The sequence below is a fragment of the Niallia taxi genome (genome assembly GCF_032818155.1).
GTDB lineage: Bacteria > Bacillota > Bacilli > Bacillales > Cytobacillaceae > Niallia > Niallia taxi_A.
Map to the genome: position 1 here is coordinate 881371 of NZ_CP102589.1, position 115343 is coordinate 996713.

97 protein-coding genes, 1 pseudogene and 2 riboswitches (1 of these 100 running past the window's edge) are annotated in these 115343 nt (G+C 38.3%); of the genes and pseudogenes, 83 read left to right on the forward strand and 15 right to left on the reverse strand.

What is annotated here, in order from left to right; genetic code table 11:
• Positions 1-1046, forward strand: the 3' portion of a protein-coding gene (locus NQZ71_RS04400) for an MFS transporter (protein WP_260055551.1). 115 nt of this gene lie to the left of the window's left edge; the window shows 1046 of its 1161 coding nt (coding positions 116-1161); its start codon lies beyond the left edge, outside the window; it ends in the stop codon at positions 1044-1046.
• Positions 1047-1409: 363 nt separating this feature from the next.
• Here the strand turns inward: NQZ71_RS04400 and NQZ71_RS04405 are convergent, their stop codons facing one another.
• Together NQZ71_RS04405 and NQZ71_RS04410 are read right to left on the reverse strand one after the other, a co-directional pair.
• Positions 1410-3131 (reverse strand): sensor histidine kinase, encoded by a 1722-nt coding sequence (locus NQZ71_RS04405; protein ID WP_317011400.1) that lies wholly within the window; start codon positions 3129-3131, stop codon positions 1410-1412.
• The gene (locus NQZ71_RS04410; protein WP_144453984.1) at positions 3132-3833 is read right to left on the reverse strand and encodes a response regulator transcription factor; all 702 of its coding nucleotides are present in this window, start codon (positions 3831-3833) and stop codon (positions 3132-3134) included.
• Between the two features lie 150 nt (positions 3834-3983).
• On the opposite strand from NQZ71_RS04410, the gene NQZ71_RS04415 reads away from it, so the two are divergent.
• From NQZ71_RS04415 to NQZ71_RS04470, 12 genes are all read left to right on the forward strand, one after another.
• Positions 3984-4166: a hypothetical protein gene (locus NQZ71_RS04415; protein WP_144453982.1), complete on the forward strand. Its 183-nt coding sequence runs from the start codon at positions 3984-3986 to the stop codon at positions 4164-4166.
• A 64-nt stretch (positions 4167-4230) separates the two neighbouring features.
• Positions 4231-4920 (forward strand): ABC transporter permease, encoded by a 690-nt coding sequence (locus NQZ71_RS04420; protein ID WP_317011401.1) that lies wholly within the window; start codon positions 4231-4233, stop codon positions 4918-4920.
• Complete coding sequence (locus NQZ71_RS04425) at positions 4920-5822, forward strand: ABC transporter ATP-binding protein (RefSeq protein WP_144453979.1); 903 nt, start codon at positions 4920-4922, stop codon at positions 5820-5822. Before NQZ71_RS04420 ends, NQZ71_RS04425 begins: the two co-directional genes overlap by 1 nt.
• A 145-nt stretch (positions 5823-5967) precedes the next feature.
• Complete coding sequence (locus tag NQZ71_RS04430; RefSeq protein ID WP_317011402.1) at positions 5968-6870, forward strand: ABC transporter ATP-binding protein; 903 nt, start codon at positions 5968-5970, stop codon at positions 6868-6870.
• Positions 6871-7608 carry an ABC transporter permease gene (locus NQZ71_RS04435; protein ID WP_317011403.1) on the forward strand — a complete coding sequence of 246 codons (738 nt, stop codon included), beginning with the start codon at positions 6871-6873 and terminating at the stop codon, positions 7606-7608. It begins immediately after the preceding gene.
• Positions 7609-7617: 9 nt separating this feature from the next.
• The gene (locus tag NQZ71_RS04440; protein ID WP_317011404.1) at positions 7618-8736 is read left to right on the forward strand and encodes a sensor histidine kinase; all 1119 of its coding nucleotides are present in this window, start codon (positions 7618-7620) and stop codon (positions 8734-8736) included.
• Positions 8737-8751: 15 nt separating this feature from the next.
• Positions 8752-9354, forward strand: a complete 603-nt coding sequence (locus NQZ71_RS04445; RefSeq protein WP_144453971.1) for a response regulator transcription factor — start codon at positions 8752-8754, stop codon at positions 9352-9354.
• 491 nt (positions 9355-9845) lie between these two features.
• Positions 9846-14960 carry a PA14 domain-containing protein gene (locus NQZ71_RS04450; protein ID WP_317011405.1) on the forward strand — a complete coding sequence of 1705 codons (5115 nt, stop codon included), beginning with the start codon at positions 9846-9848 and terminating at the stop codon, positions 14958-14960.
• Between the two features lie 183 nt (positions 14961-15143).
• Positions 15144-15245: riboswitch (purine riboswitch) on the forward strand.
• A 118-nt stretch (positions 15246-15363) separates the two neighbouring features.
• On the forward strand, positions 15364-15972 hold the full coding sequence (locus NQZ71_RS04455) for a xanthine phosphoribosyltransferase (RefSeq protein WP_144453967.1): 609 nt from the start codon (positions 15364-15366) through the stop codon (positions 15970-15972).
• Complete coding sequence (locus NQZ71_RS04460) at positions 15972-17267, forward strand: nucleobase:cation symporter-2 family protein (protein ID WP_317011406.1); 1296 nt, start codon at positions 15972-15974, stop codon at positions 17265-17267. The genes NQZ71_RS04455 and NQZ71_RS04460 overlap by 1 nt, the downstream gene beginning before the upstream one ends.
• A 423-nt stretch (positions 17268-17690) precedes the next feature.
• Positions 17691-18872 (forward strand): NupC/NupG family nucleoside CNT transporter, encoded by a 1182-nt coding sequence (locus NQZ71_RS04465; RefSeq protein ID WP_275008497.1) that lies wholly within the window; start codon positions 17691-17693, stop codon positions 18870-18872.
• A gap of 144 nt (positions 18873-19016) precedes the next feature.
• A complete protein-coding gene (locus NQZ71_RS04470) occupies positions 19017-20075 on the forward strand; it encodes a M42 family metallopeptidase (RefSeq protein WP_317011407.1) in 1059 nt (352 codons plus the stop codon).
• Positions 20076-20114: 39 nt separating this feature from the next.
• Here NQZ71_RS04470 and NQZ71_RS04475 read toward each other — a convergent pair whose 3' ends face one another.
• Entirely contained in the window at positions 20115-20606 is a 492-nt protein-coding gene (locus tag NQZ71_RS04475; protein WP_317011409.1) for a sigma-70 family RNA polymerase sigma factor, read from the reverse strand.
• 311 nt (positions 20607-20917) lie between these two features.
• On the opposite strand from NQZ71_RS04475, the gene NQZ71_RS04480 reads away from it, so the two are divergent.
• Positions 20918-22243 (forward strand): UDP-glucose dehydrogenase family protein, encoded by a 1326-nt coding sequence (locus tag NQZ71_RS04480; protein WP_317011410.1) that lies wholly within the window; start codon positions 20918-20920, stop codon positions 22241-22243.
• Between the two features lie 33 nt (positions 22244-22276).
• Here NQZ71_RS04480 and NQZ71_RS04485 read toward each other — a convergent pair whose 3' ends face one another.
• Positions 22277-22483: a hypothetical protein gene (locus tag NQZ71_RS04485; RefSeq protein WP_144453955.1), complete on the reverse strand. Its 207-nt coding sequence runs from the start codon at positions 22481-22483 to the stop codon at positions 22277-22279.
• Positions 22484-22699: 216 nt separating this feature from the next.
• On the opposite strand from NQZ71_RS04485, the gene NQZ71_RS04490 reads away from it, so the two are divergent.
• The 5 genes from NQZ71_RS04490 (at position 22700) to NQZ71_RS04510 (ending at position 27972) form a co-directional block, all read left to right on the forward strand.
• Positions 22700-24412, forward strand: coding sequence for a spore germination protein (locus tag NQZ71_RS04490; protein ID WP_275008501.1), 1713 nt, complete (start codon positions 22700-22702; stop codon positions 24410-24412).
• Positions 24409-25623 carry a Ger(x)C family spore germination protein gene (locus NQZ71_RS04495; protein WP_317011411.1) on the forward strand — a complete coding sequence of 405 codons (1215 nt, stop codon included), beginning with the start codon at positions 24409-24411 and terminating at the stop codon, positions 25621-25623. The genes NQZ71_RS04490 and NQZ71_RS04495 overlap by 4 nt, the downstream gene beginning before the upstream one ends.
• The gene (locus NQZ71_RS04500; protein ID WP_275008502.1) at positions 25620-26732 is read left to right on the forward strand and encodes a GerAB/ArcD/ProY family transporter; all 1113 of its coding nucleotides are present in this window, start codon (positions 25620-25622) and stop codon (positions 26730-26732) included. The genes NQZ71_RS04495 and NQZ71_RS04500 overlap by 4 nt, the downstream gene beginning before the upstream one ends.
• Before the next feature lie 285 nt (positions 26733-27017).
• Positions 27018-27398, forward strand: coding sequence for a VOC family protein (locus NQZ71_RS04505; RefSeq protein WP_144453947.1), 381 nt, complete (start codon positions 27018-27020; stop codon positions 27396-27398).
• A 103-nt stretch (positions 27399-27501) separates the two neighbouring features.
• Entirely contained in the window at positions 27502-27972 is a 471-nt protein-coding gene (locus NQZ71_RS04510; RefSeq protein WP_144453945.1) for a hypothetical protein, read from the forward strand.
• Positions 27973-28442: 470 nt separating this feature from the next.
• Here the strand turns inward: NQZ71_RS04510 and NQZ71_RS04515 are convergent, their stop codons facing one another.
• Positions 28443-29105 (reverse strand): methionine ABC transporter permease, encoded by a 663-nt coding sequence (locus NQZ71_RS04515; protein ID WP_317011412.1) that lies wholly within the window; start codon positions 29103-29105, stop codon positions 28443-28445.
• Entirely contained in the window at positions 29102-30121 is a 1020-nt protein-coding gene (locus NQZ71_RS04520; RefSeq protein ID WP_317011413.1) for a methionine ABC transporter ATP-binding protein, read from the reverse strand. Before NQZ71_RS04520 ends, NQZ71_RS04515 begins: the two co-directional genes overlap by 4 nt.
• A 384-nt stretch (positions 30122-30505) precedes the next feature.
• Between NQZ71_RS04520 and NQZ71_RS04525 the strand changes: the two genes are divergently transcribed.
• From NQZ71_RS04525 to NQZ71_RS04570, 10 genes are all read left to right on the forward strand, one after another.
• The gene (locus NQZ71_RS04525) at positions 30506-32035 is read left to right on the forward strand and encodes a glycosyltransferase family 2 protein (RefSeq protein ID WP_317011414.1); all 1530 of its coding nucleotides are present in this window, start codon (positions 30506-30508) and stop codon (positions 32033-32035) included.
• A 223-nt stretch (positions 32036-32258) separates the two neighbouring features.
• A complete protein-coding gene (locus NQZ71_RS04530; protein ID WP_144453939.1) occupies positions 32259-32990 on the forward strand; it encodes a ZIP family metal transporter in 732 nt (243 codons plus the stop codon).
• A 77-nt stretch (positions 32991-33067) separates the two neighbouring features.
• Positions 33068-33916 carry an NAD(P)-dependent oxidoreductase gene (locus tag NQZ71_RS04535; RefSeq protein ID WP_144453937.1) on the forward strand — a complete coding sequence of 283 codons (849 nt, stop codon included), beginning with the start codon at positions 33068-33070 and terminating at the stop codon, positions 33914-33916.
• A gap of 152 nt (positions 33917-34068) precedes the next feature.
• Positions 34069-34890: a MurR/RpiR family transcriptional regulator gene (locus NQZ71_RS04540; protein ID WP_144453935.1), complete on the forward strand. Its 822-nt coding sequence runs from the start codon at positions 34069-34071 to the stop codon at positions 34888-34890.
• A gap of 140 nt (positions 34891-35030) precedes the next feature.
• On the forward strand, positions 35031-35480 hold the full coding sequence (locus tag NQZ71_RS04545; RefSeq protein WP_317011415.1) for a VanZ family protein: 450 nt from the start codon (positions 35031-35033) through the stop codon (positions 35478-35480).
• 225 nt (positions 35481-35705) lie between these two features.
• Complete coding sequence (locus NQZ71_RS04550) at positions 35706-37910, forward strand: GAP1-M domain-containing protein (RefSeq protein ID WP_317011416.1); 2205 nt, start codon at positions 35706-35708, stop codon at positions 37908-37910.
• Between the two features lie 154 nt (positions 37911-38064).
• Positions 38065-39675, forward strand: coding sequence for a gamma-glutamyltransferase family protein (locus NQZ71_RS04555; RefSeq protein ID WP_317011417.1), 1611 nt, complete (start codon positions 38065-38067; stop codon positions 39673-39675).
• Positions 39676-39922: 247 nt separating this feature from the next.
• Positions 39923-40846, forward strand: a complete 924-nt coding sequence (locus tag NQZ71_RS04560) for an LCP family glycopolymer transferase (RefSeq protein WP_144453927.1) — start codon at positions 39923-39925, stop codon at positions 40844-40846.
• 396 nt (positions 40847-41242) lie between these two features.
• On the forward strand, positions 41243-42676 hold the full coding sequence (locus NQZ71_RS04565; protein ID WP_317011418.1) for an NAD-dependent succinate-semialdehyde dehydrogenase: 1434 nt from the start codon (positions 41243-41245) through the stop codon (positions 42674-42676).
• Positions 42677-42837: 161 nt separating this feature from the next.
• On the forward strand, positions 42838-43452 hold the full coding sequence (locus NQZ71_RS04570; protein WP_317011419.1) for a cysteine hydrolase family protein: 615 nt from the start codon (positions 42838-42840) through the stop codon (positions 43450-43452).
• 80 nt (positions 43453-43532) lie between these two features.
• Here NQZ71_RS04570 and NQZ71_RS04575 read toward each other — a convergent pair whose 3' ends face one another.
• Positions 43533-45233: a methyl-accepting chemotaxis protein gene (locus NQZ71_RS04575; RefSeq protein WP_317011420.1), complete on the reverse strand. Its 1701-nt coding sequence runs from the start codon at positions 45231-45233 to the stop codon at positions 43533-43535.
• Positions 45234-45484: 251 nt separating this feature from the next.
• Here NQZ71_RS04575 and NQZ71_RS04580 point away from each other — a divergent pair, with 251 nt between their 5' ends.
• The 7 genes from NQZ71_RS04580 to galU (NQZ71_RS04610) all read left to right on the forward strand — a co-directional run bounded on the left by NQZ71_RS04580 (position 45485) and on the right by galU (NQZ71_RS04610) (position 51700).
• A complete protein-coding gene (locus NQZ71_RS04580; protein ID WP_317011421.1) occupies positions 45485-45994 on the forward strand; it encodes a cupin domain-containing protein in 510 nt (169 codons plus the stop codon).
• 121 nt (positions 45995-46115) lie between these two features.
• On the forward strand, positions 46116-47852 hold the full coding sequence (locus NQZ71_RS04585) for a phospho-sugar mutase (protein WP_260055595.1): 1737 nt from the start codon (positions 46116-46118) through the stop codon (positions 47850-47852).
• A 222-nt stretch (positions 47853-48074) separates the two neighbouring features.
• Positions 48075-48422 (forward strand): single-stranded DNA-binding protein, encoded by a 348-nt coding sequence (ssb, locus tag NQZ71_RS04590; protein WP_144453917.1) that lies wholly within the window; start codon positions 48075-48077, stop codon positions 48420-48422.
• Between the two features lie 31 nt (positions 48423-48453).
• Positions 48454-48618 (forward strand): hypothetical protein, encoded by a 165-nt coding sequence (locus NQZ71_RS04595; RefSeq protein ID WP_275008510.1) that lies wholly within the window; start codon positions 48454-48456, stop codon positions 48616-48618.
• Between the two features lie 312 nt (positions 48619-48930).
• Complete coding sequence (locus NQZ71_RS04600) at positions 48931-49806, forward strand: ABC transporter permease subunit (RefSeq protein WP_275008530.1); 876 nt, start codon at positions 48931-48933, stop codon at positions 49804-49806.
• On the forward strand, positions 49799-50719 hold the full coding sequence (locus NQZ71_RS04605) for an ABC transporter permease (RefSeq protein ID WP_275008511.1): 921 nt from the start codon (positions 49799-49801) through the stop codon (positions 50717-50719). The genes NQZ71_RS04600 and NQZ71_RS04605 overlap by 8 nt, the downstream gene beginning before the upstream one ends.
• 72 nt (positions 50720-50791) lie before the next feature.
• A complete protein-coding gene (gene galU, locus NQZ71_RS04610; protein ID WP_317011422.1) occupies positions 50792-51700 on the forward strand; it encodes a UTP--glucose-1-phosphate uridylyltransferase GalU in 909 nt (302 codons plus the stop codon).
• 135 nt (positions 51701-51835) lie between these two features.
• Here galU (NQZ71_RS04610) and NQZ71_RS04615 read toward each other — a convergent pair whose 3' ends face one another.
• The gene (locus NQZ71_RS04615) at positions 51836-51991 is read right to left on the reverse strand and encodes an anti-repressor SinI family protein (RefSeq protein ID WP_260055598.1); all 156 of its coding nucleotides are present in this window, start codon (positions 51989-51991) and stop codon (positions 51836-51838) included.
• Positions 51992-52018: 27 nt separating this feature from the next.
• Positions 52019-52106, reverse strand: a riboswitch (cyclic di-GMP riboswitch).
• Between the two features lie 226 nt (positions 52107-52332).
• Here NQZ71_RS04615 and NQZ71_RS04620 point away from each other — a divergent pair.
• From NQZ71_RS04620 to gloA2, 3 genes are all read left to right on the forward strand, one after another.
• Positions 52333-53091, forward strand: coding sequence for a WecB/TagA/CpsF family glycosyltransferase (locus NQZ71_RS04620; RefSeq protein WP_317011423.1), 759 nt, complete (start codon positions 52333-52335; stop codon positions 53089-53091).
• 416 nt (positions 53092-53507) lie between these two features.
• The gene (gene galE / locus NQZ71_RS04625) at positions 53508-54473 is read left to right on the forward strand and encodes a UDP-glucose 4-epimerase GalE (protein ID WP_144453909.1); all 966 of its coding nucleotides are present in this window, start codon (positions 53508-53510) and stop codon (positions 54471-54473) included.
• 78 nt (positions 54474-54551) lie between these two features.
• Positions 54552-54938: an SMU1112c/YaeR family gloxylase I-like metalloprotein gene (gene gloA2 / locus NQZ71_RS04630; RefSeq protein WP_260055599.1), complete on the forward strand. Its 387-nt coding sequence runs from the start codon at positions 54552-54554 to the stop codon at positions 54936-54938.
• A gap of 455 nt (positions 54939-55393) precedes the next feature.
• Here gloA2 and NQZ71_RS04635 read toward each other — a convergent pair whose 3' ends face one another.
• The 3 genes from NQZ71_RS04635 to tagU all read right to left on the reverse strand — a co-directional run bounded on the left by NQZ71_RS04635 (position 55394) and on the right by tagU (position 58439).
• The gene (locus tag NQZ71_RS04635; protein WP_144453905.1) at positions 55394-56566 is read right to left on the reverse strand and encodes a CDP-glycerol glycerophosphotransferase family protein; all 1173 of its coding nucleotides are present in this window, start codon (positions 56564-56566) and stop codon (positions 55394-55396) included.
• A 1-nt stretch (position 56567) separates the two neighbouring features.
• Positions 56568-56960, reverse strand: coding sequence for a glycerol-3-phosphate cytidylyltransferase (gene tagD, locus NQZ71_RS04640; protein WP_144453904.1), 393 nt, complete (start codon positions 56958-56960; stop codon positions 56568-56570).
• Positions 56961-57509: 549 nt separating this feature from the next.
• On the reverse strand, positions 57510-58439 hold the full coding sequence (gene tagU / locus NQZ71_RS04645; RefSeq protein WP_144453902.1) for a polyisoprenyl-teichoic acid--peptidoglycan teichoic acid transferase TagU: 930 nt from the start codon (positions 58437-58439) through the stop codon (positions 57510-57512).
• 308 nt (positions 58440-58747) lie between these two features.
• Here tagU and galU (NQZ71_RS04650) point away from each other — a divergent pair, with 308 nt between their 5' ends.
• The 7 genes from galU (NQZ71_RS04650) to NQZ71_RS04680 all read left to right on the forward strand — a co-directional run bounded on the left by galU (NQZ71_RS04650) (position 58748) and on the right by NQZ71_RS04680 (position 71351).
• Positions 58748-59641 carry a UTP--glucose-1-phosphate uridylyltransferase GalU gene (gene galU / locus NQZ71_RS04650; protein WP_260055601.1) on the forward strand — a complete coding sequence of 298 codons (894 nt, stop codon included), beginning with the start codon at positions 58748-58750 and terminating at the stop codon, positions 59639-59641.
• Between the two features lie 408 nt (positions 59642-60049).
• Positions 60050-63940, forward strand: coding sequence for a PA14 domain-containing protein (locus NQZ71_RS04655; RefSeq protein WP_317011727.1), 3891 nt, complete (start codon positions 60050-60052; stop codon positions 63938-63940).
• Between the two features lie 406 nt (positions 63941-64346).
• Complete coding sequence (locus NQZ71_RS04660; RefSeq protein ID WP_275009047.1) at positions 64347-65891, forward strand: glycosyltransferase family 2 protein; 1545 nt, start codon at positions 64347-64349, stop codon at positions 65889-65891.
• Between the two features lie 207 nt (positions 65892-66098).
• The gene (locus NQZ71_RS04665; RefSeq protein WP_275009048.1) at positions 66099-68231 is read left to right on the forward strand and encodes a CDP-glycerol glycerophosphotransferase family protein; all 2133 of its coding nucleotides are present in this window, start codon (positions 66099-66101) and stop codon (positions 68229-68231) included.
• A 75-nt stretch (positions 68232-68306) separates the two neighbouring features.
• Positions 68307-69125, forward strand: a complete 819-nt coding sequence (locus tag NQZ71_RS04670; protein WP_275009049.1) for an ABC transporter permease — start codon at positions 68307-68309, stop codon at positions 69123-69125.
• Between the two features lie 13 nt (positions 69126-69138).
• Positions 69139-69948, forward strand: coding sequence for a teichoic acids export ABC transporter ATP-binding subunit TagH (tagH, locus tag NQZ71_RS04675; RefSeq protein WP_144453890.1), 810 nt, complete (start codon positions 69139-69141; stop codon positions 69946-69948).
• A 341-nt stretch (positions 69949-70289) separates the two neighbouring features.
• Positions 70290-71351: a glycosyltransferase family 4 protein gene (locus tag NQZ71_RS04680; protein WP_127738236.1), complete on the forward strand. Its 1062-nt coding sequence runs from the start codon at positions 70290-70292 to the stop codon at positions 71349-71351.
• Between the two features lie 51 nt (positions 71352-71402).
• Here the strand turns inward: NQZ71_RS04680 and NQZ71_RS04685 are convergent, their stop codons facing one another.
• From NQZ71_RS04685 to NQZ71_RS04695, 3 genes and pseudogenes are all read right to left on the reverse strand, one after another.
• Complete coding sequence (locus NQZ71_RS04685; protein WP_259347141.1) at positions 71403-71537, reverse strand: hypothetical protein; 135 nt, start codon at positions 71535-71537, stop codon at positions 71403-71405.
• Positions 71538-71859: 322 nt separating this feature from the next.
• A pseudogene (locus tag NQZ71_RS04690) lies at positions 71860-72894 on the reverse strand (LCP family protein); the annotation flags it as partial.
• Positions 72895-73031: 137 nt separating this feature from the next.
• Positions 73032-73664, reverse strand: a complete 633-nt coding sequence (locus tag NQZ71_RS04695) for a YigZ family protein (protein WP_260055603.1) — start codon at positions 73662-73664, stop codon at positions 73032-73034.
• Between the two features lie 493 nt (positions 73665-74157).
• On the opposite strand from NQZ71_RS04695, the gene NQZ71_RS04700 reads away from it, so the two are divergent.
• From NQZ71_RS04700 to NQZ71_RS04825, 26 genes are all read left to right on the forward strand, one after another.
• Positions 74158-75300: a sensor histidine kinase gene (locus tag NQZ71_RS04700; RefSeq protein WP_260055604.1), complete on the forward strand. Its 1143-nt coding sequence runs from the start codon at positions 74158-74160 to the stop codon at positions 75298-75300.
• Between the two features lie 36 nt (positions 75301-75336).
• A complete protein-coding gene (locus NQZ71_RS04705) occupies positions 75337-76026 on the forward strand; it encodes a response regulator (RefSeq protein WP_127738232.1) in 690 nt (229 codons plus the stop codon).
• 180 nt (positions 76027-76206) lie between these two features.
• The gene (sda, locus tag NQZ71_RS04710) at positions 76207-76338 is read left to right on the forward strand and encodes a sporulation histidine kinase inhibitor Sda (RefSeq protein WP_144453881.1); all 132 of its coding nucleotides are present in this window, start codon (positions 76207-76209) and stop codon (positions 76336-76338) included.
• A gap of 136 nt (positions 76339-76474) precedes the next feature.
• The gene (locus NQZ71_RS04715; protein WP_260055605.1) at positions 76475-77314 is read left to right on the forward strand and encodes a DegV family protein; all 840 of its coding nucleotides are present in this window, start codon (positions 76475-76477) and stop codon (positions 77312-77314) included.
• 152 nt (positions 77315-77466) lie between these two features.
• On the forward strand, positions 77467-78972 hold the full coding sequence (locus tag NQZ71_RS04720) for an ATP-dependent helicase ComFA (protein WP_317011425.1): 1506 nt from the start codon (positions 77467-77469) through the stop codon (positions 78970-78972).
• Positions 78969-79661, forward strand: coding sequence for a ComF family protein (locus NQZ71_RS04725; RefSeq protein WP_317011426.1), 693 nt, complete (start codon positions 78969-78971; stop codon positions 79659-79661). The genes NQZ71_RS04720 and NQZ71_RS04725 overlap by 4 nt, the downstream gene beginning before the upstream one ends.
• Positions 79662-79686: 25 nt before the next feature.
• Complete coding sequence (locus NQZ71_RS04730) at positions 79687-80085, forward strand: TIGR03826 family flagellar region protein (RefSeq protein WP_275009283.1); 399 nt, start codon at positions 79687-79689, stop codon at positions 80083-80085.
• Positions 80086-80343: 258 nt separating this feature from the next.
• Entirely contained in the window at positions 80344-80622 is a 279-nt protein-coding gene (gene flgM, locus NQZ71_RS04735; protein ID WP_127738226.1) for a flagellar biosynthesis anti-sigma factor FlgM, read from the forward strand.
• A 21-nt stretch (positions 80623-80643) separates the two neighbouring features.
• A complete protein-coding gene (locus NQZ71_RS04740) occupies positions 80644-81141 on the forward strand; it encodes a flagellar protein FlgN (RefSeq protein ID WP_317011427.1) in 498 nt (165 codons plus the stop codon).
• A gap of 12 nt (positions 81142-81153) precedes the next feature.
• Positions 81154-82716, forward strand: coding sequence for a flagellar hook-associated protein FlgK (flgK, locus tag NQZ71_RS04745; RefSeq protein WP_127738224.1), 1563 nt, complete (start codon positions 81154-81156; stop codon positions 82714-82716).
• Positions 82717-82727: 11 nt separating this feature from the next.
• Positions 82728-83615: a flagellar hook-associated protein FlgL gene (flgL, locus tag NQZ71_RS04750; RefSeq protein ID WP_144453869.1), complete on the forward strand. Its 888-nt coding sequence runs from the start codon at positions 82728-82730 to the stop codon at positions 83613-83615.
• A 142-nt stretch (positions 83616-83757) separates the two neighbouring features.
• On the forward strand, positions 83758-84348 hold the full coding sequence (locus NQZ71_RS04755) for a DUF6470 family protein (RefSeq protein ID WP_127738222.1): 591 nt from the start codon (positions 83758-83760) through the stop codon (positions 84346-84348).
• A 14-nt stretch (positions 84349-84362) separates the two neighbouring features.
• Positions 84363-84809, forward strand: coding sequence for a flagellar assembly protein FliW (gene fliW, locus NQZ71_RS04760; protein ID WP_144453867.1), 447 nt, complete (start codon positions 84363-84365; stop codon positions 84807-84809).
• Between the two features lie 4 nt (positions 84810-84813).
• Positions 84814-85035, forward strand: coding sequence for a carbon storage regulator CsrA (csrA, locus tag NQZ71_RS04765; protein WP_127738220.1), 222 nt, complete (start codon positions 84814-84816; stop codon positions 85033-85035).
• A gap of 130 nt (positions 85036-85165) precedes the next feature.
• Positions 85166-85981 carry a flagellin N-terminal helical domain-containing protein gene (locus NQZ71_RS04770; protein ID WP_144453865.1) on the forward strand — a complete coding sequence of 272 codons (816 nt, stop codon included), beginning with the start codon at positions 85166-85168 and terminating at the stop codon, positions 85979-85981.
• 257 nt (positions 85982-86238) lie between these two features.
• Positions 86239-87051, forward strand: a complete 813-nt coding sequence (gene hag / locus NQZ71_RS04775; protein WP_144453863.1) for a flagellin Hag — start codon at positions 86239-86241, stop codon at positions 87049-87051.
• Between the two features lie 400 nt (positions 87052-87451).
• Complete coding sequence (locus tag NQZ71_RS04780) at positions 87452-88261, forward strand: flagellin N-terminal helical domain-containing protein (RefSeq protein WP_144453862.1); 810 nt, start codon at positions 87452-87454, stop codon at positions 88259-88261.
• Positions 88262-88964: 703 nt separating this feature from the next.
• Positions 88965-89777, forward strand: a complete 813-nt coding sequence (gene hag, locus NQZ71_RS04785) for a flagellin Hag (protein WP_144453860.1) — start codon at positions 88965-88967, stop codon at positions 89775-89777.
• Positions 89778-90182: 405 nt separating this feature from the next.
• Positions 90183-90998, forward strand: coding sequence for a flagellin N-terminal helical domain-containing protein (locus NQZ71_RS04790; protein ID WP_144453858.1), 816 nt, complete (start codon positions 90183-90185; stop codon positions 90996-90998).
• 94 nt (positions 90999-91092) lie between these two features.
• Positions 91093-93009 (forward strand): glycosyltransferase, encoded by a 1917-nt coding sequence (locus NQZ71_RS04795; protein ID WP_317011428.1) that lies wholly within the window; start codon positions 91093-91095, stop codon positions 93007-93009.
• A gap of 28 nt (positions 93010-93037) precedes the next feature.
• Positions 93038-95647 carry a CDP-glycerol glycerophosphotransferase family protein gene (locus tag NQZ71_RS04800; protein ID WP_317011429.1) on the forward strand — a complete coding sequence of 870 codons (2610 nt, stop codon included), beginning with the start codon at positions 93038-93040 and terminating at the stop codon, positions 95645-95647.
• Between the two features lie 16 nt (positions 95648-95663).
• Positions 95664-96719, forward strand: coding sequence for a glycosyltransferase family 2 protein (locus NQZ71_RS04805; RefSeq protein ID WP_317011430.1), 1056 nt, complete (start codon positions 95664-95666; stop codon positions 96717-96719).
• Between the two features lie 115 nt (positions 96720-96834).
• On the forward strand, positions 96835-97200 hold the full coding sequence (gene flaG / locus NQZ71_RS04810) for a flagellar protein FlaG (protein WP_144453850.1): 366 nt from the start codon (positions 96835-96837) through the stop codon (positions 97198-97200).
• 233 nt (positions 97201-97433) lie between these two features.
• The gene (locus NQZ71_RS04815) at positions 97434-98954 is read left to right on the forward strand and encodes a flagellar hook-associated protein 2 (RefSeq protein ID WP_144453848.1); all 1521 of its coding nucleotides are present in this window, start codon (positions 97434-97436) and stop codon (positions 98952-98954) included.
• Positions 98955-98970: 16 nt separating this feature from the next.
• Positions 98971-99372: a flagellar export chaperone FliS gene (gene fliS / locus NQZ71_RS04820; protein WP_127738210.1), complete on the forward strand. Its 402-nt coding sequence runs from the start codon at positions 98971-98973 to the stop codon at positions 99370-99372.
• Positions 99372-99707 carry a flagellar protein FliT gene (locus NQZ71_RS04825; RefSeq protein ID WP_144453846.1) on the forward strand — a complete coding sequence of 112 codons (336 nt, stop codon included), beginning with the start codon at positions 99372-99374 and terminating at the stop codon, positions 99705-99707. The genes fliS and NQZ71_RS04825 overlap by 1 nt, the downstream gene beginning before the upstream one ends.
• 119 nt (positions 99708-99826) lie before the next feature.
• On the opposite strand, the gene NQZ71_RS04830 is transcribed toward NQZ71_RS04825, so the two are convergent.
• Positions 99827-100993 (reverse strand): glucose-1-phosphate adenylyltransferase, encoded by a 1167-nt coding sequence (locus tag NQZ71_RS04830; protein WP_260056054.1) that lies wholly within the window; start codon positions 100991-100993, stop codon positions 99827-99829.
• An 809-nt stretch (positions 100994-101802) separates the two neighbouring features.
• Here NQZ71_RS04830 and hpf point away from each other — a divergent pair.
• From hpf to ftsX, 11 genes are all read left to right on the forward strand, one after another.
• Positions 101803-102354, forward strand: a complete 552-nt coding sequence (hpf, locus tag NQZ71_RS04835; RefSeq protein ID WP_144453842.1) for a ribosome hibernation-promoting factor, HPF/YfiA family — start codon at positions 101803-101805, stop codon at positions 102352-102354.
• A gap of 250 nt (positions 102355-102604) precedes the next feature.
• Positions 102605-102937 (forward strand): bh protein, encoded by a 333-nt coding sequence (locus NQZ71_RS04840; RefSeq protein ID WP_144453840.1) that lies wholly within the window; start codon positions 102605-102607, stop codon positions 102935-102937.
• A 337-nt stretch (positions 102938-103274) separates the two neighbouring features.
• Positions 103275-105794, forward strand: coding sequence for a preprotein translocase subunit SecA (secA, locus tag NQZ71_RS04845; protein WP_144453838.1), 2520 nt, complete (start codon positions 103275-103277; stop codon positions 105792-105794).
• A 233-nt stretch (positions 105795-106027) separates the two neighbouring features.
• Positions 106028-107138 (forward strand): peptide chain release factor 2 gene (gene prfB / locus NQZ71_RS04850; RefSeq protein WP_127738204.1). Its coding sequence is split into 2 segments (ribosomal slippage): positions 106028-106099 and positions 106101-107138, totalling 1110 coding nucleotides; the frame shifts between segments, so codons are not numbered across the junction.
• A gap of 647 nt (positions 107139-107785) precedes the next feature.
• Positions 107786-108775, forward strand: coding sequence for a glycosyltransferase family 2 protein (locus NQZ71_RS04855; protein ID WP_144453836.1), 990 nt, complete (start codon positions 107786-107788; stop codon positions 108773-108775).
• The gene (locus tag NQZ71_RS04860) at positions 108775-109203 is read left to right on the forward strand and encodes a GtrA family protein (RefSeq protein ID WP_144453834.1); all 429 of its coding nucleotides are present in this window, start codon (positions 108775-108777) and stop codon (positions 109201-109203) included. The genes NQZ71_RS04855 and NQZ71_RS04860 overlap by 1 nt, the downstream gene beginning before the upstream one ends.
• The gene (locus NQZ71_RS04865; RefSeq protein WP_317011431.1) at positions 109200-110915 is read left to right on the forward strand and encodes a DUF6044 family protein; all 1716 of its coding nucleotides are present in this window, start codon (positions 109200-109202) and stop codon (positions 110913-110915) included. The genes NQZ71_RS04860 and NQZ71_RS04865 overlap by 4 nt, the downstream gene beginning before the upstream one ends.
• A gap of 224 nt (positions 110916-111139) precedes the next feature.
• A complete protein-coding gene (bacA, locus tag NQZ71_RS04870; RefSeq protein WP_275009072.1) occupies positions 111140-111937 on the forward strand; it encodes an undecaprenyl-diphosphate phosphatase in 798 nt (265 codons plus the stop codon).
• A gap of 282 nt (positions 111938-112219) precedes the next feature.
• Positions 112220-113044 carry a YitT family protein gene (locus NQZ71_RS04875; RefSeq protein WP_375545228.1) on the forward strand — a complete coding sequence of 275 codons (825 nt, stop codon included), beginning with the start codon at positions 112220-112222 and terminating at the stop codon, positions 113042-113044.
• A 603-nt stretch (positions 113045-113647) separates the two neighbouring features.
• The gene (ftsE, locus tag NQZ71_RS04880) at positions 113648-114334 is read left to right on the forward strand and encodes a cell division ATP-binding protein FtsE (RefSeq protein ID WP_127738198.1); all 687 of its coding nucleotides are present in this window, start codon (positions 113648-113650) and stop codon (positions 114332-114334) included.
• Entirely contained in the window at positions 114324-115217 is an 894-nt protein-coding gene (gene ftsX / locus NQZ71_RS04885; protein WP_127738197.1) for a permease-like cell division protein FtsX, read from the forward strand. Before ftsE ends, ftsX begins: the two co-directional genes overlap by 11 nt.
• Positions 115218-115343 lie beyond the last annotated feature (126 nt).

Here is a 115343-nt window from a genome sequence, read left to right on the forward strand (position 1 = left end):
CATCCATTGCTGCAGCAGGCCAGCTGATTACTGGCTATGCCCTTGGAGTCGCGGTTGGCGGACCGATTCTTGTCCTTATCACATATAAAATGTCACAAAAGAACTTATTAATGTTGTTAATGTTAATATTTATTCTCGGCAACTTAATGGCAACAATTGCTTCAAGCTATGGTATCCTGATGGCTTCTCGTCTGCTGACATCGTTAGCTCATGGGTCCTTCTTTGGAGTAGGAGCAATTATGGCAGCAAGTCTTGTGGAGTATTCCCGTCGTGCGAGCGCAATGGCATTAATGTTCACTGGCTTGACTGTCGCTAATATTATTGGCGTACCATTCGGCACATTTGTTGGCCAGCAATTCGGCTGGAGAAGCAGCTTCCTTATTATAGCAATCATTGGTTTTATAACTCTTATAGGAATATATATGCTCGTCCCGAAACCGAAGGAACGGAAAAACACAGACTTAAAGAAAGAGCTTGCCGTGCTCAAGAATAAGCAATTATGGCTTGCCCTATTGATTGCAATGTTCTGTTTTGGCAGTGTGTTCACATTATTTACGTATATTACACCAATACTGACAGACGTAACAGGCTTTCAATCTAATGCAGTCTCATGGATGCTCGTCGTCTTTGGCCTTGGTGTAACAGTCGGTAATATCGTTGGCGGAAAATTGGCTGATTGGAATATTAACTTGTCCTTGCAGTATATTTTAATTGTTTTCATTCTGTACTTCTTTGTTTTATATGTACTGCAATTCTCGATGATCTTAATGATCCCAGGTATATTTATATTCGGTGTTCTTGCCTTTTCAATGGTGCCAATGCTTCAATTCCGAATTCTCGGTCTTTCAGCAGAAGCACCAACAATTGCCAGCACACTGAACCAATCAGCAATGAATCTCGGCAACGCAGGCGGAGCATTTGCAGGCGGCTTGTCTGTAACATATTTACCGCTTCATGATCTTGTTTTGGTAGCACCGATTATCACTGTTATCGGCTTTATTCTTTTGTTTGTTCAGATGAGAGGAGTTAAGGCGAAGGCAGCTTAACTATGTTAAAAGAGGCTGGGACATAAGTATGTGAACCAGCGTAAAGACCGAACTACTTAATCAACTATTGATTAAATAGTTCGGTTTTTTGTTTTTAGTTTAAATACAAAAAATTAGAAATTTTAGTGGAATGGAGCGGAGGCCACTCGACTACTAAGGGAAATAGAGGAAAGGATGAGACCCCGCAGGCGAAGACGAGGAGGCTCCATACCTCCCCGCGGAAAGCGAGTGGGTGCAGCGCAATGAAACGAACTAACTTTAACTCGAAATTCTATTTAGACACAACCTTCATTTTTCAAATTTAGTTGGAATTCTATTATTCGTGTTTAGAAAGCTATCTTTTGTTGTGTCACAGCCTCTTTATTAATCTCCGAGCAATGGCAATAAAATTCGAATGCATGTGCCTTTTTTTAGTTCGCTTTTCACATTGATGGAACCTCCGTGGAGCTCAATCAGCTTTTTCGTAATTGCCATGCCAAGACCAGTTCCATTATTGGAGCTGCTTGTATTTGTTCCTCTGTAATAGCGCTCAAATAGTCTATTCAATGTTTCTGTATCCATGCCAACACCGTTATCCTCAATCGTAATTGTCAAAAGATACTGGTCAATTAGTCCGGTTGCTACCGTAATAGTCGTTGCAGGAGCATTATATTTGATTGCATTTTCAATCAGATTTTCCATAATACGCCGGAACCATTTAGGGTCAACTGCTGCGTTAATCTCACCATCAAATGGCTGGAACACAAATTCGTTTTGAGTTCCTGTTGGACTATTAATATAGTGAATGATAATACGTCTAATCTGCTCATTTATTTCCACTTTTTCTTTGGCAATAGGGAATGCATTGCTCCTGAGCTGGTAGGTTAATGTTAAGTCTTCTAAAAGCTCCTTCATGTACTGAGACTTTTCTGCAATTGTTCCGGAGAATGTCCTGATTTCCTCCTCAGACCACGAATATTGGTCAGACCGAAGCATTTCTGCATAGCCCCCGATTGTTGCAAGCGGTGTTTTCAAGTCATGTGATAGTCCGCTGATCCATTCATCTCTTACTTTAGTTGCTTTTTTTCTTGTCTGTTTATTTTTTTCTAAAGTTTCCGTCAGTTCGGTTAGCGTTATAATCAATTCCTTGTAAATCCTATATTTCTTTTTTAGCTTGCCTTTTTTGTTGTGCAGGATGGAGCGGTTATAAGAACCCTGCTCATAAAGTCCATTCCCTAAATCACCAATCCATTTAATGATTGTCACAATTGGAGCACCGAATTTATAACCATACCAAACAGTTATTGCTAGTAATAGAAGGAGGATAACGACAAAAATGATGAAGGCAGTGCTTCCAACGGTTTTTAATAACTCATTTGCGATTTGCTCATGATTTGTTTTTTCAGTGCTAACAAGAAGAACCTGGCCTGTCTCTTCATGGTAATAGGCAGCGGAATCACTGTTTTCCTTCTGAGTAAGCTCAAGCAGGTCTTTAAGTGAATAGTTCGATTTTTGTTTATCTGCCAAATAACCGTCCTGACTTGTACCATTTTTTCCGACAAGCTGTATCCAGCCTTGGCTTCTTTTTATTGTTTCCTTTTCAGTCTCGGAAAGATTTAACAATCCTTTTTCCCAATTCACATCTTCTTTAACAGTAGATAATATTGCCTTGCTGCTAGTCTCCGTTCCGAAAATAATAATTAGTGGATTCTTCGTATCTTCCCTTATTGTCCAAACTTTATAATCATACGACACTGGCTCATTATTAGAAAAAAGTGCGCCATAATCATCTTTTGTAAACGTGAATTTAGCTGGTGTGTTGTATGTCTTCAAAAGCTTGCCATCCTTAGAAAGTACAGCAAGCCATCCGTCTTGTTTCCTTGTCAGATTTTTAATATCAGAATCAATCTTTACTTTCCCATTGTCTATAGAAATGGATGCTTCTATTGAAGAAGCATCTGCTGTTTTTAAGTCACTGGATACTTCGAAATTTGTTAAAGAGTAGCCGACAAATATCCAAAAGGTAAGAAAAATAATAGCTAAAAAAAAGGACACAAGAAGAAGCTGAATAAAATACTGCAAATAAAATCGTTTTGGCATATTCATTTAACGGTGACCTTCTGTTGCTAATTTATAGCCGAGCCCTCTCACTGTCACGATATATTGAGGTTTGCTTGGAACTGCCTCAATTTTTTCCCTTAGTTTGCGAATGTGAACCATAATTGTATTGTCTTCACCGAGAAAGTCTTCTCCCCATACATTTTCATAAAGCTGCGCCTTGCTAAAAAGCTGATTTGGATGCTTGCAGAAAAACAGCAATAGCTGATAAACCTGTGCAGGCAAGTTAATCTTCACCCCTCTTACACACACTTCACCAGAATAACTGTTAACCACCAAGTCACCATAATGAAAGCTGCCAGTTTCTTTAACAGTTGTGCCTATATGTCTCCTTAAGTGGGCTTTGACTCTTGCAACTGCTTCAAGGGGATTAAATGGTTTTGTAATATAGTCATCTGCACCTAATGCGAAGCCGGACAGCTTATCAAGATCTGTTGACCTTGCTGTTAAGAAGAAGATAGGGGCATTTGTTCTTTCTCTTATGAGGGGACAGATATCAAATCCACTTCGATCTGGAAGCATTACATCAAGAAATATCAAATCATAGCTGTTTGCCATACAAAGGCGCAGTGCTTCCTCTGCAGTTTCTGCAGTATCAATCCGCTGAAATCCTTCTTTTTTCAAGATGACCGTCAGCATTTGGTGAATCGCCTGCTCGTCATCCACAATTAATAGCCTTTTATTTTCCATATTTCTAATCTCCTAATACAAAATATATAAAAATATCATATCACTTTTTTGGTAATAATTTTGAAATTAAGGAAGAATTAAGGTTCTGGTTCTGAAGAGGTAAGGTACGATAGATATAATCCTTTATAGAAAAGGAGCAGGAGGTACAATATGAAAAAAATATTTAGTGTTATGGCATCAATAACTGCAATTCTCATGTTCTCAAAGCATTTTGGCAATGATTTTGCAGATCAAAATTATAATAAATTAGCTATTGTATTGATCATAGGTTTATTAGGTCAAGGTATCTTTCATTTCTGGGGCAAAAATACCCACAGTCCTAAAGGAGATTAGGCCGTTTTGCGAATGATAGGAAAGAGTTTTATGGAGAGATTCTACATGACGGAGGGAAGCTAACATGTTTGAAATAGGAAAAAGAGAGTTTTTACAGTTATGTAAAGGAGTTAAGTCAGTCCTGATTATTTTGTTGTTTTTAGTGACTTCCTATTATTCTGCTAAGTTTGCAGAACCATTAGCTGAAGTAACAGAGATGACAGCAAAGGAAGCGGCCCAAGCTCATGTAGCAGGGTTGATGTTTTTAATATTAATTTTCGGTCAGCTTTTTGTAACAAGCTTGTCCCATGACAGCATTAATAGGGAAATACATGAACGAACAATGCGTTTTTTAGTTACGAAGACAACAAGGCTGTCTATTTTATTAGGGAAATTTTTGGGGATATGGATGTTTTGGTTTGTTAGTCTGTTTTTATCCTACCTTATTATCAGTATCATAACAAAGAAGGTAAGCATATTAATGTTCAGCCAGACAATGAGCCTGCTCACATTCCAGGTGGCCTTTGTACTCTTGTTGTCTGTTTTGATTAGAAGCCCTGGCATTACAATGTTTGTTGGAATAATAAGCAGTCTAATCTTTCCGATTATCGGAGGATGGTTAATGCTTACTTCCAATCCGGCAATTAGCTGGTTAAAGTATATAACGCCATATTATTACATGGAAAAGGAAGACTATAAATTTTTAATTATTTTTGTATTTGCAGCTGTCCTTATTTATCTTGCTGATCTTGTATTTAAAAGGAAGGAATGCTGATGATGGTTATTAAAGCAGAAAAGGTAACAAAAGCATATAACGGAGTAAAAGTTGTGAATGGCATTGATTTGACGATTAATAAAGGAGAGATATTTGGATTTCTTGGCAGAAATGGTGCTGGAAAATCAACCTTCATTAACATTCTGACAGGTATCATACAGCCGTCATCAGGTTCTTTTACATTGTTAGGTGGAGATGTGAAACAAATAGATGTTAAAAGAAGAATTGGGGTAATGCCCGATTATTCCACCTTTTATGGCTCCTCCACTGCTCTTCATCATCTGCGGTTTTTCTCTTCGCTGTCTGGTAATCCCGCATCAAAGGAGGCATGTATAGAAGCATTGGATGCGGTCGGTTTGGCCGAACATGCCAATAAAAAGGTAGGTAAGTTTTCCTTTGGAATGAAAAAAAAGCTTGGAGTAGCACAGGCAATCATTCATGACCCTGAACTTCTGTTTTTAGACGAACCTACGTCTGGAATGGACGCTGAATCAGCTATTCAAATCCAGCAGTTGATTAAAAGTCTTCATAATATGGGGAAGACAATCTTTTTGACCTCGCATAATTTGGATGAAGTGGAGAAGCTATGCACAAGAATAGCCATTATGAAAGAAGGAAGGATAGTCAAGATTGGGACAATGGACGAACTTCGTGCTTATTATCGCACTACTATCATTGTCAAAATTAAACATGGTCCAATCCCATTATCAGAAGAACAAAAGCTTTATGATTGGCTTCAAGGGAAAGGGAAAGATATTCAGCTTGGAGAAAAAACACTTGAGATTACTGTGGATGAAGAGAGGAAAATTGCTGAAATCACAAGAGCCTTCACTGCCTGCAAAACAGATATTTATCGTGTAGAAGTAGAGGAACCGACGTTGGAGGAGATATTTTTAGAATAGTTAAAGACCCTCTGATGGAGGGGCTTTTTTTTGTCTGCAAACAGAGAAGGTGACAAATGTCATCTCCAATCAATGACATTTACGACTGAAAAAGAGGTCGGAACGATACTACAATGAAGCTATCAACAGCGGAGGTGAATTATATTTGGAAAAGGTAATTGAGCTTATTCATGTATCGAAGCAATTTCAACAGCATAAAGCGGTGAATGATATTTCCTTTACCGTTAATAAAGGGGAGACAGTTGCTATTCTTGGCGCGAATGGAGCAGGAAAAACGACGACAATTCTTTTGATGCTGGGTTTATTACAGCCTACAAATGGCACTGTCAGACTGTTTCAATCAGATCCGGTGAAATTGGAAGTAAGGCGAAAAATTGGATCGATGCTTCAGGAAACGAGTGTAATGGACAGTTTAAAGGTCAACGAGGTTATCAACTTAGTGCAAAGCTATTATCCAAACCCTCTGTCTGTACAACAGTTGCTGTCTATCACTGGTTTTTCTAACCAGGATTGGCATAAGCGAACGGAAAAGCTATCTGGTGGTCAGAAGCGTAGGCTACATTTCGCGCTTGCCCTTGCAGGAAATCCGGATTTGATTTTTTTAGATGAGCCGACAGTCGGTATGGATATAACTGCAAGGGATGCGTTCTGGAAAACGGTAAAGGAGTTACAGGCACAGGGAAAGACCATTATATTTACGACTCATTATTTACAGGAAGCAGATGACATCGCCGAACGGATAATTATGATAAGTGACGGTAAGGTAGTGGGAGATGGAACTCCTGAAGAATTGAAAGCAGAATGGACCAAAAAAACAATTTCCTTTAAAGAAGCCGCTGAATATTCGCTGGATGTGTACCACTCCCTCCCATTTGTTGAAGAAGTCGTAAAAGAGAATGGGAGGATTACTCTTGTTACGAACGATTCAGATAAGACAATCTACGACCTTATTGAAAGGAAGTTCATGATACAGGAGATAGAAATACAGCAAGGGAAGCTGGAGGATGCCTTTTCCAAGCTGCTGCATGAAAAAAAGGAGGGAATTTAGATGAAGAGAATGTTCATTAGGCAGTGTCAGGCAGAGCTGATTCGCATGTCACGAAACCGCTATTATATTATTTGGTCATTGCTTATGCCTATCATGTTTTATTTTATCTTCACAAGAATAATGAGCACACCTGAGATAGATGCTGAAATATGGAAAGCACATTATTTAATGTCTATGACAACCTTTAGTATCATGGGCAGCTCGATTATGACATTAGGCATTAAAATGGTGCAGGAGCGGTCGGAAGGCTGGACTTTATATTTGAAAATCACTCCATTGCCAACAAGCATTTACTTTACTGCCAAGATTGCGGCACAGACAGTACTACATCTTTTCTCTATTCTTGTTATCTTTTTAGCAGGCTATATTATCAATGGTGTCAGTCTTACACCAGCACAATGGCTGTTATGTATACTCTGGATTCTTTTCGGCTCAATGCCTTTCCTTGCAATTGGAACTTTAGTCGGTGCCATGAAGAAGGTTGAAACAGCAGCAGGCATCAGTAATTTAGTTTATATAGCTTTAGCAGTTGCAGGCGGTATGTGGATGCCAGTTGAGGTTTTTCCGAAATTCATGCAGAAAATATCCAAATGGCTCCCGTCTAACTCTTTTGCAGAAGGAGCTTGGGAATTAATAAGGGGGAACAGCCCATCTGTTCAGAGCTTTTTGTTAATAATAGGGTATCTTTTCCTGTTTGTGGTATTATCTATTTATATTAGAAAAAAACAAAATGCTTAAGGAGAGCGTATGGCTTCCACTAAAAAAATAGAAATATTTCCTGCAAGATTCGGCTTTTTTCCATATGTATTTTTAATCTATACTATATTGCCAGGGGTTTATATTGCACATGAACGAATGCTGAAGTTAGTGGCAGGATACATTCTCCTTGGAATATTCCTCTTTTCATATCGGCAGCTGTATTTTCTTATTAGAAAAAAGGGCTTTTCCCTTTGGCTTGCCATACAAATTAGTGTGATATTTATATTAAGCCTGTTTTATAACTTTAATATCCTGTTTATGGGTTTTTTTCCTGCCCATTTTATTGGCTATTATGCTAATAAACAAGCATTCTTTAAAGCTCTCAGCTTATTTGCAGTTACGCTGATTGTCCCATTTATTTATCATTGGGAAACACTCTCTTTTCGAAGTCTTCTTTATTTCATTCCCTTTCTTATCATCATGCTTGTATCTCCTTTTGGAATTCGCTCAATGGAAAGAAGAATGGAGTTAGAGCAGCAGCTTGATGAAGCGAATAAGCAAATTAAAGAACTTGTCAAAAGAGAAGAAAGGGTAAGAATTGCTCGTGATTTACACGACACTTTAGGTCATACATTATCGTTGCTGACACTAAAAAGCCAATTGATTGGCAAGCTTGCGGTTAAATCTCCAGAATTGGTGAGGGGGGAAGCAAAACAGATGGAGGAAATATCTCGCTCTGCATTAAGGCAGGTCAGGGAGTTAGTTTCAGACATGAGATCAATAACAATCCCGGAAGAATTGGCGGAAAGTAAAGCCATCCTAGAGGCTGCCCGAATTGACTGCCATATAGACGCCCTTTCTGTTGAATATGAGCAGATTTCACCACTGACACAAAACATTGTGAGTCTGTGTTTAAAAGAGGCGGTTACAAATGTTGTGAAGCATAGCAATGCAAGCAGTTGTCATGTGAAATTAAAGAGAGAAGCTGGGAAATTAAAGTTGAAAGTAACGGATGATGGCAAAGGGTTCCCTGCAGAAGGGCAGGCGTTTGGAAATGGGCTGAAGGGCATGAAGGAAAGACTGGAGATAATTGAAGGCAATTTACAATTGTCTACAAATAGTGGAACAACACTTTTCATTGAAATACCAATTGTCGTGAAAGATTAAAGGAGGAGGTGTAATGTGATTACGGTCATTATCTCTGAGGACCAAAGAATGCTTAGAGGAGCTTTAGGAACACTCTTAAGCTTTGAAGATGATATTGATGTAATAGGGCAGGCTGCAAACGGAAAGGAAGCTCTTGAGCTGATTAATACCCACTCACCCGATGTTTGTTTGTTGGATATAGAAATGCCGGTTATGAGCGGACTTGAGGTTGCAGAGGCGCTGCAAAGAAAGGGAGCAGCAAGTAAAATCATTATTCTTACAACATTTGCGAGGCCAGGTTACTTTGAAAGAGCATTAAAAGCAAATGTTCACGGTTATTTGTTAAAAGACGGACCGAGTGAAGAGCTGGCAGAAGCAATTCGAAATGTTATGAAAGGAAAGAGGGAGTTTGCCTCTGAATTAATTTTTGGCAGCATGCTTAAAGAAAATCCCTTAACGGAAAGAGAAAGGGAGATATTAGCATTAGTTGCAAAAGGGAAGACGGTTAAAGAAATTTCCTCAACCTTGTATTTGTCTTCTGGCACTGTCCGTAATTATATTTCCGAAGCATTAAATAAATTAGAAGTAAAAAATAGGATTGAAGCAATTTCAAAAGCACAAAAGAATGGTTGGATTTAAAAAACTTCATTTAAAAACTGTTGGTTTTTCTACATTAACACTCCAATTAAGAAAATCCTGATGTTTAGGCGATATTCTATGTGATTTCGCCTAAATGTCGGGGTTTTTTATTTGCTGTTTTTGGTGGAGTTAAAGATGTTGAAAAATGCTTTTGAAGGAAGGTTGTATAATTTGAAGATGCTCGACTCATATAATAGTGATTAGTTTTTAGTTAGCTTAAGAATTTTTACTAGTTATTTTGAGAAGAAGCTAATTACTCTAGTTCAATCCTTACCTCGAAATTTCTACTTTATTAGTAATATAAAAAAACCAAATCCTATCAATAAATGACAAAATAATGCAAAATATCCTATATATTTACAAATTTTATAAGTAATTTGAACTATTTTGGCGGAAGAACTAAAAGTCTTATTAACAATTTTCGGGTAATATTGCATAATTATAGGGGGTTAATCGCTAAGACTATTTTATCAGACGAATCTTTTTAGGAGGTGCCTCGGATCAAGAAGTTTTTACCCATAACTATTTTGACTGCAGCGTTAGGGATTTCTGGTTTTTTCCTTCCGGCGAGTCATGATGCAGAAGCAGCAACTGCTGCAAAATGGTCTGTTAGCTACTATAACAATACGGGTATGTCTGGAACTCCTGTGCTTAAAGAGGAGATTTCACAAAATGAGCTTGGATTGAAGGTAGATAACGGCAAAAATTCTCCGGCAACCGGAGTAAACAGTGATAACTTTTCTGCTGTTTATCAGTCCGATCAAGTGATGCCTGCAGGGAATTATATTCTGCGGACAAGGGCGGATGACGGCATTAGAGTATATGTGGATGGCAAGAAGGTAATAGATGATTGGACTGCAAGCAGCTATTGGAAAAGTGAGAAGTCCAAAGTGATTACGGTCTCAGATCTGACTAACCAATCCAACAAACAGCTTCATCGCATAAAGGTAGAATACTATGATAAGACTGGCGGCAGCGGTCTTGAAGTTTATCTTCATCCATATGAGGATGAAACAGAGGACTCAAGCTGGCTAGGACTCTATTATTCTAATAAATCTTACTCTGGCACTCCCGCATTAGTGGAAGGCGGAGCTACAGCTGGCACAAAGCTGACACAGCTCCTTAAAGACTGGGGACGAGAAAGCCCGGCAGACGGTTTGCCTGCTGACAACTTTACAGCTACTTATTTAAAGAAGCTTGCTGGTGGTAAGGATTATTTTGTCCAATCCTATGCAGATGACCAGATTGAAGTGAAAATAGGAAACCAAACCGTCATTAAGCAGAACTACAATTCTTCTGGCGCAATTAATACTGGTGTCGCAGTCAATGTTGGCTCTGGCGAACAGACAATGAAGGTAAATTACCTTGAAGCGACTGGCAGGGCACGATTTGCAGCAGAAGCAGTTGAATTTGGCGACTGGATTGGCTGGTATTATGACAATACCTCGTTAAGCGGAACGCCAAAAAGACAGAATGTTATTCAGGGAGACGGTAAGTCTCTTAAAGTAGAAAACGGTTCAGGCTCTCCAATAAGCGGCATTGGCAAGGATAATTTCTCTGTCAGATATTCAACTGCACAGAGAATTAAAGCAGGTAAATATATTTTGCGAACGCGTGCTGATGACGGCATGCGCGTTTATATTGACGGCAAGTTGGCTGTGGACGGCTGGAAATCAAGCAGCTATTGGAAAAGTGAACAAGTGCATATGATTGACATCAAAGATAAGAGCACGAGTGGTTCTAGCAAGGATGTTCATGAAATTACGATTGAATATTATGAGAAGACAGGCGGAAGCGGTCTGGAATTCTACTTGAATTCTATTCAAGAAGAGGCGGCAGCTAATAAATGGCTTGGGTTATATTATAACAATACTTCTTTAAGCGGACTTGCGGCAGTAATTGAGGGAGGCGCTACTGCAGGAACAAAGCAGAGTCAGCTTTTCCACAATTGGGATAAAAACAAGCCGTACCCGAATGTAAATGAGGATAATTTCACGGCAAGCTATTACAAGCTCCTTGATGGAAGCAAGGATTACTTTATTCAGACATTTGCGGATGACCGTATTCGGGCGAAAGCAAATGGCAAAACCATCATTAATCGCTGGACTAATTCCTCTGGAATAGTCGATTCAGGCATCATCACTGATTTGGCTGCTGGAAATAATCTTCTTCAAGTTGATTATATGGAAGCAGGCGGCAGAGCAAGAATAGCAGGAGATGCGGTGCCACTTGGCAACTGGATTGCTTGGTATTATAACAATACCTCCTTAAGCGGCTTCCCAGCGGCACAAAACACGATTTCAAGTGATGGTACATCCTTGAAGGTTGAAAATGGCTATGGTTCACCTGTCAGCGCTGTTGGTGGAGATTATTTCTCTGCAAGCTATGCAACAGCACAAAGAATTAAGGCAGGAGATTATATTGTAAGAACAAGAGCAGATGATGGAATGCGTGTTTATATAGATGGCAAGCTTGCAGTGGACAGCTGGGAATCAAGCAGCTATTGGAAAAGTGAACAAACGCATGTCATTTCTGTTAAGGACCATACGACAGGAAATGCAGACCAAAAGGATATCCATACGATACGCATTGAGTATTATGAGCAGACAAAAGGAAGCGGACTGGAATTTTATCTGCAGCCTGCGAGTGCTGAACTGGAAAAGGACAGCTGGCTGGAGCTTTATTACAATAATACCAATCAGTCTGGAACTCCTGTTAAGGCAGTCGGGGGCGCAACAGCAGGCACTAAGGTGAAGGAGCTTCTTCATAATTGGGGAACAGGCAAGCCTTATGCAGAAGTCAACGCCGATAATTTCTCTGCTAAGTTCATGAAGCTTATTGCGGGCGGCAAGGATTATGTTTTGGAAACATATGCAGATGACGGAGTGAAAGCAACTGTAGATGATAAGAGTATTATCAACCGCTGGTCCAATTCATCTGGAAAATCAGATTTTGGGACAATCACAGGCTTAAGTGCAGGTGATCACCGTTTAACTGTTGATTACTTTGAAAATACCAACAATGCAGGAATTGCAGCAACAGTGGCACCATTCGGAAACTGGATTGCATCCTATTACAACAATACATCATTGACTGGAATGCCTAAGACTGTCAAAACGGTTTCCGGCAATGGAACAAGCCTGAAGGTGGAAAACGGCAATGGATCACCAACTGCGGGAATCAATGCCGACAATTTCTCTGTAAGCTATAAAACAGCTCAGAGAATCAATTCAGGCAGCTATATTTTGCGCACAAGAGCAGATGACGGTATCCGTGTCTATCTTGATGGCAATCTAGTTGTGGACAAATGGAGTCCAAGCAGCTACTGGAAGAGTGAATCTACTGACATTATTCAGGTGAAGGATCGCACGACAGGCTCAGCAGCGGACAAAAATGTTCATACGATTGAAATTCAGTATTATGACAACACAGGCAGCAGTGGTCTTGAATTTTATTTGCAAAATGCGGATAAAGAAGTAGAGAAGAACAGCTGGTTCGGCCAATTTTATCCGAACAGCACCTTGTCAGGTAATTATGTGAACATTGTAGGCGGGGCGACATCTGGCAATAAGCTTGATACGATTCGCTACAACTGGGGAACATCACAATCAATTTCCGGGCTGCCTGCAGATAATTTCTCTGCACGCTTTAGGAAAGTGATAACAGGCGGCAAGGATTACTTTGCACAGGCTTTTGCTGATGATGGCATCCGAATGAGCCTTGATGGCAGTAAGTTCATTGATAAGTGGACAAACTCCTCTGGCGATATTTACCGTGCAACATTGCCGGCGGTGGCAAGCGGTGATCATACCGTTACGGCTGAATACTATGAAAATACCGGCAAGGCAGCAGTGTTTGCAGATGTAGTGCCGTTTGGAAATTGGATGGCCTATTATTATGACAATACAGAAACATCTGGTGCACCTGTGAATGCGAAAATCATGGAGCCAAACAGCAACAACGGTTTTACAGAGGACTTCGGCTATGATGCGCCGATGGCTAATGTGCCTGCAAATAACTATTCAACGCGTTATGTTACGGCAAAGCGGTTGACTGCTGGCGATTATTACATCAACACGATTGCCGATGATGGTGTGCAGGTGCTTATTGACGGCAAGGTAGTCATCGACAGATATACTGCAGGCAACAGCAAAAATAATGCAGTCAAATATTCTGTTAAGAATGGAGCAGAAGGAGATATTCATTGGATTGAAGTAAGATACCTTGAAAAAACAGGTAAATCGAATATCAACTTCTCGATAACACCATTTAAGGAAAGCAGTCTGATTAACAAAGATACGTGGACGATTCAATATTATCCAAATGTCATCAATCCAAGCAACCCTGTATCATCTACAGGACTTGTGGAAATTGATCAAGAATCTGATGTTAACTTCAACTGGGGCTCAGGGTCTCCGGCAAGCTCTATTCCAAATGACAACTTCTCAGCAGTCATGAGCAAACAAGTCTATTTCTCAAAGAGCTCGAATTATGACTTCTCTGTCAATGCAGATGATGGTGTTAAACTACTTGTAGATGGAAAAACGGTCATTGATTCATGGGTAGCGAAGAAGGGCTTAAGAGAAGAAAAGGCAAAGTATATGGATAAAGGCTATCATACTGTTACAATCCAATACTTTGAAAGCACAGGAAATGCGAGCATTAGCCTGGACATTAAAGAATCAGTGAAGCAGGAAGTTATTAAGACATACAGCGACTTCAGCCTTACACTTGACCAAATGACGACAATACAAGGTAATTCTGCCCCAAAAACAGATAAGCGCTATGACCTCTATTTGCGGGAGGATGCTTTTTATACGAAGAGCAATGGCAAGTTAGCTGTTGAAGGCGGCTGGAATATCCGAACAGGACCTGGAACAAATTATGGTTCACATGATCTCCGCTTCCTAGCAGGAGACAGTGACTTTACAATCTTAAGCACAGTGAAGGGAACGGACGGCAAGAACTGGATGAAGCTTGGTGGATGGGTACCTCCATCTTTAGTGGATTTAAAGTACTACATCAATCCTGCCAACTTCCAAAATACGTTGAAGGCACAGCTTCAATTCGTTAAGCTTTCTGAACCAGGAACAATCAACGTGAATGAGGTAAACGAAAAGGTTCTTACCGGAAAAGGTATTCTCGCTGGAAAAGCAAGCAGCTATCAAAAGGCTGCAGAGCAATATGGAGTAAATGCTGTTTACTTAATGGCGCACTCCTTCTTGGAAACAGGAAATGGAACAAGCCAGTTGGCTAAAGGCGTCACATATAATGGTAAAACAGTTTATAATATGTATGGAATTGGCGCGACAGATAATAATGCCCTTTCAGGAGGATCTGCCTTCGCTTACAGTGCAGGCTGGTTCACACCAGAAGCGGCGATTATTGGCGGTGCTGAATTCGTGAGAAAAGACTATATCGACAGAGGACAGGATACTATATATGAAATGAGATGGAACCCAGTGGGCGCAGCTGCAAACGGGTATGCCACACATCAATATGCAACAGATATTGGGTGGGCTTCTAAGCAAACATCCAGCATGTATAATATTTATAATATTCTAGAGTCATATAGTATTACGCTTGACATACCAAGATATAAATAAGAAAAGGCCGCCAAAATTTTGGCGGCTTTTTATGTGGTCAGATTTTCCAGATGAAAAGGGGAAAGGGGATAAACACAATGCCAGCAAGGTATTACCATCTCTAAAGTAAAAATACTTTGTCGAAATATAAGACTTTATGCAAAAATTCAGTTTGCAAAAGTCAAATCTTCGGCTATAATTCCTATATAACAATTATATTCATCTCGTATAATAGCAGGGATATGGCCTGCGAGTTTCTACCAGATAACCGAAAATTATCTGACTACGAGTAAGCCTTATTAATATTAGGATACTATTTTCTTTTTTTGGGAATAGTGTCGTTAATTATGCTGGAGACCAGCACGCTTACTCTTTTTTAAGTAAACGTGCTGGTCTCCTTTTTATTTTCAGGGGGATGAACGCAATGAAGCTATTAACAGACAAAATTGAAAGAGAAGGCATTGTGTTAGACAGCAATGTGCTTAAAGTAGATTCTTTCATCAATCATCAAATGGATCCACAGCTTATGAATGAAATTGGCTTAGAGTTCGCAAGAAGGTTCAAAGACGCAGGAGTTACAAGGATTTTAACAATTGAATCTTCAGGGATTGCACCTGCTATCATGGCAGGATTGGCAATGAATGTTCCCGTTATTTTTGCAAGAAAAAGAAAATCACTGACGTTAACAAGTGATTTATATACATCTACTGTTTATTCTTTTACAAAACAGGAATCAAACGAGATAACTGTATCGAAGAAATATCTTCTGAAGGAAGACCGTGTTCTAATTATTGATGATTTCCTTGCAAACGGACAGGCAGCAATCGGGCTTGCTGATTTAGTAGAACAAGCAGGAGCTGAAGTGAGCGGAATTGGTATCTTGATTGAAAAGTCCTTCCAGCCTGGAGCAGATGAAATTATTAAAAAAGGCTACCGTTTAGAATCATTAGCAAGAATCGCATCACTGCAGGACGGAAAAGTAAAATTCGCTGCTGACAGGGAAGTACAAAGCATCTATTCAGGAGGTTACTAATGAATAATATAAAGACATGGTCAATTGGTTTTCAACACGTTCTGGCAATGTATGCCGGAGCAGTGCTAGTTCCCTTGATTGTAGGGGGAGCGCTGAACTTAACATTCGAACAATTGACGTACTTAGTTTCAATCGACCTGTTAACATGCGGAATCGCAACACTGCTGCAAGTTTGGAAAAATAAATTCTTTGGGATTGGTCTTCCTGTTATGCTTGGCTGTACATTTACAGCAGTAGGACCGATGATTGCAATCGGAGCAAACCATGGTGTGACAGCCATTTATGGAGCGATTATCGTTTCAGGTCTTATCATTGTTATTATCTCTTCCTTTTTCAGTAAGCTCGTTAAATATTTCCCGCCTGTTGTAACAGGATCTGTCGTAACAATCATTGGTTTAACTTTAATTCCTGTAGCAATTAAGGATATGGCTGGCGGCGAAGGCAGTGCAGATTTCGGAGATCCGAAAAACCTACTATTGTCTTTCGGTGTATTGGTATTTATCCTGTTGTTAAATAAGTATGCCAAAGGCTTTATTAAAACTATCTCTATCCTAATCGGTCTAATTGTCGGCACAATTGTTGCAGCATTCATGGGCTTGGTTGATTTCGGAAAAGTAGCAGATGCTTCTTGGGTTCATGGCTTGAAGCCATTCTATTTCGGGATGCCAACATTTAATTTCTCTGCAATCCTAACAATGACACTTGTAGCGATTGTAAGTCTTATTGAATCAACTGGCGTGTATTTGGCGCTTAGCGATATCACGAAAACAAAGGTATCCGAAAAGGACCTTGCAAGAGGATACCGCTCAGAAGGAATTGCCAGTGTAATTGGCGGGGTTTTGAACTCTTTCCCTTACACTGCATATTCTCAAAACGTCGGTCTTGTTCAGCTGACAGGCGTAAAAACGAAAAGCGCAATATTCTCTGCTGGAGTTATTCTTGTCATCTTAGGCTTCCTGCCTAAAGTAGCAGCAGTGACAACACTAATTCCAACAGCAGTTCTTGGCGGAGCATCATTAGCAATGTTCGGCATGGTGTGTGCTTATGGAATCAAAATGCTTGGACAAGTTGATTTCAATCAACAAGGAAACCTGCTTGTTGTCGCATGCTCAGTTGGCTTAGGACTTGGTGTTACAGTAGTGCCTGATATCTTTAAAGAAATGCCTGAAACAATCCGTATTTTGACAGAAAGCGGTATTGTTGCAGGAAGTCTTACAGCTATTATCCTTAATATTTTGTTTAATCTTCTGCCAAACAGAAAATCAGCAGTTAAAGCAGAACAAAAGGCAGCTTAATAAGAACCTCTCCAGTATCTAACTGGAGAGGTTTTTTTTGCAGATGGAGAAGGGGGTGAAACTAGTTTCTTCCTTATAATATAGAAAGTGATTTCAAGGCTAATAGGAAGAAAAATTTGATTCGTGGATCTGCTACTAATAAACCTTGTATTCTGCCCTTTTATAGAGATGTGAGTATGGTTGTTTTTGGTATTATAAACAAATGTTGAATAGAAATAACTATATAAATCTTGCGAATTTACTATACTTTTTAGAAGAATAGAACTTTTGTTTATTTATTAAAAAGCAGTGACATTCCCCTTTCTTTCCAGTATCATAAAACCTTGTATACTATGTACGAAAACCGCCATTTAATGGCTTTTTTTGTAAGCTGTTATGCTTACAATCCAACATTGTGATTAAACATCCAGGAGGGAAAGGGAAATGTCTATTTTAATTGGAATAGTAGGGCTGCTTTTGACATTAGGCTTGGCATATCTTTTGTCTAATGACAAAAAAGGCATTAACTATAAAGCGATCCTTATCATGATTGTATTGCAATTAGTAATAACTGTGGTGATGTTCAAGACAACTTTTGGCTTGAAGATTATTGAAGCTACTTCGAACGGTGTATCAAAGGTTTTGAGCTATGGTTATGAAGGCGTAAGCTTCGTTACAGGCGGTCTTGTTGCCGACGGAGTTAGTGTGTTCTTCATCAATGTATTGATGCTAATCATCTTTACATCAACATTATTATCTGTGCTCACACATATTAAAGTTCTGCCCCTTGCTATCAAGTATATTGGCGGAGCGTTGGCAAAGCTGACAGGTCTTTCAAAGGTTGTTACATTCAACAGTATTAATTCCATTTTTTTCGGACAATCTGAAACTATTTTGGCGATTAAGGCACATTTAGATAAAATGAATGACAATAAGCTGTTTGTTGTATCTACTTCTGCAATGGCATCTGTGTCTGCATCTATTATGGGATCATATATGAACATGATTCCTGCAAAATATGTACTTGTTGCGATGCTGCTGAATGCATTGTCTGCGCTTATTATCGCAACATTGGTTTGCCCAATTAAAAAAGAAGAAGACGAGAAAATTGATATTAAAGAAGTTGCGACAACTGATTCTATCTTTGGGGCAATCTCTGCTGGTGCGCTTGATGGTGGACGAGTTGCTTTAATCGTTGCAGCTATGCTCGTTGCATATGTTGGTTTACTTGCACTTATCAATGCTTTCTTTGAAGCAGTGTTTGGTATCGGATTTACAGGAATCCTAGGCTATGTTTTTGCACCGATTGCATGGATCATGGGAGTTCCAGGCAAGGAAATTCTGGATGCTGGTTCTGTTATGGGAACAAAGCTTGCAGCAAATGAGTTTGTCGCAATGCTCCAGTTTAAGGAAATGATTCCTCATTTGTCAGAAAAGACCGTTGGTATTGTGTCAACATTCCTTGTATCCTTTGCTAATTTCTCTTCTATTGGAATTATCTCTGGTTCTATCCAAGCGATCAACGGCGAAAAAGCAGGAATTGTTTCTAAATTTGGCTTGAAAATGCTGTTAGCAGCAACGATGGCATCTATGGTTACAGCTACAATTGTTGGTTTGTTTATATAAGAAGAAAAGGCTGGTAGCAATACCAGCCTTTTTATTTTGTCAAAAACTCTATTAATTATTGATTTTTCTGAAAAAAAGATTACGATAAAAGAAGCGAGACTATTTCGTATTTAGAAATAATGTGAACTTCTTGGGGTGGAACTATTGATAGAATTATTGAAAGAGTTAACAGAGTTACATGGACCATGCGGATTTGAAGATGATGTTGCGGCATTTATAGCAAGCAGGCTGCGCGTCCATGTTGATACAATTGATGTAGATGGTGCAGGCAACTTAATTGTTACGAAAAAGGGCAGTAAGCCTGGTCCCAAAATCGTAATCGCTGCACATATGGATGAAGTTGGCTTTATCGTCAAAAAAGTGGAGGATAATGGGCTGATTCGTTTTGAAAAATTAGGCGGGCATGATGACAGAATATTGCTGTCACAGCGTGTGCAAATTAAAACAAAACAGGGGATGCGAGCTGGTGTCATTGGCACGATTTCTGCACATATGGTTAAATTTGATGACGCACAAAAGGTTCGCACACATAAACAGCAATACATAGATGCTGGTGCTACAAGCAAAAAAGAGGCAGAGGACCTAGGCATTGAAGTAGGAGATTCTATCGTCTGGCATCCTCATTTCGATATGCTGACAGAGAGCCGCTTCAGCAGCAAGGCCTTTGACGACAGAGCAGGCTGCGCCTGTTTGATTAAAGTGCTAGAAGAATTGAACACAGATGACTTTGCAGGGGAAATAGTCGGTGCTTTCACTGTTCAGGAGGAAGTCGGTTTAAGGGGAGCAAGGGTTGTCAGCCATCAGATAAGCGCAGATGTAGCGATTGCGCTTGATACAACGGCAGTTAGTGACACGCCTGAGGAGATGATGGACAAGACACTTGCCTTAGGTGCAGGCACTGGTATAAAAATTATGGACTTCAGTTTAATCTCCAATAGGAAGGTGAGAGAACAGCTTCAACTCCTTGCAAAGGAACAGAATATCCCTTATCAGCTTGAGGTGTTTCCTGGAATTGGCACAGATGCAGGAGAATTGAGCCTCGCAGGAAAAGGGATTCCTACAGGGGTGCTCTCCATACCATCGAGATATGCTCATTCCCCGAATGAAGTGATAGACATAAATGATTTCCAGGCAACAAAGGATCTATTGAAAGTATTTATTCTGCACATGAAGAAGGCGGAAGAGTATAAGTTTCAAATTTAATAGTTTTTCGGGTTGGGACGGCTTTAGGCTGTCCCCTTTTTACTTTGCAGCAAGCAGGAGCCTTTTCAGTTTTATTATTGCTCCTTTTTTCCAGCCCTTTACGGCAGACTTGCTAACATTCTCCTTTGCAGCAATTTCACTTATTGTTAATTGCTTTATAAATGTATAAATAACCCATTTTTCTTCCTTTCTGGTGAGCGATTTGCACAATGTTCGTATATATTGCTCATCGTCTGTAAAAGTAAAAGCAATAGCAGCTGTTTCCCAAAAAGACTCCTCTGGATAAACGTTTCGCTGCTCTTCCTTTGAACGGCGCTTCAGTTCATCAAGAAGCCGTCCTTTCATGTGCATATATAAGTAAGAGCTGAACCTTCCCTTTTCTTGCTTGTAATTTTCGTGTGCCTCCCAAATGCTGATTAACCCTATCTGCATAAATTCCTCTTTATTCTTATAAATTGCTAGCTTCTTTAGCATATGATGAATCATTGGTGTATACTGTTCTACTAATATTTGATACTCACTGTCTATCATGGGAACTTCCTTTTCTTGAAAAAGCGCTTTTCCATGTTTTTTCCTAGGTGCTTTTACCATATAAGAAAGCTAAGGAAGAAGCGAACAGGGAAAATCTATGTTTCTCTTCTTAATAAAAGGAAATATATGGATAATACCTAAGAAACCGCCGTTTACCCTTAAATAAACATACATATTCATACAACCTTTACATAAGTGCCAAATTAGCTTAACATGCCGCTGCTAAACTATCTGGGAATGAATTGTATATAAAGATTCCCTTGCTTTTTTAGGGAATTTATCCAATAAAAAATGCAAGGGAGTTTAAGCGAATGGAGATTACAGTAGCAGGTACAGGTTATGTAGGTTTAGTGACAGGCGTTTGTTTAGCAGAGGCAGGTCATGTGGTGACGTGTGTGGATCCCATTCAGGAAAAGATTGACCTTTTGAATAAAGGAATTTCTCCTATATATGAGCCTCAGCTAGATGACCTGATTTCCAGAAACAAAAAATCAGGGAACCTGTTTTTTACAACAGACTATAAGCATGCATATGCGAATACAAGCGTCATTATCATCGGTGTCGGCACACCGGAAAATGAGGACGGTTCTGCAAATCTTACATATCTTTACACAGTTGCAAGACAAATTGCCGAAACAGCCATAAGAGACTGTTTAGTTGTCATCAAGTCTACTGTTCCTATTGGTACAAATGACAAGATAGAAGCATTTATGAGGGAGCATGTAAAACAGGGAATTAACGTGGAGGTTGCGGCAAATCCTGAATTTCTGGCGCAAGGCACTGCTGTCAGGGATACATTAAATGCTTCTAGAATTGTTATCGGTACTGAGTCAAAAGCAGCAGAGCAGCTTTTGACTGAAATCTATCAGCCGTTTCAGCAGCCAATTTTAACGATGGGCCGCAGAAGTGCGGAAATGGTCAAGTATGCGTCAAATGACTTCCTTGCACTCAAGATTTCTTTTGTTAATGACATTGCGAATTTATGTGAGACAGTCGGCGCGAATATCGATGATGTGACGAAAGGGATGAGCATGGACAGCAGAATCGGCGACAAATTCCTTCAGGCAGGCATCGGTTATGGCGGTTCCTGTTTTCCAAAGGATACAAAGGCGCTGCACTGGCTGTCAGAGGAAGAGGGCTATGTTCTTCGTACTGTAAAAGCAGCAATAGAGGTTAATGAAAAACAGAAATTCAAACTCATCAAGAAAGCAAGGAAAGACTTTTCAAGCTTTGCAGGTTTAAAGGTAGCTGTATTAGGCGTTACCTTTAAGCCTGGTACAGATGACTTGAGGGAGGCTCCTTCCATTCCGAATGTTCGCCTGCTTTTAAATGAAGGGGCAAAGGTGCATGTCTATGATCCTGTTGGAGAAAAGAACTTTCAAAAAATTTACCCGACAGAAGTGGAGTTTACTGCGAGCATAGAAGAGGCTTTAAAAGATGCAGATATTTGTTTTGTATTTACAGAATGGCCTGAGATAAAGAATATGCCAGTAACCAAGTTTGCAGAAAATATGAAAACTCCGTACGTATATGACGGCAGAAACTGCTATTCGCTTCATGCTGCGGAAAAGGCAGGAATTCATTACAGATCAATCGGCCGTCCTGCCGTGAACGAAAAGGTGCTGCAAAATAATTAATTCACATAAGTAAAAAAGAAAATGAAGCAAGAATCATGATTCGAGATTCTTTTGCTTCATTTTCTTTTTTGCTTTTTGCTTAATTGTCTGTGCCCATTTAATCAGAGCTGTTCCATTCATCAATCCCCAAATGATAACAGGTGCAATAATATTCAAGCCAAGCACTATGTAAACAACCATCCAAATGAACCATTTCGCATTCAAGATATATTCATAAATCCATGTATGATAAAAATTCATTGGCAAATACTCCTTAATATAAATAAATTTCTATAATATAACAATTTTGCTGTAAGGATTTATCTTCTATTCCTTTTCTTCAACATAATTAGTCAGCTTTATACATTTTTCGGCAAAAAGAATAGAACTGCAAATAGTTGGTTATGAAGGATAATGATGCCGTTTCAGCCGCTAAATGACTAACAAAGATTTTTTGCAGATTGAGGGTGAGGATTAATGGTATCAAACAATAGTACACAGCATGATTTCACGAACTCGTTAACCTATAACAGCTCTATCATTAAAGAGCTTCTTTCAGGCAGTGCCGATTTTATTGAACGGAAAGTTACCTTTTTAGAAAAGAAGAATGTTCATGCCACTTGTTTTTATATTGATGGACTTGTGAACACACAGATTATTGAAAAGATTGTTCAAGCGTTGATGTTTGAAGGAAATGAAGTTATTCTCCGAAATGATCTTGATACGTTTAACATCGAGAGCCTTTTGGAGGAGCATGTTCTCATGAATACTAATTTCATTGAGACAACAGAGCTTGAAAGTGCTATTAAAGCAATTTTGTCTGGGGATACAGTCCTCCTTGTCGACGGCTGCAAGAAGGCCTTTCAAATACCCACAAAGGGCTGGGCTGCAAGAAGTGTGTCAGAGCCACAAGCAGAGCAGGTAGTGCGTGGACCGCGGGATGGTTTTACCGAAACTATTCGCGTAAATACTGCGCTCGTTAGGAGAAGAATCCGGGACACTGGCTTTAGAATCGAAGAATTAAATATTGGCAAACGCACGAAAACAGACATAAATATTGCCTACATAAATGGTGTAGTAAAAAAAGGGCTAGTGGACGAGGTGAAGGAACGCCTTGAAAAAATTGATATTGACGGCATTTTAGAGAGCGGCTATATCGAGGAAATGATCAGGGATGCTCCATTATCACCTTTCACGACAATCATGAGTACAGAGCGCCCTGATAAGGTTGCTTCCTCCTTACTTGAGGGCAGGGTTGCGATATTTGTTGATAATACGCCATTTGTGCTTATAGTACCTACATATTTCTGGGAGTTTCTGCAGGCAAGTGATGATTATTATTTAGGCTTCATGGCGGGCAGCTTTTTTCGAATCGTCCGGTACACAGCCTTTATTCTCAGTTTAACACTGACATCTATCTATATTATGCTTGTCAGCTTTCATCAGGAAATGATTCCAACCCCATTAGCACTGACAATTGCCTCAGGTCGTGAGGTTGTTCCATTTCCTGTTTTGCTGGAGGCTTTGCTGATGGAATTGACGTTTGAGCTTATGCGGGAAGCTGGTTTGCGCATGCCAAAGCCAGTCGGTTCTGCAGTGAGCATCGTCGGTTCGCTTGTTATCGGTCAAGCTGCAGTTCAAGCGGGAATTGTTTCTCCATTTATGGTTATTATCGTCGCAACTACAGGGATTTCTTCGTTTGTTATCCCGAACTATTCGGCTTCTTATTCTATTCGTCTTGTTCGATTTCCGTTGTTGTTAGCATCAGGAACACTAGGGCTTCTTGGCTTTGCGTCCATGTTTGCTCTTATCGCTATTCATGCCTTAAGTCTTCGTTCCTTCGGGGAATCGTACCTGTCACCGGCTACCCCGTTCCAGCCGCAAGACCAGAAGGATACGGTTATCCGCATGCCGTGGTGGGCTATGAAAAAGCGGCCATCAATAGCCGACGGTGACACATCAAGGCTTGGGGAAGCCCGATCACCCCAGCCTCCTAAAGGAAAGGAAGAAGAGGATTCACAGTCGAAGAAGGATGAAGCTTCTGATCGAAATGAACCAGAAAGCATTGGACAAACGGAGACAAGGGAAGGTAGCAGCAAGCAAAAGGCACAAAAGCAAGACAATGTCACAGGTGTTAGACAGCTAAAAACAAGAAAAGCGAAAAAAGGAAAAGGGGATGATAAGGAATGAAGAAAATCATCCTTTTCCATGTGTTGCTGGCAATGCTTCTCCTGCTTGGGGCTTGCTCAGGAAAAAGAGAAATCAGTGATTTAGCTTTAGTAATGGCAGTTGGAATTGATAAAGGTGAAAAGGAAGGGACAGTTAAGGTGACAGCCCAGGTGGCAAGACCAGCAGATGCTCGTGGTCAGACTGGGGCACCGTCTGGACAATCTGGTGAGGCTGTTTGGTCTGTGGAAACAGAAGGTGAGTCCATCTTTGAGGCAATCCGCCAAATGTCTAGCTTTTCTTCGCGAAGAGTGTTTTGGGCACATAACTTTATCATTGTTATTAACGAAGAAGTGGCAAAGGAAGGAATAGGTGACGTAATCGACTTTTTCACACGTAACCCAGAGCTGCGAATGAGAACATGGGTTGCTGTAACGCCGCAAACAGCAAGTGAAGTCATCTCCACAGTAACAAGTCTTGAATTGATACCAGGTGAAGCACTTGCAAAGCTTTTCCGGTATACAACCATCTCCAATCAAGCTCCAAGAACAGTAATTATGGATGTTTTGAGTGCATACTTAAGTGAGTCAACAGAGCCGCTGCTTGCAAGACTTGATTTTGAAAAAAGCAAAATTGACAGCAAGGCACCAGATAAGGGAGCCCAAGCAAATCAGGTTGTTCTTGCAGGGGCAGGTGTATTTAAAGAAGACAAGCTTGTTGGAATATTAAAGCCAGAAGAACTGAGAGGGGTCCTTATCTTCACGGAAAAGATTGATTCAGGTGTGGCTGTAGTCGGCTGTCCTGTTAATTCTAACGCTCCCCTCAGTGTAGAATTAACCAACCAAAGCTTCGAAGTAAAGCCAAAATACAAGGATGGAAACATCAGCTATGATGCCGCCTTTCAAGCGAAAATTCGTGTTGTGGAGGCTGGTTGTGCCTTAGATCTTTCCGATGAAAAACAAGTGAAGAAGCTTGAAAGCTCTGTTGAGAAAGAGCTTTCAAGCCAAATAAATACTACAGTTACTAAAATCCAAAAGGATTATAAGTCAGATGTATTAGAATTAGGAAAGGTTTTTCAAAATGAATACCCATATGAATGGAAGCATTATGCTAGTTCCTGGGAGGATATCTTTCCTGAGGTGAAAATAAACTTGCAAGTAACTGCCAAATTAGAAAGCGGATCACTTCTTTATAAACCGACAACGTCAGGCAAAAAGGAGAAAGAAGAAAAATGAAGGTACAAATAACGAATGGCATGTTCATGGCTTTGATTATTAATATGCTTTATGCAAAATCAATTGGCCTGACACAAGGCATCATGGCAAGAGAAGTGGGCGGCGATATGTGGATTTCAACAATCATTTCTTCTGTACAGGGGATTGTCATTATGGCAGTCGTGATACTTGCTATTAAAAGACTGCCTAATGGGGATATGATTGATCAATATGAAAAAATCTTAGGTAAATGGATTAGCAAAGGTATCGCATTTCTTGTTTTTTTGTTTTTCTTAGGAGCATATGGTTCGATTATGGCGACCTTCGTTTATCATTTGAAGGATTATTTCCTGCCAGAATCAAATATCATTCTGTTCATTGTTGCCGCGTTTTTAATTGGCACATATGCGATCCATTTTGGATTAGAGGTAATTGCTAGAATGGCACTGATTGGGGTATTTTCAGTGATGGCCTTAAATATTTTACTTTTGGCAGGCTCTATTAGTGAGTTCGATATTAAGGAATTACAGCCAACATTTTCTTCCGGCTTTTTATCTACCGTGTGGGCAAGCAGGCATCATGATACAGACTGGGCGATAGCAACAATGATGACTTGCATGATTTTGCCGCTTGTAAGAGACAATACGACTTGGATTAGATCAAGTACATCAGGTCTGATTTTTAGCGGCGTGATTATTGTCATGTGGCCCATTTTGGAGGTTGGCGTTCTTTCGCCAGAAGTTGCGGCCCAATATATCGTTTCGTGTATGCAGATGGCGAGAAGCGCAGAAATCGGCTTGTTCTTGCATCGCTATGAGATGATTATGATTGCCTTTTTTGCTTTATCAATATTAACGCAAATTATGATGACATTTTTATGCTCCTCCATCGCAGTCCAAAAGATTATTGGTCTGAAGGATTATCGGCCAGTCATTATTCCAGTTGGAATTGTCCTTAGTGCTTTCAGCTATTGGATGGTAGGAAGCCATCACAGGGCAATGGGAATTATTGAAAATGAATGGGTGCTTGTCTCTTTAAGTCTTGCAATCGGACTTCCAGGTATGTTATTTGTTTTGGGGGCAATCTTTAAGAAGAAGCTGAAAAAAGATCAGGAACCAAAATCAGTTTAATAGGTACGATTAGTTTATATAGATAAGGGATGGAAGTTTAGTGGAGAAATCATTTGCTTCAGGCTGCTTTTGGGGCATTATTATATCTATTCCAATATGGATTATGGTCATTTGGCTGATAACAAAGTTGTTGGTTTAGTCAGATGATATTTAAGGCTAGTCCTTTTATGTTTTTTATGTAAAATTCAAGCATATATGCGCATATGATAGAAGACAGAAGGGAGGTTTTGAAGGGTTTATACATAAAAATCGACACAAAGAGCGTATTTACGGGGAGGAGATAGTTTGGGTGAAGTAATTCCAAAATCGATGATTAATGGCAAGGTTGTCATCTGGACATATGTCGAGCAGCTTCAACTTTCTGTGGAATGGTATTCCTACATACTAGAAATGGAACCAACGGAAAGGCATGATGCTGCCTACTTCTTTACCATTAATGAACACACAAAATTGGCACTATGCAACCGGTATATGAGGAATCCTAAGTATGAGCTGCCTGTTAATGACTGCTTGGACCTGCAGGCAGATGACATATTTGAGACACATCGCCAGCTTGAGGCAAAGGGTGTGCTAGTCGGTCCTGTTGATAACCCATTCCCAACCTATTATGAATTTTATTTTGTTGACATAGAAAACAATAAAATACGAATCCATGGCTTTGAATAATAAAATGTAAGCGCTTTTAGTTATATTTATTTTTCCTGGTTTTTTGTCACCAATCTAGGCGGAATGCATACATTAAAGCATCAAAACCGAAAGGGGATTACGTATGTCTTATCCGTCTAATTATCCATATTATATTACGAATGACCAAAATCCATATCGAATAGGGGGAGGATCATTTTTCCCGAATCCTGGCCCTCCAAGCGGTCCGCCGCCATTTCAACCAGGAGGCCCATCAGGTGGACCACCACCGTTTCAACCAGGAGGACCTTCCTTCCAGCCTGATTTTGGCGGAGGCTCAGGTGGAGATCAATATGGCCCGCCATCAGGACCTCCACCGTCCTTTGTTCCACAGGCTCAGCAATTGCAAGGAGCACAAACTTTTGCGATTGATCCTGGTGCCATGAGAAGATGCAGGTTCCGCTATACGTATGTTTGGCTGCGTAACGGCAGCTCCTTCTGGTTCTATCCAACCTTTATCGGCAGAACTTCTGTTGCGGGATGGCGCTGGAGAAACAACCGCTGGGTTTACTACGGCACAGATGCAGACCGCATTGTGTCCTTCCAATGTACGTGAACATAAAATGAATGGTTAGTCGCGGCTTTCGTGGATTAGCAGTTTATTCTGCTCTTTTACGAAGGCCGTTTTCTAATTTTAGTTTGATTAGGTTTTTTAAATAAAAGGGGCTGGGACATAAGTAAGTGAATCTGCATAAAAGTCGAACTACTTAATCAACCAATGATTAAATAGTTCGGCTTTTCGTGGTTTTTAATTTTAATACAATGATTAGAAATCTTAGTGGAATGGAGCGAAGGACACTCGACTACTAAGGGAAATAGAGGAAAGGATGAGACCCCGCAGGCGCAGACGAGGAGGCTCAGCTTCCTCCCCGCGGAAAGCGAGTGGCTGCAGCGCAATGAAACGAACTAATTTTAAACCCATATTCTATTTAGCCACGTTCTTCATTTTTCAAATTTAGATGTAATTTCATTATTCTTGATTAGAAAGGTTGTCTTTTGTTTTGTCCCAGCCTCTTTTTGAAAAGCTTATCTTCTTCTAACTCTCCGGGCAAGATATGTGCCTAATGACTGGATGACTTGAACAATAATAATAAGAACAATTACTGTTATTACCATAACAAAGGTATCAAATCGCTGGTACCCGTATGTTAGTGCAAGGCTGCCGATACCGCCGCCTCCAACTGTTCCGGCCATCGCTGTTGCTCCAAGGAGGCCGATTGCGGCAGTTGTTATGGAGAGGATAAGGGAACCGAATGCCTCTGGAAGCAGAAAGTACCAAATAACCTGGAAGGGAGTCGCTCCCATTGCTTCTGCTGCTTCAAGAATGCCAGGGTTTACCTCCAAGATGGAGTTCTCCACGAGTCTTGCAATATATGGAGCGATATAAATAATCAGCGGTACAATGGCTGCTTCCGTCCCAATCGTTGTTTGCACAATAAATCTTGTAAATGGGATGATGGCAATCAGCAGGATGATAAACGGCAAGGAGCGGATTATATTGATGATTGGATTAAGAATATTGTATATAAGCTTGTTTTCCAACACACCGCCCTTTCTTGTCACGACAAGAAGTATGCCAAGCGGACCGCCAATTAATGTGCCGATTAATAATGACCAGCCAACCATATAAAGAGTTTCAATACTTGCTTGTATAAATAAGTCTGCAGTTATGTCTGTTTGAAATATCATGCAGATACCTCCTCAACTTGTATTCCTTGCTCCTTTAAATACAAACAGGCAAGTACAAGCTGTTCTTCTTCCCCAGTTAGGCTAATTGTCATCGTGCTAACAATATTTTCTTGAATTTCTACCATATTCGCAAACAGAATGGCAGGCTTCACCTCAAAACGATTAACAAGCTCATAAAGGAATGACTGTGTCATTTCACTTCCAAGAAACTCTAATCGAATAATCTTGCTTCCTGAGGTATGGTTGAGTTTGCCTTTCATACTTATTGGCAGGTCCTTTTGGACAATTGTTTTGACAAAGCTTCGTGTAGTCGGATGGGAGGGCTTCGAGAAAACCTGCAGAACATTCCCTTGCTCAATGATTTCTCCCTGTTCCATCACCGCAACCTTGTTACAAATTTCCTGAATGACGGCCATTTCATGAGTAATAATCATAATTGTAATATTATACTCTTGATTGATTTTTTTCAGGAGCTGAAGAATGGACATCGTCGTTTGCGGGTCCAAGGCAGAAGTTGCTTCATCACATAATAAAACAGAAGGATTTGTCGCGAGAGCTCTTGCAATTCCGACACGTTGCTTTTGACCGCCAGATAATTCACTTGGATACGCTTTTTCTTTATCAGCAAGACCGACAAAATCAAGTAGCTCTATTACACGCTTGCGGATCTCTCCTTTTTTTCTTTTTTGCAAAATAAGGGGAATCGCAATATTATCAAACACGCTCTTCGATTCTAATAGGTGGAAATGCTGAAATACCATGCCAATTTGCTTCTTCGCTGTTCGCAGCTGTTTATCTGTTAAAGCTAGAAGGGAGTCTCCATTAACGATGACTTCTCCTGATGTTGGTCTTTCCAGAAGATTGACTAGACGGATTAGTGTGCTTTTTCCAGCGCCGCTAAAGCCAATAACACCAAAAATGTCTCCCTTTTCTACTTTTAAGCTAATATTTTTCAATGCCTGCACCTCGGCATCTTTTTTCTTAAATGTTTTGTATATGTTTTTTAACTCAATCATATGAATCCTTTCGTTTAACGGCATTTTTATCCTGTGCTGCATTAATAATAATGAAATTGTGTTGGGAATACAATATTTTACGTCTATTTAAACGAAGGGAGGAATATGAATATGGAGGTTGTTCTGTATAAAGAAACAACTGAGTGGTTTTTATCTTGTTAACATACAAAAAAAGTGAACAAATTTTTTCAGTTTTTGTCGATAAATTAATAAAACTAATTGACGTGATAATATACAGATGCTAATATGTTCTTAGTTAAGAACAGTTGTTATAAAAATAATGAACAAAATATACTGCCTATTTTTTGGATTAACCGTTCTTTATAAAGAACTTTTTAACGCAACAAAAGTTTATAAACAACAAATAAGAGAGTTGGTGATTTTATGACATTGTTAGTGGAAAAAGAACAAGGAAGAATGTCGATTTTTAGTATGCCTGGTGTAAAGAAGACATATATGAAGCCGCGTATTATCGCATTAATTCCTGCACACAATGAGGAGAAATCGATTCGGGACTGCTTAGCTGGCTTAAACGACCAGCTGCTGCCAAAAGGTGTAGAGCTTGATGTGTATGTCATTGCCGATAATTGTACAGACCGTACGGAGGAAAAGGCAATTCAAGCTGGAGAGGAATTCAATTTGAATTTAAAGGTAATAGTGACAGAGGGCAACAAGCTTCGTAAAGTAGGTGCGCTGAATTCTGGCTGGAAGCTATTATATGGAGATTTATTGGACATTTATAACACAGAGCTGACAGAATTGCAAATCGTTTATAAACATAGTGTTAAAGCAGTACTAGGGATGGATGCAGACAGCAGACTTGCTCCAAACTGTTTGAAGTATTTATGGGAAGGGCTAATGAGTGCCCGTAATATTGGCGGAGTTATGGCTAAGTACACGATGCGTATGCCAAAGAAAAAAAGCCAGCTCAGCAAAAGCGATGTATATTATGAAGAAAAAATTGCAAGTGGAGAATATGGCGGACCAATGTCAAGATGGTGGACACACCAGCAAAAGCAAGACATGGCAAGCTGGCTGCTTGATCTTCAATATCATGGCGGGAGTACTTATGTTCTTGGCGGCCAGGCAACATTGTTCAGACCTGAAGCGTTACAAGAGGTTGTTAACAACAATAAGCTGGATGGACCTTGGCAGAATGATAGTGATGTTGAGGACATGCTGCTTACATGGCAGCTTCAGAAATCCGGCTGGAAGACGCTTATAAGTCCTGAGGGAAGATGCTTTGTGGATGCAATGCGCTCTTATCATACTTTCCGAGAGCAGCGGAATAAATGGAATTCAGGTACGGTTGAATTGCTGACAAATAAGGATTTGGATGTAAAGACAAGACATAAGGGGAAGATTTGGCGAAATCAGGTTAAGCTCTTTTCAGATTTGCTGATTCGTGTGATGTTCATCGTTTTACTTGCAGTTGCTCTTGCAACAGATCAGTATTATTGGTCATGGATTTGGCTGACACCCATTGCTCTCGCATCTGTTTTAAATATTATTTTAGCACTGAAAACACCGATGTATCGTCCGATTGACGTGATAATGGCAGGCTTGCTCATAAGTCCTGAAATGTATTTATGGGTAAACTTAATGACATTTGGTCAAGTGTGGCTTGGTAAGCTTTCCGCAAACAAGAAAGACGGTTGGGCCAATCAATACGCTGCAGAATCAGGAAAAACACGAAGCAAACTCACACAAGGAATTTTACTTTGTTTATTGCTAGCAGCTGGAGGAGCTTATCTGTGCTACAATTACCGGGATTTCCTTACAAGTGCTACCGTGCAAGGTGCAATCGAGCCTTACTTGATGGGAGGCTGGGTCGTTCTGACTTATTTAACTATCATTAAGTCACTCATGATGGTTTATCAAGTTTGGACGCTCCGTGGCAGACATACAGCTTGATTTATAGAAAACTAGAAATAAAGGCTTGTAGAAAAATAAAAAAGTTGCTGGTTTAAGCCAGACAGAGAAATGCTACAACATAAAATAGAGAATAGATAAAGTGCAGCAAGCTTAGCTGTGCTTTTTTTTGTGGAATTATCCCTCACACAAGAGCTAACTCTGGTTTTAATGAACCAAAAAACGAGAAAGATACAAGAGAGGAACAGAATAAGGAGGGATTCACATGTGGTCTGCTGCGATGTGGGGCGGTATTTCCGGTTCGGCTGTTTTACTTGGTGCGTTGGCTGCATTGCTGCTGCCGATAAAAAGAAGAATCATTGGGTTTATTATGGCATTCGGTACAGGGGTGCTTATTGGTGCATCTACATATGAGCTGCTTGGTGATGCAGTTGAAAGCGGAGGCTTGCTGCCGACAAGCTTAGGGTTTTTAGCAGGAGCAGTCGTCTTTTTTGGTTTGGACTTGCTAGTGTCCCGCAAAGGTGCGAAGGACAGGAAAAGGTCGACAGGTGACAAAGAAGGCAATCAATCAGGTATAGCGATTTTTATTGGAACAGTCATGGATGCGATTCCTGAGTCGATTATGATTGGTGCAAGCCTAATCGGTCAAAATAGTGTGAGTGCGTTACTAGTCATAGCTATTTTTATAAGTAATATTCCAGAAGGACTTTCAAGTACAACTGGTCTATTGAAAAGCAATTATTCAAAAAAGAAAATTCTTGTGCTGTGGATTAGTGTTCTCGTAATTTCAACAGCGTCTTCCTTCTGCGGGTATGTATTTCTTGATCATGCATCAGAGGAATTAATGGCTGCAATCGGTGCATTTGCTGGTGGAGGTATTATTGCCATGGTTGGGTCGACAATGATGCCAGAGGCGTATGAGGAAGGTGGATCAATAACAGGTTTGATTACAGCATTGGGCCTGCTGACATCTCTTATTCTTGATTATATGTCCTAAGAGGATACAACACTTGTCTGCACTATTTGGTATGGTAAAATGAAAGAAAAATTATCCATAAGGATGGTGCTTTAGTAATGAAGTTAGGTTGGGTCGGTTTAGGAAATATGGGAGTGCCAATCTCTATGAACCTGTTAAAGGCAGGTTACAGTGTGACAGTATTCAACAGGACTGCATCAAAAACTGCTGAGCTAGTTGCTGCTGGCGCTGTGCAAGCAAAATCACTGGAAGAGCTTATTCAAGAAAATGATGTAATCTTCACAATGGTTTCGGATGATGAAGCAGTTAAGGATCTATACTTTTCGAATAAGCTTTTAGAAATAGCAAAGCCTGGACAAGTATTTATTGACATGAGCACAGTTTCACCAGCTACCTCAAAGGAGATATATACAGCAGCGAAGGATAAAGGAATTGGCTTTATAGATGCTCCTGTTTCAGGCAGTGTTGCTCCTGCAAAAGAAGGAAAGCTGCTTGTGCTGGCTGGTGGCGAAGAAGAAACGTACAACAAGGTAAAGAAACTGTTTGAGCCAATAGGCAAAATGTCGATTTACTTAGGTGAAAGCGGATCTGGCAGCAACGCCAAGCTTGCGATCAACCTGCTTCTTGGCATTACTGTTCAAGGCATTGCAGAATCAGTTCTGTTCGCAGAGCAGCAAGGTATTAAACTGGCGGACATGCTGACTATAATTAACGAAAGTGCAGTTGGAACTGCCATTTCCAAAATGAAGACACCAGCAATCCTCGAGGACGAGTATCCAGCTGCCTTTGCATTAAAGCATATGGCTAAGGACTTACGTCTTGCCAAGGAAACAGGAGAATTAAATGCAATCGGAAATTCTGCCCATCATACATATCAGGACGCCCTTGCAAGTCAGCTTGGAGACCTTGATGTAATGGCAGTAATTAAAGAGCTTCGCAGTAAATAGTAAGTAAAATGGACTGTTCCTTTATTGGAGCAGTTTTTTGGTGTTGTTTATTAAAAGGCTTGCAATTTCCTCCTCAAAAAATCAAAATGAAACTAGTAAGGATGGCAGGGGTTCCGTCAAAGATAGATACTAATTAAGCAAGTGGTGATCAAATGAAAGATATTATATTTAGGCTTTTAGATTTTATAAATAACCATAAGACAAGGGACACGAATTACACCATCGCATTGGCATTGCTGCGGGACGTTTATAAAATCCCAGATATGAATATAAGTGCATTGGCAGACTCCTGTTTTACATCCCCTGCTGCTGTTACGAGGTTTTGCCGAAGAATAGGTTATAAAAACTTTCAGGAGTTTAAGGATTATGCCAAAATAAGTGTGATGGATGCTGCACCAGCTTTCCAGCCTGGTCAAAAACAGGAGAAGCCAGAGCAGATTGGGGAATTGCTGCAAAAGGTTCTTTATGAAAAAATTGTCGGCTGGCTTAAGGCATCAGAAAATGTTATTGATGTGCAGAAAGTACAAGAAATCATGGAGTGTATCCATCTTGCAAATAAGGTTTCCTTTTATGGGACACAGCTATCACAGGCAATCGCACAGGATTTTCAATTCAGGCTTGTCAGATTAGGAAAATTTGTAAGCGCTTATTCGGATGTGCAAGAACAAAAGGCAGATATGGCGGATTTGGATGAATATTCTGTTGCAGTAGTTGTAAGTCCGTCAGGGCGATTTATTGCAGGTAATGAGGAGCTAATGAGGCAGCTACTAGAAAGTAGGGCGAAAGTCATCCTTATTACACATAATAGGGATGCAAACCTTTTAAATAAGGCGGACATTGTTTATTATTTAAATGGCGACAGCCATGATAAAACAGGGTTTTCCTCAGAAAGATTCTCGTTAATGTATTTTTTTGATTTTGCTATCGCTTACTATCAAGAGCTTTTTTATAATGAAGAAACAGACGGAAATTAAGAATATACTAGCTGGGAAAGTGAGAGTCGTGTCTAATAAAAGGGCAAGCTCTCTTTTTTTTATTAATTTTATGGAAATTTTGGAAAATGTGATATGATAAGCAAAACTCGTTTAAAGGGTCTTGGATATTGATGAAGTAGGTGGTCAAAATAAAGGGAAATAAAAGGCTGATAAATGGCTTGCTGCTTGTTTCTGTATGTTTTATCTTTTACATGACGATGTTTCCAAACCGCTATTTAGGGATTGGAATTGAAGAAGGCGGCCATAATTTCATCCCTTTTTTGATGATAAAGGAAATGTTTGTGGATAGATCTGTTTTTACTTTTGTGGTCAATAATTTTGGCAATATCGCTTTGTTTATGCCATTAGGTTTTTTCCTGCCGATGGCTGTCCCGAAATTTAGACATGCCATCCTTGCTACTGTAGCCGGCTGCTGCTTATCAGCAGTAATTGAATCAATCCAATGGTTCATGAAATACCGGTGGAGTGATGTGGATGATATTATTCTAAATACGATTGGTGCACTTGCTGGCTTCGGAATTTATAAGGCAGTTTTAAAGGCAAAAGGTCATATTTCTATCTCGTTGTAGGCAGGCTCCATATAATGGAGCCTGCCTTTTTAGTGCGATATGTAATTGCACTGCAAACTTTCTTGCAAAACATTCTATTATACTAGTGATAATCCGTTTACGATAGTACTAATATAGTGTAATATTTGCATTATATGACAAATAAAAAACTAATTTGATAGAGAAGAACTAACATTGCACGATAAAGTAAATTCAGCATGATTATACAAAAGGGAGGGGCGCTATGTGAGCAATAGCTTGATCCAGCAGTATATGTACAAAAAGGTCAAAAAAGGCTTGTTACTTGAGGGGGAAGGATCTGATGAAGCTTTTGGCACCCCGAATCTTGATGAACAATTTATCCAAAGAAATCTTCAGCCTCTGTTAAGTGATGAGTTGAAGAAGGAAGACGATCCTCCATCCTTCCAATTGCTCCAGCCTGAAACAGGGGAGCTTGTCATTGGACAAGCGCAGTTATTGCTTTCAGAAAGGTCAGTTTTTACCCATCAGTATATTATCCCGGCCGAGCGTAAGGAAGAGTGGTTAAGAAGTCCAGAAAAGATCTTCCAAACGCAGTTCGCAAGCAGTTATGACGAAGGCAGAGAAATAGCTTTAGAAGAATTATCGGATATTCCACGTGAAAAAGCAGAAAATATATTCAGGAAAAAGCAGGAGTTGTTCTATAGCCTGAAAATAGATGAAAGCATCTTCAAAAAGCTGTTATATGCTTGTTTAGCAGCGGCAGAAAGCGCTAAAACCGTATATATATCGTTAGACGTACCGCTTACAGAGCAAAATAGACATGCAGTAACATTATTAGAATTGCTGTACATACATTTGCCTTATGCTGCAAGAGAGGTTTTTGGCGCTGTTTCGTTCCAGAAAGCGGCAGCAAAACAAAAAAATGTTCACCTTATGTTTGTGGAGCAAGGCAGCATCCGGTTAAGAAATCATGTATTCGAAAATCAATTTGTTTTTGATTTTACAACGAAAAGAATAAGTGGTGTGGATATGGAAGGACAGAAACATGAATACCTCGATTTTGCATATGATGCCCTGCAGACAGCTTCTAAAATGGATGATTTTTTTCTTTTTGCAGAAAGGGCGCTTAAAGGGCTGAAGCTAGATGATCAGCTGAACATCAGCTATTATGACCGCTTATGTGCCATCTATCTGCTCGACGTTATGGATTATGATGGGTATGAACGGGATAAGCTTGGGATTTTACAGCTTTTATTAGCACTGCTCCAAATAAACCATAAAGAAAAACCGGAAATAATCGAGATAGCGGGAAAAATCCTGCAACGTGAAAAGCTTCAAAAGGACGGAATGATTACGAAAGAATATATGAAGGCAGTGTTTGATATCCATCAAATTACTGGTCTCGTTGAAGCAGTGGATTTTACCGTACGAACATTGGCTTATTATCATGAGGAGCCATTGTGTAAAGAGCTTTGGTCCATGCTAGATAAATATCCACGATTATATAAGCATGTTCTTACATTTATGGATGATATAAAGGGCTCCTATCAAGAGGTAATATCCCTTCATTTAGACGATAAGCTCAGCCAACGTCAATCATTGGAAGCATATCTTTCTAATATGGCAAATCTTTTACATGCGCATGTATTCTTTATTGATGACAAGGAATTTGTTAAGCGTGTGAAAAAACGGCTGCTAATTGAAGTGAAAATAAGCAGCAGACCATTTGCAATTGCAGAAAAATTCTTTGATTTTTTATGGCAAAATAGCATTCATCCTGCATTTGTGAGAGCTGTAATGCCAGATATAAAACTCGAGCTTTTGAAGCTTGCTCAATTAGAGCGGCTGCAGCTAGAGGATGTCCGTATCTTCGGTGAGCTGTTTCTGTCTGCACATGTCATGGAGGATAGTGCTCTTTACAAAAAAGGTGTGGAGGGTGAGATATTTGGACTTCTGCATGCTCTCCATGCTGCATTTTTTGAAAAAATAGATCATGTCGAGAGCTTAACAGAGCTTGTAGACAGCTACTTGCTGGAAGATACGAAACAAGCTGGCAAAAACATGATAAAAGAAGGTGGACTTTTCCAGCCATTTGAAAGGCTTGTCCTGTTCTTCCAAAGTAGTGAAGGACGCAGAATAGAGCATGATAAGCTTTTCGCCTTTCTTGCCATTTATAGCTCTGAAACACAGATGCTTGAGTATATCATGTGGTCTTACAAAAAATATGGAATGCAAGATGGTAATTACGTTCGTGCTTTAAAGGGTTATTTGGTTGGAGACCGTAATTCGATTTGGAAGAATAAAGACTATCAGCGTAAATTAAAGGCAATCAGATCCCAATCATTTAAGAAACTCTTAAAGGAAGTGAAGCGGAAAAGGTCAGGTAAGTTTTCACTTTTGTTCGGCAAGTATGGTTTCTTTTTTGTTTTGCTTGTCCTGCTTGCAGCAGGAGGGTTTTTGTTTATTTAAGGCAGTAGTTTTGATGTGCAAACATCAAGACTGCGGCTTTTTTTTATTTTGTCATGTAGAAGTGGTGAATCTTATGTTAAAATAATAGAAAATTATAAATTTTCTTTACAAGACGGTACAACTCAGGCCCAATACATACATAACAGGAGGCACTATGCTAAATCACGATCCGCTTTATAATCCATACCCTTCAAAACGAAATACAATATATGCGAAGAAAGGGATGGTAGCTACTTCCCAGCCCCTTGCAGCCCAAGCTGGAATTGATATTTTGAAGAAAGGCGGCAATGCAGTGGACGCCGCTATTGCAACAGCAGCAGCTTTAACAGTTGTTGAACCAACATCTAATGGAATTGGCGGAGATGCCTTTGCAATAATTTGGATCAACAATAAGCTGCATGGCTTAAATGCAAGTGGCCCTGCTCCAAATGCCATTTCAATAGACGCTGTGAAAAATGCTGGCCATAAAGAGATTCCTAAGTATGGTCTGACTCCAGTTACTGTGCCTGGCGCACCTGCGGCATGGGTGGAACTATCAAAGAAATTTGGAAATCTGCCGTTATCAGAGGTCCTTCAGCCTGCCATTCAATATGCAGAGGAAGGATATCCTGTTTCTGCGACATTAGGTCACTTCTGGGAGAAAGCCTATCAAGCATTTTCAAAATCTTGTACAGATGATGTGTATCAAAATTGGTTTGAAACATTTGCGCCAGATGGAAAGCCACCGAAAATCGGGGAGATATGGAAGTCTGAGTACCACGGCAAAACACTTCGTGCAATCGCAGAGACAAACGGCGAAGCTTTTTATAAAGGGGAAATTGCCGATAAGATTGACGCGTTTTCTAAGAAATATGGCGGCTACATAAGGAAGGAAGATTTGGAGTCCTATTCACCTGAATGGGTCGACCCGATTTCTGTACACTACAAAGGCTACGATGTTTGGGAGATACCGCCTAATGGTCAAGGCTTAATTGCATTGATGGCATTAAATACGCTGAAAGATGATAAGCTTACAGCAAAGGAAATACCTGAAACATATCATCTGCAAATTGAGGCGATGAAGCTTGCGTTCACAGATGGTCTTAAATATATTACGGAAGAGGACAAAATGAGCGTGAGAACCGCTGATCTTCTATCTGACGAATATGCTAAAGCAAGACGGGGACTTATTGGTGAAACAGCGATTGAGCCAGAGCCAGGCAATCCTCCGAAGGGCGGAACAGTCTATCTAGCGGCAGCGGACGAAGAAGGTAATATGGTTTCCTTTATCCAAAGCAACTACATGGGATTCGGTGCAGGCGTTGTTGTACCTGAAACAGGGATAGCCCTGCAAAACAGAGGCCATGGCTTCAGTCTTGATCCAGACCATGATAATGCCCTTGTACCTGGTAAAAAAACATATCATACAATTATTCCTGGCTTCATCACAAAAGACAATGAAGCAGTCGGACCGTTTGGGGTAATGGGCGGCTTTATGCAGCCACAAGGCCATTTACAGGTAGCGATGAACTTGATTGATTTTTCTCTAAACCCGCAATCAGCATTAGATGCGCCGCGTTGGCAATGGGTCGAGAAAAAGGTCGTTCAGATTGAACCATCCTTTCCAGAGCATATTGCACATGCATTGGCACGAAAAGGCCATGAGGTGCAATGGGCACTTGACTCTGGATCATTCGGCAGAGGGCAGATTATTGTTCGTAATAAAAACGGCGTTCTTGCAGGCGGCACAGAGTCGAGAACAGATGGCTGTGTAGCAACTTGGTAATTGCATAAAAATACTAGCCTCAATCGAATTAATTCGGTTGAGGTTTTTTTCACATATGGTCAACTAACATTGGCAACATAAAGATTTCTTTGTGTATAATGAAGGCCATTTTTTGCAAATACTTTATATAAACAGGAAATTGCCTGTTGATTAAAGTGTATTTTGGAGAAAATTGTCTTTTTTTCATTTATTTTTAATGTTTATTTGCTATGATGGTAAATATTTTGACGAGAAAGAGAGAAATAATATGAAGAAAAAAATCCTGATAACAATTGGCTCTATTATTGCCGTGCTTGTACTGGGAATTGGTGGATATGCGGCCTATCTTTATCATTATGTGCAAAAGACCGCAGACAAGATGTATGAACCAGTGGCGGACGAGGATCAATCTGCTGCAAAACAGCGGGAAGAAAACCTCTCTAACAAAAAGCCTATTTCGATTTTATTAATGGGTGTGGATGAAAGAGAAGGGGATGTAGGCCGTTCTGACACGCTAATGGTAATGACAGTAAACCCGAAAACAGAAAAGATGCAAATAGTTAGCATCCCAAGGGATACGAAAACAGAAATCATCGGGGAAGGCAAAACGACCAAAATCAATGCAGCATACGCCTATGGCGGTGTGAAGATGGCTCTTGATACAGTCGAGAACTTCACAAATATTGATATTGACTATTATGCACAAGTAAATATGGAAGCATTAAGCGATCTTGTAGATGCAGTTGGCGGAATTACTGTAAACAACGAACTTGACTGGATTGATGAGGGCTATTATAAAAAAGGCTATCATTATGAGGAAGGGAACATCCAGCTAGATGGTCCGAAAGCACTTGGTTATGTTCGTATGCGTCATCTTGATCCAAATGGTGACTTTGGTCGAAATGAGCGTCAGCGTAAAGTATTGACAGCAATTATTGATAAAGCAGCAAGTATTTCCTCTGTGTCTAAATTTGATGATATTTTAAATGTACTTGGCAGCAATGTGAAAACAAACATGACTTTTGATGAAATGATGGATATTCAAAAGAACTATCGTGGTGCAAGAAATAATATCGAACAGTATGAGGTCACAGGAACAGGTGATACTTCAACAGGCACCTATTACTTAGTCGTTTCAGATGAAGAAAAACAAAAAGTACATGATATGCTTGCAGATAATTTAGAACAGTAAAGGAGCGGGAAACCGCTCCTTTTTGTTATATATGATAACAAATCTTAGGTGGCTATTTACCGGAAGATTCATTTGTAATTTTTGGTAGTGTGAGCATCTGCAAGGGGTGCTCCTTGGACAATCTGTTAAACTGGAATAGAACTTAATTAATCAAACAATTAAATAGACACATGCAACAGCTGAGGCAGAGGTCTTTAATGCCTGCATTCTTAGCTCCTTGATGAGGATAATTCCTAATTTTAAGGCGGTAAAGCAATAGAGGAGATGTAGTTAAAACAAGGTTTTTACCCTACGTAAAGAAGGCTTTTAGAAAAAGGAACAGGATGAGGCGATTATAGCTCTCCTATTCAAGTAAATCTTGAAGCTTGCCTGATAAGCTAAAAGGAGGATTTCATTATGTTATATATAAATGGAGAATGGGTTGAGGCAAGTAGCGGTGAAACGTATCCTGTCCTAAACCCTGCAACAGGGGAGCTTATCGAGGAAACAGCAAAAGGCGGAAAAAAAGACGCGGAAGCAGCAATAGTTGCTGCAAAGGAGGCATTGTCTGCCTGGTCGAAGCTAACTGCAAAGGACAGATATTTATATATAAAGAAGGCAGCAGATATCTTACGCTCTCGTGTTGATTCATTGTCGAGAACAATTACGATGGAAATGGGAAAACCGTTAGCTGAAAGTGCTGGTGAAGTACAGCTTGCTGCAGAATATCTTGATTGGTATGCAGAAGAAGGAAAACGTATATATGGTGATACCGTTCCATCTAGTTCACCGACGAAAAGAATTCTTGTCTTAAGACAGCCAATCGGCGTAGTTGGCGCGATTACACCTTGGAATTTTCCGATTGCCATGATCGCAAGAAAAATAGCCCCGGCACTTGCAGCAGGCTGTACGGTCGTGATAAAGCCAGCAGAGTCAACACCCTTGACTGCTATTGAAGTGTTAAAGGCATTTCATGATGCTGGATTGCCAAAGGGTGTGCTGAATCTTGTTCATGGTATGCCACAGGAAATTGGTGACGCTATGATGGAAAGCCCGGATGTTCGTAAAATTACATTCACAGGCTCAACAAAGGTTGGGAAGGAGCTTGCAAAGCGGGCAGCAGATACGATGAAAAAAATCTCCATGGAACTTGGTGGACATGCTCCATTCCTTATTTTTGAAGATGCGGATCTTGAAAAAGCGGCAGATGGAGTGATAGCAAGTAAATTCCGGAATGCTGGTCAAACTTGTGTTTGTACAAACCGTGTATATGTACAAAAGAATATTAGTGAGAGATTTGCAGACATCCTGACAGAAAAGATGTCAAAGCTTGTTGTTGGAAATGGTTTAGATACAGGTATTACAATTGGCCCGCTAATTAATGAAAATGCTGTGAAGAAGACAGTTGAACATGTCAGGGATTCCATTCAAAAAGGAGCAAAGCTGCTAGTAGGCGGTAAAAAGCCTGAAGGTGAACAATTCAAAAACGGCTACTTCTATGAACCGACTATCCTTGCACATGCAACACATGACATGAAAATAGCAACAGAGGAGACATTTGGTCCTGTTGCGCCTCTTTTTGATTTTGAAACAGAAGAGGAAGCAGTAGGACTTGCTAACAATACTGTATATGGGCTTGCTGCTTATTTCTATACGAACGATGTTTCCCGGATTTTCCGAGTTTCTGAAGGCTTAGAGTACGGCATTATTGGCATCAACGATCCTCTGCCAACAGTTGCACAAGCTCCATTTGGAGGCGTGAAGGAATCTGGGGTTGGCCGTGAAGGCGGTAAATATGGGATTGAGGATTATTTAGAATATAAATACTTGTCCCTTGAATTAAATATATAAATTTTTAAGCTGATTAAAAGACAATTGCAGCTTCCTTTGAAGAAGGCGATTGTCTTTAATTAGCTTGTTTTTGTTTTGTGACTTACAGGGATACAGATTTGCCTTTAACAAATACTAAAAAGGAGCATTGCTCAAAATCTTGTGACGAGAGGATGAATAGGATGGGTGTAGAATGGAATCCAGCTCGAAGTGCGCTTGTGATTGTGGATGTGCAAAATGATTATTGTCATAAAGACGGCAGTATAGCCAAGCAAGGATTGGATGTTTCAATGGCTGAACAAATGCTGCCAAATTTAAAACAAATGATACGTACATGCAAGGAAAACAACGTGCCGGTTATCTACATTCAGACAATTCATGAAGACAGCACCGATTCAAAAACCTGGGTGAAAAGATTAAAGAACAAAACCCAAAAGGATCTTTGCCGAAAGAATACATGGGGATCTGAATTTTTTCACTTGGCTCCAGAGGATGAGGATGTCATCGTTATAAAGCATCGTTACAGTGCTTTTATCAATACAAGATTTGACAGTGTTCTGCGTGCAATGGAGATTGATACATTGCTCATGGCAGGTGTAAGTACAAATATATGTGTGGAATCGACTGCACGGGATGGATTTATGCTCGACTATGATATTCTGTTATTGTCTGACTGCACAGGCGCTTTTACTCGTGAAGAGTATGACATGTCATTAAAGACAATTGATAAGTTCTTTGGGAGCGTAACAAGCTCTGCAGAAATTATGGAAAGCTTGAAGCGGGAAGTTCAGGTTTAACCGCTCATCCTTTCTGGTGACAGCTAAGAAGCAAGAAATAACCCACAAAGCAATTTGCTTTGTGGGGTACCTTACATAAGTTAGATTCTAAAACGTTTTACAACTGTCATCAGCTCTTCAGCCATGCCAGCCAATACTTGTGCAGAAGCCTTAATTTCCTCCATAGAAGCCAATTGTTCCTCGGTCGATGAAGCAACCTCTTCTGTATTACTGCCGTTAACCTTTGATAAGGAAGCAATCTCATCAGCGGATGCTGAAACACCCTGCACATATGAGGCGATTTGCTGGATTGTTGCAGTAACCTCTTTAATTTTTGGTGTAACAGATTGTGTGCTGTTCAGAATTTCGCCAAATGTATCAGCTGTTTCTGTTGAAATTTTGACACCATTCTCTGCTTGTGATTTTGCTTCGTTTAACAAATTCACTGATTCGGCAGTATCCTTTTGAATACCGCTCAATAGTCTGGAGATATCCTTTGCAGAAACTTGGGACTGCTCCGCAAGCTTACGCACTTCGTCTGCAACAACAGCGAAGCCTTTGCCATTTTCGCCTGCTCTTGCAGCCTCTATAGCAGCATTCAAGGCAAGGAGGTTCGTTTGTTCAGCAATATTGCTAATAATATCAATGATAGACCCAATTTCCTTCGATCTTTCTGATAATGATGCAATGACAGTGTTGGAACGATTAACGGAATCAGAGATAGATTCCATTTGTGCCAAGCTGCTGCTAATAGAATTAGAGCCTTTTGCAGCATTATCTGAAGCAGTTTTAGAAAGCTCGGAAACAGCCTCCGTATCCTTTTCAATTTTCAGGATTCCATCAAGAATATTAAATAAAGAGCTTGAGTTATCATCTGTTTTCGACATAGTAATCTCTGTTCCGCTGGCAATCTGCTGTATAGAAGAAGTAATATTTTCTGCGGCCCGTGCAGATTGGTCTGCACTTGCATTTAGCTGTTCTGCAGATGAAGCAACATGGTCTGCATTGCTTGCGATTTTCGTTATCATGTCTTTTAAGCTGTCTTGCATTTGTGTAAATGATTCATTTAAATGATATATTTCATCTTTATTTTTAAGCTGCATTGGTTCAGTATTTAAATCACCATCTGCAACCTTTTGCATTTTAGATTTAAGCTTGCTGATTGGCCTTACAATAAACAGTGATTGGATAACACCAGCAGCAATGGCTATAACAGTTGCTGCAATACTGATAATCAGAATGAACAATGTACGAAGCTGTGAATCTTCTTGAGCCGCCGTCATTTTCGGTTCTAAAATTTCATTATTAAGCCATGTTATTAAGGAGGTTGTTCTATCTGTCAGGTTGTTTGAAATCGGTTCAAGTGCATCCAGTCCGTCCGCAACCGCAGCTGCCTTGTTTGTGGACGAGCTTGAAAGGCTGTTCATGCTGGAATTAGCCTTCTGAAAGTAATCAGCGTTTAGCTCCTCGATTTGATTCAGTCTATCCTTAGTTTCTTTAAGTGTTGCAAGCTTTTTACCCTGTTCAACAAGGTTCTTAATATTGCTGTTTGCGCCGTTAAGCTGACTTTTTAACTCGGGAGTTTCATAAAGCATAAACCCTCTGTAGCTGGCTACCTGTGTTGCTGTATTTGTTTTGATTTGTTCACTGATTGAACGTAGCTCTTCAACGGTGTTTATAAGATAACCAAAGGATTCCTCCGTTTTCTTGGAGCTAGTGTAAGAGTAATAGGAAGCAATGCTGAAGATGAGCGAAACGATGATAAAGCTTCCGATAAGTTTTTGTCTAATGCTTATATTCATAACCTGTTCTTCTCCCTTTAAAATATGAAATCTGGGAAATGATAACAATCTAACCATCTTTAAATAAATTGGAAATAGACCGTTAGACACTTGTTTCATTTCTTTATTGTTCCTTCTATATCGGCAGAATTTCTGGAATATTAAGCCTTTTTTTAATCGGAAAAAACAAAATATACAGAAGTATAATATAGAAGGAATTTTTTTTTGACAGAAGGGGTATAGAAGAGCTATAGAGGGGGAGTGGGCTAAAAATGGCAAGAGATGTTACATTGTATTATTTTGAACCAAGTGGCTTTATTCCTAATAATCCAACATTCCCTGTTCTTCACTATAAGCAGGTATTCAAACATAATGAGCACAATATCGGCAAGATATTTCGCACTCATAATTGGCGTAACAGCTGGGTGGATGGGGTTTTTTCCTATCATCACTATCATAGTGATTCGCATGAGACGCTTGGTATAATGAAGGGATCTGCATTGTTGCAGCTTGGCGGCGAGCATGGCAGCAAAGTGATTCTTAACGCTGGCGATGTGTTGGTAATCCCAGCAGGAACAGGGCATAAAAAGCTGTCTGGCACACCAGATTTGCAGGTGCTTGGAGCATATCCAAATGGACAGCATTATAATACGAAAAGGGATACGGAGGAAGACTTTCTTCATTCAACGGAAGAAATTATAAATGCCCCATTTCCTCTTAAGGACCCTGTATTTGGTGCGCGGGGACCATTAACAGAAATTTGGAAAATAAATCAGGAGTAAATACCTAATTAATAAAAGGGAAAACAGTTGTTTATACCCCTGATTTCCCTTTACATAAATACATAATTTAGGTAATGTTAAGGTAGGCAAAAATATTATTCAAAGGTGGGAATCTGGCTATATGGTGTATCAAGATATAGTAGAAAAATGGGCTAGCTTTCAAGATTTAGAGTCAAACTTAAAAGCGCAATTACAAGAATTGCAAAAATCTGAAAAACAGCTCGAGGATAGCTTTTACAAGCATCTAGAATTTGGCACTGGCGGTATGCGCGGTGAACTTGGACCGGGAATTAACCGTATGAACATTTATACAGTGCGCAAGGCTGCCCAAGGATTGGGGAAATACATACAAGAACAAGGCAAAGAGGCAATGGAGCGCGGTGTAGCAGTTGCTTATGACTCTCGCCACCAATCACCAGAATTTGCTTTAGAAGTTGCAAAAGTAGTGGGCAAGCTTGGTATCAAATCTTATGTATTCGAAGAGCTTCGTCCAACCCCTGAGTTATCATATGCAGTGCGTCACCTCAATACATTTGCTGGTGTTGTTATCACTGCAAGCCATAATCCGCCTGAATATAATGGCTTTAAAGCATATGGAGAAGACGGGGGACAACTTCCTCCAGAAGCTGCAGATGTTATCATTAAATATGTGAACGCAGTAGAAAATGAGCTTACGATTGAAGTGCTTGAAGAAAAAGAGCTTTTAGATCAAGGCTTATTGACATATATAGGCGCAGACGTTGATGCAGCGTATGTGGAGCAATTGAAGACAATTCAGCTTAATAAGCTTCCAGAAGCTGAAGACTTAAAAATCGTCTTTACTCCATTACACGGTACGGCTAACAAACCAGTGCGTGCAGGACTGCAAGCGTTTGGTTTCGGCAATGTAACAGTTGTTAAAGAGCAAGAGCTGCCAGATGCTAACTTCTCAACAGTAAAGTCACCAAACCCGGAAGAGCATGCTGCATTTGAGATTGCTATCCGTTACGGAAAAGAAATCGATGCAGATATCCTTTTAGGAACAGATCCAGATGCAGACCGTCTTGGTGTTGCAGTGAAGGACTTGAATGGTGAGTATACGGTTCTTACAGGTAACCAGTTAGGAGCATTGATGCTGGAATACTTGCTTTCTGAGAAAAAAGCAAAAGGTATTCTTCCTGAAAATGGTATTGTTATCAAAACAATCGTAACATCTGAAATCGGCAGAACGATTGCAGAAGCTTACGGTATCCCGACACTTGACACATTGACTGGCTTTAAATTCATTGGAGAAAAAATCAAAGAATTTGAACAAACAAACCAGCATACTTTCCTATTCGGTTATGAGGAGAGCTATGGTTACTTGATCGGTGACTTTGTACGTGATAAAGATGCAGTCCAATCTGCTATTTTCGCGGCAGAGGTTGCAGCTTACTATAAAGCAAAAGGCATGACAATGTTTGAAGGCTTACTTGAAGTATTTGGTAAGTACGGCTTCTATCAAGAAGGACTTGAATCGTTAACACTTAAAGGTAAAGATGGTGCGGAACAAATTTCCTACATCATGGATACCTTCCGTCAAGATCCTATATCTGAAGTGAAAGGATTGCAAGTAGTTGCAATCGAAGATTATCAGACAAGCAAAAGAACAGAAAGCGTGAAGGAAATATTAATCGACCTTCCGAAATCTAATGTTATCAAGTACTATTTGGAAGATGGTTCTTGGTTCTGCCTACGTCCATCAGGAACAGAGCCAAAAGCTAAATTCTATTTCAGTGTTACTAGCCCATCTCTTGAAGAGAGCCAAGCGAAATTAGCTGAGCTGAAAGCTGGCGTGATGGATAAGGTACAAGCGGTTATCGCATCATACGAGCAATAAGAAGAAGCGGATAAAGCCCACAGGCTTTATCCGCTTTTTTTTGTAAAAAAGTAGATTGTTGATAGCTGAGATTTGCCTGTTATTACCCTTCCAAATTTAAATAATCTATAAAAGAAACATGAGTTTTCAATTAGCTAACTTTTGCGTTGTTTATGATTGACGATTTCTCAATTAGCTCCTTATTTAGTATGATGAGTTTGCTAGGAAGAAAGGGGTGATCCATTGGTAAATCAAGTGACATTAGTTGGAAGATTGACTCGTGATCCTGAATTAAAGCTGACTCAAGCAGGTACTTCTGTCACTAATATTACGCTTGCAGTTAAGCGGAGCTACAGAAATCAAGCAGGTGAGTATGAAGCAGATTTTATTTCATGCATCTTCTGGAACAAGGCAGCAGAACATATTGTACATTATTGTCATAAGGGTTTGTTAATTGCCATTATCGGCAGTATCCAGACAAGGAATTATGAAAATCAAGAAGGAAAAAGAATTTATGTAACGGAAGTCGCTGCTGAATACTTTCGGTTTTTAGAGCCGAAAAGGGAAGAAGAACAGCTCATTACCATTTAAATTTACTAAGATTAAAGTAGGAGGTGGCAAAATGAAGGGCAGTAGTGACAACATGTCTGATTTGCTTTCAGCTCTAATATCGATGCAAGCAAAAAATATTAAGCAAATGGAACAGCAAAATGTTCGTATTCGGCAATTAGAATTTATAATTCAAGAAGAATTCTCCAGAACGCAACGCTCCGTGCCAACACTCTAAATTAACTCTTTCCCAATTTAAGAAAAACAAACTATTTCCTCGTTACAAAAATCTACGGAAAACATAGTCACTTTCTATAGAGAATCAATCCAATTCCCCATATTCTCCTCACACTTAAAGCGTCCTGCAAGACGCTTTTTCTATTATATAAATATAATGCTATTTTTAGATTTATTCCTTTATTCTTAATTATAAAAATCTTTAATTGATATGGGAGAGAGTTATATGGTAGATTAGTATGGCTGGTATTTAGCAGTGCAAATTATATATGTAAATAGTATTTTATTTTGACAGGAGGGGTTTCTTTTGAGGATGCTTAAGGGTCCTTTCATCCATTTGCTCAGCTTCTTCTTCTTGCTTTGCTTGGCTGCGTTTCCTCTTGTTTTGTCTAGTGCAGAGGATGGAAATATTTTATTTAATTTCTTAGGCATGTTTGCCATTATAAAAACATTTATTACTGGGCTTTTTACAGGAGATGCTTATTATTTTATTCAGGGAGATCGGACTGTTTTTATATTTTCGGTGATAGGAGATAGTTTTGCTTCATCCTTTTATTACTTAATTATGGCAGGTGTAGTAGTGCTCACCCTTACCTTTCTGTTTGGAATTTGGTTTTGGAAGTTGAACGAGCGGTTTTTTGGTAAAATAATCAGCCTGTTGGGGATATTGCCCGATTTTATTCTGATATTGCTGCTGCAGCTTCTTGTTACGATAGTATATAAGAGCTTTGGAATTAAGCTTGCGAAGGTTGCTTCCTTTGATTCTGATAATATGGCTGTATTGCTGCCAGTTATCACATTAATAATAATTCCACTATTGTATGCAGTAAAAGCACTAAATGAAAAAACAAAGGATGTGCTGACACAGGATTATATCCTGACAGCGATTGCGAAGGGAATTAAGAAAAAGGACATTTATCTTTATCATGTAACAACAAATGTTACTCCATATTTAAAAGCAGATATGCATAAAGTGTTAGCAATCATGATCAGCAACCTGTTCATTGTGGAATATTTATTTAATTTGAACGGTATTACCGCTCTTTTCTTTCAGACACAAGCTTATTTTGGGTATCAATATAATTTGGTCATATTCTGTCTGGTTGCATTATTCCTTCTATATGGAGCAGTATTTTTATTATTGTACATGCTGATTATTCTGATAGAAAGGATCTTGAAATATGATTAAGTGGAATATACAGCTTGTTTCAGGAATTATTTTATTAGCCTTTTTTGTACTGATAGGACTTTTTGGTTCATACATTGCGCCATATCCTCCAGATTATAAGATGAAGGTTGGCTATATGGAGACTGATAATGGAACAGAATTTGTGGCACCGCCATTAGCGCCATCTAAGGAATTCCTGTTGGGAACAGACAAATGGGGAAAGGATATTCTCTCCCTTATTCTTCATGGTGCGAAATATACTGTATTTACAGTTTTAATCGTTGCAGCAGTCAGGCTACTAGCAGGAGGAATTGCTGGTGTCTTCGGCGGTTTGACAGCAAGCGGCAAAAAAAGAGGGAAGCAGGGGCGGATTACATTATTGACGAGCATACCACCGGTTATTCTTATCTACTTTATTATGCTTGGAATTAATATTAATCCAAGCCTGTCATCCTTTGCGCTCATTTTTATTCAAGGAGTGCTGATGGCCGCACTTGGTGTGCCTGGTGTATATAATGTTGTTTATTCTAAAACGGCGGAAATAAAAGAAAATCTATATATTATGGCCTCCGTAACCCTTGGCGGGAATAAAAGTCATCTTTTGAAAAAGCATATTTGGCCAATTCTTAAAGGTGATTTTATTATTTTGTATTTAAATGAAACGATTCAAGTGCTTCATTTAATGGGGCAATTGGCGATATTTAACTTGTTTTTCGGAGGAACGGAATTCCAGCCAGACTTCTCTATCTATCTGTCTATGACAAATGAATGGTCTGGATTAATTGGACAGTCACGCTCATTCCTGTCTTATTCTCAATGGATTCTTATCTATCCTCTTATAGCTTTTATTCTGTTTTTACTTTCTTTTTATCTTATTTCGCAAGGCTTAAGTCAACAAAGCAGAAAAAGCCATCGGAAAAATACTTATATTTAATAGTGTTGGTGATAGTTTATCCTGACGAAAACAAGGGAAAAGACTCCTATAATTATTAGGAGGGAATACACCATGAAAAAAGTTAGGAAGGCTATCATACCAGCAGCAGGACTTGGAACTAGATTTCTGCCTGCAACAAAAGCAATGCCAAAGGAAATGCTGCCAATCGTTGATAAGCCAACAATTCAGTACATAGTTGAAGAAGCAGTCGCTTCCGGAATTGAGGACATTATTATTGTTACTGGAAAGGGAAAAAGATCGATTGAGGATCATTTTGACAGTGCCAATGATTTGGAATGGAATCTTGAAGCGAAGGGTAAGGAGGATTTGCTGAATAAAGTCCGATTTGCCTCGAATTTAGCTGACATTCACTATATTCGCCAAAAGGAGCCCAAAGGACTAGGACATGCTGTTTGGTGTGCAAGAAACTTCATCGGTGATGAGCCATTTGCTGTACTGCTAGGAGATGATATTGTCCAAAGTGGTATCCCATGCTTAAAACAGCTCATTAATGAATTCGAGGAAACACAATCATCCATTATTGGTGTTCAGCAAGTTCCAAAAGAGGTAACAGACAGGTACGGTATTGTTGATCCTGGAGAAAATAAGGGCAGAAGATATCAAGTGAAAAACTTTGTGGAAAAACCTGAAAAAGGAACGGCACCCTCCAATTTAGCTATTCTTGGCAGATATATACTAACACCGGAAATTTTCATGTTCTTGGAAAAACAACAGACAGGTGCGGGCGGTGAAATTCAATTAACAGATGCCATTCAGCAGCTGAACCAAATTCAACGTGTGTTTGCATATGATTTTGAGGGTGAGCGATATGATGTCGGAGAAAAGCTAGGATTTGTAAAAACAACAATTGACTTTGCTTTGCAAAATGAGGAAATAAAAGATGAAGTGTTTAAGTTTCTGCATGATAGAATTTCGAAGATGAAGGATGAAAAAAGAATAGATGTGGAGCAGTATGGATAAAAAGCACAGAAACGTTTTACAGGGCAAACATTTCAAATCTGAAGTGTTTGTCTTATTTTACATAAACTGTGCTATGAATTTCACATATATCCATTAAAAATGTTTTTAAAAGAATTTTCAGAAAGTTAGGTTAAGCTATTTATCTGATTGTTTTTTATCTGAAAGAAATGAACTTACTTGTTTACTTGTAAGGCCTAAACGCTTTGCCTCAAGCACCAATTCTAACCATTCACTATCTAGTTCTGCTGGATCTCCAGTTTCTAGTTCTTTTACTGGTAACAAATTTAACACCGTAATAAAAACCTCCTTATATTCTCATAAGGTGACCCAGCCATCATAGCAGTAGAGCTGCCTTAGATCTGTAGCTTTGCGTCCCACTCTTTCAAATGGTTTGCCTTTATCTTGGATAATTTGTTTTGCTCGTTTCTCTTACTACAAGTTGAAAAGTCTTTTAAAAACATATATCTATTTTACCACTTTTTGTTCACAATTTAAAAGTCTTTAGCAGTGTAAAGTTTCGACAAATTCCAACAATATCAAGCTTCTAATGAAAGAAACTAGACGATAATTGTAACATTAGCTAATTTTCTATATAATGAAGCTACATTATGCAAGGCAGGAGACTGTAACAGATGGAAAAGACGTGGATGGGAAATATCGGGGTGAACGTGCTTCATACAAATGAAGCAATCGTCGAAGTCATAAATAAATTAAAGTATAAACATAAATCAAATGTATTCTTTCTAAATGACCATTGTTATAACTTGGCACAGAAGGATAAAAGCTATTTACATCTTCTTAATGATAGTGACTTTTTATTAAATGATGGCATTGGGATAGAAATAGGAGCAAAGCTGTTTGGATTTTCTTTTAAGGAAAACTTAAATGGGACCGATTTTATTCCAGCATTATTTGACAGGCTTAAAGAGGAAAAAGACAGACAATATAATGTCTATTTGCTTGGTGCAAAGCCTGGTGTTGCTAAAGCAGCTCTTGATAAGCTGCAGCAGCAATTTCCTCATTTAAAGTTTGTTGGAGAACAGCATGGTTATTTCGATGTGGACAGCAATGAAGCCATCATTACTGACATTAATAACAAACAAACCGATATACTACTTGTCGGCTTTGGTATGCCGATACAGGAAAAATGGATTGCTGATAATCGGGAAAAGCTGAACTGTACGCTTGCTTTTGCAGTCGGTGCTTTTTTAGACTTTTCATCAGGACAATCCGTCAGAGCTCCAGGAATATTTAGAAAGCTGCGGCTTGAATGGCTTTATCGTATGCTGAAGGAACCGAAAAGGTTGTGGAAGCGTAATTTGGTTGGTCACCTTGAATTCTTTTATTATGTTTTAAAAAATAGGAGAAAAAAATTAAATGCTGCAGACTAAGAGGCTGGGACATAATAATAAACTCTCATTCAAAACCGAACTATTTAATCGTTTATTGATTAATGGTTTGGTTTTTTATGTTTTCCATTTAATAAACAATAATTAAAAATCTTAGTGGAATGGAGCGAGTGGGTGTAGCGTAATGCAACGTTCTATTTAATAGCTGTAATCTATCTTATAATCCATGCTCCATTGTTTCGGAGGTAGATGTAATTATTTAACATTCATGTTTAGATAGGTAATATTTTGTTTTGCCTCATCCCCTTTTTTGATAGGGAAATTTGCACCTGTATAAAGTATGAAAAAAGGAAATTTTGCCAATGAAAATTTTTTTCTAACTGGCTATGTGCTAAAATGAAAATATACGGGTATTAATAGACTGTGAGAAAAAATAATGTAAATAAAGGGGATATAATATGATACTAGTAGTAGGCGGTGCCGGCTATATCGGCAGTCATCTAGTAAAAGAACTGGTGGAAAAAGAAGAGGTTATCGTCCTTGATAACTTGGCGACAGGCCATCAGGAATCTGTGGATGAAAGAGCAGTATTTATTAAAGGAGATTTAGGAAATGCGGAAGATTTAGAACCGATATTCTCTAAATATCCAATTAAAGCTGTCATGCATTTTGCTGCGTTCAGTCTTGTTGGTGAATCAGTGCAGGATCCATTTAAATACTATGAAAATAACGTTGCTAATACTTTAACATTGTTGAAAACGATGCTTAAATTTAATGTGAAAAACTTTATTTTTTCATCAACAGCAGCTACATACGGTATTCCTGAAGAAGAAATTATCTTAGAAAAATCCAATACAACTCCAATTAATCCTTATGGTCGCTCCAAGCTGATGGTAGAGCAAATCTTGGCTGATTTTCATGAGGCTTACGGGTTGAATTATGTTGTTTTTCGTTATTTTAATGCTGCAGGTGCTCATCAATCAGGAGAAATCGGTGAGAAGCATGACCCTGAAACACATTTGATTCCAATTATATTGCAGCATTTATTAGGTCAAAGAGAGTCTATTTCTGTTTTTGGAACAGACTATCCGACAGAGGATGGGACATGTATCCGCGATTACATCCATGTAACAGATTTGGCAGCTGCTCATATTAAGGGAGCTGAAGCACTATTGGATGGAAGCAAAAAGGCAGAAACGTATAATCTCGGAAATGGTGTAGGTTATTCTGTCAAAGAAGTTATTGAAACATGTGAAAATGTTACAGGCAAAAAGGCAAATGTTGTGTTAGCTGAAAGACGGGCAGGAGATCCTGCAAGACTTGTTGCTTCTTCAAATAAAATATATGAGGATCTTGGCTGGAAAGCAGAAAGAGGCTTAGAATCCATTATTCAAAGTGCTTGGGAATGGCATAAAAAAGCATGATGTTAAAGCGGAGAAATGCACCCTGCATTTCTTCGTTTTTTTCTTACATACAAAAAAGTGATCGGATGGTGTTGTCATATGAAAGTCAATAAAGTGCATCATATAGCTATTATTTGCAGTAATTATCAAGTATCTAAGTCCTTTTATGTCGATATTTTAGGGTTTAAACCGATTAGAGAAGTGTTTCGAGATGAGCGTAATTCATATAAACTCGACCTTATGGTAAACGATGTTTATCAGCTAGAACTATTCTCATTTCCTAATCCAAAGAAAAGGCCGAGTTATCCAGAAGCAGCAGGCTTGCGACATATCGCATTTGAGGTGGATGACATTGCTGAAACAGTATCTTATTTACAAAGTCAATCTATAGAAGTCGAAGATATTCGCCGTGATGAGTTTACAGATAAAAGATTTACATTTTTTGCGGATCCAGATGGACTGCCTATCGAAATTTATGAGAAATAACAGTATTCGAGTTTTATTTTGAACCCTTGAATTTAGAAAGAATGCTAAGTGTTTGCAAGATGAATTGCTTGTCCTGTGTAGTTAGTAGTCTCCAGCTTCCTGCTTTTATTTTCATGATTATCATCCTTTCATTGGGATTTTGTTTTTCATATAATACATATACCGCATTCGGTTGAATAAGAAACAACAAAAATATCAACAAATGCTGACAGTTTATTTCCCGAGAAATTTCAGGAAATTTCCTTATTCGAGTTTGTTTTGTATAATTTCGTCAAAAATTGGTTTGTGAGAGTGTGTAATTGCTTTTAATTTGTACGAGCTTTTAAAATGTTTTTAGTTGTGTAAGTGATGGTTTCATTTGAAAGGGAAGGTGTGCGTTGTAAATTTGTAGGGGTTACTATTACTTCTAACAACATCTTAACATAATAGTTTAAAAAACGACTGAAGAAAAATCTTCAGTCGTTTAACCATTTTGTTATTAGTGCGGCAACATTCTCACTTGCTTTGCCTGTGGAATATTCGTTCCAGCGCTTATGAAATGTTTCTACTCGTTTCAGATCATAGCTGTCTTTTTCCAAAATAATGGCCAATTCCTCTGTTGTATAGGCAACAGGTCCAGGGACGAGCTTTTCGTAATCTGTCCAAAATCCTCTGTCTTTTGCATAACTTTCAAGATCGTATGGGAAGAATACCATTGGTCTTCTCATAAAGGAATACTCAAAAGGGATAGAGGAATAATCTGTGATGAGCAGGTCTGTAATCAAAAGTAATTCATTTATATATGGATATTGTGATACATCATAGACAGTGCCATCCATTTCAGGTATATCTGCTTTTTCTTTAATGGAGGGGTGGAGTCTAATCAGCATAATAGTGTCATCACTGAGCTTCGTTTTTAATAATGGTAAATCTAGCTTGGCATTTGTAATCCCATTATTTCCGCCCCTAAAGGTTGGGGCATATAATACGATTTTTTTGTTTTCAAGCTGTGGGTACTCTTTGTATATTTTTTTGATTGTTTCGTTTTTGCGTGTCTCATCAAGGAAAATATCAGTACGAGGTATTCCTGTGTGAATGATTTGCTGCTCTTGGATGGAGAATGCTTCATGAAAAATAGTATCCATCTCATGTGAACCAGTTATTACATATTGAAACTGACTGTATACATCCTTGAATCGCTGATTTGCTTTGCTTGTCCGCGACTGAATACTCGAATCCTTTAAGCCGAACGTTTTAATGGCACCAGCAGCATGCCAGATTTGCAGCACTTTAACATTTGGCTTAAATCGAATGCTAGATAGAAAACCGAAATAATTATCAAGAACAACTACCTTTGCTGTTGCAAGATGCCGTATTCCTGTAAGGAAATGCAATGGCTTACGGGGTGTGAAATCAAGTACCTCACCAATTTGTTTTTCTTCCAGCAATTTTTTCGTTTGTGTTGTTGTTGCAAGAAAAATAGAGCGGCTATTTGCAGCGGTTTTTATTAGCTTTTCATTTATATCCAGCGTATTTTCTGGAAAAGACACACAAAAAACTATTTTCTTTTGTTGCTGGAATAGACTGCTAATCCGAAACAACAAAGAAAATAGCATTAAATAGAAGGAAATCGCAAGTTCCCTTATCATATTACTTAACCTTGAATAAATCCTTTTTGATTTTAGAAGTGGAAATTCCAACAGTCCTTGGCAGGTAAACAACTTCACAATGATCTTTCAAGAAGTCGAACTTGCCTTCCCAGTCATCTCCCATTACAAATACATCGATGTTGTGGTCGATAACGTCTGTAACCTTTTGATCCCAATGGTGTTCAGGAATTACTTCATCAACATAACGGATAGCTTCTAAAATCATTTTTCTGTTTTCATAGCTGTGGTAAGCCTTTTTATCTTTAATTGCATTAAACTCATCGCTAGAAAGAGCTACTGTCAAATGGTCGCCAAGCTCTTTTGCTCTTTTAAGAATATTGATATGACCCCAGTGCAATAAATCGAAGGTGCCATAAGTGATTACTTTTTTCATTTGTATCCTCCTATATGAAGTTCCCATAGTCGTTATAATAACAGCCAGTCATTCTGCTATATTATTGCATTGCAAGCAAATGTGCATGGATGGTTATCCAAGTTGTTTCTCATAGTTCTTAAATTTATGATATATTGTTTCCTAATTACCTTATTTTAAAACCTTTCCACCATTCTGACAAGTATTTCTATATTATTCGACAGCGTCTTTCACAAAAATGAAAAAACATTGAAAAATATGTCATAATAGCGGGTGGTTGTTATAGGACTTTATGTTTAAATGATGCCTGGCTTTAAAATTAGTTCATTTCATTGCGCTGCGCCCACTCGCTTTCCGCAGGGGAGGAAGATGAGCCTCCTCCGTCTGCGCCTGCGGGGTCTCATCCTTTCCTCTATTACCCTTAGTAGTCGATTGGACTCCGCTCCATTCCACTAAGAAATATTCGAATAGATATAAAAAATAATGAAAAAACCGAACTAATAGGCACGATGGCTAAAGTAGTTCGGTTTTATTATCAGGATATAATATAGCTTTCCAGCCTAGAGTGTATTACTTAACTGATAAATGGTCTTTCAAAGCTGTTTGAATTTTTGTTTTTTCTGCATCATCTACGAGTAAATACCAAATACCGTCAATTTTCTGACCTGTACCATTAATTGTAAATTGCTCAATATTTCCGGCAGCTTGTTTATAATTTTTTTGAATATTTACCATTTCATCAAATGTAAGGTTCGTTTTAATATTTTTACTTAAAGCATCAAAAATATCGTCGAAGTTCGTTAATGAATTAAGACTCGCACCTTCCTTTAGCACAGCTTGGATGATCATGCGCTGTCTTAGCTGACGTCCGAAGTCTCCGCGAGGGTCCTCATAACGCATCCGGGAGAATTTAAGAGCTTTTTCTCCGTTAAGGGTAACCTCTCCTTTTGGGAAATGAACACCTTCATACGTGAAATCAAGGTCATTATTTACAGTGACTCCGCCGACAGAATCAACTATATCCTTAAAACCTTCCATATTGATTTGCATATAATAATCAATAGGTATGTCTAGGAAGTTTTCGACAGTGTCCATAGACATTGCCACACCACCAAATGCATAAGCGTGATTTATCTTATCTGTTGTTCCATGGCCAACAATTTCTGTACGTGTATCACGAGGAATGCTGAGCATTTTTACAGATTTTTTCTCTGGGTTAACGGTCATAACAATCATTGTATCTGATCTTCCACTGTCTCCGTCGCGTTCATCGACACCGAGCATTAATACGGAGAAAGGCTCCTGTTGCTCTAAATTTAACGTTTCTGTCCGTTTTGTTGTTTCTCTGTCAACAGGCTTGTGCATTGAATCCACGGCATTTGAAAGGGAATTAAAAACAGTATATACGTAAGCACCGATTCCTATTAAGAGAATCAGCAATATAATGCCGGTGATTCGCAGCCATTTTCGTTTTTTCTTTTTCGGTTTTTCCGATCTCATGTTCTGCTATAACCTCCATAACTTGACAATTTTTGATAAAACTACTTTTAAGATAGCAGAAAAGACCTGGTTTGAATATAAAATTCAGCAAATTTATTATATTAATAATTGTTTATAGAAGGGATGTGTTGCTTCAATAGGCTGAAAATGAGTTTATCTATTGTGTATGAATTAGATATGCCGCTTTTTTGTATACTAATAAAGGTATAAACTAAAATAGTAACTTTTGCCCTGTCTGTAATCGGTGGACAATAAATAATATTGCATTTAAAATAGAGGTAAGATAGGAATTATTTGGAGGTAAATACATGTCTAAAGTTAGAAAAGCGATAATACCAGCTGCAGGTCTTGGAACTAGATTTTTGCCGGCTACAAAAGCAATGCCAAAGGAAATGCTACCAATTGTTGACAAACCGACTATCCAATACATTGTTGAAGAAGCGGTTGCTTCAGGCATCGAAGACATTATCATTGTTACTGGAAAAGGGAAAAGAGCAATCGAGGACCATTTCGATAATGCATGGGAATTGGAAGAGAACTTAGTTGCAAAAGAGAAGTTTGACCTTCTCGATAAAGTAAAAGAATCATCCAATGTAGACATTCACTATATCCGCCAAAAGGAACCAAAAGGTTTAGGACATGCTGTATGGTGTGCAAGAAACTTCATTGGTGATGAGCCGTTTGCCGTGTTGTTAGGTGATGACATTGTGGACAGTGACGATCCATGTTTAGGTCAATTAATGTCCCAATACGATGAAACATTATCTTCTGTTATTGGTGTACAGGTTGTACCTGATGCAGAAACACATCGCTATGGTATCGTTGATCCAATTGAAGGATCTGGAAGAAGACACCAAGTGAAAAAATTCGTGGAGAAACCAAAGCAAGGCACAGCTCCATCTAATTTGGCAATTATCGGCCGCTATATTTTCACTCCGGAAATTTTCCGATTCTTAGAAGAACAAGAAGTAGGCGCAGGCGGCGAAATTCAGCTGACAGATGCAATCGAAAAGCTGAACCAAATCCAAAGAGTGTTTGCTTATGAGTTTGAAGGCAATAGATATGATGTTGGGGAGCAATTGGGCTTTATCCAAACAACAATCGAGCTTGCTTTAAAGCGTGATGATATTAAAGATAAATTGGAAGTATATTTGAAAGACCTTGTTGGAAACATGCAGGACGAGCCTGTTAATAATAAATAAAGAGGCTGGGACATAAGTATGTGAACCAGCATAAAGACCGAACTATTTAATCAACTATTGATTAAATAGTTCGGTTTTTTTGTTTTTAGTTTTAATGCGATAATTAGAAATCTTAGTGCAGCGCAATGAAACGAACTAACTTTAACTCAAAATGCTATTTAGACACAACCTTCATTTTTCAAATTTAGATGTAATTTTATTATTCGTGTTTAGAAAGGTTATCTTTTGATTTGTCCCAGCCTCTTTTTATACGAAGATTACTAAAAAGAGGAATTGATTCCAAGTATTTTCAGCTAATGCTATTAAACAAAACGCCTATCTACTCGATATTAATAGTATATTAAACTATTAAAACAATTGAGGTGTATGGTTATAAAAAAATTACTGAGCAAGAAGGCTGCCTTTTTGGTGTTTTTTTCTATTTTTGGACTGTTATTAATTAACCCTGAGCATAAACTAGCAGCGGATACAGGCTGGTCAGGGGATTTTTATAATAATACCAATCTATCTGAAACGGGAATCTCTGTACAATTTCCAAGTCTCCACTTGAATTGGGGCTATGATAAGCCTATGAGTGGTGTTAATGCAAATAATTTTTCAGCGTCATTTACAACGAAGCTGAATGTGCAAGAAAGCCAGCGCGATTATTTTCTCCAAACCTTTGCAGATGACGGTGTCAGAATGTATGTGGATGATAAGCTATCAATTGATAGCTGGAGCAAATCTGGCCAAACCATTTCGAAACCAATCAATCTGACTGCTGGTGTTCATAATGTCAAAACAGAGTATAGTGAGGCAGGAGGCAAAGCGATCCTGTTTTCTGATGTGCTGCCTTTTGACAGCTGGGTTGGTTATTTGTACAATAACACGACAAAAAAAGGTGCTCCAGAGGATGCGCTTCTATATACACCTACTAGTAACAGCGATTTGTCTTTTAACTATGGCTATAATGCACCTGGTGCAAAAAATATCGGCAGTAACAATTTTTCGATGAAGCTTTACACATACAAAAAGCTTGCTGCAGGGCAGTATGTTATTCATACAAAATCTGACGATGCTATTCAAATTTTTATAGATAATAAGAAGGTGTTAGAGAAAACAAGTCCAGGAGAGGAACAAATTATCGTCGATGTGGCTAACTCCTCGCAAGGAAGCACCCATGCTATTAGAGTGGAATATGTGGAGAAAACAGGGAAAAGCTATCTAGACTTTTCCATTACACCTGTGAAGGAAGAGCTGGCTGAAAGCTCATGGCTTGCCGCTTATTATAACAGTACAACTGCTGCGGGAATCGGCAATGTATATGGAGGCAACAGCAGCACAAGCAAAATCAGCAATGTGTTTTATAACTGGAAAACTGCTGCACCGAACACTAAGACAGCGAAGGATAATTTTTCTGCTTCCTATTATAAACTATTGAATAAAGGTGATTACTTTGTTCATACAATTGCTGATGATGGAATAAGTGCGACTATTAATGGACAACCATTATTTAATCGCTGGTCATCCTCCTCAGGTAAAGAGAATAAGGCAGTGATTCCAAATCTGCAGTCTGCAGGTATACTGAAAATCAACTATTTAGAAAAGACTGGCGGTGCGTTTGTTAGTGCAGATGTGCTTCCGTATGGACAGTGGCTAGGTTATTATTATGCAAATACTAGTTTAAAAGGAGTCCCTGCTAACAAAAAAATCATCAAGGGCGATGGAAACGGGGCATTCAGCTTTGATGCTGGCACTGGCGCTCCTGCTGCGGGTGTTCCAGTTAATAATTATACGGCCCAGTTTATTACTGCAATGAAGCTGACTGCAGGTGATTATGTACTTCGTTATAGTGCAGATGATGGTATACGAGTTTATGTTGATGATAAGCTAGTGCTGGACAAATGGACTAGCTCCAATTCTTCTGAAAACACAGTGAAAATCAATATAAATGATATAGCGACAACAGATGCCGCTAAAAAGGATGTTCACTGGATTAAAGTTCAATATCTAGAGAAAAGCGGGAAGTCAAAGCTTAACTTCGACATAAAACCATTACAGCAATCAGTGACGACAAGTGATTGGCTTAATGTGTTTTATCCAAACAAAACGCTGACAGGAACTGGAACAGTAATTGGCGGGAAATACGCTAAGACAAAAATCAGTTCAATTCAGTATAAATGGAATAAAAATGCGCCTCTTGCGGGTATTCCTGCAGATGGCTTTTCGGCATCCTTCTTGAAAAAAATAACTGGAGGTCAAGATTACTTTGTTTCAACATTTGCAGACGATGGCATGCGGGTGAAGGTAGACAACAAATCTGTTATCAATCGCTGGAGTAACTCAGGCGGTGTATATAACAATGGATTAATTACAAGCTTGAGCTCTGGCGAACATGTTATCCAGGCTGATTATTATGATAATACTGGCAGTGCCTATGCTTATGCAGATGTACAGCCATTAGGAAACTGGATTGCCTATTATTATAACAATACGACACTGACAGGAGCACCGGTGGCATCTAAGGGTGTTAATAACAGTAACAGCATGACATTGACTCAGAATTTTGGAACAGCAGCACCGGCAGCTTCTGTTAATGCAGACGGATTTTCGGCGAAATATGTGACTGCGAAAAGAATCGAAGCTGGGGAGTATGTTATTCGTGGTCTTTCTGATGACGGTATTCAAGTATTTATTGATGGACAACCAGTCATTGATCAATGGAATAACGGCTCTTACAGAGAGAAGGCTACAAAGGTAAAGATTGCTGATACGAAGGACGGTAATATTCATTGGATAAAAGTGCGTTATTACGATAATAAGGGAACAGCGAAATTCGAGCTTTCTTTTGTCCCATATACTGCTGAAAATCTAGTCAACAGCACTGGCTGGTATGCAGAATATTATCCGAAAATTATCGGTGCTGATGAGACTCCTGCTTATACTTTGTCTGACAATGTTCAACCAGTTGTCATCGGCGGACAGAATTCGATTAACAAAATAACAGCTGTTAATTTCGATTGGGGAACAGGATCGCCAGCAAGCACACTTGGTACAGATAAATTCTCTGCCATTTACAGAAAGACAGTGGAAATAACAGAGGATGGATTGTACAACTTTACGGTCCAAGCAGATGATGGAGTCATTCTGGAAATCGATGGTGAAAGAGTGATAAATTCATGGGAAAGCACCTCAAGCGGCAAGCGCGAAGTTACTGGCTATAAGCTTGCGAAGGGGACACATGAATTTGTCCTAAAATATTATGATAATACTGGTAAAGCATCTGTTAGCTTTGAAATGAAGAAAACAAAAGCTGTCTATACAGCATATGATTACTTAAATTATTCGTTGGCTGACGCAGCTGCTATTCAAGCTAGTAAATCTGCCCAAACTGATAAGAAGTATAAAGCATATGTCAGAGAGGATGTCTTCTCTTATATAAGCAGCTACAGTGGTTACGGGTTGATTAATAGTGGCAGCTGGAATGTGAGAGGTGGAGCTAGCCTAAATGATTGGATAATTGGCAAGTTCTCAACAGGAGATAAAGTAACCATTTTGTCAAAAACAGCTAAGGACAGTAGCGGGTATTACTGGTATGAAGTAGACTTCTACAAATACTATGATGAAATAGCTGCAGCAACGACTGACATGCCTGCCCAATACAGACTATCTTACAATTATTGGGTTAATGCTGGTCCTGCAGACATCCAATATTATTTGAATCCGGATAATTTCATGAGTGATGAAAAGCAGAAGCTGCAGTTCTTGAAGCTTTCAGCAAGTGCAAGCTTAAATGAGGCAGAGGTAAACGCAAAAATTCTTGTCGGAAAAGGGATCTTCGCAGAAAAGGCGAGCTCGTTTATAGAGGCAGGCAAACAGTATGGAATAAATGAAATTTACTTGATTTCCCATGCATTGCTGGAAACAGGCAATGGTTTTTCAGAGCTGGCAACTGGAGTTACCGTTTCTAGTGTTGACGGTAAGGCAGTTGAACCGATGAAGGTTTATAATATGTACGGAATAGGAGCATATGATGCTTCGCCAACACAAAGCGGATCTGAATATGCATACAAGCATGGCTGGACAACCCCAGAAAAAGCTATTATCGGCGGAGCAGAGTTCATCGGCAAAAATTATATTAATAATGCCACATACCAACAAGACACACTTTATAAAATGAGATGGAATTCCAATAATCCAGGAGTGCATCAATACGCAACAGATATAGGGTGGGCAAGTAAACAAGTGAATCGCATGAAATCCTTGTATGATTTGCTTGATTCCTATGAAATGTACTTTGAAATTCCGATATATAAATGATAACGGAGCCAGCACGAATTGGAGTGCTGGCTTTTACTTGTTTTCAAAGCATATAAGTTTTAAAATGGTCTTCATAGAAAAAAAGGGATTTTGCTTTGTTCGAACCCCTGTAGGAGAAATTAGTTTCTGTAGGCTTTTAGTGAATTGATCCAAAAGTAAAAACAATAGATTTTAAAGAAGGCTTTATACTGTTTGACAGCACATAAATAAAGGTAAGAATTAGGTCGGAATTCCTAGAAAAATCAAAAGTAAAATTACTTATTTTTGCTTGCTTGCTCCATAATGATAGGTTAATGTTTAAGAAAATCTGCAAAATGTGTATAATAATAAAATGGTTACTTTTGTAAAAGAAGTGAATCGTTCTAATACATAGTGTATTTGATAATGAAGAGGCGGTGTTTTTATAGTGTCAAACTATAATAAAAAACAATTCGAAGCGCAAAATAAAATTGAGTATAATAATGATGGCTACTATGTCTACAATAAAAAAAGCAGCATATTCAGTGCATTGAAAAAGAAGAAGGAAAAGCTGTTGACTGTTGTTACACCTGTTTATAATGCTGAAAAATACTTAAGCAAAACAGTTGATTCTGTTATTAATCAAACAATCGGTTTTGATAATGTGGAATATATTCTTGTCGATGACGGGTCAAATGATAATTCTCGTCCGATGCTGTTGGAATATGCTCAGAAATACCAGAATATGATGGTTGTTTTTCTAAAGGAAAATACAGGAACCCCTGCACAGCCAAGAAACTTAGGAATAGAACTGGCAACAGCTCCTTATATTACGTTCCTTGATGCAGATGACTGGTTGGAGAATAACGGTCTTGAAGTTCTTTACAATATCCTGAAAGAAACTAACGATGATTATGTTGTCGGCAAAACAATCCAGGTAGAGAATAAATCTACTAAAATAGTTGGTGAGCATGAATCCTGCAAAGAAAGAAGAGGTATTCAAGCAACGTCCATTCCTCATATTTTTCAGCATTTAGGACCGCGTTCAAGAATGATGAAGACAAGTCTGTTGAGAGATAACAATATTCGTTATCCGGAAATGAAGTATGCAGAGGACAAGCAGTTCTTTATCGATGTGCTTGTTGCAACTAAAACAATTTCAACTACGACTAATGTTATTTACTATTTGAACAGGCTTGATGAAAATGATGCTTCCTTAACGAAACAAACAAGCATCATGCAGAAAATGGATACAAACATTAAAGTAATTGACTATGTAAAGGCAAAGAAGCTTGATGAAAAAACAGAAAAGATGATTTTAAATCGTCTTTATGAATTTGATTGCATCACTAGATTCTTTAATCGTCAGCATTTCTTCAAGAGTAAAAACAAGCAGGCGTATTATGACAAATTTAATGAAGTGATTGAAACAACGAAGGATCTCAGCTACTCTATTGAGGATCAATTCTTCCACCCAATCAATAAGGTCGTTTATAATATGTTCCTTAATGGTGAACAGGATAAAATTGCTGACTTGTTTAAATGGGACAAAAAGGAAAAAGTAAAAGACATTGTCATTCTGGAAAATGAGCCATATATGGTAACACCTTTTGAAGACAAGAAGCATATTCGTGTTTCTATGGCAGGCTTCTATGAAGAGGGAGCTTTCGGTGAAAGCGACTATGTTTTGGACTTCCATTTGTATGGTGATTCTATTGATAATGTTAATGATATAATCTTGCGTGACAGGGGCAATACAGTAAATCAATATTCCTTTGAGCTTGAAAGAATCGATAAGCATCATTTCCGCTTGACGCTTCCATTGACAACAATGCTTGAGTTTGGGAAGGGAAGCTATGCAATATTCATCCGTTATAATGAATATCAAAAGATTAGCTTAATTCGTATGGACTATACGCAAAAAGTGATGGATAAAAAGCTGTACCAGTTCTATACAACAATCAATTCAAATCTTGGCTTGAATATTAAGTAATGTAAGCAATTCTGTACCCTATAGTGCGGGTCTTATGCCCGCAGCTATAGGTTTTTTTCATTTTTGTGACAAAAATGAAAATAGTCTAACACAGTTGAGCATCGTACTTCTAAATAAGTTTGAAATCCATTCACGTTACCTATATAATGTTTGATAGATTGTAAAGTACGTGAATTTAGGTACTGTATGTTTGAGAGGAGTAGCATAATGAGTGAATCTGGATATGTTCATAAACAGGCACATAAGGTAATTATTGATAACGATCAATTATCCGTAAAGTTCTGTTTTAAACATGAATTGCTTGAAGCAAAGCAGACAAGCCTTGTACTAATACAAAGAGGCTCTGAAAATGTAATAGAGGGGTCTATCAAGCAAATTGACATAAATGAAGATTTTGGAATTTATGAATCGGCAATCAGCCTTACTGAAAATAAAGAGGAATTGATCAAGACATCTACATGGGACTTGTATTTGCTTGTGAAGGATGAAGACACAGAGACAGAGACAGACACAGACACAGAGAAGAAATTTAGAATAAAAAGCAATAAGGCAGCATTGGAGCTTAATTATTATATGTTTGCTGAAGCTGGCACAATGTTTTATGCTTATACCACGAATAAAGGCAATGTTTCCTTCAGAACGGTTCAACAGAGGATTATTGCTAACATTGAGGAAGCCCATTTAACAAATGGAAGTCTTGTACATATTTCTGGATATGGCTTTAATCCGCAGTCACAGCAGGCTCCTGTCGAAAAAAGGCTGATTATCACAAATAATATTAATGAAGAAGTATTTAATATTTCCCTTGAGGATAACAAAAGAAGCGATTTGCAGGAAATGTACGGTGGTAACAACCATAATTACGAAACAATTGGTTTCGAAGGTAAGATTGATTTAAGCCAATATCTTTTCCAGTCAGAAGCAATCTTTTATCGCCTCTATCTGGAGCTTTCTTATGAAGAAAACGGCGAAATAGTAAAAGTATTAAGCCCAAGATTAAAGTTTATTTCCTTTAATCCAAAATATAAAAGACAAAAAAGTATTATTTCAACTGTATATGGAAAGAAAAGAGTGCTGCTTAAATCAACAGCAAAAAATAATTATCTATCCCTTAAAGTGGCGGACTACAATGCAAAACAAGAGCTGAAAAGCAGAATTAAAGGCAAGCTTGTGCGCATTAAAAGAAGCAGAAAAGCGAAAAAGCTCTTTAAGCTTGCATTTAAAATGCTCGGCATGCTTCCAGCAAGCAAGAAAACAGTTATATTTGAAAGCTTCTTAGGAAAACAGTATAGTGACAGTCCAAGAGCAATTTATGAATATTTGAAAGAGAATCATCCAGAGTATAAGCTGTACTGGAGTGTTGATAAAAGATTTATCCAAAACTTTGAGAACAGAGGTATCAATATTACGCCAAGATTCTCAGTTAAATGGCTATTCAGGATGGCTAGGGCACAATATTGGGTCAGCAACAGCCGTTTGCCTTTGTGGATTCCTAAGCCAAAGAACACGACATATTTACAGACATGGCATGGCACGCCACTAAAACGTCTAGCAGCAGATATGGATGAAGTGCATATGCCTGGCACGAACACGAAAAAGTACAAAAGAAACTTCCTTAAAGAAGCAAGCAACTGGGATTATCTCGTTTCTCCGAATGCGTACTCTAGTGAAATCTTTGCAAGAGCATTTGATTTCGACAGGAAGATGATTGAATCAGGCTATCCGCGTAATGATGCATTGATTAATGATAACCATGTTGATAACATTACAGCGATTAAAGAAAAGTTTGCTTTACCACTTGATAAAAAAATCATCCTATATGCACCGACATGGAGAGATGACCAGTTTTATGGTAAAGGAAAATACAAGTTTGATTTGGAGTTAAAACTCGATCAGCTAAAAGAAGAGCTAGGCGATGACTATATCGTTATTTTGAGAATGCACTATTTAGTGGCAGAGAATTTAGATCTAACTCCATATGTTGGTTTTGCATACGACTTTTCAAATTATGAGGATATCAGAGAGCTATACTTGATATCTGATTTGTTGATTACCGATTATTCTTCCGTATTCTTCGATTACGGTAACTTAAGAAGACCGATGATCTTCTACGTATATGATATAGACACATATCGCGACAAGCTGCGTGGCTTTTACTTTGACTTTGAGCAGAAGGCACCAGGTCCATTGGCAAAAACGACGGATGAAGTTATTGCATATATCCGTCAAGCGGAAAAGGAGCCTCTTAACGAACAATTCGAGGAGTTCTATAATACGTTTTGTTATTTGGAAGATGGGGAAGCATCTAAGAGAGTGGTTGAAGAAGTATTCCTTAAGTAGAGCAATCTTGCTTAAAGCTTACATTAAAAAGCCCATTTAGTCCTATTTGGCTTATGAGAGAAGGGTTAGGTTTACATGGTTTCAATGTTTAAAGTGTTAAAAGAACAATATGATAATTTTCATTTGATCAATAGACTGGCTGCATATGAACTGAAAAGCGCCAATAACAATAACTATTTGGGAAGCTTATGGGAGCTGTTGAACCCTGCTATCCAAATTGCGATTTATTGGTTTGTGTTTGGTTTTGTTCAGAACAGACCGGCTGTTGAATATGGCGATGGAAAATACGCTTTCTTTCCATGGATGCTAGCAGGTATCACTTTATGGTTCTTCATTTATCCGTCGATAACACATGGATCGAAATCGATTTATACAAGGCTGAAGATGGTGTCTCGCATGAATTTTCCGTTGAGTGCAATACCATCCTATGTAATTTTATCCAAGCTGATGCCGCAATTGCTGTTAATGCTTGTGACAATCATTATTTTTCAGTTTATGGGATTACCTATTAACATATACTATTTGCAGCTTCCATACTTTTTGGTTGTAACAATTCTATTTTTGTTTTCATTGTCCTTAATCACATCAACCATTTCAACAATTGTGAGGGACTTTCAAATGCTTGTTCAATCATTGATGAGAGTACTGCTTTATACTACACCAATACTTTGGCCGATACAGGATCGTTTTGGTGAAAAATTACAATTAATAATGCAATTGAACCCGTTTTATTATTTAATTGAAGGTGTCCGCTATTCTCTTTTAGGTGAAGGCTGGTTCTTCATCGAGCATGGCTGGCTGACCCTTTATTTCTGGGCAATTATGCTTGTCTTCCTATTCCTTGGTTCGTATTTACATGTAAGGTTCAGAAGGCATTTTATTGATTTCTTATAATGGAAGTGATTGTATGACTAAATCTGTCGTAGTGAAGAACTTGACGAAAAGATATAAACTATACAGCAACAACAAGGAAAAAATGATGGATATTTTTTTGCCGAAGAGCTATGGTGAGCCGTTTTATGCACTTAGAGATGTCAGCTTTACTGCGGAAAAAGGCGATACAATCGGCTTTGTCGGCATAAATGGTTCAGGTAAATCAACGCTTTCCAACATTATTGCAGGCATCGTTCCAGAAACGAGCGGCACTGTTGAGATAGATGGACAGGCTTCCTTGATTGCTGTTGCAGCAGGGCTTAATAACCAGCTGACAGGCAGGGAAAACATTGAGCTTAAATGCTTGATGCTCGGCTTCAGCAAAGAAAAGATTAAAGCACTTGAGCCAGATATCATTGAGTTTGCTGAATTAGGCAAGTTCATTGATCAGCCTGTTAAATCCTACAGCAGCGGGATGCGTTCCCGTCTTGGTTTTGCGATTTCTGTTCATACAGATCCAGATGTACTTATCATTGATGAAGCATTGTCTGTTGGGGATAAGGCGTTCGGTGAGAAGTGCTTGGAGAAAATGCAGGAATTTAAGGAACGAGGCAAAACAATGTTCTTTGTCAGCCATTCCATCGGCCAAATGAAGAAATTCTGTGAAAAAGCGATTTGGCTTGAATTTGGCCAGGTGAAAATGGAAGGCAGTATTAAGGATGTTATTCCCGCTTACGAAAAATTTATGGACGATTACAAAAAGATGTCTAATAAAGAGAAAAAGCAGTATCGGGAAAATGCCTTTAAAGACCGAAGTGAAGAAAAGGAAAAAGCACATAGTTAATTATTGCAGCATTCAAAAGGGAAACCTTGATTTGAATGCTGTTTTTTTTGCCTTTTTCGTCATGGAATGGCTGGCAATAGAGAAAAAGCGGAAATTTATCAGTAAGATGGAGAATTTATGTCCATATTATAAGTAAAGAGTGCAACTTTTGCTTGTGATGCTACGTCTAATATTATATATTTATAAAAGGTTTTAATTATTTGTAATTTATATGTAAACTATCATGAAGAAATTAAAGGATTTATTAAGATGAAATATGCTATAATCAGTCTTGAAAAAATATAAGCTTAAGAAGAAAGCGCAAATGCCTAAAATACAAAAGGGGCATTGGGGAGGATCTTATGATTTATATAATGCTTATTACATGTTTTTTTGGATCCATCATACTTACTCCTTTAGTGAAAAAACTGGCATTTAAATTAGGAGCGGTTGATAAACCAGAACAGCGTAAAGTGCATCTGAAAATAATGCCCCGAATGGGCGGTTTAGCAATATATATCAGCTTCATTATCGGAGCTTTAATTATTAATCCGAACAAGGATTACCATTTTCCGATTTTAATCGGGAGCACCATCATCATTATTACAGGCATATTAGATGATATTTATAATTTGTCTGCAAAAATCAAATTCCTGACACAAACATTGGCAGCTGCTGTTGTCGTTATCTGGGGTGGAGTACAGGTCGAATTCATTAACCTGCCGTTCGGCGGTCAAATCGAGTTTGGATTCCTGGATATTCCGATTACCATTCTTTGGATCGTTGGGATTACAAATGCGATTAATTTGATTGATGGTCTTGATGGACTAGCTGCAGGAGTTTCCTCTATCGCCTTATTCACGATTACAGGTATGGCGATGATTATGGGGAACGGCTATGTTATTGCCATATCCTCGATTGCTCTTGCGAGTACATTAGGATTTTTATTCTTTAACTTTTATCCGGCGAAGATCTTTATGGGCGATACAGGAGCATTATTCCTTGGTTATATTATTGCTGTTATGTCCCTGCTGGGCTTCAAAAACGTAACATTAATCTCATTCGTTATTCCAGTGATTATCCTAGGTGTGCCGATTTCTGACACGTTTTTCGCGATAATACGCAGGCTTATTAATAAGCAGCCACTATCTGCACCAGATAAATCACATCTGCATCATTGTCTGCTCAATATTGGCTTTACACATAGACAAACAGTCATCATTATTTATGCGATGGCAACATTCTTTGGATTAGTGGCAGTTATTTTCTCGCAAGCGAAGGTGTGGGGAGCAATTCTCCTAATCGCTACAGTACTGCTAATTATTGAGTTGTTTGTTGAAAAGATAGGACTTGTCGGCAAGAACTATAAACCTATCCTGAAATTCATTAATGATATTCGATACGCAGCAGATAAAGAGCGTTAAAGCACATAAAAAAGCTTACCTGAATGGGTAAGCTTTTTTTTTGTTATGTGGTTACAGATCATCATCTGTAATGCTCTCTAGTGCCGGCATTACATCCTCTTCATCATCCATAAGGAATGAATCATGTTCTGAAAACAACGGCCTTTCAAGCGCATAATTAATTAAAGACCAAACTGATTTAATCATGGTTGTTTCCCTCATTCTTGGTAGTTTAACAGCATCAATAGTATTTACAAAAACTAACCGTTTTATAGGGGAAATATAAAAAAAAAGAAGATGGACTGCTTGTCCATCTTCTTTAGTAAAATTAATTAGTTGTACCTGTTGATTCAGAATAAGTCGAATCTGTAGTAGTTGTGCCTGTACTATCTGTCGTACCGGTAGTGCTGTCTGTTGTGCTTTCAGAAGAAGTATCAGTAGTGCTGTCTGTTGTGCTTTCAGAAGAAGTATCAGTAGTGCTGTCTGTTGTGCTTTCAGAAGAAGTATCAGTAGTGCCAGTAGTATCAGTTGTTGAATCTGTATCTGTACTGTTTGTATCAGAAAGCTCCTCACTGATTCCAAGATGCTCCTGCAGGATTGCTTTCGTTTCTTCTAATGCCGTTTGATCTAATTGATAAATATACTTACCGTCCACGTTGCCATCACTGCCTTGTAATGTCAGAGTTTCCACTTGCAATCCGTTTTCAGCAGTTGCATATGCAAGAAGTGATTGAATGTTGCTGAAAGAAAGGTCTGTTGTCATATTATCGCCGACAGCTTCCATCAGCTTCGAATATTTCGTAATCGCTTGAGCAGAAACTGCTTTGTTCATAACTGCTTTCATAATCAATTGCTGACGTTTGCCGCGCTCAATGTCATTATCAATTTTTCTTGTTCTTGCAAGGGCTAAAGCCTGCTCGCCATTAAGTGTTTGCAAGCCTTTTTCTAAATGAATAGCATTAGAGCCTTTTTGGTCCTTTGAGTTTTGCTCTGTGAATGTAACTGGAACGTCCACTTCAATTCCGTCAAGTGCGTTAACTACATCCATAAAGGCATCAAAGTTCATTTTTGCATAGTAATCGACAGGTACGTCTAACAGATTTTCCACTGTTTCAATTGTTGAGCTCACACCACCGAAATAATGGGCATGGGTGATTTTATCACTATAGCCTCGTTCAGGGATGTACACATAGGAATCCCGTGGTATGCTTAGCAGCTTAACTGATTTTTCCTTTTCATTTAATGTTGCAAGCATTAGTGCATCCGAGCGGGATCTTGTTGTGCCAGAAGATGAAGAGCGTTTTTCACTGTCATCGACTCCGATAAATAAAATGGATATATCGTCAATGTCTGGGTCTACTGCTGAACTGCGTAGGGAAGAATCCCTATCGATTGGCTGATAAGAGTCATCTGCTACCGATTTAGCCTTTGTATAAAGGAATGCCCCGTATCCTATTCCACTTGCAACAATGACAAGCAGCGGCACAAGGATAAATGTCAGGATTTTTTTCCTCTTTCGCTTCTTTTTATTATAATTAACATAAGATTCTCTATTCGATGCCATTGGTTTCTCCTTTAAGCGTTGATTTTGGAAACTAGTCATAGCCATTACATTAATCTTATCTTACTATCTCATCCCATAATAATAACTAGTGTTTTATTTCTTGTTAAGGAATTTTTTAATAAGAGAAGGGAAAATATTCATATAAGAGTTTCTAAATAAACGGCTTCTTTTTCTTTTAGTATGCCTTGGCCATTCGTTAATTCTGTCATCCAATTCTTGTAGGTTTGGATTTTTTCGGTCTCGACATATACATCAATCTCAACAGACTCCAGATAATGGATTTCTTTTAATTGATAAGGGGAGGTTCTTAATTCATTCTCTATTTTACCGAGGAATGTATAGTCAATTTTAACGCCAATAATTGTCATTAGTTTTCTTTCCACGACTCCTGTCGCAGTTATACCCTCTGAGGCCGATTTTCCGTATGCACGGATAAGGCCGCCGGCTCCCAGCTTAATTCCCCCGAAATAGCGAGTAACGACAACCACTGTATCTTTCAGTTTTCTTTTCTTCAGCACTTCTAAGATTGGTACACCGGCTGTTCCGCTTGGCTCTCCATCGTCATTTGCTTTTTGGATTTGGTCATTTTCGCCAATTAAATATGCTGAACAGTTATGGGTTGCATCTTTATGCTTCTTTTTAATATCTATGATAAACGCTTGTGCTTCTTCTTCACTAGTTGAAGTGCAAACATGTGCGATGAAACGCGATTTCTGTATGACGATCTCATGTTCTCCATAACCTTTTACAGTATGGTAGCAAGGAAGCATTCATAACAGCTCCTTTCTAAATAAAAAAAGCAAAAATGTTTGTTATAACGAACAAATAAGAATATAATATTTTATAGCCTTATTTCATTATAATTCGACATTCTTCATTCTTCAATTGTTGATGTGTTTGTAACAGAATTTTAATATTAGTCCGATATTGCCATGTTATAATAAGTAAAACTCCATGCCTAAAAAGTCCCTGATAAAAAAGCAGTCATATTGAAAGTGGATAGGTAAATGCAAGGAGCAGCTTGATATCAGCCGTATTTTTTGTAAATGCTAAATAGGGCAAAGGACATTTATTCCGTATAAAAAATATTCCTTAAAAATTTCTTAATTAGGTAAATAGTATTACTTTAATTGGGTATAATATATGTCTATATAACGATTTTATATTATTTACCCATGAAATTATACATATTTTCCACTTTCACGCTAAAATAAGATTTGATACAGGAAGGGTTTTCAACCTTTTTGGAGGAATTATATAATTATGATAATAAGGAAATTTGATACAAAAACACTAGATTTTATTTTAGAAAAAATGGTTGAGACAGTCAGCTCCAGCAAGGATGAAATATTTCGCATTGGAGAACAGTGTCGAAAGGATTATGAAAAGCTGACCGAAGAGCTAAAGGAAATAAGGAATCTAGTCCTTCAAACAATTGAAGAGGGAGATAAGCTTGAAGCACAATCCCGCTTTGCGAGAAAACGCCTGTCAGAGGTGAGTAAGCATTTCAACGAGTACTCTGAGGTAGAAGTGCGTGAAGCATATGAAAAAGCGCATAGCCTGCAAATGGACTTAAGCATGAACCGGCATCTGGAAAAGCAATATCGAGACAGACGTGACGATATTGAAAGAAGGCTGATCGGTTTGGATGAGACGATTGAACGGGCAGATCATCTTGTTACACAAATCACAGTCGTAATGAAATACTTGATTAGTGATTTGAAGCAGGTCGGAGAAGTACTTGAGGATGCGAAGCAAAAGCAGGATTTCGGCTTGAAAATAATTGGGGCCCAAGAGGAAGAGCGGAAAAGACTCTCACGGGAAATTCATGATGGACCTGCCCAAATGATGGCAAATGTCATGATGCGCTCTGATTTAATAGAAAGAATATATAAGGAGCATGGCGCGCAGGAAGCATTTGAAGAGATAAAAAATCTTAAGCTTATGGTTCGCAGCGCACTCTATGAAGTGAGAAGAATCATCTACGACCTTCGCCCGATGGCACTCGATGATTTAGGTCTTGTTCCAACATTAAAGAAATACTTAAAAACGACGGAAGAATATTATCAAACAGCAAGTATCGGCTTTACAACAATAGGCAAGGACTTCAGACTGCCAAACAAATATGAGGTAGCGCTGTTCCGGCTTATTCAGGAATCAGTTCAAAATGCATTAAAGCATGCCGAAGCCAAGACAATCCTCGTAAAAATAGAAATGAGGCGCGATCAAGTTATTGTTGTCATCAAAGACGATGGTAAAGGCTTTGACAAAAGTGTTAAAAAACAGGAATCTTTTGGTTTAATAGGGATGAGAGAAAGAGTAGAATTGCTCGAAGGGGAATTATCAATTGATTCAAAAATTGGAGCAGGGACGCTCGTCATGATTAATGTTCCAGTTAAAAATTAATGAAATTGATAAGTGAGATTAGGGGAGGCGAAACAATTGGCTACAACGAAAATAGTTATTATAGATGATCATCAATTGTTCAGGGAAGGTGTTAAACGTATCCTGGATTTTGAATCAAGCTTTGAGGTTGTCGCAGAAGGTGATGACGGTTCACAAGCTATCCAATTGGTAGAGCAATATGAGCCGGATGTAACAATCATGGATATTAATATGCCGACAACAAATGGTGTGGAGGCAACAAGACAATTGCTGGAGAAATTTCCAGATACAAAGGTTATTATCCTGTCGATTCATGATGATGAAAACTATGTAACACATGCATTGAAAACAGGTGCAAGTGGCTATCTGTTGAAGGAAATGGATGCAGATGCACTTGTAGAAGCAGTTAAAGTGGTTGCTGATGGCGGATCTTATCTTCATCCGAAAGTAACTCATAATCTTGTTAATGAATACCGCAGGTTAGCATTGGAAGAGACAGGCGGCGGAGATCATTATGTACAAACAGTTGAAATAAGAAGACCGCTTCATCTTCTGACGCGCCGTGAGTGCGAAGTGCTGCAGCTTCTTGCAGATGGAAAAAGCAACAGGGGTATTGGGGAAGCGTTGTTCATAAGTGAAAAAACAGTTAAGAACCATGTCAGCAATATTTTGCAAAAAATGAATGTTAATGACCGTACTCAAGCAGTTGTTGTTGCAATCAAAAACGGTTGGGTAGAAGTACGATAAAAGCTTCCTTATGGGGAGCTTTTTTTATTTGCTTAAAATAAATGTCGATTCCTGTCCTAAAACATGGGCAGGAATCCACTTTTTTGTCAAAAAAGCAGCGGAAATAGTAAAATATTCCTATGTCCATCATATGGCGAATAGTGCAGAATATTCATAGATATAGGGATAGGAGTGTTTGAGATGAGCGGAGTTTGTATTCTTTCAAACGCTGAGCTGATAAAAGCATATCACCTGGCGGTATCCTTAAAGTTGGAGGAAGAATTTATCTCCATATTATTCGAAGAAGTAAATCGTCGGGAACTGACTGTTTGATTCTTTTCATATATGAATCAGTATAAGATACCTTTTTGACTATAATAATAAAATTAGCCTATATTTGGTGCAAATATTTTGTTTTTTAGTTAAAATATACATACAACTGTATAGATAAGGAAGGTATTATATAAAAATGAAAACAGCTATTGTAACAGATAGTACTGCTTATATAACGAAAGAAGTAAGAGACAAATATGATATACATATGATTCCGTTGACAGTTGTGTTTGACAACGAGATTTATGAAGAGGAAGTAGACTTGCAAGCAGGTCAATTTTATGAAGAAGTGAAGTCAAAGGCACTTCCGACTACCTCTCAGCCGTCAATTGGGAAATTTGCTGAACTGTTTGAGCAGCTTTCAAAGGAATATGATGAAGTAATCAGCATTCATCTATCAAGCGGTATTAGCGGTACATACCAGGGCGCAATTACTGCCGGCAATATGGTGGATAATATTAATGTATTTGCTTTTGATACAGAAATAAGCTGTATGGTCCAAGGTTTTTATGCTATAGAAGCTGCTAAGCTTGCCAAATCGGGCAAAACGGCAGCAGATATTATTCCTGTACTGGAAGAGCTCAAAAAAACAAGCCATGCCTACTTCATGGTAGATGATTTAGCTCATTTGCAGCGGGGAGGACGCTTGTCCAGTGCCCAAGCATTAATTGGCAGCCTGCTTCAGGTTAAACCATTGCTGCACTTCGCTGATAAGGTAATTGTTCCGTTTGAAAAAATCAGAACAAGAAAAAAAGCGATGAAACGAATTGTTGATTTGCTTGCAGAAGCAACAAACGGAGAAGAGTACCAAGCAGTAATAATTCATGCGAACAGAGAAGAAGAAGCAATCGAATGGAAAGCAGAGCTTGCTGAAAGATATCCTAATATTGAATTTTCCATCAGCTACTTTGGTGCTGTCATCGGAACTCATCTTGGTGAGGGTTCGATGGGGCTTGGCTGGATGAAAAAAATCTGAACAATGGCCTATCTAATGGAGAATTAGATAGGCTCTTATTTTTGTTAGAAGGAATGCGTAGGATAAATAGAGAAGATAATAGAGGAACATAGAAAACAACGGAAGGAGGATCAATAATACATCATACAAAAATTCTATAAGGAGGCTAAGTTATGCTTTTTAGAGTTTCACCTGAAAATGAACTTCTTCCCACCCTCACCTACAGTCATGGACTGTCCCGAATAATTGATCTCCCTTGCCATCCGCGCACAATAAACCCAAGCTTTCCCTACAACAAAAAACTTCAAGCAGCACTACAAGGCAAAAAATTATTACTGGAGGAGACCAACTTCTCATTAGAAGAAATTCAAACACATTATAGGAATGGATATTGCACGTATCAGCCAGCAATGATAAAAAACCACAAGCAAATAATGTGTGTGCGTTGTGGAAATAACCAGCTGAACCTATTTGCGTCCTTTCATTGTGCACGGTGCAGGCGGAAATGCACCTATTGCCGTAATTGTGTCATGATGGGTAGACTTTCCGAATGCACCCCTCTATTAAGCTGGACAGGTCCGGATACACCAATACCTGCTGCATGCAGGCTCGATTGGCAAGGAACATTATCATCAGGGCAGCAGCACGCTTCTGAAAAGATTGTAGCAGCAGTCGAACAAAGTATGGAGATGCTTGTCTGGGCAGTATGTGGAGCAGGGAAAACAGAGCTTTTATTTAAAGGCATCGAAAGGGCACTTCAGTTGAAAAAGAGAGTGTGTATTGCCACACCAAGAACAGATGTTGTGCTTGAATTGGCACCGAGACTGCAGCAGGTTTTTCCTGATATAAATGTAATCGCGTTATATGGAGGCAGCGAGGATAAGCTGACATACAGCCCTCTCCTCATTAGCACAACACATCAGCTTTATCGTTACGAGAAGGCATTTGATCTTGTTATCCTTGATGAGATGGATGCATTTCCGTATTCGGTAGATAAAACGCTGCAGTATGCAGTGAGAAAAGCAAGGAAACAAAACTCTTCAATGGTATATTTAACAGCTACTCCCAACAAAAGCTGGCAACGAAAATGCCAAGATAACAAAATTGACTATGTCACAATTCCGGCACGCTTTCATCAACATCCACTTCCCGTCCCGCAATTTGTTTGGTGTGGAAATTGGGAAAAGAAGCTCCACCGAGAAAAGCTGCCATTCACGCTGCTTACTTGGTTGAAGGAAAGATTAATCACGGATAGGCAGGTTTTATTGTTTTTACCGAAAATCGCTTATTTACAAAAGGTTATGTCAATATTGAGTCAGCTGGACAGCAATATCGAATCTGTTTATGCCGCCGACCCCATGCGGGTGGAAAAGGTGAAAAGGATGAGAAATAAGGAAATAAAGTTACTGATTACTACGACGATCTTGGAAAGAGGTGTTACTTTTCCTAATATTGATGTTGCTGTGTTAGGTGCAGAAGATGCTGTGTTTACTGCAAGTGCACTAATTCAAATTGCTGGCAGAGCAGGGAGAAGCGTTAAAAATCCATTTGGTGACGTCGCTTTTTTTCATTACGGAAAAACGAAAAGTATGGTAGAGGCAAAACAGCAGATTACCAACAGTAATAAGGAAGCAGCAAAAAAGGGTATGCTCCTGCCTGGGATGGGAGGGGAAAAATGAATTGTACGATTTGCTTAAGCTCATTAAGGCCAGTTTTAAATTGGACTAATTTGGTTAAGAGACAAAAGACTTTTTTATTATGTGAGGACTGTATTAGCAAATTGGAGATAATTGAAGGAGAACGCTGTAATTTGTGCTGTCGTCCCTTTGCTTTAGTAGATGCTCGCTTCAAAAAAGGGGATGTTTGTCTTGATTGCTATAAATGGGAAAGCAACCCGAGTTGGAAAGGCATGCTGGACGGAAACACCTCGATTTTTCGTTATAATGATTTTTTGAAAGAGAAGATTGCACAATTTAAATATAGAGGAGATCATCAAGTTGCAGGCGCTTTTGCTGAATATTTTCCGAAGAGCTTGGTGAAAGGGAGATTTGTCACTCCTATGCCATTAAGTGCTGAAAGGTTGTACGAAAGGGGCTTTAATCAAGCAGAAGCAATTCTTGAGTATGCTCAAATAAAGTATAAACCGCTTTTAACCCGAACCCATGGTGAAAAACAATCAAAGAAAGAACGGCAGGACCGATTGGAAAATACTGCTGCCTTTTCTGCGGCAATTAATACTGGTTGTAATGCTCAACATGTTCTATTGGTTGACGATATATATACTACAGGTGCAACAGTAAGGCAGGCAGCAAAAGTGTTAAAGGCCGCAGGTGCAATCACAGTCTATTCCTTTACTATTGCAAGATGACGATACTAATGGAGGGAAAGAAACAATGGCTGATTTAGCTAATTGTCCTAAGTGTGGGGACATTTATGTTGTAAATAATCTTAGGGATATTTGCCCTAAGTGCTATAAAAAAGAAGAAGAGGATTATGAGAAGGTATATCAATTCATCCGTAAAAAGCAAAACAGAACAGCACCAATGGAGCAAGTTGTAGCAAATACGGGTGTGGAAAAATCGTTAATATATAAATGGATAAAAAAAGGTCGAATTAAGCTGTCCCAATTTCCAAACTTAGGGTATCCTTGTGCGAAATGTGGCACTCAAATTAGAGAAGGTAAGCTTTGTACAAGCTGTTTATCTAGCCTTCAGGGGGATATAAAGAGTTTAGAAGTAGAAGAAGAACGGAAAAGAAAGGAAAAATCGTCCACTTATTTTTCAGGAAAATAATTTGAGTGTGATACTAATGATCTGGGGCTGTGCATGACAGCCCAGATGACACTGCTTTCCTTCTTCTTATCACCCCAGGAAACAAGCCTCACGACACGATTTCTTCAATATAGTAAAATACTCTTGGTTTTTTTGTTTTAAATTAGTCTTTTTGGCGCATTTTAAGAAAAAGCGAAGGAAATGTTTAAATAAAACGCTAATCATCCGATACTAGGTGTAGAGCTTTTCTGTACGGAAAAAAGAAAGCGAGGAATTACGATGAAAATTAATAATTATGGAACACAAGGAATTAACCCATACAAAAAACAAGTCAATAAAATAGATCAAGTAAAATCAGAGGCTGTAAAGGGAACAGATAAAATTGAAATTTCTTCTGCAGCTAAAGAGCTTCAGCAAGTGACACAAGTGTCACAAGCAAGAACTGAAAAAATAGAAGCACTTAAAAAGGAAATCCAAAATGGCACATATCAAGTCCGTGCAGAAGATGTTGCGAGCAGCATCGTGAATTTCTATACGAAAAATAATCAAGCTAACTAATTTTTAGAAGGAGGGTCTCTAATGTCTGCGTTCTTATTGATTGAAGTGCTGGAAGAGCTCGTCAACTCCCATGCAAAGCTGTATGAGGTGGCGAAAAACAAAACAGAGATCATAAAGAAGGGGGATATTGAGTCCCTTCAGCAAGTGATGAAAGATGAGCAAGCGCAAGTCATGAGCATTCAAAAGCTGGAAGCGGCAAGAATGGAAGTTTGCCGAAAAATTGTCAAGACCGTTCACAATCCTACCATTTCAGATTGCCTGGAGCTGCTGCAGCCAGCAGATGCCAAGCGAGCAGAGGAAATAGCAGATAAGCTGCGAAGCATCATAAGTGAATTAAAAGATGCGAATACGTTGAATCAGCAGCTGTTAAGACAATCAATGCAATTTGTAAATGTATCATTAAGCTTGTTAAAACCAACAAAGCAAAGCCTAAACTACGGAAAACCGGTAAACGGAAACACTGTACAAACAGACAGCATCGGAAAAATATCAAGCAGTCTTTTAAATATGAAAGCATAATGGAGGATAATCATGGGATCAACCTTTATGGGGCTTGAAACAGCCAGAAGAGGGCTAGTCGCACAGCAAAGTGCACTTTATACAACAGGAAACAATATTTCAAATGCTAATACACTTGGCTACACTCGTCAAAGAGTAGATTTAGAGCAATCACAAAGCTTTCCAGGAGTTGGACAAAATGCTCCAAGGATTGCCGGGCAATTAGGTACAGGTGTTGTTGCAGGTTCTGTAAATAGAATCAGAGACAGCTTCCTTGATACACAATACCGTTCAGAGTCAAGTAAGCTTGGTTATTGGGAGAATCGTTCTGCAGCATTAAGTAACTTAGAGACGATTATGAATGAACCATCTGAGTCGGGTTTGTCTACGTCTATGGATTCTTTCTGGGAGTCATTGCAGGATTTAGCAACAGATCCACAGAACTCAGGGGCACGTGCTGTTGTGCGTCAGCGTGGGATTGCAGTTTCGGAAACATTTAACTATTTGTATAAAACAGTAGCAGCAGAAAAAAGTGATGCAAAAAATGAACTTGGTGTTGCGGAAAAGGCTGTAAATACAATTCTTAGCCAGCTTGACCAGGTTAACAAACAAATTGGCAGTGTGGAGCCAAATGGCTACTTGCCAAATGATTTATATGATCAAAGGGACAGCTTGCTTGATGAACTTTCTTCGTATGCAAACATTAAAGTCTCTTATGAAGCATCTGGTGGCCACTCACTTGCACAAGCGGAAGGAAAAGCAATTGTTACGCTTGTTGATGATAAAGGTAACTCGTTAGGAACATTGGTAGATAAAAATGGTTATAACACGTTTAAGGTTAACAGTAATGCTGATGATAGTGCTGTAAAAAGCATAACAATCGGAGATAACGAGATTAATATAAATGACTATGAATCTACTGGAAAATTAAAGAGTATTGTAGAAGCATATGGCTATGAAGATGCAGATGGTAATAAAGCTGGAATATATAATGATATGCTGACAGAATTAGATAATTTAGCATATACATTTGCGACAAAGTTCAATGAGGTTCACCAGCAAGGGATGAGCCCGAACGAAATTAAAGCTGGCGAAAACCAGTCTATTTCCTTCTTTGCTGACGCAGAAAGTGCTGATGGTTCCATTACAGATCGAAGCGGCTTTGCAAGCAGAATTTCGATTTCCGCTAGCATCGAGAGCAGCTTAGATAATATTGCGAATGCTGATCCTGGTACAGATCCAACGAAAGCGACACTTGGGGATGCGACAATTGTTAGCAAATTGGCTGACATCATCAACCAAAGCTATGATTATGGAAACAATTCACAGACTTCTAACTTCCGTAACTATTATGAAGGTGTAATTGGAAGTATGGCAGTTAGTGCACAGGAAGCAGAAAAGATGTCTTCCAATGCGACAACACTACAGCAGACTGTTGAAAACAAACGAATGAGTACAAGCGCTGTTTCTTTGGATGAAGAAATGACGAATATGATTCAATTCCAGCAGGCTTATAATGCAGCTGCAAGAATGATTTCTTTAACGGATGAACTTTTAGATACGATAATAAACGGCATGGGTGTCGGAGGGAGATAGGTGATTAAGCAATGCGCGTAACACAATCAATGCTTTCAGCAAACAGCTTGCGTAATATTAGCAGCAGTTATAATAAGCTGAACCAATTATCTAACCAAGTCTCAACAGGGAAAAAAATCACAAAGCCATCAGATGATCCAGTTGTAGCGATGAAGGGGATGTACTACCGCTCCAGTCTGTCAGAGGTGGAGCAATATAAACGTAACCTTTCAGAGCTGTACCTGTGGATGGATAACTCAGAGTCAGCAATGAACCAGGCTAGTTCAGGATTAGACCGTGTCAGAGAATTGCTTGTTCAAGGGAAAACAGATACAAATGGCAAGGATGAAAGAAATGCAATCGCTGAGGAAATCAATCAAATCAAAGAAGATTTAGTGAATGTAGCTAACACGAAGGTAAATGGAAAATATCTTTTCCACGGTACAGATGTTTCTAATCCACCTGTAACAGCAGGAGATCCGCCGCAGGTCGCAGCGAACTTAACAGATGGGTCAATTGACAGCTATAAAGTAGAGGTTTCAAGTGGTGTCACTATGAAAGCGAACGTGAACCCTGCAACATTCAATCAAGAGATGTTTGATGTTGTTCAAGAAATCCAAGACAAAATGGCAAACAACGATAGTACTGGTTTGGATGATTTGCTGACAAGACTTGATTCTGTCATGAACTCTTTATCAGGCGAAAAGTCAGAGCTTGGTGCAAGATATAACCGTTTAGAAATGGTTGAATCAAGAATTGATGCACAGGAAGTACTTGCGAACAAGGTTCTTTCAGACAATGAAGACGTAGATATGGAAGTTGCCATCACAAACCTGTCTGTGCAGCAAAGTGTTCATAATGCTTCATTGAGTGTAGGAGCAAAAATCATCCAAACTTCATTGATTGACTTTTTGAGATGATGTAAGCAAGTTCCTTCATTATTCAGGCTGATGAGCTCATTTTGAGCATGTTATCTATGTCGAATATCACCTGAATATAGGAGAAACAGTGAAGCTATTCTGAAAGGAATAGCTTTTTTTTATAGAAAGGAGAGTGTTTTGTATGCAAATTCCGCAAATTAGAATTGAATCAACTCCTGGCAAGCTAGGACTGACAATACTCCAACCGCAAGTTTCTATGGAGCAAAGGCCTGCTGATTTGCATATTGAGCAACCGGAGGCGATTCTGACAATCGACAAAAAGGCAGCCACTTTAACAATCGATCAAACAGAAGCGAGAGCATATGAAGGAATGAAAACAAGAGAAAGATTCATTGATGATTATGTTCGAAAAGGCCGCCAAGAATGGCTGAAGGGGATTGCAAGGCGAGTGCAGGAAGCAGACCAGCTTGGAGCAATTCAAAATAAAGGTAAGCCAATCCAAGCAATTGCGAAGCGAAATAGCGAAGGTCCTCAGAAGGAGTTTGGGCTCGGCTGGATACCTCCGGCAAACAGTGTCAAAATTAACTATGATCCTGGCTATGTAAAAACAAATGTTGAAACTCGTGATCCAATTATTGAAGTGAATCAAAATAAGCCAATAATTGATTATACGCCTGGAAAGGTTATCACAGAGTTAGTTCAATATCCAAGTTTAGAAATTCATTTTGAAAATTTAAAGTCCAATGGGGTAAACTATCAACAATCAAACTAAAAGGACTGATGTAATTGAAAATCAATACAAGATTTCATGGGGAAAAAGAAATAACAGACAAGGAAATAATCCATTTTCCAAAGGGAATTCCTGCTTTTGAAGAGGAAAGACAATTTGTTATATTGCCAATCGATGAGCAAGAGCATGTTTTTATCCTTCAATCAGTAACAAATGAAAACCTTGGTTTTGTTATTGCCAATCCTTTTGTTTTTTTTAAGGAATATGAGTTTGACCTGGAAGAGCCTATCACAAGCTTTTTAGAATTAGAGTCTGAAAAAGAAGTTCTCTTGTTTACCATTCTGACAGTGCAGGACCCATTTCCAAATTCAACAGCTAACCTGCAAGCGCCTATTGTGTTGAACATGAAAAACAATAAGGCCCAGCAAATCATTCTAAACCTGCCGCATTATAAGACAAAGCACAGTATTTTTTCACAACAATCAGAAGCGGTAAAGGGGTGAGGAGATGCTTGTACTATCAAGAAAAGTTGGAGAAGTAATCAAAATAGGCAATGATATTGAATTGACTGTCGTGTCTGTCAGCGGAGACCAAGTGAAGATAGGCATAAAAGCACCTAAACAAGTTGAAATACACCGCAAGGAAATTTTTGATCAAATTTATAACGAGAATAAAGCAGCATCTGTTGATATAAGCAGTGTTTTAAATGTCTTTAAAAAAAATCAATAAAAAATATTAAACAAAAAATTCTCCTGCCGATATATAAGTTAGAGAGGGGAAGGGCGGCCGACCTTCCCCAATCCTAAAAAATGAAGTCCACAAGGATGTGGACAGAACATTCACGGAGGAGAAATTTACAATGAGAATCAATCATAATATTGCTGCATTAAACACTTACCGTCAATTGAGCTCTGCAACAACTGCTCAATCTAAATCAATGGAGAAATTGTCTTCAGGTCAACGTATCAACCGTGCTGGTGACGATGCTGCTGGTCTAGCAATCTCTGAAAAAATGCGTGGACAAATCCGCGGTTTGGATCAAGCATCTCGTAACTCACAAGATGGTATCTCTTTAATCCAAACAGCTGAAGGTGCATTGAACGAAACACATGCAATCCTTCAACGTATGCGTGAGCTAGCTGTACAAGGTGGTAACGACACTAACACTACTGATGACAGAACTCAAATTCAAACAGAATTAAACCAATTAATGTCTGAAGTTGACCGTATTGCAAATACAACTGAATTCAATACGCAAAACCTATTAAAAGGTTCTTTCTCAGCAACACTACAAGTAGGAGCTAATAATGGACAAACTATTAACTTCTCAATTAGTGGAATGGGTGCAGCTAGTCTTGGTCTTACAGCTGCTAAAATTTCAGTAGGCACTAACTTGCTTGCAAGTGGAGCAATTTCAACACTTGATGCTGCAATCAAGTCAGTTTCTACACAACGTTCAAACTTAGGTGCATTGCAAAACCGCCTAGAGCACACAATCAACAACTTGGATACATCTTCTGAGAACTTGACTGCTGCTGAATCTCGCGTTCGTGACGTAGACATGGCGAAAGAAATGATGACGCAAACGAAGAACTCTATTCTTGCTCAAGCAGCTCAATCAATGCTTGCTCAAGCAAACCAACAGCCACAAGGCGTATTACAATTACTTCAATAATATGTATCATTCTTTTATCAAAAGAGGATTGTCTATTTTTAGACAGTCCTTTTTTGTTTTTAAGTTATCCATGTCTATTTTTATTAATACACAAAAGCTCTGAAGGAAAGTTATTGGGAATATCTACATGTTAATGAGGGAATCGAATTCCCGATATATAAAGTAGAGAGGGAAAGAGCTGCAGAACTTTCCTGATCAAAAAAAACTTTAACGTTCACAAGGATGTGGACACTTACATTCAGGGAGGAAAAATTACAATGAGAATCAACCATAATATCGCTGCATTAAACACATATCGTCAATTAAGCTCTGCAACAAACGCACAATCTAAATCAATGGAGAAATTGTCTTCAGGTCAACGTATCAACCGTGCTGGTGATGATGCCGCTGGACTGGCTATTTCTGAAAAAATGCGTGGACAAATCCGCGGCTTGGATCAAGCATCACGTAACTCACAAGATGGTATCTCTTTAATCCAAACAGCTGAAGGTGCATTAAACGAAACACATGCAATCCTGCAACGTATGCGTGAGCTAGCTGTTCAAGGAGGTAACGATACAAACACGAGTGATGATAGAGCACAAATCAAAACAGAAATCGATCAGTTAACAAAGGAAATCGACCGTATTGCCGATACAACGGAATTCAACACACAAAACCTATTAAAAGGTTCATTCTCTGCGACGCTTCAAGTAGGAGCTAACGATGGTCAAACAATTAACTTCTCTATCAGCGCAATGGGTGCAGGTGGTCTTGGGATTTCTGGAACAATCAGTGTTGGAACAAATGCTGAAGCTGGTGCTTCTATCTCTGCTCTTGATAAAGCAATCAAAACAGTTTCTACACAACGTTCAAACCTTGGTGCATTGCAAAACCGCTTAGAGCATACAATCAATAACTTAGATACATCATCTGAGAACTTGACTGCGGCTGAATCTCGCGTTCGTGACGTAGACATGGCGAAAGAAATGATGACACAAACGAAGAATTCTATTCTTTCTCAAGCAGCTCAATCAATGCTTGCACAAGCTAACCAACAACCACAAGGCGTATTGCAATTACTTCAGTAATTTAAATAATTTGTTTTAAAAGGAGTGCTTGATTTTAAGGTATTCCTTTTTTCTTTATTGAGTCAGGTCGGCAATCGTATTACGTTGAGGTGTTTTTTGACCTGCTATGTGAAATGGTGGATGGGGATACTAGACACTTTTAATAGAGATTCTTTTAAAAATTTATTCTACTAAAGAAGTTTTTGTTATTCTGAAATAATTAATGGTGATGAATCTGTAAAATGAAAACTATATTATTTAGTGGTATAACCTACCATTAAAGAAAGGTTAATAATAAGTTAAATAGAAAAAATGATATACCGATATATAAATTAGAGAGGGGAGGAGCGGCCGCTTCCCTAATTCTAAAAATTATAAAGCCCACAAGGATGTGGACCTAAATTCAAGGAGGAAATTTAAAATGAGAATCAATCATAATATTGCTGCATTAAACACATATCGTCAATTAAGTTCAGCTACAAACGCTCAATCAAAATCAATGGAAAAATTGTCTTCAGGTCAACGTATTAACCGTGCTGGTGACGACGCTGCTGGACTAGCAATCTCTGAAAAAATGCGTGGACAAATCCGCGGTTTGGATCAAGCATCTCGTAACTCACAAGATGGTATCTCTTTAATCCAAACAGCTGAAGGTGCATTGAACGAAACACATGCAATCCTTCAACGTATGCGTGAGCTAGCTGTACAAGGTGGTAACGATACTAACACTACTGATGACAGAATACAAATTCAAACAGAGTTGACTCAATTGACTTCTGAAATTGACCGTATTGCTAATACAACTGAGTTCAATACACAAAACCTACTAGGTGGTTCTTTCTCTGCAACTCTACAAGTAGGGGCTAATGATGGACAAACAATCAACTTCTCTATTTCTAAGATGGATAGTGCTGGATTATCTGTTGGATCACTTAGCGTGACTTCAAACGCAGCTGCAAGCTCATCTATCTCTAAATTAGATGAAGCAATCAAAACAGTTTCCACACAACGTTCAAACCTTGGTGCATTACAAAACCGTCTAGAGCACACAATCAACAACTTGGATACATCATCTGAGAACTTGACTGCAGCTGAATCTCGCGTTCGTGACGTAGACATGGCGAAAGAAATGATGACACAAACAAAGAATTCTATCCTTTCTCAAGCAGCTCAATCAATGCTTGCGCAAGCAAATCAACAACCACAAGGTGTACTACAATTGCTTCAATAATGAGTATTATATGGAGAAGGGCTTCCAGTTTTAAAGGAAGCCCTTTTTCTATAATTCCCCAACAGTATATTAGTTACTAGTTTTTTAATAAATTCTTTTTCCTAGAATTAATGGTTTGAATAAATAATTTCATATTTCCTTTCTTTCCTCATGATAGGAATTACCTACTAAACTTTGTTTACAGTAAAACTGTTAGTGCTTGTAAACTAATTGCTTTTGCAGATTTAGAGAGAAGTTTTTTGAATGAATTAATTAGTACTCAATCTTCATTATCACGACAATTATTATCATGATTTCTATACTGAATTTAATAATTTGATTGGATAGTCTATAAACAAGGAATAGGTTTCTTAAGCAAGTCAACTAGCACAAGGTGTAATTCAATTGTTTTAATAATTTTAATCATTTTTGTAAAAGGATTACCTATTAATAGGTAGTCCTTCTTTGTAGTTTAACCTTTATGTTCTCTAGCAGTAATGTGTTTATACACTAATTTAAATTAAGAAGGTGGATGATAAAAAAACTCTAACACATGGGCTTATACTAAATAAGTTGTTGTATTCATGGAATAATCTACCGGTTAACTAGGAAGTTGTTTTCCCGATATATAAAGTAGGGAGGGGAGGAGCGGCCGCTTACCTAATCCCAAAAACTATAAAGTCCACAAGGATGTGGACACCTAAATTCAAGGAGGAAAATTAAAATGAGAATTAATCACAATATCGCTGCATTAAACACATACCGTCAATTAAGCTCTGCAACAAACGCTCAATCTAAATCAATGGAAAAATTGTCTTCAGGTCAACGTATCAACCGTGCTGGTGACGATGCTGCTGGTTTAGCAATCTCTGAAAAAATGCGTGGACAAATCCGCGGCTTGGATCAAGCATCTCGTAACTCACAAGATGGTATCTCTTTAATCCAAACAGCTGAAGGTGCATTGAACGAAACACATGCAATCCTTCAACGTATGCGTGAGCTAGCTGTACAAGGTGGTAATGATACAAACACTACTGATGATAGAGCACAAATCAAAACAGAAATTGACCAATTAACAAAAGAAATAGATCGTATTGCCGATACAACGGAATTCAACACACAAAACCTATTAAAAGGTTCATTCTCTGCGACGCTTCAAGTAGGAGCTAACGATGGTCAAACAATTAACTTCTCTATCAGCGCAATGGGGGCTGAAGGCCTTGGGATTTCTGGAACAATCAGCGTTGGAACAAATGCTGAAGCTGGTGCTTCTATCTCTGCTCTTGATAAAGCAATCAAAACAGTTTCTACACAACGTTCAAACCTTGGTGCATTACAAAACCGCTTAGAGCATACAATCAACAACTTAGATACATCATCTGAGAACTTGACTGCAGCTGAATCTCGCGTTCGTGACGTAGACATGGCGAAAGAAATGATGACGCAAACGAAGAATTCTATTCTTTCTCAAGCAGCTCAATCAATGCTTGCACAAGCTAACCAACAACCACAAGGTGTACTACAATTACTTCAATAATTTATTTAATATCTTTCAAGAAAGAGGACTGTCAATATGCGACTGTCCTCTTTTTGCTTTTTTTACGACGTATAAGATGAATATATCCTTTTTTGTATGAAATGCAGTGTATAAGTGAATAATAAATATAATGATATTGTGAACTTGGGTTCTTTAATTTCTTTGTGAATGCTCCTCTTTGCTTATATGGGATTGTTCTTATTGGTGACATAGTATGTCTTATATCCTTTATAAAGTTTTTGTAGTCCTAGAGATTTAAATTATAAAAACTTTATAAAAACAGGTTAAACAAAAAACTATCTGTCCGATATATAAAGTAGAGCGGGGAAGACAAATTCTCTCTTGCTTTAAAAATAAGAATGTCCACAAGGATGTGGACACCAAATTCAAGGAGGAAGCTTTACAATGAGAATTAATCACAATATCGCTGCATTAAACACTTACCGTCAATTGAGCTCTGCAACAACTGCTCAATCTAAATCAATGGAGAAATTGTCTTCAGGACAACGTATCAACCGTGCTGGTGACGACGCTGCTGGTCTAGCAATCTCTGAAAAAATGCGTGGACAAATCCGCGGTTTGGATCAAGCATCTCGTAACTCACAAGATGGTATCTCTTTAATCCAAACAGCTGAAGGTGCATTGAACGAAACACATGCAATCCTACAACGTATGCGTGAGCTAGCTGTTCAAGGTGGTAACGACACTAACACTACTGATGACAGAACTCAAATTCAAACAGAATTAAACCAATTAATGTCTGAAGTTGACCGTATTGCAAATACAACTGAATTCAATACGCAAAACCTATTAAAAGGTTCTTTCTCAGCAACACTACAAGTAGGAGCTAATAATGGACAAACTATTAACTTCTCAATTAGTGGAATGGGTGCAACTAGTCTTGGTCTTACAGCTGCTAAAATTTCAGTAGGAACTAACACGCTTGCAAGTAGCACAATTTCAACTCTTGATGCTGCAATCAAGTCAGTTTCTACACAACGCTCAAACTTAGGTGCATTGCAAAACCGCCTAGAGCACACAATCAACAACTTGGATACATCTTCTGAGAACTTGACTGCTGCTGAATCTCGCGTTCGTGACGTAGACATGGCGAAAGAAATGATGACGCAAACGAAGAACTCTATTCTTGCTCAAGCAGCTCAATCAATGCTTGCTCAAGCAAACCAACAGCCACAAGGCGTGCTTCAATTACTTCAATAATAAAATACTTTAGTAGTTCTATTGAAATATCGTGCTTCGTTTTATTAAAGCACGATATTTTTATTAGCATTATTAATAATCAGGAGGAATAATCGTGAATATAAAAGTATCATTATGCATGATTGTAAAAAACGAAGAGAATGTATTGGATCGCTGCTTGGCATCAGTGGCACATTTAGTTGATGAAGTGATTATTGTAGATACAGGGTCAACTGACAAAACGAAGGAAATTGCAAGTAAATATACGTCTAAATTATATGACTTTGAATGGGTTAATGATTTTTCGGCTGCAAGAAATTATGCTGCAGAACATGCAACTGGTGACTGGATTTTAGTATTAGATGCTGATGAATTTATTGATGAGGAAAATTATCAAGAATTTTTAAACGGATTAGAAGAGGATAATGGCGAATTTGACACATATGGTGTTAAAATAATCAACTTTACTGGTTTGTATGGAGAGAAATTAGTTCAAAATTATCATGACCGTGTGTATAAAAATAACAAAGAGATTGCCTATTATCGTGCTATTCATGAACAATTAAAGGGTGTTGATGGACAATCACTGAACGGAAGTATAGCAAAGCTTTCGGTATTTCACTCTGGATATATGAATCAAACTGTTGCAGAAAAGGGAAAGAATGAAAGGAATAAAGACCTTCTTGATAAAGAAATGCAAGAAAGTAATAATGCATTTGATTACTTCAATTTAGGTAATGAATATTATTCTCAAGGAGAGTTTGAAGAGGCATTAAAAGCATATACAAAAGCTTATAACTTAAAGAGCAGTTATCAATTATCATGGGTTGCATCTACTGTAATCCAGATAATAAGTGTGTTAATACAATTAAAGAGATATAATGATGCAGTTAATGTGATAGATGACTCTATTGAGCTATATCCAGGCTCATTTGAAATGATCTTCTTAAAAGGTGAAATTAGTTTTGTTAGAGGACAATATGATGATGCCAAGTATTACTTTGAAGAGATAATAAACAATAGTGAAAAGTATAATCATACAATCTTAAGACCAGACTTAAAAGATCAAATGCCCCACAGAAGGCTTGGAGATATATACAACTACGAGAAGGTATATGACAAAGCTATTTATCACTATATGAACGTACTGAATATAAATAAGTTGGATAGTGACAGCATAATAAAGATTATTTTCATCCTAAATAAATTCCATACTGAAGATGAGATTATACAATTTATTGAAAGAAATGACCTGATTAATAAAAATAATTTAAGCTATTACATGACAGGGTGTTTTGATATTGGGAAACCAAATATAATTGAACCTTTTCTAAAATATAATAATGAAGACAAACTGTTAGAGAAAATATACAAACTAAAAAATTACTGTTTAACTGGCACAGGAAATATTGAAGAATTTAATGACTTGTTAAATCCTAAATTAGTTGAGCGTTTAAATCAGAAACAAATGTTAAACATTATTGACTTATATTTTTTAAGAAGTAGGCTCTTAGAAGGAAATCAATCACCTTTGCTTATTACTGCCTTTGAGAAAGATGAGCATGTAAGTATGTTGGTTAAATTATTGAATAATTTAACAGTCGGAAAATTAGATGAGGCGGAATTATTTTTAGGTTCTCTTCAAATCCTTATGAACTATAAGAAATATGATCTAGCATCCAATTTATTAAATAATAAACAGTTATTAACAGATTCTGCACTTGTGAAGGCAGCAGCTATTCTTTATGAGAATGATTTTAAAGGAGAGGGTCTTCAATTATACAATGCATGTGACTGGGATGTTTATACTGAACAAGATTTCCTGAATATAATAAATGGTCTATTTGAAACTGGAAATGATCCGAATGCTATTGAATTCACAAAATATGCTAATTTGTTATTCGAAAATGACTTCAGATTCTATAAAATCTTACTGGAGAACCCAATTGATGATCACCTGTTTAATACTACAGTAAAAAAAGCGTTAGAGACTTTTAAAGGAAGCGTTTATTTGGAAAAGTATCTATTATAGAAAAGGATTATTCAAAAGGGGTTAAAGAATGATTATTGATATTGTATTAGTGTATGCCGCTGGCCGCGGTGGTTTAGAAGATGTTGTAGCTACAGTCAGCGAGGAACTGACAAAAAAAGGGCATAGGGTAAGGTTTTTTCAATCTTATCCTTCTCTAAATCCAGACTGGGAACAGGGTCTGCCTGAACTCTATTACTATGGAGAAATGGGAAACCTTGAAAGTGAAACACTGCAATCATTGTCCAAAGGATATGCTAATAAATTAAAAGAGGCAGGAAAGCCAGATATTGTCCTTGCGACACATGCACCAAGTATAAGTTATATATGTCGTTCTGCTATTTCTAGTGTGGAAGGAAAGATGGCCCCAGTACTTTCATGGCTTCATGGCCCACCTGAATATTATGGAAATGAAAACATGTTAAGATACAGCGAAGCTCATCTTGCTATATCCTCTCAAATTGGCGAAAGCATAGGTAAAAATACTTTTGAAGGACAACCAGTTTATAATGTGGGAAATCCTGTCATTAGAAATGAGTTTGAGACGATAAATAGAAGTGAAGGAAGAACATTAGAGCTTCTTTATGTTGGAAGGCTTCATCAGCATCAAAAAAGGCTAGACATTCTTTTTAAAGGACTAGAATTACTGGAAGCTGATTGGAGACTTCATTGCATAGGGGAAGGACCGGATGGAGATGAAATAAGAAACTTAGCAGATAAGCTGGGAATCAAGGATCAGATCCTGTTTCATGGCTGGCAGGAAAATCCATGGGATGTTGTAGAAGAAGTTTCTGCGCTAGTTATGAGCTCTGACTATGAAGGCCTTCCACTCGTTCTTATGGAAGCGCTTGGGAGAGGAATACCTGTTATTTCTACAAATTGCAGTGGTGCATCAGATATTATTAATGATGGGGAAAACGGTTGGATTTACCCAATTGGAGACTTCCATGCTCTTGCTAATATCCTTCAAAAAATCGGGGAAGATCAGAGCATATTGCCTTCTGTTGAAACATGTAAGGCAAGTGTTCAAAAGTTCCACTATTTAAAGGTTGTTGATAATATTGAGATGATTTTGAAGTATCATCATGAACTGTTTTTGCAGCAATCTGATAACAGGGTTTCTCACATTGTAAAAGATAATTCCTATTGGAAATCTCAAGTTGTTAATAATATTCTTGATTCTGTTATTAATGGAATTGAATATTTAGGTACAACAAGGGAGACTGTTATACAGGAAAAACTTGCGGATTATTTCTCACGAGAATTTATGGAACTTATTCAGCAGGATGACCAAATAGTAGACGATAAGGAAAAAGTGATAGCATACGTTTGTTATCCTAAGGTTGACTTAATCGATTATACATTCATGAAGGCTAAAGTAAGCTTTCTGTTAGTTAATGATATTCAAGATGGGGATACTTCCACTAAAGAAAAGCTGCATTATTCTGCAAGGCTTTTCAATGAAAATGGCAAATGGAAAATTTCAGAACTTATCTTAGCAGATGATTACCCGATTGAATCGCGTCCAAAAAAAGAGCGAAAACAAAAGGTACTCTTAGTAACTACTTCTAACAGCAGTTCTTCTAATACGGCTGCTTTATATAAAAATATGCCTAAACACATTTCAGATAGCTTTGAAGTGGAAATTACAGAGCAAAGACTGACAGATGAGTATTATCAAAAGGTCCTTGCTGCAGATATACTTGTACTGACAGAAGCGAATGTCATTTTTGATAAGGAACAAAATGTTCCAAACCAAACGATAATTGATTTATGGCATGGTTTTCCATTAAAGGCAATGGGACATGCAGATAGAAATGAAGCAGACCGAAACGCTGTGACAGAAAGATGGAAAAATATCGACTATGTTTGCTCATATTCAGATAAATTTAGTGAAATGATGACGCAATGTTTTAAAGTTGATCCAGAAATATTCCAAATTACGGGAATGCCTCGAAATGATTTGTTAATAAATTCTCATCTTAATATAGATAAGTCTGTTCTGGAAAGATTATTCCAAATCAAAACAGAGGGTAAAAAGTTTATCATGTTTATGCCGACATATCGAAAGGCAGCTTTTAATAACAGACAGGATACAACATTGAATAGAAACCATTTTTTTGGATTGGAAAGATTTAATTCAAATGAGTTTACTGCGTTTTTGAAAAAAAATAATTTGGAATTGATTGTAAAATTCCATCCAGTTGAAGAACAATATATGCTGAAAAATGGAATTGAACTAGGAGAACATGTTCATTTGTTGACACATGAAATGCTATTTGAAAATAATTTGGATATGTATGATGTTTTAGGCAAGTTCGATTTGCTGATGACAGATTATTCTTCTGTATACTTTGATTATTTGTTGATTGATAAACCAATTATTTTTCTTCCTATTGACGTAGAGCAGTATAAGACAACAAGAGGATTTATCTTAGGTGAATATGATAAGTGGACACCAGGAGCAAAAGTGACGACTCAGGAACAACTTCAGGAAGAAGTTCTAACAAACTTAAAAGACAGTGAGAAGTTTGCTGCAGAAAGAGCAAAGGTACGTGATATTGTTCATTATTATCAAGATGATGTTTCATCGTCCAGAGTTTGGGATTTCATAAAGCAAAGGGCCATTTCTAACAATTGAAAGATTAGGTACTGACATGAAAATATCGTTAGCAATGATAGTCAAAAATGAAGAGAAATCAGTAACAAAATGTATTCTAAATGCAAAAAAAATAGTGGATGAAATTGTGGTAGTAGATACTGGATCTACAGATAGCACACTTAAGGTCTTGAAGGAGTTTTCTCACATAAATCTTTTTCGATTTCAGTGGGAAAACGATTTTTCAAAGGCCCGTAATTTTGCAATTGAACAATGCACGGGCGACTATATTCTAGTATTAGACGCAGACGAGTATGTAACATTCGGCAAAAGAAGTGAGCTTGAAAAAATAATGAAGCAACACCAAATTGGCAGGATGAAAATCGTCAGCAAATTTAAGAAAGACGGCCAAGTATATGAGGCAAGCTCGTATATCTCTAGGTTTTTTCCGAAAGAGGTTCGTTTCACTGGAGCTATTCATGAACAGCTTGAATCTAATTTGCCAAGAGTTGATATGAAGCTGACTGTAGCTCATACTGGCTATTTGGATAAGGAAAAAGGCTCTAGAAATATACCGATTCTTCATCAAGAGCTTGAGAAGTATCCCAATGATGCCTACTACCATTATCAACTTGGGAAGGAATACAGATTAAAACGAGAATTTCAACAATCTTGGCTGTACTTGATGAAGGCGTACAAGCTAGCGGATGATCGTTATGCCTATTACAACCAGCTCATATTGGAGCTATTGCAAACAGGGAAGGAACTGGCTGATAAAGGCACCATCTCTGTAATTGTTGAAAACGAGATAAAGCTTAAACATGTTACAGATTTTCATTTTTATAAAGGGCTGTTTTATCTAGATTATTGCCTAAAGCACTTGGAAGAAGCGATAAACCTGCTTCCTAATATTGAAGCAAGCTTCCTGGAATGTATTGCGATTAGCAAGAAAAAGCATATCGAATATCTATCAGGAACGGCCAGCTTTCTAGCGCTTTACAATTTAGGCGTTTATTATGAAGCAATTGGCGCTGTACCAAATGCTAAAAGGTATTATATGGAGTCTGCTAAACTTGGTTATGAACCAGCCAAGACACGGCTCTCCGCTATGTAATTGGAAAGGGAAGGCAGTTTGGCATTTTTGTCGAACTGCCTTCCCTTTTTATAAACACAGGAAAGAAGCCGCCGATATAATGGTGGTAGTATATATTTTTTAGGGGGAAATGCCTATGATAGAAAAGTATTCTTCAAATGGCGTCTATTCAGCTCAACAGCTCAAAACCAGTGAGAATATTGTGACGAAGGGTAACGATGCAACTACCGAACCACAAGTAGAGGAGAATAAGGCTGTAAATCTTGTCGATAAGGAAAAAGAGAGAAAAAACCTAGAAGGCTTGATGGCCAGCTTAAATGATTTCATGCCTGCACACACATCCCTTAAATTCCAGCTTCATGATAAGCTGGAGGAGTATTATGTGCAAGTTATTGATGATCAAACAAAAGAGGTAATAAGAGAGATACCCTCAGAAAAGATGCTTGATATTCATGCTGCGATGAAAGAGTATTTGGGCTTAATGGTAGACAAAAAAATTTGATGCATACATTGACAGCATCTTTTGCATGTATAGGAATAGATGCTGTCACCCTAAAAAAACTACATTTGATTTTTTAAATAAACACCATTTATAAATAGGTAAAAAGTAAGATATCTTAATAAAATGTTAAAGGCTGAATAGGACTGGCCGATAATAATAGTAATCAATGATTATATTTAAAAAATAGCAACACACTATTGATTTAAATATAAAAAAAGTACGAGGTGAGGAATTTGGTTTTAAGAATAGGCGGACTTGCAAGCGGCATGGATATCGACTCCTTAGTAGAACAGCTAATGACTGCGGAAAGAGTTCCGTTGGACAAGTTGAATCAAAAGAAAACATATACAGAGTGGCAGCGAGACGACTATCGCGAAATGAACACCTTGCTACTGTCATTAGACACGCTAATGTCAGAAGGCGTCGCAAAGCAGTCGACATTTATTAAGAAGACGATTAATTCATCCAATTCAGATGCATTGGGTGTTAAAAATATAACGTCTACAGTTGATTTTTCAGGTTCCATACAAATAGACAAGCTGGCAACTGCTGCTTCTATGCGAAGTGGAACAACCGCTGATGGAAAAACTGGTATTACAAACTACACTACAACTGGAACATTAGATTCTTATAATATAACTGGAAGCAAAATAACAGTATCTGCTATTGATGCAAATGGAGTTATGTCTAGTAAAGATATAACATTTGATCCTAAAACAGATACGATGGATTCACTTATTTCAAGAATAAATCAGCAATCAGGTGTGACAGCATTTTATGATCCGAATTCCAATCAAATTTCTTTTACTGCGAAAAATACTGGGGATATTAAAGACGGACCTGAAATCTCACTTAGTACTGACGGAACTTTGCTAGATGTTCTAAAGTTGGGTACGAGCAATACTGATACTACGCAAGGTGTTAATACTAACGGAACAAATGCTGAATTTATATACAATGGTGTGGCGACAACAAGATCTTCCAACACCTTCCGCATCAACGGTGTTGAACTGACACTTAAACAAGTCACAGAATCAGGCAAGCCAGTAACGTTCTCATCAACGGCTGATGTTGATTCTATTTATGACTCGATTAAAACCTTCGTGGATAAATATAACGAAATAATTGACAAGATTAGCGATAAAATTGGGGAAACAAAATACAGGGACTATGCTCCGTTGTCTGATGCGCAAAAGAAAGAGATGACAGATGATGACATTGAAAAGTGGGAAGAAAAGGCGAAGAGTGGAACACTAAAAAATGATCAAATCCTTTCCAGTGTCTTAACTAAAATGCGTTCAAGTCTTGGCTCTATTGTGAACACAGGAGGAGCATTCAAAAGACTTTCTGATATTGGAATTTCCACTACAAACAACTATTTAGAAGGCGGCAAGCTGGAAATCAATGAAGACAAGCTAAAGGAAGCAATCACCGCTGACCCAAATAGTGTTTATAAACTATTCCAAAACAGCAGTGCTAAAACTTCTTCTGAAAATGGCTTGGCACAAATGGTTAGAGCAAACTTGAAAACTGCTATGGATGATATCAAAACAAAGGCAGGTTCATCTTCAAGTGTCAATAATACATTTACATTAGGGAAATTATTGAACCAATATAGCTCAAGAATAACTGATTTTGAAGATAGATTAAAGAATATTGAAGACAGATACTGGTCAAGATTTACGGCAATGGAGACAGCTATCAATAATGCAAACAGTCAATCTGCATACTTAACAAGTATGATGAGCTCATAAAAAAGGAGTAAAATAAATGGCAACTACTAATCCGTATCAATCATATAAACAGAATTCAGTAAACACTGCTTCACCTGGCGAGTTAACACTAATGCTTTATAATGGCTGCCTGAAGTTTATCGGTTTAGCCAAAAATGCTATCCAAAATAATGATATTGCGACGAGAAATGTAAATATTCAAAAGGCGCAAAAGATTATTAATGAATTAATGGTTACATTAAATATGGATTTTCCTATTTCTAAAAATTTCATGTCTTTATACGATTTTATGAACCGTCAGCTTATTAAGGCTAATATTGTAAATGACATTAAAATTCTAGAGGATGTAGAGTTCTTGTTAACGGAATTCAGGGATACATGGAAAGAAGCTATTCAAATTAACCGTCAAAAACAATATGCGGCAGGCGGACAAGCTTAATGGAAGCAATTAAACAGTGCTATGCAATCACACAAGAACTAATCGGCTACTTAAAGGGCGATGGGGAAAAGGAATCGGATATGATTGGCGGCCTGCTTAACCAAAGAAAAGCAGCACTGACATTGTTGACAAAGCCTACTACCGAAAATGAAAAAAAGCTCGGGGCTGTACTTCTTCAGCAGGATAAGGAGTTATTGGAGCTGCTTCATGCTGAAAAGAGAAGTATCCAACAGGATATAAAAGAATTAAAGCTTAAGAAAAACTCTAATCAAAAATATGTGAATCCGTACCAGTCTTTACAGACAGACGGCATATATTATGATAAGAGAAAATAACAAGTGAAAACCATTTGCCTTGGCAAATGGTTTTTTGCTTTTTCAAAACCAAATTATAAAAAAAACGACTTAGAAGGGTTGCCATTAACAACCCTTCTAAGTCAGCTTATAATGTTTGTTTAGATTACTCTTGAAAGTTCATGATGCTTCTTATCATTAACGACATCTTCACCAATTAAAGCAATTGCGTCATAGGGTGTTTTTGATTTGATGACAGAATAATCGTCTATTTTCACGTTAGATGCAACAACAGCTCTTTCGATAACTGCGTTTTCTCCGACAACGGCTCCTGGTAGAAGGACAGAATCCTTAATAACTGCGCCTTTCCCGATTGTTACATCTTGGAAAATAACAGAGTTTTCCACTGTTCCGTAAATCTCGCAAGCCTCACTGACTAAGGAATGCTTAACAGTTGAAGCATCATCAAGATATACTGGTGGATGGGACTGTTCTACAGTGTAGACATTCCAATCCTTGTCTTTTAAGAAAATGTTGGATTCTTTTTCAAGTAGATCCATGTTGGCTTCCCAAAAGCTGTCGATTGTACCGACATCTTTCCAGTAGCCCTTGAATTTATATGCGTGGAGTTTAAGATTGTCATGCAGCATTGCGGGGATAATGTCTTTCCCAAAATCCTTGCAGCTGTCTTGATTGTTTTCTTCTTGTTCTAAGTATGCTTTGAGGGTTTTCCATTTGAAGATGTATACACCCATTGAAGCAAGGTTTGATTTTGGATCTTCTGGCTTTTCCTCGAATTCGCTGATACGGTTGCTGGAAGTTTCTGTGTTCATAATACCGAAACGGCTTGCTTCTTCCCATGGCACCTCTGTAACAGAAATAGTGGCATCAGCGCCTGTCTCGATATGCTGCTTCAGCATAAGGTCATAATCCATTTTATAAATATGGTCGCCAGAAATAATCAAAACATTCTCTGGATCATACTGCTCAATGAAGGGGGTATTCTGATAAATGGCATGTGCAGTTCCTTCATACCAGCGTTCTTCCGTATCGCATTGATATGGAGGAAGGATGGAAAGACCGCCATCTCTTCTGTTTAAATCCCATTCCTTTCCGTCTCCGATGTAATTTTGTAATACATGGGGCTGATATTGTGTTAGCACGCCAACTGTATCAATGCCAGAATTGCGGCAATTGCTTAAAGTGAAATCGACGATTCGGTATTTTCCTCCGAATGGTACGGCTGGTTTCGCTAGATGATCTGTAAGTTTTTTTAATCTCGTTCCTCTTCCACCGGCTAAAAGCATGGCGATGCATTGTTTTTTCATGATAACCCTCCTGTATTCGTTTTCAGATTGTAGTTTGATTGAAGAATTATAATCGGTCATCTTCCCATAACTTGTAGTAGTACTCATGCTCTTCTTCAGCTTCTATGCTGTTATGCTGTTCTTCTGGAAGTTCTGTTAATACTTTTAAGTTGTTCAATGCTGTTCCTCCTTGGCCATTCATATAGACGTAATTCTATTAGATTTTTATTAGATTAACAATTAAAATAATTAGATGTTTTCTGTCAACTAACGACAAATTTCGAATGTTTTTTTATGTTTTGAAGAAGATTTAATTTATTGGTTGAAAAAATATTAGCTTGTTTCACGTAGTTTTTAGATACCCATGCTAAAAAACTTTGAAACCAAGTTATATCAAAAAAATTGTAAAAGATTGTTCTAAACGACAAATTAGTACTATAGAATCAGTAAAAAAATAGAAAGTATGAATTTTTAGGAAAGATGTATGGAGACGAATAACGGAGAAAAAGGAGGGTTTACCTACATATAGAAAATATATGTTAGGATACATGCCACGGACTCCTACATTAGGAGAAGCTATACTGCTAAAGATTCTCGTAAAAAATTTGTCTAAATGTATAAATGAAAAATTTGCCGTAAAGTTTTTGGTGAAAACAGCTTTTTTTTAACAAGTTCACAAATTTGTCGAATTTTCCAAAAGTTTTTGCAGGAAATCGAAAGGGTAAACAAGAATTATATAGCATAGTCAAAAAAGTTCACTGCTCGCATAGATATAAGAATGTGGTGGGAACAATAAGACTTGCACTGGAATCCAAAAGGAGGAGTAACTTATGAATTTCAACATTAGAGGAGAAAACATTGAGGTAACTCCAGCAATTAGAGAGTATGTAGAAAAGAAGATTTCCAAACTGGAGAGATATTTTTCCGAAACGCCAGATGCTAATGTCAATGTGAATTTAAAAACCTACAGTGATAAGACTGCTAAGGTGGAAGTTACAATCCCGATGTCCCAGCTGGTGCTTCGAGCTGAAGAAGACCATTTGGACATGTACGCAGCTATTGATTTGATCGTTGATAAGTTGGAGCGGCAAATCAGAAAACATAAAACAAAAGTAAACAGAAAGCAGCGCGAAAAAGGCAATCTAAATGCTCTGTTTGGCGCAGACGAGCCTAATGCGGTCTCTGTACAGGATGAAGAGGACGAACTGGAAATTGTTCGCCAAAAGCGCTTTAATTTAAAGCCAATGGACAGTGAGGAAGCCATTTTACAAATGGATCTTCTTGGCCACAGTTTCTTTGTTTATACAGATGCGGAAACAAATTCAACAAATATTGTTTATAAAAGAAAAGACGGCAAGTATGGTTTGATTGAAGCAAAGTAATTAGATAGCACTTTTTAAAAAAACCTGCAGGAAACTGCAGGTTTTTTTCTAATATAGTAAGAACATGTTAGGAGTAAGCCTTTTTTTAGAAGACGGTATGCAGCAATCATTATATGGAAATTACTTGAATATTCCACTATGATACAGGAGTGTTTGATATAATAAACAAAAGAATTTATAGCTAAAACAGCTGAAATCAGAATATCCTTTCTTATAGAAGTTAATTTCATTTTCAAGGAGTGTGAAAGGGATGAAAAGGTCTGTAATGGAAGCGAACCTGTTTTGTACACACTGTAATAATGAAACAAACCATGACGTTGTTTATATAAATGAAGAGATAACGAGCGTCAAGTGCCAAAGCTGTCAGCATGAAGCAGGCATGAAGGTTGACATCATGAAGAAGTTTTATAAAGAGCTATTTGAGCATATTGCCACAAAGCCGAGCAGGATGACAGAGGAATACAAGCAGGATCTAAGCAAATTCATTGCAAGACTCCCGATTAGGGTCATCAGCAAGCCATATCGCTTCATGCGCTACTTGAATGAATCCAGAAAGGTATTAAAGTACTATAAAAAGACCTGATTTTTTTACTATAATGAGCAGCTGCATTTTTTTCTTTAGGGCATCAGTCCTTTACATACCCCTTTTTTCACCTTTCTATCTTTCCTTTATACTAAAGTTGTCACTCTATTAAGGAAATGGTAATATTAATAGGAAAATACTAGTTAAGCTATCATATATTCAATGATATCCTTCTTATATGGAGTTTACAAAAGAGTCCTATTCTTTTCATGTGATTTTAATGAATAGTGAATATGCTATAGAGACTTTAATGCTAGTTATTATGCTATTGATATAATAAACGGATGGAATTTTTCACATAGAATCTCTCATTTTAATTATAAAGGAGCGTTTTTTAATGCTTGGTATTTTAAATAAGGTTTTTGATCAGAACAAACGCGATATAAAGAAACTGACTAAGATTGCCGAAAAGGTTGAGCTTTTGGCTGGAGAAACGGCAGCATTAAGCGATGAGCAGCTCAAGGCAAAAACGGAGGAGTTCAAAGCGCGCGTTCAAAAAGGAGAAACACTTGACGATTTGCTGGTTGAGGCTTTTGCAGTTGTGAGGGAAGCTGCAAAGCGTGTGCTTGGCCTATACCCATATCCTGTTCAGCTGATGGGGGGAGCTTCTCTTCATGAAGGTAATATCTCTGAAATGAAGACTGGTGAAGGTAAAACCCTGACTGCGACAATGCCGGTATATTTGAATGCACTTTCTGGAAAAGGCGTTCATGTTGTCACAGTCAATGAATATTTGGCAACACGTGATGCTGCTGAGATGGGACAGCTATATGAGTTTCTTGGGTTAACGGTTGGTTTGAACTTAAACGGCCTTTCAAGAGAGGACAAGCAGGCAGCATATAATGCCGATATTACTTACGGTACAAATAATGAATTCGGATTCGATTATCTTCGTGATAACATGGTTTTATATAACGAGCAAAAGGTACAAAAACCACTTTACTATGCAGTAATTGATGAGGTTGACTCCATCTTAATTGATGAAGCGAGAACGCCGCTGATCATTTCTGGCTCTGCTCAAAAGTCGACTCAATTATATGTACGGGCAAATGTTTTTGTGAGCAGCTTAAAGGTAGAAAAGGACTATACGTATGATGAAAAGACGAAGGGTGTTCAGTTGACAGAAGAAGGTATGTCAAAGGCTGAGCGTGTCTTCCAGATTGAAAACTTGTTTGATGTAAGCAATGTGGCAATTAACCATCATATCACACAAGCCCTTAAGGCACATGCAAGCATGCATAAAGATGTCGATTATGTTGTGCAAGATGGCGAAATCGTCATCGTTGACCAGTTCACAGGCCGTTTAATGAAGGGGCGCCGCTATAGCGACGGGCTTCATCAAGCAATCGAGGCTAAGGAAAATCTTGAAATTCAAAATGAAAGCATGACACTTGCAACCATTACATTCCAAAACTACTTCCGCATGTATGATAAGCTTGCTGGGATGACTGGTACAGCAAAGACAGAGGAAGAGGAATTCCGCAATATTTACAATATGAGTGTTATTGTTATTCCAACGAACAGAGATATCGTTCGTGATGACCGTGCCGATTTAATTTACGCAACAATGGATGGTAAATTTAGAGCTGTTGTTGAGGATATTGCTGAAAGACATAAGTTAGGTCAGCCGGTCCTTGTTGGTACTGTGGCAATTGAAACGTCTGAAATTATCTCGAAGTATCTTTCTAAGAAGGGTATTCCTCATGATGTATTGAATGCAAAAAATCATGAGAGAGAAGCAGAAATTATCGCAACTGCCGGCGAAAAAGGCGCTGTGACAATTGCAACAAATATGGCAGGACGCGGAACAGATATTAAACTTGGAGAAGGAATTAAAGAGGTGGGCGGTTTAGCTGTTATCGGAACAGAACGTCACGAAAGCCGACGAATAGATAATCAGCTTCGCGGACGTTCCGGACGTCAAGGAGATCCAGGTGTGACGCAATTCTACCTTTCTATGGAAGATGAATTGATGCGCCGCTTCGGATCTGACGGCATGAAAGCGATGATGGCTAAACTGGGCATGGATGACTCCCAGCCGATCCAAAGCAAGATGGTTTCAAGAGCTGTTGAATCTGCTCAAAAACGAGTGGAAGGAAACAACTTTGACTCACGTAAACAGCTTCTTCAATATGATGATGTTCTTCGTCAGCAAAGGGAAATCATTTACGCTCAGCGTAATGATGTACTAACATCTGACAACCTTCGTTCTATTGTTGAAAGTATGATTAAATCATCATTGGAGCGTCATGTTGCAGCACATACTCCATCGAGTGAAGATCAGGAAAACTGGGATCTGCAGGCAGTTCTTGATTATGCGAACGGAAATCTGCTTCATGAAGGCGAATTGGAGCTGAATGATATCCGTGGCAAAGAAGGCGATGAAATTGCCGAAGTCATCATGGAAAAAGTATTGCATAACTATGATGAGAAAGAAGAAAAGCTGACAACTGAACAAATGCGTGAATTTGAGAAGGTTATTGTGCTTCGCGCTGTTGACAGCAAATGGATTGACCACATTGACCAAATGGATCAGCTTCGTCAGGGTATCCATCTTCGTGCATATGGTCAAATCGATCCGCTTCGCGAATATCAATCTGAAGGGTTTGCAATGTTTGAGCAAATGGTTACTTCCATTGAAGAGGATGTTGCTAAGTACATTATGAAAGCAGAGATCCGTGAAAATCTTCAAAGGGAAGAAGTCATGAAAGGACAAGCGGTCAACCCGAAAGAAGAAGGCGAAGATAAGAAGCCGAAGAAAAAACCAGTGATGAAGAAGCTTGATGTGGGCCGAAATGCTCCATGCTTCTGCGGCAGTGGCAAAAAGTATAAAAACTGCCACGGAACTAATCTTTAAAATAGAATAATGGGACCTGCCTCCCCGAATTCGGAGAGGCAGGTTTTTTAGAGTCTAACGTTTGAGCAAATAAAGTATATCTTCCTGAATAATGGAAATGCTTTATTACAGAAAACAACTATTCAAATTAACTTCTAAAAAGGAAAGCATGCATTTTTTCTTGAAAAGCCATATAATACTAGAAGGAAGCAGCCGTGCTTTGAACAATAATATTTAAAAAGGGTGACAGGTAAATGGAATTAGCAGATATTCGCAATGAGTTAGAGAAGATAAATGTAACACTAGAAAACTTTAGGGGGTCTCTTTGACTTAGATAACAAAGAGGCACGTATCGCTCATCTGGAGGATGAAATGTTGCATCCTGATTTTTGGAATGATCAGCAGGCAGCACAGACAGTTATCTCCGAAAGCAATGGTTTAAAGGATCAAGTCAATGAGTTTTATAAGCTGGCAGAAACATTTGAAAACCTAGAGCTTACTTATGAGTTGGTTAAGGAAGAAGACGATGAAGAATTGCGCACTGAGCTTGAAGAGGAACTAGGACAATTGGTAAGCAGCTTAAGCCAGTTTGAGCTTAATCTTCTGTTAAGTGAGCCTTACGATAAAAACAATGCAATTTTAGAGCTGCATCCAGGTGCTGGTGGTACAGAGTCCCAAGACTGGGGAAGCATGCTGTTGCGTATGTACACTCGCTGGGCAGAAAAAAGAGGCTTCAAGGTGGAAACATTGGATTATCTGCCTGGTGATGAAGCTGGAATTAAGAGTGTAACATTGGCTATTAAAGGACATAATGCATTCGGATACTTAAAAGCAGAAAAAGGCGTACATCGTCTTGTTCGTATTTCTCCATTTGATTCATCTGGCCGCCGCCATACGAGCTTTGTATCATGTGAAGTTATGCCAGAATTCAATGATGAGATTGAAATTGAAATCCGTACAGAGGATTTAAAAGTTGATACGTACCGGGCAAGTGGTGCCGGTGGACAGCATATCAATACAACAGACTCCGCTGTACGTATTACACATATCCCAACAGGAGTAGTCGTATCTTGCCAAACAGAGCGCTCTCAGATTAAAAACAGGGAAACAGCAATGAAAATGCTGAAAGCAAAACTTTATCAGAAAAAAATCGAAGAGCAGGAAGAAAAGCTTGCGGAAATCCGCGGCGAACAAAAGGATATTGGCTGGGGAAGCCAAATTCGTTCGTACGTTTTTCATCCATACTCTCTTGTTAAAGACCACCGTACAAACACAGAAGTAGGTAACACACAATCTGTCATGGACGGAGATATTGATCTATTTATAAATGCTTACTTGCGTTCAAAGCTAAGCATTGCAGAATAAGTATTAGAGGCTGGGACATAAGTATGTGAACCAGCGTAAAGACCGAACTACTTAATCAACTATATTGATTAAATAGTTCGGTTTTTTGTTTTTAGTTTAAATACAAAAAATTAGAAATTTTAGTTGAATGGAGCGGAGGCCACTCGACTCCTGCGGGAAATAGAGGAAAGGATGAGACCCCGCAGGCGAAGACGAGGAGGCTCATCTTCCTCCCCGCGGAAAGCGAGTGGGTGCAGCGCAATGAAACGAACTAACTTTAACTCAAAATTCTATTTAGACACAACCTTTATTTTTCAAATTTAGTTGTAATTCTATTATTCGTGTTTAGAAAGCTTATTTTTTGTTTTGTGCCAGCCTCTTTTTGTGTTTAAAAAACCCCTAAATAGGTAACTAATTATGAAGTGATTATATATTTTTGGTTAAGTTTTGCCAGCTAAGCATGAGGGAAAGGAATTGTGACGTATAATTTTTTAAAGAACTAAATTTAAGAAGACAAGGAGATAAAGCAAAAATTCACAAATAATAATAAATTTACTTTTTTAGGAAAAAGTGAAACTTTCTTCTGTATTTTTCGTTTATATGTATATTGTTGGAATTATTTAGGGATTCTTATAGTAATTGGTTATTTTAAGAAAAGAGGTTATGAAATGAAAGAGGTCGTTTTGACTATTGCTGTACCATGCTATAACGAAGAGGAGGTATTTGAACAATCATATTATCAACTGAAAAATGTGCTAACTTCCCTTATTTCAGAAGGACTTATTAGTTCTAAAAGTCAATTGCTCTTTATTGATGACGGAAGCAAGGATTCAACATGGGATAAAATTGAAAGTGCAACCCATTTTGACAAGCTTGTCAGCGGTATAAAGCTGTCGAGAAACTTTGGACACCAAAGAGCGTTACTTGCTGGGCTAGAGGAAGCTGTTCAGTTTTCTGATTGTGTCATCAGTATTGATGCAGATCTTCAGGATGACACCAGTGTAATAAGAGAATTTGTGCTGAAATACTTAAGCGGCTATGAAATAGTGTATGGTGTTAGAAGCAAAAGAGAAACAGATACCTTTTTTAAGCGGAGTACAGCACAAGGCTTTTACCGCCTAATGGGGAAAATGGGCTTATCACTCGTTTATAATCATGCTGACTATCGTTTGTTAAGCAAAAGAGCATTAACAGAAATGCTACAGTTTAAGGAGTCCAACCTTTTCTTAAGAGGTGTTGTCCCATTACTTGGGTTTAAGTCGACTAGTGTTTATTATGAGCGCAAGGCTCGTGAGGCAGGGGAATCTAAATACCCAATCGCAAAGATGCTTGCATTTGCATTAGATGGTATTACATCCTTCAGCGTTAAGCCGATTCGGTTTATTACATTAATAGGATTTTTGTCTTCCATTATCAGCCTTATTGCAGGTGGTTATGTGCTTGTTCAAAAATTCCTTGGTGATACAGAATCAGGCTGGGCATCTGTAATGATTTCTTTATGGCTGATTGGTGGCCTTCTTTTAATGAGCATTGGTCTTATTGGTGAATATATAGGGAAAATTTACGAAGAAGTAAAACACCGTCCGCGCTATATTATTGAAGATAATCTTTGCAGGAATAAGCAGGCTAATCCTGCTAAATCAAAGGTGCATATATAATGCTTCGCTATCCTTTTATACGTTTTCTGTTCGTTGGTCTAATTAACACAGCAGTCGGCCTTTCTATTATGTATGCCTGTCTGCTGTTATTTCATATTAATTATTGGAGCTCCACTTTTATAGGTAACTTGGTTGGAGCGGTTGTAAGCTATTTTCTTAACAAAAATATTACTTTCCAAAGCAATGCTAGATTCATAGGAAGTGGTATACGGTTTGGCATTGTCATTCTAGCTTCTTATTTCATTGCCTATAAGCTTGGTCTAGTGCTTGTGGAAGAAGTGGCAGGAAGAATTCCGGTGCTCACGGGTTATGTGGAAGTGCTTGCTGTTCTTTTTGGAAGCGGCATGTACACAATATTAAATTATTTTGGGCAGAAGTATCTTGTGTTTTCAACTAAATTTCAACAGGTTTCAAGGAGTGTTAAATGATTAAAGTAACAGGTTTAGGGAAGCAGGAAAAAATCTTCCTCTCATTGGCATTATTAATCGTTGTTTTATGGGTTTTGCCCTATTTTATTCTAAATGGAAATGCTCATATGCGTATCCATGATAATCTCGATTCCAATCTTGGCTGGTATGAAGTTTTAAAAGACAGTGGTAATATGTTTGCACCTGTTAATACGCCAATGGAACAGATTATGAACGGTGAGTTTTCCCGGGATACATACTATTCGGAATACTATGGCATGGTTTTACTTTTTAATATCCTGCCTCCTGTCGTTGCATATGGTCTGTGTCAGGCAATTACGAGAATTGTTGCCTTTTTAGGAATGTATCTTCTTTTAAAAAAGTATGTTTTTAAGAAGTCAAACCCTTATATCATTACAATAGGTGCAGCATTGACGTTTTCACTCACGCCATACTGGCCTTCTGGCATGCTCAGCATCCTTGGAATGCCTTTAGCATTATGGAGCTTTCTAAATATTCGCAAGGGTGAGCGAAACTGGAAAAACTATGTAGTAATTACACTATTACCGTTTTTTTCGACGTTTGTGATCGGCTTTTTTTATTTTCTTACATTCATTGGCCTGCTGTGGGTATATGACCTCTTTAAGACGAAAAAATGGAACCTAGTATTTTTACTATCCATCATTTATATGCTAGTAATCTATATGGCGATTGATTATCGTTTAGTTATGTCCATGATCGCCCCAGCATCGAATGAACTAACAAACAGGGATGTTTTTTATCAATCTAAGCTTGATCTAATCCAGACATTTAAGCTAATTGGCAAGAACTATGTTATTAGTCATAATCAAGACAGAACGATTTCGCAATATATCATATTGCCCCTCACCATTATTTGCTTAGTTTGGGTGCTTATTAAAAATAAAGCAAAAGACAATCGTCTATTTATTTTCTTGCATATTGTTAATTTGCTGCTGTCCACATGGTATGCGTTTTGGTTCTTTGAAGGCTGGCAACCATTGAAAGAACGGTTCGGTATTTTGACGAGCTTTAATTTTGGCAGATTCCATTATTTGCGACCGATGATCATCTATGTTTTATTTGCACTATCATTGAAAATGCTATGGGATCAAGGTGGACGAGTAAGAAAATTAGTTTATGTTTTGGTTATAGCACAGCTGCTTGTATTGATACCAAATAATGAGGAGATCATGTACAAAGATCAGCCGAGCTATAAGCAATATTTTGCAGTTGACGAATTTAAGGAAATTAAAGATTACATAGGTAAGCCATTAGAGGATTACAGGGTTGTCAGTATTGGCATGCATCCTAATGTTGCCCAGTACAATGGCTTTTATACACTTGATTCCTACAGCAATATATATCCATTAAGCTATAAGGAAGAATTCAGAAAAATTATTGAGCCTGAGCTCAATAAAAATAAAGGGCTAAGGGAGTATTATGATTACTGGGGTGGCCGCTGTTATATATTTGTTGATGAACTCGGCAAAAAATACCAGTTTTCCAAGCATACAAAGAAAACTATCAAGAATTTGGACTTAAATACAAATCAGCTTAAGAAAATGGGCGGTCAATATATTCTGTCCGCAGTTCCTATTGATAACGCTGCAGATAATAATTTAAGCTTTGAGAAATCATTTGCTTCAAAGGAAAGTTATTGGAAGATATATCTTTATAAAGTAAATGGAAAAGTGTCTCAACAAAGACTGTAGAAAACCGATGATTTAAAAAGCTCTTGAGGGTATTATACTAAAAACAAGTGGATATTGATTTCTCCTGCAGATTGGCTGTCCCGCTAATCTGCAGGGGAAAGAGATATCTTTTTTTATTGGAGCTTACTCTATTTTTTCAAACGGGTTTCGTATACAGATAAACATCTATCCACTTTATAGTATAAATTACTAATCACCCCAATATATATAAATTGGAGGTGTTTATGGATATTTTAACGGCTATTATCATGGGTATTGTAGAAGGCTTGACAGAGTTCGCGCCTGTTTCGTCAACAGGGCATCTTATTTTAGCAGGCCATTTGTTGGACTTTACTGGAGAAAGTGCGAAAACATTTGAAATCATTATTCAGCTTGGCAGCATACTCGCCGTTATTTTTGTTTTTTGGCGAAGGATATTAAGTATTTTAGGATTAAAGAAATATCAAGATTCGGAAAGTGTTGGTACACTAAGTATTTTTCATATTGCTGTAGGAATTATTCCCTTCGGTGTTGGCGGTGTTCTGTTTTATGACTTGATAAAAAATGTTTTATTTAGCCCGGCAACTGTTGTTATCACATTAATTATCGGAGGGTTGCTGATGCTGGCAGCTGAGAAGCTGAAGCCGAAAGCTTCTGCAGAAACGCTTGATCAAGTTACATACAGACAAGCTTTAACAGTAGGTTTTTTTCAGTGCTTTGCTTTAGTGCCAGGCTTTTCCCGATCTGGAGCAACACTTTCAGGCGGACTGCTTGCAGGCATGAGCCATAAGACAGCGTCTGAATTTACATTTATCATGGCAGTTCCCATCATGTTTGCAGCATCGGCAAAGGATTTATTTGAAAGCTGGAGTCAATTGGGCGCACAAGATATACCTGTTTTTGCAGCAGGCTTTGTGACCGCCTTTATCGTTGCATTAATTGCGATCAAGTTTTTTCTGCGTCTTATTAATAAAGTAAAATTAATTCCTTTTGCGATATATCGTTTTGGACTGGCCATCGTTTTTTGGATATTTATTATATAAAAATGACAAATGCTATCCTTTGAGAAAGGATAGTATTTTTTTGTTCCATCCTTGAAAAAACCTCGTTTCATCCCTTTACCACGCTAATTTGTCACCATTTACACTTGTTCATTTGAATGATATACTCTCTGCTTGGGAAAATATAAAGAATGCATTTTTTAAGCAATATTAACCTTTATGAACAATGCTTCTTACATATTTTTTAATATCAAAAATTATGTCGATTTTTAAAGAAATGAAGACATGTCAATAAAAGACAATAAACAAATGAGGTGTCAAATCTTGCGTGAGTATATTTATGTATTAATTGGATCTGCTATTGTAGCATTATCATTTAACTTATTTCTATTGCCTAACAGCATCGCTTCAGGTGGAGTGAGCGGTATCAGCACAATTACTGCGAGTCTGTTTCATTGGGAGCCGGCATTTGTACAATGGGCGTTTAATATTCCTTTATTTATTGCCGGCGTAATATTACTAGGGAAAAACTTCGGTATTAAAACGCTTGTCGGAACATTATTTTTGCCATTTGTCGTTTTCTTATCAAAGGATATGGAGCCATGGACTATGCAACCCCTGCTTGCAGCGATATACGGTGGAATTGGTATTGGCCTTGGGATAGGGATTGTTTTTAAAGGAAGGGCATCAACAGGCGGAACAGATCTTGCCGCGCAAATTATCACTAAATATACTGGAATGTCATTAGGAAAAAGCGTTGCATTGATCGATGGGGTTATTGTTATTACGGCTGCTGCTGTATTCAGTATTGAACAGGGTTTATACGCATTGTTAGCCTTGTTTATTACAAGTAAGACAATTGATATTGTCCAGGTTGGCTTTGGAAGCAGCAAAATGGCACTTATCATTACAGAAAAACAAGAGGATGTAAGGGAAGGAATCTTAAATAAAATCGACAGAGGTGTTACAAAGCTGACAGCCCATGGCGGTTATACAGATTTTGAGCGTCCTATTTTGATGTGTGTTGTTGATCAGGCCCAATTTATGAAATTAAAAGGGTTAGTTCAATCGATAGATCCGTCTGCTTTTGTCATTGTAATGGATGCATCAGAGGTTCATGGCAGAGGCTTTAGTGCAAAAAAAGCATAGTAGTAAATAAATGTCCTTCTATTTTTGTATAAAATGCAAAGATAGAAGGATTTTTTATGTGTAATATGTCGATTCTTTGTAAGATTTGTAACAGGTTCAAAAATGTAATCGCTTTATTGTAAATGGAGAATAAGTTAAACAGAATTATGTCATGTAAATATTTCCTCAAAATGTAACATAATATAGGTATAAAAGCCTAAAATAAAGAAAAAAATAAAAAAAAAAGGGGAATTTGGTTGATTTGTAGTACTATTATAATAGTAAATTAAGGTATGGGAAGATAATAATAGTACTTTTTTCGATATTTGAAAAGAAAATGTAATAATTTTATCCGTTAATTTACCGTACTATGATGATATAATAATGTAAGTAATTAGAAGGAAGTCTTATATTTATAAAAAAAATGTCTCCTTCAGTCGGTTTGTAAATGTCGAATTTTGGTGGTTAATGGAGTTAGAAAAGGAAAAACGAGAGAATTAAGTTTCTCTTATTAGAGAAAGCAATTGATATGGCAATTCGCAAATGTGATTCGTCTTCCATGTTGCTATAGACGTTTTGCACTTTTCTTATGTTCTTACAAATAAAATTCAGGTGTGATAATAGATGATAGAAATGAAAAATGTAATCAAGAAATATGCCAATGGTGTTATTGCAGCAAATGGCATTGATGTGAAAATTAATCAAGGTGAGTTTGTATATGTAGTAGGGCCGAGTGGTGCCGGAAAATCTACATTTATTAAAATGATGCATCGGGAGGAAAAACCGACGCAAGGCACGATTCTAATCAACGGAGTTAATTTGGCAAAACTGAAAAACAGCAAGGTCCCGTTGTTGAGAAGAAATATGGGAGTTGTCTTTCAGGATTTCAAGCTCTTGCCTACATTGACTGTATATGAAAATGTTGCGTTTGCATTAGAAGTTATTGAGGAAAATCCTAAATTAATAAAAAAACGAGTAATGGAAGTTCTAGGACTTGTTGGTTTAAAACATAAAGCAAGAATGCTTCCTACTGAATTATCAGGAGGAGAGCAGCAGCGTGTCTCTATTGCCCGCTCAATTGTGAATTCTCCTAAGCTTGTCATTGCCGATGAGCCGACTGGGAATCTTGACCCTGAAACTTCTTGGGAAATTATGAATATCTTCGAGGAAATCAACAATAGGGGAACGACAATTGTGATGGCTACTCACAATAAGGAAATTGTTAATACGATAAGACATCGTGTAATCGCCATCGAGGGTGGAAGAATTGTTCGTGACGAGCAGAGAGGTGATTACGGATATGAAGGCTAGAACAGTTAAAAGACATGGTAGAGAGAGTTTTAAAAGTTTATGGAGAAACGGATGGATGACATTCGCTTCGATCAGTTCTGTTACTATTACCCTTTTACTTGTCGGTGTATTCTTCGTCATTATGATGAACTTGAACGAAGTTGCCACGACGATTGAAGAAAATGTAGAAATACGTGTTCATGTTGATCAGACGGCAACAAAAGAGGATCAAGCAGCACTTGAGGATAAAATAAAGGGAATATCAGATGTGGCAAGTGTTACATTTTCTGCGAAACAGCAGGAATTGGACAATTTAATTAAGAGTTTTGGTGATCAAGGGGATGCCTATGAACTATTCCAGCAGGATAACCCGCTAAGTGATGTTTTTGTTGTTAAAACGAAGGATCCGAATGACACGAAAAAGGTAGCAAAAGAAATAGAGAAGTTTGATAATGCAGCAACTGTAAAGTATGGGCAAGGCACTGTTGACAGACTATTTAATGTCATCAATGTTAGCCGAAACGTCGGGATTGTCCTAATTGCAGGACTTCTGTTCACAGCAATGTTTTTAATTTCCAACACAATTAAAATTACCATTGTTGCTAGACGTAAAGAGATAGAAATTATGAGACTTGTCGGTGCAACAAACTGGTTTATCCGCTGGCCGTTCTTCCTTGAAGGAATGTGGCTTGGAGTATTAGGCTCAATTATTCCAATTGGCCTCGTATCTGTTATTTACTATTATGCATATGAATATTTACAGCCAAGATTAGCTGGAAACTATATTCAAATTCTTGATTACACACCATTTGTTTATCAAGTGGGAGCATTGCTATTGTTGATGGGTGCAGTAATCGGTATTTGGGGAAGTGTTATGAGTATACGTAAATTCTTGAAGGTATAAGGTGAAACAGGAGGAAGTAGTCCCTTCCTCCTAATACTCACAATATACTGTTGAGTTCATAGTCTGGATGAAGGCCAGGCTATTAAATTGGCGTTATTTTCGATGGTATAGTTCTAATTTACTAGT

Bases quoted from the DNA above. Each gene is read 5' to 3' on its own strand.
- NQZ71_RS04405 (WP_317011400.1), bottom strand. From the start codon at position 3,131: ATGAATATGCCAAAACGATTTTATTTGCAGTATTTTATTCAGCTTCTT.
- NQZ71_RS04410 (WP_144453984.1), bottom strand. From the start codon at position 3,833: ATGGAAAATAAAAGGCTATTAATTGTGGATGACGAGCAGGCGATTCAC.
- NQZ71_RS04415 (WP_144453982.1), top strand. From the start codon at position 3,984: ATGAAAAAAATATTTAGTGTTATGGCATCAATAACTGCAATTCTCATG.
- NQZ71_RS04420 (WP_317011401.1), top strand. From the start codon at position 4,231: ATGTTTGAAATAGGAAAAAGAGAGTTTTTACAGTTATGTAAAGGAGTT.
- NQZ71_RS04425 (WP_144453979.1), top strand. From the start codon at position 4,920: ATGATGGTTATTAAAGCAGAAAAGGTAACAAAAGCATATAACGGAGTA.
- NQZ71_RS04435 (WP_317011403.1), top strand. From the start codon at position 6,871: ATGAAGAGAATGTTCATTAGGCAGTGTCAGGCAGAGCTGATTCGCATG.
- NQZ71_RS04440 (WP_317011404.1), top strand. From the start codon at position 7,618: ATGGCTTCCACTAAAAAAATAGAAATATTTCCTGCAAGATTCGGCTTT.
- NQZ71_RS04455 (WP_144453967.1), top strand. From the start codon at position 15,364: ATGAAGCTATTAACAGACAAAATTGAAAGAGAAGGCATTGTGTTAGAC.
- NQZ71_RS04460 (WP_317011406.1), top strand. From the start codon at position 15,972: ATGAATAATATAAAGACATGGTCAATTGGTTTTCAACACGTTCTGGCA.
- NQZ71_RS04465 (WP_275008497.1), top strand. From the start codon at position 17,691: ATGTCTATTTTAATTGGAATAGTAGGGCTGCTTTTGACATTAGGCTTG.
- NQZ71_RS04475 (WP_317011409.1), bottom strand. From the start codon at position 20,606: ATGATAGACAGTGAGTATCAAATATTAGTAGAACAGTATACACCAATG.
- NQZ71_RS04480 (WP_317011410.1), top strand. From the start codon at position 20,918: ATGGAGATTACAGTAGCAGGTACAGGTTATGTAGGTTTAGTGACAGGC.
- NQZ71_RS04485 (WP_144453955.1), bottom strand. From the start codon at position 22,483: ATGAATTTTTATCATACATGGATTTATGAATATATCTTGAATGCGAAA.
- NQZ71_RS04490 (WP_275008501.1), top strand. From the start codon at position 22,700: ATGGTATCAAACAATAGTACACAGCATGATTTCACGAACTCGTTAACC.
- NQZ71_RS04495 (WP_317011411.1), top strand. From the start codon at position 24,409: ATGAAGAAAATCATCCTTTTCCATGTGTTGCTGGCAATGCTTCTCCTG.
- NQZ71_RS04500 (WP_275008502.1), top strand. From the start codon at position 25,620: ATGAAGGTACAAATAACGAATGGCATGTTCATGGCTTTGATTATTAAT.
- NQZ71_RS04510 (WP_144453945.1), top strand. From the start codon at position 27,502: ATGTCTTATCCGTCTAATTATCCATATTATATTACGAATGACCAAAAT.
- NQZ71_RS04515 (WP_317011412.1), bottom strand. From the start codon at position 29,105: ATGATATTTCAAACAGACATAACTGCAGACTTATTTATACAAGCAAGT.
- NQZ71_RS04520 (WP_317011413.1), bottom strand. From the start codon at position 30,121: ATGATTGAGTTAAAAAACATATACAAAACATTTAAGAAAAAAGATGCC.
- NQZ71_RS04525 (WP_317011414.1), top strand. From the start codon at position 30,506: ATGACATTGTTAGTGGAAAAAGAACAAGGAAGAATGTCGATTTTTAGT.
- NQZ71_RS04530 (WP_144453939.1), top strand. From the start codon at position 32,259: ATGTGGTCTGCTGCGATGTGGGGCGGTATTTCCGGTTCGGCTGTTTTA.
- NQZ71_RS04535 (WP_144453937.1), top strand. From the start codon at position 33,068: ATGAAGTTAGGTTGGGTCGGTTTAGGAAATATGGGAGTGCCAATCTCT.
- NQZ71_RS04540 (WP_144453935.1), top strand. From the start codon at position 34,069: ATGAAAGATATTATATTTAGGCTTTTAGATTTTATAAATAACCATAAG.
- NQZ71_RS04555 (WP_317011417.1), top strand. From the start codon at position 38,065: ATGCTAAATCACGATCCGCTTTATAATCCATACCCTTCAAAACGAAAT.
- NQZ71_RS04560 (WP_144453927.1), top strand. From the start codon at position 39,923: ATGAAGAAAAAAATCCTGATAACAATTGGCTCTATTATTGCCGTGCTT.
- NQZ71_RS04565 (WP_317011418.1), top strand. From the start codon at position 41,243: ATGTTATATATAAATGGAGAATGGGTTGAGGCAAGTAGCGGTGAAACG.
- NQZ71_RS04570 (WP_317011419.1), top strand. From the start codon at position 42,838: ATGGGTGTAGAATGGAATCCAGCTCGAAGTGCGCTTGTGATTGTGGAT.
- NQZ71_RS04575 (WP_317011420.1), bottom strand. From the start codon at position 45,233: ATGAATATAAGCATTAGACAAAAACTTATCGGAAGCTTTATCATCGTT.
- NQZ71_RS04580 (WP_317011421.1), top strand. From the start codon at position 45,485: ATGGCAAGAGATGTTACATTGTATTATTTTGAACCAAGTGGCTTTATT.
- NQZ71_RS04585 (WP_260055595.1), top strand. From the start codon at position 46,116: ATGGTGTATCAAGATATAGTAGAAAAATGGGCTAGCTTTCAAGATTTA.
- NQZ71_RS04595 (WP_275008510.1), top strand. From the start codon at position 48,454: ATGAAGGGCAGTAGTGACAACATGTCTGATTTGCTTTCAGCTCTAATA.
- NQZ71_RS04600 (WP_275008530.1), top strand. From the start codon at position 48,931: ATGCTTAAGGGTCCTTTCATCCATTTGCTCAGCTTCTTCTTCTTGCTT.
- NQZ71_RS04605 (WP_275008511.1), top strand. From the start codon at position 49,799: ATGATTAAGTGGAATATACAGCTTGTTTCAGGAATTATTTTATTAGCC.
- galU (WP_317011422.1), top strand. From the start codon at position 50,792: ATGAAAAAAGTTAGGAAGGCTATCATACCAGCAGCAGGACTTGGAACT.
- NQZ71_RS04620 (WP_317011423.1), top strand. From the start codon at position 52,333: ATGGAAAAGACGTGGATGGGAAATATCGGGGTGAACGTGCTTCATACA.
- galE (WP_144453909.1), top strand. From the start codon at position 53,508: ATGATACTAGTAGTAGGCGGTGCCGGCTATATCGGCAGTCATCTAGTA.
- gloA2 (WP_260055599.1), top strand. From the start codon at position 54,552: ATGAAAGTCAATAAAGTGCATCATATAGCTATTATTTGCAGTAATTAT.
- NQZ71_RS04635 (WP_144453905.1), bottom strand. From the start codon at position 56,566: ATGATAAGGGAACTTGCGATTTCCTTCTATTTAATGCTATTTTCTTTG.
- tagD (WP_144453904.1), bottom strand. From the start codon at position 56,960: ATGAAAAAAGTAATCACTTATGGCACCTTCGATTTATTGCACTGGGGT.
- tagU (WP_144453902.1), bottom strand. From the start codon at position 58,439: ATGAGATCGGAAAAACCGAAAAAGAAAAAACGAAAATGGCTGCGAATC.
- galU (WP_260055601.1), top strand. From the start codon at position 58,748: ATGTCTAAAGTTAGAAAAGCGATAATACCAGCTGCAGGTCTTGGAACT.
- NQZ71_RS04665 (WP_275009048.1), top strand. From the start codon at position 66,099: ATGAGTGAATCTGGATATGTTCATAAACAGGCACATAAGGTAATTATT.
- NQZ71_RS04670 (WP_275009049.1), top strand. From the start codon at position 68,307: ATGGTTTCAATGTTTAAAGTGTTAAAAGAACAATATGATAATTTTCAT.
- tagH (WP_144453890.1), top strand. From the start codon at position 69,139: ATGACTAAATCTGTCGTAGTGAAGAACTTGACGAAAAGATATAAACTA.
- NQZ71_RS04680 (WP_127738236.1), top strand. From the start codon at position 70,290: ATGATTTATATAATGCTTATTACATGTTTTTTTGGATCCATCATACTT.
- NQZ71_RS04685 (WP_259347141.1), bottom strand. From the start codon at position 71,537: ATGATTAAATCAGTTTGGTCTTTAATTAATTATGCGCTTGAAAGGCCG.
- NQZ71_RS04695 (WP_260055603.1), bottom strand. From the start codon at position 73,664: ATGCTTCCTTGCTACCATACTGTAAAAGGTTATGGAGAACATGAGATC.
- NQZ71_RS04700 (WP_260055604.1), top strand. From the start codon at position 74,158: ATGATAATAAGGAAATTTGATACAAAAACACTAGATTTTATTTTAGAA.
- sda (WP_144453881.1), top strand. From the start codon at position 76,207: ATGAGCGGAGTTTGTATTCTTTCAAACGCTGAGCTGATAAAAGCATAT.
- NQZ71_RS04715 (WP_260055605.1), top strand. From the start codon at position 76,475: ATGAAAACAGCTATTGTAACAGATAGTACTGCTTATATAACGAAAGAA.
- NQZ71_RS04720 (WP_317011425.1), top strand. From the start codon at position 77,467: ATGCTTTTTAGAGTTTCACCTGAAAATGAACTTCTTCCCACCCTCACC.
- NQZ71_RS04725 (WP_317011426.1), top strand. From the start codon at position 78,969: ATGAATTGTACGATTTGCTTAAGCTCATTAAGGCCAGTTTTAAATTGG.
- NQZ71_RS04730 (WP_275009283.1), top strand. From the start codon at position 79,687: ATGGCTGATTTAGCTAATTGTCCTAAGTGTGGGGACATTTATGTTGTA.
- flgM (WP_127738226.1), top strand. From the start codon at position 80,344: ATGAAAATTAATAATTATGGAACACAAGGAATTAACCCATACAAAAAA.
- NQZ71_RS04740 (WP_317011427.1), top strand. From the start codon at position 80,644: ATGTCTGCGTTCTTATTGATTGAAGTGCTGGAAGAGCTCGTCAACTCC.
- flgK (WP_127738224.1), top strand. From the start codon at position 81,154: ATGGGATCAACCTTTATGGGGCTTGAAACAGCCAGAAGAGGGCTAGTC.
- flgL (WP_144453869.1), top strand. From the start codon at position 82,728: ATGCGCGTAACACAATCAATGCTTTCAGCAAACAGCTTGCGTAATATT.
- NQZ71_RS04755 (WP_127738222.1), top strand. From the start codon at position 83,758: ATGCAAATTCCGCAAATTAGAATTGAATCAACTCCTGGCAAGCTAGGA.
- csrA (WP_127738220.1), top strand. From the start codon at position 84,814: ATGCTTGTACTATCAAGAAAAGTTGGAGAAGTAATCAAAATAGGCAAT.
- NQZ71_RS04770 (WP_144453865.1), top strand. From the start codon at position 85,166: ATGAGAATCAATCATAATATTGCTGCATTAAACACTTACCGTCAATTG.
- hag (WP_144453863.1), top strand. From the start codon at position 86,239: ATGAGAATCAACCATAATATCGCTGCATTAAACACATATCGTCAATTA.
- NQZ71_RS04780 (WP_144453862.1), top strand. From the start codon at position 87,452: ATGAGAATCAATCATAATATTGCTGCATTAAACACATATCGTCAATTA.
- hag (WP_144453860.1), top strand. From the start codon at position 88,965: ATGAGAATTAATCACAATATCGCTGCATTAAACACATACCGTCAATTA.
- NQZ71_RS04790 (WP_144453858.1), top strand. From the start codon at position 90,183: ATGAGAATTAATCACAATATCGCTGCATTAAACACTTACCGTCAATTG.
- NQZ71_RS04800 (WP_317011429.1), top strand. From the start codon at position 93,038: ATGATTATTGATATTGTATTAGTGTATGCCGCTGGCCGCGGTGGTTTA.
- NQZ71_RS04805 (WP_317011430.1), top strand. From the start codon at position 95,664: ATGAAAATATCGTTAGCAATGATAGTCAAAAATGAAGAGAAATCAGTA.
- flaG (WP_144453850.1), top strand. From the start codon at position 96,835: ATGATAGAAAAGTATTCTTCAAATGGCGTCTATTCAGCTCAACAGCTC.
- fliS (WP_127738210.1), top strand. From the start codon at position 98,971: ATGGCAACTACTAATCCGTATCAATCATATAAACAGAATTCAGTAAAC.
- NQZ71_RS04825 (WP_144453846.1), top strand. From the start codon at position 99,372: ATGGAAGCAATTAAACAGTGCTATGCAATCACACAAGAACTAATCGGC.
- NQZ71_RS04830 (WP_260056054.1), bottom strand. From the start codon at position 100,993: ATGAAAAAACAATGCATCGCCATGCTTTTAGCCGGTGGAAGAGGAACG.
- hpf (WP_144453842.1), top strand. From the start codon at position 101,803: ATGAATTTCAACATTAGAGGAGAAAACATTGAGGTAACTCCAGCAATT.
- NQZ71_RS04840 (WP_144453840.1), top strand. From the start codon at position 102,605: ATGAAAAGGTCTGTAATGGAAGCGAACCTGTTTTGTACACACTGTAAT.
- secA (WP_144453838.1), top strand. From the start codon at position 103,275: ATGCTTGGTATTTTAAATAAGGTTTTTGATCAGAACAAACGCGATATA.
- NQZ71_RS04855 (WP_144453836.1), top strand. From the start codon at position 107,786: ATGAAAGAGGTCGTTTTGACTATTGCTGTACCATGCTATAACGAAGAG.
- NQZ71_RS04860 (WP_144453834.1), top strand. From the start codon at position 108,775: ATGCTTCGCTATCCTTTTATACGTTTTCTGTTCGTTGGTCTAATTAAC.
- NQZ71_RS04865 (WP_317011431.1), top strand. From the start codon at position 109,200: ATGATTAAAGTAACAGGTTTAGGGAAGCAGGAAAAAATCTTCCTCTCA.
- bacA (WP_275009072.1), top strand. From the start codon at position 111,140: ATGGATATTTTAACGGCTATTATCATGGGTATTGTAGAAGGCTTGACA.
- ftsE (WP_127738198.1), top strand. From the start codon at position 113,648: ATGATAGAAATGAAAAATGTAATCAAGAAATATGCCAATGGTGTTATT.
- ftsX (WP_127738197.1), top strand. From the start codon at position 114,324: ATGAAGGCTAGAACAGTTAAAAGACATGGTAGAGAGAGTTTTAAAAGT.